This window comes from Microbispora sp. CL1-1 (assembly GCF_012034195.1).
Classification (GTDB): domain Bacteria; phylum Actinomycetota; class Actinomycetes; order Streptosporangiales; family Streptosporangiaceae; genus Microbispora.
Window position 1 is genome coordinate 1 of sequence record NZ_JAATEK010000025.1, and the last position, 109955, is coordinate 109955.

Below are 109955 nucleotides of genomic sequence, written 5' to 3' on the forward strand. Positions count from 1 at the left end.
GGTGGAGGCTCCGGTTTTTCCGCTGCATGGGTTCACCATCTACGACGGCACGGTGAGCGTGGTGGAGAGCCTGAGCGGCGACCTGACACTGACGGAGACGGCCGAGATCGAGACCCATGAGGAGGCGTTTGAGGCGTTCGCGGGCGCGGCCGTGTACGGGGATGAGTTGCGGGCGCTGCTGGGGGAGATCGCGGCGGACTTCCGGGAGCTGGCGAAGCAACACCACGACTGACGCATTTATGCGTCGTATTCCTTGAGATGGTTCTAGCGTTGGTCATACGCTCCTGCTCGTAGGCATATCTAGCCCCCTAGACGACGGAGCGTGTTCCATGCCCCCATGGCGCCTGTCCCGGCACTTCCTCGGCCGTCCCGCCTCGGTCACCGAAGCCCGCCGCTTCATCACCGCGACCCTCGCCGCTTGGCCGGTGGTGGAGTCGGCTGAGCTGATCGTGAGCGAGCTGGCGACCAACGCCGTCCGGCACACCGCCTCGGCCCGGTTCGGTGGCAAGTTCATCGTCAGCATCCAGGCCGAACCCGATCAGGTCTGGCTCGGCGTCACCGACGAGGGCGGCCCCGGCGCCCCCCGGCTCATCCGGCCTGCCGAGGACGAGGGTGGGCGCGGGCTGCTGCTGGTCGCCTCCATGGCCGACAACTGGGGCGTGTACGGCGGCCCGGCCGGTCGTACCGTCTGGGCGCTGCTCAAGGTCGACTCCATCGCCGCCGCCGCGAAGGCGACCTCCCGGTGATGAAGTGCGTGAGCCCGCACGTCCCCGACCGCCGGCAACCCGGCTGCACGAAGCTGCAATGGTTTAAACCGACAGATGGGGCGCGGGTGCGCGTGCTGGCCTGGACTTGTGACTGCCTGGCCATGGTGTATGAGTTGTGCCAGGCGGGCGGACAGGGGTTCATCCGGCGGACCCTGCAGAACGAGGACGCCCCCGAGATCCGCGAGACGCACCACTGGCCCCTCACCCAGGCGCATGAGGTCTGGGCGGACCTGCTGACGGGGAGGGCGCGGTGAGCCCGCGCGGGGTCCCCAACCGGCGCTCGGCGATCCGGGCCGTGGACCCAAAAACCGGCAAACCCGCCAAAACCGTACTGTCAAGGGGGATAGACGGCATTTCGTCTAGGGCTCTAGACTCGGGTGCGCACCATAGAGGAGGAACCGTGTCACCGAGCGACCTGGACAAAATCGCCGCGATCGACGATCCTTACCTGCTGCTCCGGGTTGCCACCGAACGACTCAACGCGGCTCAGCAGGAAGTCACCGAACTGGCCCGGCTGCGCCGCCGTGTCATTCAGGAACTCCACGCCCAGGGCATGTCGTATGCGCAGATCGCCGAGAAGGCCGGCCTGTCCCGCGGGCGTATTCACCAGATCCGTCACACCGGCCCCGCCCCCGAGGGTGCCTTCTTGGGTACGGGCGTGATCACGATAGCCACACCTCTCAAGCAAGAGGCCGACAACGCCCGCCCGGTGGTCGCGATGGAAGACGTCGCCGCCTCCAAGCGCCTGGAAGACCTGGCGCGTGGCTTCGGCCTTACCGTCGAGCTGGAGCACGTCCCCCTCACTGGCGAGATCGAGCTCAACCGGCCGGGGCTGATCGTGATCTGCGGCCCACGCTTGTCCCAAACCATGGGCGCGTTGTATGAGTCCGACCCCGTGTTGGAGTGGGTCAAGGACGGCGCGTGGACACTGCGCGACAGCCGTACGGGCAAGGTCTATCGGTCGGGCTCCGACTCGGTTCCGCCCCGGCCGATCGATTATGCCTACCTTGGTCGCCTCGCGCGGCCGGACGGGCGGGGCAATCTCCTGGTGTTCACGGGCATTCACCCTCAGGGCACTCTCGGCGTGGTTCACCTGATCAGTACCGAGATCAACGCACTGTGGGGGCAGGTGGGCGACAGGCGGTTCTCCTGTGTCGTCGGCGTCGAGTACGACCCTCAGAGCGGGGAACCGGTGAAAGCGGAACTGGCAAGTCCTCTGTACCGGCACGACGAGGATTGAACGACAGGAGACCACACCGTGCGCGTCGCCCTCGCCACCGAAGCCGCCGACCCCGAACGCGTGAATGAGGACTTCGTCGCTGCGACCCCTGACGCGGTGGTCCTCCTCGACGGTTCGGGCACGCCGGTGGGGTCGGAGTCGGGGTGCACCCATGGCGTGGCGTGGTACTCCCGCACGCTCGGCTCAACCCTCCTCACCTCGATGACGCAAAGCACCGGCCCCCTGGCCGAACTCCTCGCCGAGGGCATCAAGGCGACGACATCACTCCACGACTTCACCTGCGACGTCACCCACCCCGGCTCCCCCTCGGCGACCGTGGTCATGCTGCGCCGTATCGGTGACTTCCTGGACTGGCTCGTCCTGGCCGACTCCGTACTCATCCTCGACACAGGCAAGGCTGAGCCGCTGGTGATCTGCGACGACCGGGAAGCCCAGGTCGGCGCCCGCTACCGCAAGCGCATGGACTCCCTCGATTCCAGTACGCCCGAACACGTCGCCGCCCATCGCGAGTACGTCGAGACGTTGCGCAGTCATCGCAACCGCGACGGCGGCTTCTGGGTCGCCTCCGTCGATCCCCTCGCCGCCGAACAAGCCCTCACCGGCAGCATGCCGCATCGTGAGGTCCGAGCGGCGGCGCTCCTGAGCGACGGTGCATCCCGCCTCGTCGACCGGTTCGGCCTCACCACCTGGCGCGGCCTCCTCGACCTCCTCGCCCAGGCCGGACCCGACGAACTGATCCGGCAGGTCCGAGCGGCCGAGCGCTCCGACCCGCACGGGCAACGGTGGCCACGAGGCAAGACCTATGACGACGCCACCGCCTGCTACTGCCGCTTCTGAGCGTTCCGCAGTCACAATCTGATCAGCGGGCTACGCGGCGGCCATCGGTGCGCGACTCTAGGTGCCACCCTGACACTCGTCCACCCCCCTAGACAGTTGCAAGCGAGCTTGCTATCGTCATCCGCATAGCCCCCTAGACAGTTCTCGTCGCGGACCGGCCGCCGCCGTCTAGGGGGATGGACAAAGGAGGTGATGAGCGATGGCGCTGCAAGGACCCATTCCGGTCAGCTTCGAGCTGCTGTTCCCGTACGGCTGCTATGTCGTGGGGGAGGTGACCGCGGCGAGGGACTTCGACGCCAAGCGCGATGTCCAGGCCAAGGACAAGGCGACCGGTCTGCCGATCTGGCAGGTCCCGGTGATGGACGCCGACCCGTCGCTGAAGGCCGCGCAGAAGACAGTGACGGTGAAGATCCTGTCGGAGGTGCAGCCGGTCGTCCCGCCGTCGCTACCGGGTGTGCCGCTGGCTCCGGCCGAGTTCGATGGGCTGGAGATCAAGCCGTACGTGCATCAGGCGACGGGGCGGCTGGCCTACTCGATCTCGGCACGGGTGATGCGGGCTCCCCGCACCGCGGCCGGCAAGACCGCCAACGCTGCGAAGGACGCGGCGTGATGGGGCGGCGGACGGTACGGCCGTCGACGGTGATCAGCGTCAACACCGGGTGCGGGGCCTCGGCCAAGGCCCTGCCGTACCCGGCGCGGACGCCAGTGCTGGCGCTGGACTTCGGTTCGACCTCGGTGCTGGTGACCACCTCCGACAGCGATCGGGTCAGCCGGGCCGATGTCGAGTTCGCCCGCTGCCTGGCGCGTGAGGCGGCCTCGTTCGCCCGGTCGGTGGAGCGGCGGTTTCACGGCCTTCCCAATGGTGAGGGGGTGGCGGCCCGATGAGGCAGAACCCCTACACGCACCTCACCATCGCCATCACCTCCGACGAACGGCCACAGGTGCGCGTCGCGTTCTACACCCCCCCGCCTTCGCGCCGACGTCCGGAAGCTGGACTCGGGGCGGCCGTACCTGGTCCTGGAGACCCGCGAGGCGTACATGTCGATCTCCACGACCGGGGCCGGACCCGCCACCGCCAGCGACGTGGAGACCGCCCGGCGCATTTTCGACGCCGCCGCCCGGTACCTGGCCGACTGCGAGCGCATGCACGCCGAACAGTCGGCCACCTCCGACCAGCTCACTCTTCCCGCCACCGGCGAGACGGCGGCCTGACATGCAGGTGGGGCCGCGGGAAGCGGCAACTTCCGGCGGCCCCTCGGTTCTCTTCCTGACTGCGAATCAAGAGAAGAGGTGTCCAAGCTTATGCTCAAGCGCCTTCCCGGTGGCGAGGTGCGCAACCTCGTGTCCACCACCCCGGACACGGCGGTCGTGTTCAAACCGGCCGTCGTCCAGACTCCGGCGCTCCTCACGATCCTGGTCTTCCTCGGCCGCCTGGTCGCCGGGCTCGTTCGCACCCTCCTTACCCACCCCATTGCGGTCGCGGTGCTCGCGGTGCCTTGGGTGATCTTGGTCCGGTACGGCTGGCTTACGGCGGTTGCCGCCGTTACCATCCCGTGCTCGTTGCTGTTCGGCTGGGCGCTGGCCGGCCGGGCCTCGTTCGCGCGCTGGGTGGGCTGGCGACTGCTGGCCTTCTGGCGCCGAGTCTGGGTCTACCGGCGGCACTGGCAACCCGTGATGATCGTCTCCGGGCTCGGCCGTCACCTCCAGGGCCGCGACTACCTGCCCCGCCTGCTGCGGGTCGAGTGCGACGGCTGGGCCGACCGCGTCACCGTGCGCATGCTGTCCGGGCAGTCCGTCAAGGACTGGGCCGACCACACCGACCACCTCGCCCACGGCTTCGGCGCACCCTCCTGCCGGGTGACCGTCGCCAAGGCCGGGCGGCTCGTGCTCACCTTCCCCCGGCGCGACCCCCTCGCCGAACCCCTGCCCGCCATCCCGGTTCCCGATGAGGTGACGGTGGGGCCGGTGGAGGTCGGCCGGTGCGAGGACGGCACACCGTACCGGCTCAAGGTCCACGGCACACACGTCCTGATCGCCGGGGCGACCGGGGCGGGTAAGGGCTCGTGGCTGTGGTCGACCATCCGCGGCCTCCTCCCCGCCATGCGCGCCGGGCTCGTGCAGGTCTGGGCCCTCGATCCCAAGCGGATGGAACTTTCCTTCGGCCGCGCCCTGTTCGGGTCCCGGTACGCGGCCGATCCGAAGGAGTGCGCCGACCTGCTCGATGAAGCCGTGAGCGTGATGCAGGAGCGGGCCGACCGGTTCGCCGGCCTCCACCGCTCCCACACCCCCACCGTCGATGACCCGTTCGTCCTGGTGCTCGTGGACGAGGTCGCCTTCCTCACCGCCTACCAATCCGACAAGCGCCTTCGCCAGCGCATCACGGCGGCCCTGGCTACGCTCACCACCCAGGGCCGCGCGGTCGGTGTCGGGGTGATGGCCGCGCTTCAGGACCCGCGCAAGGAGGTCATGAATATCCGCAACCTGTTCCCCGACAAGATCGCCCTCCGCCTGGACGAGTCGGAACAGGTGGACATGGTCCTCGGCGACGGCGCACGCGACCGGGGCGCCCTGGCCGACCACATCTCACCCATCCCCGAACTCGGCGCGGGCGTCGGCTACGTCCGCCTCGAAACCAGCCCTGACCCGGTGCGGGTCCGGGCGGCGTACGTCTCCGACGCCGACATCCGGGCGATGGTCGCCGAGTTCGCGGGGGTGGGCCGATGATGCGGCGTCTTGCCGACCTCCTGGACGGCCTGCGCTGCTCGTGCTGCCAGGCGCTCGATGTGCTGTGGCTCGACCCGCGCGGCCTGGTCGAGTGCCACGAGTGCGGCCAGAAAGCCGCCGTCATCGTTGACGGCCTCGGCCCATCCGACCTCCTGGACCCCCTCAACGCGTGGGACGGTGACCGGTGACCAACCCGCACGACCGCTCCACCCCACGCGCCATCCGCATGGCTCAGCCGCTCGCGCGGGACGTGGTCGAGGAGATCGCCAAACAGTACGGCGTGTGCATCCGGCCGGTGCCGATGCGGCGGCAAGACATCCTCACCGGACAGGTCGAGGTCATCGACGTCCCCTGCGGGGCCACGCTGGAGAGCAAGTGCCCGCCGTGTGCGAAGCGCAACCGGCAGCTTCGGCAGGCGCAGTGCCGGGAGGGCTGGCACCTCGACCACGAACCCGTCAACCTCCCCGACACCCCGGATGAGTACCAGCGGCATCTCGTGGAGCTGCGGGCCGACGCTCAGGCGTGGCGGGATGAGGTGGGAAAGGCCGGCGGGGACACCACCAACCTGGACGCCGCGATCGTGGAGCTGGATGAGGAGATCAACGCGGCGGGGATGCGCGGCAACGTCCTCGGTCGCACCTCCGGCAAGCGCACCCGCTCGACCAAGCGGCGGCAGGACGCCCCGAACCTGCCCAAGCGGCGCATGGCCACGACCACGCTCGGGCGGACCTTCACCGGCGCCAACGGCAGAACCTACCGGCCGTCGATGTTCGTCACGCTCACCCTGCCCTCCTACGGGCGGGTGCTGGAGGGTGCACCGCTCGATCCCGACCGGTACGACTACGCGCGGGCGGCCCGGGATGCCCTGCACTTCTCCAAGCTGGTGGACCGGTTTGTGCAGAACCTCCGCCGCGTCGCCGGATACGACGTGCAGTACTTCGCCACCGTCGAACCACAAAAGCGCCTCGCCCCGCACCTGCACATGGCGATCCGCGGCACCCTCCCCAGGGCGGAGCTGCGGCAGATCGTCGCGGCCACCTACCACCAGGTGTGGTGGCCACCCACGGATGTCGTGCGGTTCGAGGGTGAGCACCTGCCGGTGTGGGAGGACGGGACCGGCTACCTCGACCCCGACACCGGGGAAGTCCTGCCCACCTGGGACCAAGCCCTCGACGCCCTTGACGCCGACGAGGACGCCCGGCCCCTGCACGTGCTCCGCTTCGGCGACCAGATGGACATTCAGAGCGTCCTCGCCGGGACCCCGGACGCCGACCAGCTGATCCGGTACCTGTCCAAGTACCTCACCAAGTCCCTCGGTGACGCGCTCGGCACCGACGACCCGCGCCGCAAGGCCCATGCCGAACGGCTGCTCGACGCCCTGCGCTTTGAGCCGTGCTCGCCCACGTGCCCGAACTGGCTGCGCTACGGCATCCAACCCAAGGGCGCCAAACCGGGGATGGCCCCCGGTCGGTGCAGGGGCAAGGCGCACAAGCCGGACCACCTCGGCTACGCCGGCCGCCGCGTCCTGGTCTCCCGCAAGTGGTCCAACAAGACCCTCACCGAGCACAAGCACGACCGACGCACCTGGGTCCTGGAAGCCCTCGGCCTGCCCGACGAACCGGCCGACCCCCACCGCTACATCTGGCGACCCGTCAAACCCGGAGACCCCGACCTGGCCCCGATCGGCGTACGGCTCCTGCGGTCGGTTCACGAACGGCAGCGCTGGCGTAACCACCTGGCCCGGCTCGAAGCCGAGGCAGACGGCAGAGATTTTTCGGCAACTGAAGGGAGGGCTGCATGACGAACGCGCTTTCTCCTAACGCGCTACTCCCCCCCGAGGCCCAAGGTCGGCTTCTCCGTGTCGAAGAGGCGGCCGAACGGCTGAACACCTCGGTTCGCTTTCCTCGTCGGCTGATCGCCGAACGCCGTATCTTCTTCGTCCGCGTCGGCCGGGGCGTTCGCATTCCCGAAGCCGCCCTCGAAGCGTTCATTGCGGCCGGGCTCGTCGAGCCGGTCAAAGCGCCGAAGGGACGGGCGGCCTGATGGCGAACAGAGACGGTCACCGGCGTTTCGGCAATATCCGCAAGCTTCCCTCCGGCCGCTTTCAGATTCGCTATCCCGGCCCCGATGGGCGGATCCACACGGGCTCCACGACCTACGCAACCAAGACGGACGCCGACCGTGCGCTCACGCTGCTCGAAGCGCAGATGATCTCTGGAGAGTGGACGGACCTCGATCGCGGCAAAGTCCTGCTCGGCGACTACGCGCGGACCTGGATCAAAGAACGTCCTGGCCTGCGGCCCAAGACGGTCGAGCTCTACACCTGGCTCCTTGAACGGCACATCGTTCCCGGCCTCGGCGAGGTGCCGGTCGGCAAACTCACGACAGCGCTTGTCCGCTCCTGGCGAGCCGCCCTTATAGACAAAGGCGTCTCGGTGTCCACGGCGGCCAAGGCGTACCGGCTCCTCCGGGCCGTTCTGATGACGGCCGTCGAAGAGGACAAGCTGATCAGCCAGAACCCCTGCCGCATCAAGGGCGCGGACAACGAGCAGACGCCGGAGCGGCCCATTCTCACCGTCGCCCAGGTCTTCGAGCTGGCCGACCGGATGGCGGACCGGCGATTCCGCGCGTTGATCCTGCTGACCACTTTCGCAAGCCTGCGTTGGGGCGAGGTCATCGCGCTGCGGCGCTCGGACATCGACATCGAGGCGCGCACGGTCCGCGTACGCGAACAGCTCATCGAGCTGGACGGGGGAGACATGGTGCTCGCTCCGCCCAAGTCGCGGGCCGGCAAGCGGACGGTCAGCATCCCCTCGGCCATCGTTCCGGCCCTCGTCGACCACCTCGACCAGTTCACCGGCACGGGAGACGACGCGTTCGTCTTTCTCGGCAAGCGCGGTGCGTTCCTCCGCGGTGGCAACTTCCGGCGTGAGGCCAAGTGGGCGGAAGCGCTCAAGGAGATGGGCGTCAAGGGGCTGCACTTCCACGACCTTCGGCACACCGGCAACACACTCGCCGCGCAGTCAGGCGCGAGCCTCGCCGACCTCAAGGCCCGGATGGGTCACGACAGCGACCGAGCCGCGCTGATCTACCAGCACGCCACCCGCGACGCAGACCGGAAGATCGCCGACGCGCTGAGCGCGCGAGTCGAGGCGGAGCGCGATGCCGGCAAGAGCTAATGGCACGTTAATGGCACGAACGCCGCTTCCCATGATCGTGGAAGCGGCGTTTTGGCTGGTGGAGCCTAGGGGATTCGAACCCCTGACTTCCTGCTTGCAAAGCAGGCGCTCTGCCAGCTGAGCTAAGGCCCCGTGACGGGTGCGAACTGCGCAAATGTGCAGATCCACAGGCCGCCGGTGCATACACGGTAGCAACAGCCCGCACTCGAGCGCCACTCGATACCGCCCGTGCCGCCCGCGTGGCCCCCGGCGCCGGGAAAACCTTCGAGGGAGACGGGCGATCAGGAGGTGGCCACGGGCGAGGCGCCGACCTCGTTGGCGAGGACGAGCCCGGGGAAGTCGGCGATGGATTCGATGATGTGGGTGGCGCCGCCGCCGATCAGGCGGTCCTTGCTGTGGACGCCGGTGAGAACGCCGGCGACGATCGAGGCGCCCGCGCGCCGGCCGCACAGCATGTCGCTCTCGGAGTCGCCCACCAGGGCGACCTGCCGTACGTCGTCGATGCCGGAACGCAGGATGGCGGTGAGCACCATGTCGGGGTAGGGACGGCCGCGTCCGGCGTCTTCGGGACACAGCGCGAGATCCAGCATGTCGACCCAGGTGAGGGTGCTCAGCACCCGTCCCAGGGTCGCCCGGCTGAATCCGGTGATCAGGGCGATCTTCAGGCCCGCGTCGCGGAGCTTCGTGATGGCCTCGACGGCCCCCGGAAGCGGCACGAGACCGGCCCGTTCGATGGCTCCCTCGTACGAACGCTCGAAGGTCAGGTTGGCGGCCTGCGCCTGGGCTTCGTTGCCGGGGAAGATGCCCCGGAAGACTTCGATCTTGGGACATCCCCGAGACCTGTGCACATGCACCATGGCACGGGCATAGGCACTGGTCCCGGGGACGATGCCCTGCGTGGCGATCGCCTCGGCGAACGCCCGTTCCACCATGTCGATGTCACCGATCGTGGTGCCGGCCAGGTCAAGACAGGCCAGCTTCACGGGGCTCATTCCCGTACCCTTGCCACGATCAAGCACCATCCCTGGTGGTCAGTTCTCGCTGCCGGTGGCCTCGGTCCACAGGTCGAGCTCGGCACGGTCGGCCTGCACCTTGCGCCAGACCAGAAGCCCGCCGACGGCGACCAGAGCGAGAACAAGCAGCTTCTTCACGGTGTGACCCCACTTCTCGACGGTCTCACCTGCCGGGTGAGACAACGCCCGGTTCTACGGTTCCCTGCAGCCTAGCAAGGCTTCGGCCTCCGGCCCGGATTGCCAGAAATTCCGGTGCACCAAAATCATGATTACGGCCCGCCCTGCATGCCTGCCGTCCGACCCTGGCGGCAGGGCGGCGAGATCAGAAGTGCCCAGCTCACAACGGTGCTAACCCTGCGCGGGGATCATGTTCGGGGAGATGAGGAGGCCCGTTTTCGGTCAGGCGGCCCCCGCTCCGCTCTCAGCGGAAGTCGGATGTCGTTCAGTCGAGCGCCGCGCAGAGGCGGATCGTGGTTCCCTCGGCTCCCGTACGCACGACGAGGTCGGCCAGGCGGTTCATGAGCCACAGTCCGCGTCCCCCGAAGTCGAACCGCGTGACCGTCTGCTCGCGTTCCAGGGCCTCGTCGGGTATGCCGGGGCCCTTGTCGGTGATCTCGGCGACCAGCGTCCCCGCCTCGCGCCACATGGCGATTCCCCGCGGCGGCGAGCCGTACCGTACGGCGTTGGTGACCGCCTCGTGCACCGCGAGCACGAAGTCCTGCAGGGCCACGCCCTCAAGACCGGCCTCCTGCGCCGACACCATGACGAGATGCCGCACCCTGGTGACCGAACTTCGGTCGAACTCCAGGCTGAGCAGGCTGCCCGCCAAGGTTCTCACCGCCCTCCTGCTTGCCCACGGTGGTAGTCACTCCACTTACCTCCCACGGGCGCCTGACACGTATTTCCAGGTGCGGCTTGCGCCATCGTTTCCTGTGGGCGTGCGGCAGCGGGGTCGCGCAGCGACGCTAGCGCATCGTCACAGCTCCGTCAGGAGCTGCTGCAACATCCGCTTGGTGTCCGTCACCGGCCTGGCCTGGATGCACAGCCGTTCCATGACGGCGAGATAGCGGTCGACGTCATCCCGCTTCTCCAGGTAGATGGCGCTGGTGAGCTGTTCGAGATAGACGACGTCGGGCAGGCCGACTCCCGCGAAGCGCAGGATGCTGAACGGCCCGCCGGCGGCGGCATGCCCGCCGGCGCTGAACGGGATGATTTGGAGCGTTACACGAGGAAGGGTGATCATTTCGAGCAGGTGCTCGATCTGGGCCCGCATCCCCCGGGACCCGCCCACCGGACGTCGCAGCACGGCCTCGTCGATCACCGCCCACACGGTGGGCGGGTCCGGCCGGACCAGCACCTCCTGGCGGTCCATCCGCAGCCGGACGCGGCGCTCGACCTCCTCGTCCGACGCGTCGGGGTGGCCGAGTCGCACGACCGCTTCGGCGTACTCGGGGGCCTGCAGCAGCCCGGGCACGAACTGCACCTCGTAGCAGCGGATCGCGCTCGCGGCCTGCTCCAGGCCGACGTACGCCTCGAACCAGGACGGCAGGACGTCGTCGTACTTGTGCCACCAGCCGTGGGCGTTGGCCTGCGCGACGAGGGAGAGCAGCGCCTCGCGCTCGCTCTCCTCGGTGACGCCGTACAGCGTGAGGAGATCGGCGACGTCGCGGCGGCGGAATCCGACCCGCCCGAGCTCCATCCGGCTGATCTTCGAGTGGGAGGCGCGGATGGCCTGGCCGGCCTCCTCCAGGCGGATGTGCCGGCTTTCGCGGAGCCGCCGCAGCTGGGTGCCGAGCAGGATGCGCAGGACAGTGGGGCTACGGCGTGATCGTGCCGCCAGGTCGAGCGGGTGAGGCACACCCTCGGTAGGGGCCGCAGTCATATGGGGTCCTTTGAGGTGCACCGACGTTTACGCCACGTTAACGATACCCGCCGCGCCGGGCCGCGCAAGTGGCGAGATCATTTCTCTGCTTCGTCCAGAAGGTCGTCGAATTCGCCCTCCTTGACGGAGCGGAGGAATGCGGCCATGGCCTGTAGAGACAGGATCAGCGCAGGTCCGCACGTGTGCCGGGAGTTGCGTACGGCCACCCGCCCGTCGGACAGCAGGGCGATCTCGACGCAGTTGCCGCTCGGATTGCTGTGCCGGCTCTTGCGCCAGTCTTGCCGTCCCAGTTGTGAAGAGGGCATTCCGTTGTAGATCATGGACACGGGGCGCCTCGTTTCGGAATCCCAGCCCAAGCAACGACATTCGTGCGTTTGCACGTGCATCTGTACTTGCACAGGAGCATCAATGGGAGCAGTATGACTTACTGAGTCATCCCGCCACATGGTCGACATCAACCTCATAAGGCTCTCAATGACTGGTTATCGGACAGACCGCGCTTCCCTCGCAGAAGCCGATAGCGGTGCCCGGGACCCCTGGCTGGGCACACTTGAGCAGGTCTTTCCGGATGGCAAGCGCTGGCCCTGGACCTGCGGCGAAGAGCCGTGTGGTGTCCCCCAAGTGGCGGTGCACGAGTTCCACCGTGAGAGCCTCGCCGCGCGCACCGCGCGGCGTTTCACCGCCGGGGTGTTGCAGACCTGGTCCATGGATGACGTCGCCGACGACGCCGCGCTCGCGGTCTGCGAACTGGTCACCAACGCGCTGCGCCACGGCCTGCGGCACCAGGCCATCCATCCCCTGCCGGTGCGCCTGTTGATGTTCCGCTCGGCCCGCGCGCTGCTGTGCATGGTCACCGACCCCAGCAACGACGCGCCGGTGCTGCGCGAGCCCGACTACGTCGCGGAGACCGGGCGCGGCCTGCAGGTCGTCGCCGGGGTCAGCCGCATGTGGGGCTGGGCACGGCTGCGTCCCGTGGGCAAGGCCGTGTGGGCCGGCTTCACGGCCGAGGCCGCCGGCTACCGCTGATCCCTCCAGCCGGGAAGCACCCTCCAGCCTGGCAACACCCTCCAGCCGGGAAACACCGCCCGGAAAGCACCTCCGGAGAAGGCCCGCTCGCAGGCGCGTACGGATCCTCATCAAGGCCCGTCTTGCACCGGTAAGATCGGTGATCAGGCCTGAACGGAGGATCATGCCGGGTTTCCCCCCGGTCGAGCCTGTGGGTTTCGACCCGTCCGTCCCGAACGAGGCCCGGGTCTACGACTACTGGCTCGGCGGGAAGGACAACTTCGCCGCGGACCGCGAGGCGGCGGAAGCCGCGCTGCTGATCGCGCCGGAGCTCCCCCTGATGTGCCGCGAGGGGCGGAAGTTCCTGCGCAGGGCCGTACGGTTCCTGGCCGCGGCCGGGATCCGCCAGTTCGTCGACATCGGCTGCGGCCTGCCGACCCAGGGCAACGTGCACGAGATCGCACAGGAGTGCGCTCCCGACGCCCGCGTGGTCTACGTGGACAACGACCCGGTCGTGGTCAGCCACGGCCAGGCGCTGGTGGAGGACGACGAACGCGTCGCGGTGATCCGCGGCGACGTACGCGACCCCGGCTCGATCCTCACCCATCCGCGGCTGCGTGAGCTCGTCGACCTCGGCGAGCCCGTGGGCGTCCTGCTCGTCTCGGTGCTGGCGGCGATCAACGACGACGACCTCACGATGTCCATCACCGCACGGCTGCGCGAGGCGATCGCGCCCGGCAGTTATATGGTCATCAGCCACGCGATCTGTGACCTCCGGCCGGAGGTGACGGACAGGCTCGCCCTGCTGTTCGCCAGCGAATGGGCGGTCAAGGACGACGGCCGCCTGCGGCTGCCCACCCAGGCCGAGATCCTGCCGCTGTTCGGCGACCTGGAAATGGTGGAGCCCGGCCTCGTCCAGGTGCCCGAATGGCGACCGGAGCCCGGCGAGCTGCGACCACCGAAAGACACGGTCTGGTCGGTCGGCGGCGTCGGCCGCAAGCGTTGACCGACCGGCCGCAAGCGGTGACCACTCGCCCGCGACCATCAGCCGGTCGGCCGCGAACGTAGCCACCTGGCCGCAACCACCAGCCCGGTCAGCCGCGAACGTAGCCACCCGACCACGAACCCGGCCACTCGGCCATGACCACAGCGGGTCGGCAGCGGACGCCGGCCGCTCGGCCGCGAGATGCTCGACCGGTGACGGCCGCGCCTGCCGGGCTCAGGCGAGCAGGCCCCGCGCCAGCGCCTCTATCCGGTCCCGCCACGCCCGCAGCGGCCCGTCGGGGTCGGGCAGGCCGGTCTCGGTGACGACCAGCCGGGCGCCGTGCCCGGTGCCCTGCGACAGCTCCCAGCGCACGCGCCTGCCCGGCTCGCCGGACTCCACGTACGCGGGAAGCCCGGCAGCGGGTTCCCGTACGGCGGTGACGATCCCCTCGCCGATGCCGCCGGGCACCGGCGCGCCCGGTGTCGCGGCGGGCGCGCCGGCGGCCGTCCAGACCTCCTCGACCGGCCGGGTGAGCTGGCGCTCGAAGCGCACCCGCCAGCCGCCGCCCGCCTGGTCGCCAAGGCTCTCGTCCAGCCGCTCGGCCGTGCCCTCCGCCAGCCCGAGCGCCTCCACGTACGCCTCATGGAGGTGGGCGAAGTTCCCCGCGGGCCACTGCGCGGGCCGTCCGCCGACGATCGCGTCCATGGCGTCGAGGCAGACCTGCCAGCCGGACGCGTAGCTCGCGGCGGCGGGCCGGTCCTGGAAGACCTGGGTGAACACGAGCAGGCAGCCGCCCTCGTCGGGCAGCAGCTCGAAACGCAGGATGTTGTCGCCCTCGCGCGGCATCTCCCGCGGCGCGTGCTGCAGGAAGGCGAACAGGCGGGGCGGGTCGAGCTCGGTGATCTCGGCGTCCATCGTCATGCCGCCGCCGTCGAAGGCGATCTTCCCGCCGACTCGCAGGTCCATCTCGACGACCTTGAACGGGAACCACTGGCCGAGCCGGTCGGGCTCGGTGAGCGCCCGCCAGACCTTCTCCCGGGGGTGGGCCAGCCTGCGCTCCATGCGCAACGCCGCCTGTCCTTCGTACATGCCGAGTGTCGCGTTCACGGTGTCTCCTCTGACTGATCGGGCATCGCGTCCAGGTGTCGTTCCAGCGCGTCGAAGCTGTCCGACCACAGCCGCCGATAGGGCGCGAGCCAGGCGTCGATCTCGGCGAGCGGCTCGGGACACAGTTCGTACCACCGGCGCTGGGCGTCCCTGCGCACACGGACCAGCCCGGCCTCCCTGAGCACCTTGAGGTGCTTGGAAGTGCCGGGCTGGGTGAGGCCGAGCCGCTCGGTGAGCTCCCCGACCAGGCGAGGACGTTCGAGCAGCAGGTCGAGGATGCGCCGCCTGGCGGGCTCGGCGAGTACGTCGAAGGTCGCTGACATGCCCTAGAACATACCCGCTCAGCTATATAGCCACAACGGCATATTATCAGCTCGCGATCTCGTTGAGCTCCTTCAGCGCCGCGTCGTCCGGCCGCCACGCCGCCGCCGCGACGTTGGCCTTGATCTGCTCGGGCCGGGTCGCCCCCGCGATCACCGAGGAGACGGCCGGCTGCGCGAGCAGGCCGCCGATCGCGACGTCCAGCAGGGTCACGCCCTGCCGCTCGGCGAACTTCTGCAGCCGCTCCACCACCTCGAACCGCGCGTCGGTCAGATACTCCGGCCGGCCCTGGAGGCGGGTGCCCGCCGGGGGCTCCTCCCCGCGCCGGTACTTGCCGGTGAGCAGGCCGTTCGCCAACGGGAAGTACGGCAGCAGGCCGATGCCGTGGTGCAGCAGCGCGGGGACGAGCTCCCGCTCCACTCCGCGGTCGAGCAGGCTGTATTCGTTCTGCGCGCTCACGAAACGCTCGAAGCCGCGGGTGCGGGCGATCCAGTCGGCGTCGGTGACCTGCCAGGACGCGAAGTTGGACGAGCCCACATAGCGGACCTTGCCCTCCCGCACCAGGTCGGTCAACACCGACAGGGTCTCCTCGATCGGCGTGGAACCGTCCGGGAAGTGCAGCTGGTAAAGGTCGATCCAGTCGGTCTTGAGGCGGCGCAGGGACCGCTCGACCGCCAGGCGGACGTAGCGCCGCGAGGCCCGCGCACCCCAGTCGGGCCCGTTGGCGCCGTTCAGGTCGCCGCCGAACTTGGTCGCGATGACGACCTGGTCACGCCGCCCCTTCAGCACCTCACCGAGGTACGCCTCCGACTCGCCGTAGATGTCGGCCGTGTCGATCAGCGTGACGCCGGCGTCGAGCGCCGCGTCGACCACGGCGCGCGTGGCGTCGATGTCGATCCTGCGGCCGAAGTTGTTGGCGCCGAGGCCGAGAGCCGAGACGACGAGTCCCGAGTCCCCCAGCCGCCGGTAGGTCATTTCGGTCATGCCCGTGGATCCCTTCTCATGGAGCATCTCCCTGCGGGAGATCTCTCCTCACCGTATTTCGGTCCCTTCCAGGGGCCGCCACCGGACCATCCGCGAGAAGATGCGGAGCATGACCTCCGTACGGCACAGCGTCCGGGCCATCCTGTTCGACGGCGACGACATCGTCCTGTTCCGGCGTGTGCGGGCGGGGCGGGAGCCGTACTGGATCACGCCGGGCGGCGGGGTGGAGGACACCGACGCCGATCCCGAGGCGGCGCTGCGCCGCGAGCTCGACGAGGAGCTCGGCGCGACGGCGGGGCCGGCGCTGCACGTGTTCACCCTTGTCGAGCCCGGCCGCCTGAGCACGGTCTTCGCCTGCCGGCTGGTGTCGCTCGACCTGTCGCGCCGCAGCGGCCCGGAGTTCCTCGAACCGGACATCGGCCTGCACGAGGTGCGGCGGGTGCGCCCGGAGGAGGCGCGCACGCTGAACATGGTCCCGCCCGAGCTGGGGGAGTACATCTCCGCGAACGCCGCGACCCTGCCCAAGCTGCTCGACGCCGCGACGTACGCCCCGGGCCGCTATCGGCCGGTCGTGGACGTGCACCTGCTGCTCACCGATGGAGAGAAGGTGCTGCTCGGCCGCCGCCAGGGCACCGGCTATGCGGACGGCGAGTGGCAGATCATGCCGTCCGGGCATCTGGAGGAGGGGGAGTCGGTGGTGGACGCCGCCGTCCGCGAGGCCCGCGAGGAGCTCGGCATCGAGGTGGACGGCTGCGAGGTCGTCCACGTCATGCATCACCACAATGCGGGTGGGACGGCACGGATCGGGATGTTCCTCATGCCGCACTCCATCACCGGCACACCGGTCAACGCCGAGCCGCACAAGTGCGCCGAGCTGGCCTGGTTTCCGTTCGACCGGCTGCCCGAGCGGACCGTGCCGTACTCACGGGCGGGCGTCGAGGCCGTGCGGCGGGCACTCGCCGCGCGCCCGCCGGGCCTCCCCACGGCGAACAACGCCGCACACGACGCCACCATCGACGCCGCGCCCCCGCCGGGCCTTCCCGCAGCGAACAACGCGGCACACGACGCGGCCCTCGACGCCACGCGCCCGCCGGGCCTTCCCGTGGCGGACAACACGGCGGACAACACGGCGGACAACACGGCCATCGACGCCGTTGCAGACGCCGCCCCTGTCGTCTCCGGATCGCCGCTCTTCTCCCTGCACGGCTGGGACGTCCCCCGCCCCGCCGATCTGGCGGCCGAGGCCGTACGCGCCGGGTTCGAGGAGATCACGGTGTGCCTGGTCGCCCGGCTCGACGGCGCGGTGCTCGTCCACTCCGACGACGAGACCGACCGCCTGCCCGCCACGGTCGTACGGCCGGGCGAGAGCGTGGAGGCGGCGCTGGCGCGGCTCGCCCCGGTGGGAGAGGTGACGTTCGCAGGATCGGACGACTACGTCTCGCACCAGGGACGCACCGGACGCCGTCTCGCCTTCTCGGCCCTGCTGACCGAGGCGCCGGAGGCGCCCAAGGGGATGGTGCCGGAGACGCCCAAGGGGATGGTGCCGGAGGCGCCCAAGGGGATGGTGCCGGAGGCGCTCAGGGGCATGGTGCCGCTCCCGGCCGGGTCGCTCGGACGCCTGCCGTACGCCGAGGGGGTATTCGTCCGCGCCTCTTCAGGGGTTTTGTACGGCCTGTCCAGTCGATAGCCTGATGCGGGGTGTGCCGGGAAGTCTGGTCGGCGAATGGGTCCCCCCTACCCGGGGACCGTATCGACGACCGGAAGGTGGACATGAGCACAGCCACACGTGGCAGGCAGGTGAGAGCATGCGTGCCCGGGATCTCGTAGTGCAGTTCCCCACCGTGGATCTCGACTCCCCCGTGGCCGACGCCGCCCGCCTCATGGCCGAGCGCGAGCTGCCCGGGCTGATCGTGCTGGACGAGCGCGGCGTGCCGGTGTCGATCCTGCCGGGCACGCAGGTGCTGCGCCTGGCCGTGCCCCGCTATTGCCAGGACGACCCCGCGCTGGCCCGGGTGATCGACGAGGCGCACGCCGACGCGTTCGTCCGCGCGCTGGGCGATCGCACGGTCCGCGAGGCGCTGCCGGAACGGCCGCGCGAGCTTCCGGTGACCGATCCGGACGCCACGCTCCTGGAGATCGGCGCGCTGATGGCGCGCACCCGCAGCCCGCTGGTCGCCGTGCTCGACGGCGACCGCCTGCTGGGCGCGGTCACGCTCTCCGCGCTGCTGAAGCGGCTCACATGACGGTGACCGCATGGCTGGCGGCGATCGTCTTCGTCGCCACGTACGTCCTCATCGCCAGCGAGAAGATCCACCGGGTCAAGGCCGCCCTGGGCGGCGCCGCGATCATGCTGCTGGTCCACGCGACCGCGGCCGACTCCGCGTTCTTCTCGCAGGAGTCCGGCGTGGACTGGAACGTCGTCTTCCTGCTGCTCGGCATGATGATCATCGTCGGGGTGCTGCGGCAGACCGGCGTTTTCGAATATCTCGCCATCTGGGCGGCCAAACGGGCCAGGGGACGGCCGTTCCGGCTCATGGTGCTGCTGTTGGTGATCACGGCCGGGGCGTCGGCGCTGCTGGACAACGTCACGACCGTGCTGCTGATCGCGCCGGTCACGTTCCTCGTCTGCGAACGGCTCGCGCTGCCGGTCGCGCCGTTCCTGATCGCCGAGGCGATGGCGTCCAACATCGGCGGCACCGCGACCCTCGTCGGCGACCCGCCGAACATCATCATCGCCTCGCGCGCCGGGCTGACCTTCAACGACTTCCTCGTCCACCTCACCCCGCTGGTGATCGTGCTGACGGCGGTCTTCATCGGAATGTGCCGGCTGCTGTTCCGCAAGGCGTTCCGGTACGACCCCGAGCGGGCGGCCGAGATCATGCAGCTGGACGAGCGGGCGGCCATCCAGGACAAGGTCATGCTCGTGCAGAGCCTGTCCGTGCTCGGCGTGGTCATCGCGGCGTTCGTGCTGCACCCGGTGTTGCACTACGAGCCGTCGGTCGTGGCGCTGCTCGGGGCGGGGCTGCTCGTGCTGGTCACCAAGATCACCACCGAGGACGCGCTCCGCGAGGTGGAGTGGCCCACGCTGGTGTTCTTCGCCGGGCTGTTCGTGATGGTCGGCGCGCTCGTCGAGACGGGGGTGATCGCCCAGGTGTCGCAGGCGGCGGCGGAGGCGACGGCCGGGCGGCCCGGCGTGACCACCATGGTCCTGCTCTGGGCCTCGGCCGGACTGTCCGCGATCGTGGACAACATCCCGTACGTCGCGACGATGAGCCCGATCGTGGCCGACCTCGCGCAGCAGGTGCCCGGCGACCACAACGTGCTGTGGTGGGCGCTCGCGCTCGGCGCCGACCTCGGCGGCAACGCCACCGCTGTGGGGGCCTCCGCCAACGTCGTCATCCTCGGCATCGCCGAGCGCAACGGCGCGCGGATCAGTTTCTGGCAGTTCACCAAATATGGCCTGGTGGTCACCGTCGTCACGGTGGCCCTCTGCGTGCCGTACCTCTGGCTCCGCTACCTCCTCTAGCCCGCTGGGCCCCTTCTCTCCAGGGGTCCGGCTTGACGCGGAAATACCATAGGGGGGTATGGTGTTCCCGTCGATGCGGAACGAGTTATCAGGAGTGATCGGCATGACCAGCACCTACACCGTCACCGGTATGACCTGCGGCCACTGCGTCAGCTCGGTCAGCGAAGAGGTCGGCGTGGTCCCCGGCGTGACCGGCGTTCAGGTGGACCTGGCCACCGGCCTGCTGACGGTCGAGAGCGACGGCGGCGTGGACGACGCGGCCGTCGTGGCGGCCGTCCGGGAGGCCGGATATGACGTGGCGGGTGTCTCGTGAACACCCCGGCCCGGCTCGGCGCGTACGCCGCGGGCCTCGCCGTGGTCTTCGTGGCGGCGCTGGGCGCGGGGACCGCGCTGGGCTCCGGTGAGCCCCCGCGCGCGACCCCGCGCCCCGCCCACGGCCATACGGATCCCACAGGCCCCGCGGACTCCACAGGCCCCGCGGACCACGCTGGCTCCGCGCCCGGCCACGCTCACGAGCAGACCTCAGAGGTGGCGAGCGCGCCCCCGGGCCTGCAGATCTCCCAGGACGGTTACACGCTGGTCCCCCTGACCACGACGCTCAAGCGGGGGAAGGCCACCGACTTCCGCTTCACCGTCAACGGGCCCGACGGCGCGCCGGTGACCCGCTATCAGGTGAAGCACGAGAAGAAGCTGCACTTCATCGTGGTCTCCAGGGACCTCGGCGACTTCTGGCACCTGCACCCGGAGGAGGCCGGTGACGGGGTCTGGTCGGTGCCGCTGACGCTGCCCGACGCCGGCGCCTATCGGATGTTCGCGGACTTCGCCCCCGAGGGCGGGCCCGACCTGACGCTCGGCGCCGACCTGTTCGTCCCCGGCGACTACCGGCCCCGGCCGCTGCCGCCGGTGGAACGTACGGCCCAGGTGGACGGATACACGGTGACACTGGCCGGCGACCTCACGGCGGGCCAGGTGACTAAGCTCGTGTTCACGGTGAGCAAGGACGGCACGCCGGTCGGCGATCTCGAGCCCTACCTGGGCGCCAAGGGCCACCTCGTCGCGATCCGTGCGGGCGACCTGGCCTACCTGCACGTGCATCCCGAGGAGGACACGACGGCGGCCGGGGTGACCTTCGCCGCGTCGGCACCGAGCGGCGGCGACTACCGCCTGTTCCTCGACTTCAAGCACGGCGGCACCGTGCACACCGCCGCGTTCACCGTACGGTCCACCGGCACGGCGGCGGGGCATGGTCTCGAAGACGCCCATCCCGGCCACTGACAGCGCACAAGACGCGGAAAGGAGGAGCGATGTCCTCCATCACCGGCGACAAGCCGTCTGCCGCGGGCGGCACCGTCGAGCTCTCGATCGGCGGCATGACCTGCGCGTCGTGCGCGAACCGGATCGAGCGCAAGCTCAACAAGCTGGACGGTGTCACCGCCACGGTGAACTACGCCACGGAGAAGGCCAAGGTGACCTTCCCGGCCGATCTGGACCCCCATCTGCTGGTGGCGGAGGTGGAGAAGGCCGGTTACACCGCCGCGCTCCCCGAACCGCCGAAGCCCGAGCAGGCTCCCGAGGAGCCGGGCGACGAGCTGGCTCCGCTGCGGACCCGGCTGCTGGTGTCGGTGGTGCTGGCGGTGCCGGTGATCGCGCTGGCGATGATCCCCGCGCTGCAGTTCACCTACTGGCAGTGGCTGTCGCTCACGCTCGCCGCCCCGGTCGTGGTGTACGGCGGGCTGCCGTTCCACAAGGCGGCCTGGACCAACCTGCGGCACGGCACCGCCACCATGGACACCCTCGTCTCCCTGGGCACGATCGCCGCGCTGGGCTGGTCGCTGTGGGCCCTGTTCTTCGGGGATGCGGGGGTGCCGGGGATGACCCACGGGTTCGACCTGACCATCACCCGCAGCGACGGCGCGGGCAACATCTACCTGGAGGCCGCCGCCGGGGTGACGGCGTTCATCCTCGCCGGGCGCTACTTCGAGGCCCGCTCCAAGCGGCGGGCGGGTGCGGCGTTGCGGGCGCTGCTGGAGCTGGGCGCCAAGGACGTCGCCGTCCTGCGCGAGGGCCGCGAAACACGCATCCCTGTCGGGGAGCTGCGGGTGGGCGACCTGTTCGTGGTCCGTCCCGGGGAGAAGATCGCCACCGACGGTGTGATCGAGGAGGGCACCTCGGCGGTCGACGCCTCGATGCTCACCGGCGAATCCGTCCCGGTCGAGGTGCGGCCCGGCGACCCGGTGACCGGCGCCACGGTCAACGCCGGCGGGCGGCTGGTGGTGCGGGCCACCCGGATCGGCGCCGACACCCAGCTCGCCCAGATGGCCCGCCTGGTGGAAGACGCCCAGACGGGCAAGGCACAGGTGCAGCGCCTGGCCGACCGCATCTCCGGGATCTTCGTCCCCATCGTCATCGCCCTGTCGGTGGCGACCTTGGGATACTGGCTCGGCACCGGCGAAGGAGCAGGCGCGGCGTTCACCGCCGCGGTCGCGGTGCTGATCATCGCCTGCCCGTGCGCGCTGGGGCTGGCCACGCCGACCGCGCTGCTGGTCGGCACCGGCCGCGGCGCCCAGCTCGGCATCCTGATCAAGGGCCCCGAGGTGCTGGAGTCGACCCGGCGGATCGACACGATCGTGCTGGACAAGACCGGCACCGTCACCGAAGGCCGGATGACCCTGGTCGAGGTCCACACCACCGGCGGGGTCACCGAGCGGGAGGTGCTGCGGCTGGCCGGGGCGCTGGAGCACGCCTCCGAGCACCCCATCGCCCAGGCGATCGCCCGGGGCGCCGCCGAACGCGTGGGCGAGCTGCCCACCACCGAGGACTTCGCCAACGTCGAGGGCCTGGGGGTGCAGGGCATCGTGGACGGCCACGCCGTACTCGTGGGACGGCCCCGGCTGCTGGCCGAGTGGTCCCAGCACCTGCCCGCCGACCTCACCGAGGCCCTGGAGCAGGCGCAGGCGGCCGGCCGTACGGCGGTGGCGGTCGGCTGGGACGGCCAGGCCCGCGGGGTGCTGGTGGTGGCCGACGTGGTCAAGCCCACCAGCGCCCAGGCCATCGCCGACCTGCGGGCGCTGGGGCTGACCCCGGTGCTGCTGACCGGCGACAACCAGGCGGTCGCCCGGGCGGTCGCCGCCCAGGTGGGGATCGACGAGGTGATCGCCGAGGTGCTGCCCGCCGGGAAGGTCGACGTGGTCAAGCGACTGCAGGCCGAGGGCAAGACCGTCGCGATGGTCGGAGACGGGGTCAACGACGCCGCCGCGCTGGCCCAGGCCGATCTCGGTCTGGCCATGGGCACCGGCACCGACGTGGCGATCGAGGCGGCCGACCTGACGCTGGTGCGGGGTGACCTGCGGGTGGCGGCCGACGCGATCCGGCTGTCGCGGCGCACGCTGCGCACGATCAAGGGGAACCTGTTCTGGGCGTTCGCCTACAACGTCGCGGCCCTGCCGCTGGCCGCCGCGGGGCTGCTGAACCCGATGATCGCCGGAGCGGCGATGGCCTTCTCCAGTGTCTTCGTCGTCAGCAACAGCCTGAGGCTCCGCCGCTTCCGTTGAGGCCGCTTCCGCTGACGTCGCCTCCGGGCCATTCGAGGCCGGGTTGTCCACAGCCTGTGGACAACCCGGCCTTGGTCATTCCCGGCGCGCCGGGCCGGTGGAGTGCGGGCTATCCATGCGGCGGCCGGTCTCCTCGATCACCTGCCGCAGGACGTCCGCGAGCTCCGGACGCTCCGTCAGGGCGTCCTCGATCCGGGCGCGCCAGGCGCCGACCTCGGCGGACAACGCGTCCCCACCTGCGGCGCGGGTGCCCTGCGCCGGCCCGGCCTCCTCGCGCTGGAGGCGCAGGCGGGTGCGGGCCAGGTCCGATTCGTACCCCTGCCCGAGACGGCGTGCGAGCGTCTCACCGAGCCACCAGTAGGCGTCGGCCGTCGCGGCCGCGACGAACACCCTGGCGCTCTCCCAGGCCACACGTTCCCTGTGGATGACTGCCACGCCCTGACGGTACGTCCGTACTTTCCGGCGGGCAATGGCCCGTTTCGTCACCGGTTCTCGCCGCGCTTTTGGTGCCCCGGCGGGCGTGACCTGAGTTTGTCGCTACCTACACACGGATACGAAGGGTGACGATCAAGCACGATCGGTTACACCTGAGATGAGGAATCTTCATGCACCGCCCTATTCGTCTTATGTCCCTGGCCGCCCTGACCTGTGCGGGCATCCTCGCCGCCGCGCCCGCCTACGCGGGCTGCGGCGGTGACGCGCCGAAGGCCACCACGCCCGCCACCGCCACCGCCGCGGTGGGCCTCGGCGCCAAGGCCGACGCGAACGTCGGCCTGGGACTCGGCCTCAACGTCGCCCTCGACGTGAACGTCGACCTCGGCCTCGGCCTCGGCCTGGACGCGCAGGGCGGCACCCGCTCGGGGACCCTGGCCTGCGGCAAGCCCGCGGTGCTGCGCTACTGCGGCTGACCGGCCGGCGGTGACCCGGCCGGCACCGGGTCACCCTCGACATAAAACCTTGTGCACGATTGGAACGTTCACGTGCCAATGGCGGGCCAGGCTCCTACAGTGGAGAGATGACCAGCACCACAAGCGACGGGCTGCCCCGCGTTCTCGACGACAAGATGTGCTTCGCGCTGTACGCCGCCTCCCGCGCCGTCACCGCCCTCTATCGGCCGATTCTCGATGAGATGGGGCTGACGTACCCGCAGTTCCTGGTCCTGCTGGTGCTGTGGGACGGCCCCGAGGAGGGCGTCGCGGTCAAGGAGCTCGGCGGGGCGTTGCAGCTCGACTACGGCACGATGACGCCCCTGCTCAAGCGCCTGGAGGCGAACGGCCTGCTGCGCCGGGAGCGCCGCGTGGACGACGAGCGCACGGTGCAGATCACGCTGACCGAGAAGGGCGCCGCACTGCGGGAGCGCAGCGACGCGGTCTTCGCCTCCGTCGGCGATGCGATGGCGCTCGAACCCGACGAGTTCGCCCGCACGCTCACCACCCTGCGCCGCCTGACCGCCAACGTCACCGCCCACGCCGACCGGCGAGGCTGAGAGCCGCCCTCACCGCTCGGCCGGCACATCCCGCGATGCCACCCGGCGCCCCAGCGTCCGTTCGAGGGCGATGCGGGTCAGCCAGCCGAGGCCGGCGGTGAACAGTGGCGGCCACACGATCGGGCCGAACGAATAGACGACCAGCACCACGAGCGGGATCCACACGCGGTGGACCGCCTGGTAGAGCACGCCGGGCGGCCGGACCCCGGCGAGCCGCGCGATGTCGATCAACGCGAAGAACGCGAGCGCGGCGAGGGTGGTCGGCAGGCCGTACTTGACGCTCTCGAAGACCGCGAACGCGGCCAGGAAGAGCGCGAACGCTCCCCAACCGATCCTCCGCAAACCGGCCAGCATCCTTCTCCACCCTTCCCCCGGGCCGCGGCGCGACCGGCACACCCGTGATCGTACTCACATCCGGACTCCTCGGACGCGATTACCTTGTGCACAACTTAATCGTGGTCTAGTCTCTAGCGCGTACCAAGATTGCGAACCGCAACGGAGATCAGAAGGAGCGCGTCATGGCGTACATCACTGTCGGCCAGGAGAACAGCACCGACATCAACCTCTACTACGAGGACCACGGCACCGGGCAGCCGATCGTGCTCATCCACGGCTACCCGCTGGACGGCCACTCGTGGGAGAAGCAGATCCCCGCCCTGCTCGACGCCGGCTATCGCGTCATCACCTACGACCGCCGCGGCTTCGGCCAGTCGAGCCAGCCCACCGTCGGCTACGACTACGACACCTTCGCCGCCGACCTGAACACGCTGCTGGAGACCCTCGACCTGCGCGACGTGATCCTCGTCGGCTTCTCCATGGGCACCGGCGAGGTCGGCCGCTACCTCGGCACGTACGGCTCGGCGCGGGTCGCCAAGGCCGCGTTCCTGGCCTCCCTCGAACCGTTCCTGCTCAAGACGGACGACAACCCGGAGGGCGTCGACGGCAGCGTGTTCGAGGGCATCCTCGCGGCCGTGACCAAGGACCGCTACGCCTACTTCACCGAGTTCTACAACGCCTTCTACAACACCGACGAGAACCTCGGCACCCGCCTGAGCGAGGAGGTCGTCCGGGCCAACTGGAACACCGCAGCGGGCGCCTCCTGGTATGCCTCGTCCGCGGTCGTCCCCACCTGGACGACGGACTTCCGGGCCGACATCCCCAAGATCGACGTTCCGGCGCTCATCGTGCACGGCACCGCCGACCGCATCCTGCCCATCGAGTCCACCGGCCGCCCGTTCCACCGGGCGCTCCCCCAGGCGGAGTACGTCGAGATCGAGGGCGCCCCGCACGGTCTGCTGTGGACCCACGCCCAGGAGGTCACCGACGCGCTCCTCGCCTTCCTGGCGAAGTGATCCCCATCGTCGCGATGACCCGGCACCGCTGACGCCGTCGGCCGTCCGAGACGCGCCGCCCCGCTCCTCCACACGCGGGGCGGCCGGGGGCCGTCCCGGGCAAGGAACACGGCCGGGCGGTCCCGGGAAAGCAACGCGGCCGGGCGGTCCCGGGAAAGCAACGCGGCCGGTCTCAGGAAGCAACGCGGCCGGCCAGTCTTAGGGGGAGCGCGGCCGGTCTCAGGGGGAGCAGCACGACCGGGCGGTCTTGGGGAAACAGCGCGGCCGGTCTCAGGGAAGCGCGCGGCCGGGTCGGGTCAGGCGAGGAGGGCGGCCAGCGCGAATCCGGCGGCCGCGGCGAGGACGCCGAAGACCAGGCTGCCGAGCGCGTTGAGCCCGGCCTCCAGCACCGAGCCCTCCTCCAGCAGCCGTACGGTCTCGAAGCCGAACGTGCTGAACGTCGTGAACGCACCGCAGAAGCCGGTGCCGAGCAGGGTGAGCATGGCGGTGGGCAGCCCGAGGTGGTCGTGGGCGCCGAACAGCAGCCCGAGCACGAACGCCCCGGACAGGTTGACCGACAGCGTGCCCCACGGGAACACGCTGTCGTGCAGGCGCTGCACCAGGCGGTCGAGGAGATAACGGGCGGGGGCGCCGACGATGCCGCCGAGGAAGACGAGCAGCAGGGTCACGACTCGGCCCGCCCCGCCTCACGCCCGACGTAGCGGTAGACCTCCACGGGATCGACGACCACCAGGCCCTCGGTCACCAGCTCGTCCAGTTCCGCCAGGAACGCAGTGATCTTCTCCGGGATGTCCACGATGACGACGGCGACGGGCAGGTCCTCGCTGAGCGACAGCAGGCGGCTCGTGTGGATGCGCGAGGACGCGCCGAAGCCCTCGATGCCCCGGAACACGCTCGCCCCCGCCAGGCCCATCGCCCTCGCCCGGTGCACGATCTCGGTGTACAGCGGCCGGTGCCGATACTGGTCGCTCTCGCCGATCAGGATCGTCAGCCGCTGCGCGGGCCCCTGCAGTCTCATTCGCCCTTCCTCCCGCCTCGCCGTACGGGGAGGCCCGCCAGGGTGCGGGCGAGGACGATGCCGCACCAGACCGCGACCAGTCCGGCGACCAGGCTCGCCGCGGCGTACGCACCGGCCACCACCCCCGCGCCGTGCGACACACTGTCGACGATCTCCACGCTGAAGGTGGAGAACGTCGTGAACCCGCCGAGGACGCCGACCCCGAAGAACGGCCGGACGTAGCGGCTCGGCGGCCAGACGTCCAGGACGAAGACCATCAGGAGCCCGAGCGCGAAGCAGCCGGTGACGTTGATGAGGAACGTCCCCCAGGGAAATCCGGTGGGCGGCCCGGGGAAGGCCTGGCCGACCAGATATCTGGCCACGGCGCCGGCTCCGCCGCCGAGGGCGATCACCGCGAGGACATCCCAGGTCCGGCCGCGAGCCGGGGGCGCGGGCGTGCGGAACGGGTCCGGTGCATGCCGGAGGTCCACGTCGGGGTCGACCGGCAGATCCGCCTCTTCCCGATCGCCGCGTACGCGCCGGCTCACACCGTCCTCCTCACCACCCGGCCTGCCACCCGCCCCGCGTTCGTTCTGCGCCCGTTTCGCGGCCCGTTTCGCGGCCCGTTTGCGGCCGGGCCCGCCGCCCGGCCTGATCACGGGTCCGTACGACGGTCGCCAAGGGGAGCGGATTCCGCACGAGTGCGTCCCAGTTTAGGTGGCGGCCTGCACCGCCTTCCGGCCGCGGCGGCGACGACGTCCACGTGCTGCTGCAACGCATCTCCGCCCCGGGTGCCACGCGACGGCGGGGCCGCCGACCCGACCGCCCTGCAGCTCCTCGCCCTGGCCGAGGAGCTGCTGCACCAAACTGCTGTGTCCCCTGGCGTGGCTTGGCCGAGTCTGGGATCTCGGTGGAGATTGCCGACCTGGTCGAAGGCGGTATGAGCCAGGACGAAAGCCACGATCGTCAGAGGGAGCAGCCGCCCATGGAAATGCCCGTAGTCAACCGTTGCCAGGCCACCTCGTGCGCGTACAACCGCGACGGCACCTGCCACGCCACCGCCATCACGGTCGGGGACGTGTCCCACGCGCACTGCGACACGTTCTTCACCGCACCCACACCGGGGGGCGACCAGCAGACCGTGGGCCGGGTGGGCGCCTGCAAGATTTCCGACTGCCAGCACAACGTGTCGCTGGAGTGCCAGGCGCCCGGCATCGACATCGGCTACTCCCTGGACGAGGCCGACTGCCTCACGTACGCGCCCGCGTAACCGCTCCGCCCTCACGACGAACCGGAGCGAATCGGGCGATGGGGTTGACCAGCTCGCCGGCCATCTGCAGTGCCGCCGACGGGTCGGTCAGGTCCACCATCTGCCGGTTGTCGCGCAGTTGCAGGCGGTTGAGGCACGACAGGGCGAACGTCTCCGCGAACAGGTCGTAGCGCCGGAACCGCTCCGCGAGGTGGGGGACCGACCGCTGGTAGGCCGTCGCGCACTCGGCGACGGTCCGCCAGAAGGCGTCCTCGTCGAGCACGCCGTCCGTGGCGAGCACCGCGTTGAGGAACCGCAGGAAGCAGTCGAAGACGTCGGTGAAGATCGACAGCAGCCGGTGCTCCTCGGGCACCTCGGCGCGGATCCGCCGGGCCTCGGGCGGCAGCTCCGCGTGCGGGTCCATCACCACGATCTCCTCGGCGATGTCCTTGAAGATCACCCGTTCCACCGCGCCGCCGTTCAGGACCAGGATGACGTTCTCGCCGTGCGGCATGAACGCCAGGTCGTACGCGTAGAAGGCGTGCAGCAGCGGCACGAGGTAGGCGTCGAGGTAGCGCCGCAGCCACACCTCGGGGGCGAGACCCGACTGCTCGATCAGCGCCGCCGCGAACGACCGGCCGTCCTGGTCCGTGTGGAGCAGGGAGGCCATGGTGGCCAGGCGCCTGCCCGGCTCCAGGCCCGCGACCGGGCTCTCCCGCCACAGCGCCGCCAGCATCTTGCGGTAGGGCGAGTGGCGGTCGGTGGCCGCCTCGAACCGGCGGTTGCGATAGCCGACGGCCGCCCGCTCGCGGATGATCGTCAGGCGGGTCGCGCGGAGGACCTCGTCGTCCGCGATCAGGTCGGCGAGCCAGTCGTTGATCGCCGGGGTGCCCTCCATGTACGCCGCCGACAGGCCGCGCACGAAGCCCATGTTCAGCACCGACAGGGCGGTCTTGACGTAGTGCCGGGACGGCTCGCTCGCGTTGAAGAACGTGCGCACCGACTGCTGCGCGAGGTGCTCGTCGTCGCCGGGGCCCAGGCAGACCAGCCGCCGCTCGGCGACCTCCGCCGCGAACGTCACGGCGATCCGGTTCCACCACTGCCAGGGGTGCACCGGCACGAGCAGATAGTCGGCCATGTCGAGCCCCAGGCCGGCCAGCGTGCCCGCGAAGCGGGCCAGGACCTCCTCGCCCAGCTCGCCCCGCATGAGCCGTTCGTAGTCGATGTCGCGCGAGCAGGTGAACGTGGTGTGGTCGCGGTGGGCGGCCAGCCAGATCAGCCGTACGGGCGCGGCGGCCTCGGGGGCGTAGCGGTGGTGGTCGTCGATGCCATAACCGATCCGGCCGCTGTTGGCCACGAAGCACGGGTGGCCCTCGGTCATGGCGGCCTCGATGTCCTGGAAGCCCGCCTTCGCCAGCTCGGCCGCGCCGACCGGCGGGCGGCTCAGCTTGTACGCGAGGCTCGCCAGCGTGGAGGTGATCTCCTCCAGGTAGACGGGGAGGATCGCGTCGCTCAGCCCGAGCGGGCCGCGCATCTCGGTGACGAACTCCAGCGCGTCGAGCGGCAGTGGCTCGCCATCGGGCCCGTGGCGGGTGACCTCGCCGATGTGCCAGTGGTCGAGGGACAGGACCGCGGCGGTGAACCGATACTCCACCCCGCCCGGCCCGCGCACGGCGTACCGCCCGTCGCCGAGCGGCCGCGGGGTGAGCAGCCGCTCGTGGGCGAACTCGGCGAGCGCCTTGCGCACCAGCCGCCGGTTGGCCTTCTCCCAGGTGGCGGGGGTGAGATGCGCGACCGCGGCCATGGGGTCGTGTGCCGCCACGGGATTCGCCGTCATGGGGGCCGCCGCTGACGAGTTCACGCGTGCACCTCCCGGGCCGCCGCGCGGAACCGTTCCCGGGTGCAGACGCTCAGCAGGGCGTCCTTCTCCGGCTTGGCGATCGTTCCGACGACCTCGAAGCCGACGGCCGCGTTGAGCGCGTGCACCGCCGTGTTGCGTACGTCGGGCTCGACCACCACCCGCCGGGTCGCGGGATCGGCGAACAGCAGCTCCATGACCGTGGTGATCACGGCGAAGGTGAAGCCGTGGATCGGGGTCTCGGCGGGCGCGCACAGGAAGTGCATGCCGACGTCGCCCTCCTCGGCGTCGTAGAGGCCCGCCAGCTCGACCCGGGCGGGGTCGTAGCGCTCGGCCAGGAAGGCCGGGCGGCCGTTCACCAGCCCCAGGTACGCGTCGCGGTGCGGGTGCTCGACGATCTCGCGGTACTCCTTCTCCACGCGGGCGACGTCGGCGTCCTGCATCATCCAGAACACGGCCTTGGGATGGGTGACCCACAGGTGCACGGTCACCGCGTCGGCCTCCGGATCGAGGTGGCGTACGGCGAGCTCGCCGACCCGCCCGTCGGTGCGGCGGAACAGGACGTCACTCATGCGATCACGCCCTCGGGCGCGCCGAAATCCTGGAAGGCGATGGTCTTCTCGATGGGGTAGTGCTCCCGGCCGAGGATCTGGGCGATGATCCACGAGTTGCGGTAGGGGCCCATGCCGAGGTCGGGCGAGGTCACGCTGTGGGCGTGGGTGGCGCCGTTCTGCAGGAAGATCCCCCGGCCGGTGACGTCGATGCTGTAGTTCCTGGCCACATCGAAGCGGCCGTGCCGGTCCCACCGGATCCGGTCGCGTACGGGGTCGAGGAAGGCGGGGGGCTCGTAGCGGTAGCCGGTGGCCAGCACGAGCCCCTGGGTGACGAGCGTGAAGTCGCGCTCCTGCTCCACGTGGCGCAGCCCGAGCGTGTATTCGCCCCGGCCCGCGTCGTACGCCGCCTCGCGCAGCTCGGTGCTGGTCAGCAGCCGGGTGGGGATCGGGCCGCCGGCGGTCTTGGCGTAGAGCAGATCGAAGATCTCGTCGATCAGCGCGGCGTCGATGCCCTTGTAGAGGCCCTTCTGCTCGCTTTCGAGGCGATAGCGGGTGTCCTCGGGCAGCGCGTGGAAGTAGTCCACGTACTCCGGCGAGGTCATCTCCAGGGTCAGCTTGGTGTATTCCAGCGGGAAGAACCGCGGCGACCTGGTCACCCAGGTGAGCCGGTAGCCGCGCGTGTCGACGTCGGCCAGCAGGTCGCGGTAGATCTCCGCGGCGCTCTGCCCGCTGCCGACGATCGCGATGCTCTCCTTCGCCTGTAGCGCGGCCTTGGCGTCGAGGTAGCCGGCGGTGTGGACGAGGTCGCCGCCGAGGCCGCGGCAGGCCTCCGGCACGTACGGCGGGGTGCCGGTGCCGAGCACGAGGTGCGGGGCCCGGTGCTCGGTCTCCCCTCCGTCGTCCGTCACCGAGCGGACGACGTAGTGCCCGTCGGCCTCGTCGTACGTCACCGAGGTCACCCGGTGGCCGAAGCGGACACTGCGCAGCCGTGCGGCGGCCCATCGGCAGTAGGCGTCGTATTCGGCGCGGAGCGCGTAGAAGCTCTCGCGGATATAAAAGGGATAGAGCCTGCCGGTCTCCTTCAGGTAGTTGAGGAAGGAGTAGGGCGAGGTCGGGTCGGCCAGCGTGACGAGGTCGGCCATGAACGGCGTCTGCAGCGTCACGCCGTCGAGCATCATCCCGGGGTGCCAGGCGAAGCCGGGCCGCGCCTCCAGGAACACGCCGTCGAGCTCCGCGATGGGCTCGGCCAGGCAGGCCAGGCCCAGGTTGAACGGCCCCAGCCCGATGGCGACGAAGTCATGAGCAGACATGCGTCACCTCCTCGGTGAGCGGAGCCAGGTCGTCCACGTACCGCTGGGCGTGTCCGGCGAGGAGGTCGAGGACGTGCGCGACGTCGTCCAGCGTGGTCTCCGGGTTGAGCAGGGTGAGCTTCAGGTAGTGGCGGCCGTCGACCGTGGTGCCCGCGACGACGGCCTCGCCGGAGGCGGCCAGCGCCTCCCGGGCGTACAGGTTGGCGTCGTCGGCGAGCTTGCGGCCCAGGCCTCCGTGCCGCGGGCCGTCCGGCGGCAGGTAGCGGAAGACCAGCGTGCTCAGCGGCGACCGCGTGACGATCTCGAAGCGCGGGTCCGCCGCGATCAGGTCGTACGCCTCCGCCGCGCGGTCCACGACCTCGTCGAACAGCTCGCCGACCGCGTCCGGGCCCATGATCCGCAGCGTCAGCCAGAGCTTGAGCGCGTCGAAGCGGCGAGTGGTCTGCAGGCTCTTGTCCACCTGGTTGGGGATGCCGCGCTCGGCCATCCGCCGGGGATTGAGGTAGTCGGCGTGGTGGGCCGCGTGCCGCAGCATCGCGCCGTCGCGCACCAGCACGGCGCTGGAGCTGACCGGCTGGAAGAAGGACTTGTGGAAGTCGACGGTGACCGAGTCGGCCCGCTCGATGCCGTCGAGCAGGTGCCGCCGCCTGCGGGAGACCAGCAGCCCGCAGCCGTAGGCCGCGTCGACGTGCAGCCACACCCCGGCGGCCTCGCACAGCGCGGCGATCTCCGGCAGGGGGTCGATCGAGCCGAAGTCGGTGGTGCCCGCGGTGGCCACCACGGCCATCACCACCTGCCCGGCGCGGTGGCATCGGTCGAGCTCGCGGGCGAGCGCGGCCGGCCGCATCCGCCGTTCGCCGTCGGTCTCCACGGTGACGACGGCGTCGGGCCCGAGCCCGAGCAGGTCGGCCGCCTTGCGCACGCTGAAGTGCCCGGCCTCCGAGGTGATCACGCGCAGCCGCGCCGGTGGGGCCTCCGTACGGGCCTCCTCGCGGGCGAGCAGCAGGGCGTGGAGGTTCGACTGGGTGCCGCCGCTGGTGAAGACGCCGTCGGCGGCGGGACCGAAGCCGATCCGGCCGGCCGTCCACTCGATCAGGCGGCGCTCGATGAGCGTGCCGCCCGCGCTCTGGTCCCAGGTGTCGAGTGAGGAGTTCACCGCGGACAACACGGCCTCTCCCAGCAGCGCGGGGATCACCACCGGGCAGTTGAGGTGGGCCAGATAGCGGGGGTGGTGGAAATAGACGGCGTCGCGCAGGTAGACCCGTTCGAGCTCGTCGAGGGCGGCGGCGTGGTCGTGCAGCGGCCGTTCGAGGTCGATCGCGGCGATCTCCGGCGCGAGCCGTTCCGGGGACACGCCGCTGAACGGCCGGTCGGCGCGCCGGATCCGGTCGGCCACCCGCGCGGTCGCCTCGGTCATCGCCCGCCGGTATCCCTCCACCGTGCGGTCGTTGAAGAGGTACGGCCGCACGGTCCCGGCATGGGGAGAGGTCATTGTCATCCTTACCGTGAAGAAGTTAGGGTAGGCGAACCTAACTTTTGGGAGTCGACACGTGTCCCCGGGTTCCGGAGTGGGGTCAGCCGAGCTTCTCGGCGTTCCTGATCGCCGTCGCCAGGCCCTCCAGGATCGGGGCGGCTCCGGCGTACGAGAAGCGCGGCACGGGATCCCAGCCGATGATCTGGCCTGCCTTGACGGCGGGCAGCTTGGCCCAGGACGGCTTCGACGTCAGGTCCTTGGGCTGCAGCGCGGTGCTGCGGTTGTCGAGCAGGATCAGATCGGCGTCGTACTTGTCGGCGTTCTCCCAGCTCAGGTTCTCGTAGTAGCCGCCGTCACCGGGCTTGTCGGGCTTGACGATCTCGACCCCGAGCTGGGCGAAGTACATGAGGTCGGTGTTGACCTCGGGGTTGGAGACGTACAGCACGTCGGGGCTGCCGGAGGCGGCCAGCACCTTGATGCCGGGGTTGTCGGCGACCGCCTTGCGCACGCTCTCGGCGGCGGCCTCGAACCTGGCCTTGGCCTCGGTGACCTTCGGTGCGCCGAGGTCCGCGCCCAGCGACTCGGCGAGGGCGGCGTACCGCTCGATCGGCTCGGTCATCGGCACCCGGGCCACGCTGACGGCCACGGTCGGGGCCAGCTTGACGATCTTGTCCTTGCTCTCGTCGGGGACATACCACAGGGCACCGGGGTCGTACATGTGCGTGACGAGAAGGTCGGGACGCAGCGCGGCGTACTTCTCGATGTTGAACTCGCCCCAGACGTTGCCGAGGATCGTGACCTTGTTCACGTCGAGGTCGCCGGCCTGCGGCTCGGGCGAGCCGTCGGCGCGCTTGGTCTCGCCGAAGACACCGACGATCTTGTCCTGCAGCCCGTAGTCGACGAGCGCGGCGGCCGTCCCGGTGAACGCCACGATCCGCGACGGGACGGCCGCGGCCGTGACGGTCTCCTTCCTGTCGTCCACGAAAGACCACGATTTCGCGCTCTGACCTGCGGAGGAGGGTGCCGGATCGCTCGACCCGCAGGCGGCGAGCGCCAGGGTGAGTACGGCCGCTCCGCCCGCCGCGAAGAAGCCGCGACGGGGCATGGGGGAGTTCAGGTATCGCACGGTTCGTCTTTCTCTTGCGTTGACCCGGGGGTCTTTGGGGTTGATCGGTAGTTAGGTTACCCTTACCTAAGTTCTTGTCCAGAGGGGTGAGCGAAATCGCCCCCACGCCCCCCACCGGAGCCGGCCGTGGTCGTCATGGAGTCCTCGCAGATCAGCGGGCCTGCGGGGCCGCCGCGAAAACGCGCGGAAAACGGCCGGCGCGCCGCGGCACTGCTGGGCTCGGCGATCGCCCTGGCCGCCGTGCTCGTGCTCAGCCTCGGCCTCGGCGCCCGGCAGCTCTCCCCGGCCGAGGTGTGGCACGGGCTCGTCGACCCCGGCTCGGCCGCCTACACGGTCGTCCACCAGATGCGGCTGCCGCGCACCCTGCTCGGGCTGCTCGCCGGAGTCGCGCTGGGCGTCGCGGGCGGCGTCATGCAGGCGCTGACCCGCAACCCGCTCGCCGACCCCGGCCTGCTGGGGATCAACGCGGGCGCCTCCGCGGCGGTCGCCACGGCCGCCGGGATCTTCGGGGTGGGGACGTTCCAGGGCTACGTCTGGTTCGCGCTGGCCGGCGCGGCGGCCGTGTCCGTGCTGGTCTACGCCGTGGGCGGCGGGCGCGCGGCGACCCCGGCGCGGCTGGCGCTCGCCGGAGCCGCCGTCAACGCCGCGCTCTACTCGTACGTGAACGGGACGATGCTGCTCGACTCGGCCTCGCTGGAGACCATGCGCTTCTGGACGGTCGGCTCGCTGGCGAGCGCACAGGGCGAAACCTCGGCCATGATGGCGCCGTTCGTCGTGGCGGGCCTGCTGCCGGCGCTGGCCCTGGCCAGGCCGCTCAACGCGCTCGCGCTCGGCGACGACTCGGCACGCTCGCTCGGCGCGCACCCCGCACGGGTGCGCGCGGGCGCCATCGTGGCGGTGACGCTGCTGTGCGGGGCGGCGACGGCGGCCTGCGGGCCGATCGTCTTCGTCGGGCTCATGGTGCCGCACCTCGTGCGGGCGCTGACCGGCCCCGACCAGCGCTGGATGCTCCCCTGCTGCGCGCTGCTCGCGCCCGTGCTGCTGCTCGGCGCCGACGTGCTCGGGCGGCTGGTGGCCAGGCCGGGCGAGCTGCAGGCGGGCATCGTCACGGCGGTGCTCGGCGGCCCGCTGTTCCTGTATTTCGTGCGAAGGAAGGTCCGCGCATGACCGCCGTCGGGCCCATGCCCGTCCGCAGGGTAGCCGGCGGCATCCCCCTGCGGCCGAGGGCCGTCGCCGTCGGAGCCGGCTGCCTGCTGCTCGCGCTCGTCTTCGGCGTGCTCGCGGTGGGCGGCGGCGACTATCCGATGAGCCCCTCCGACGTCGTCCGCACCCTCCTCGGCGGCGGCGCACCGGCCGATGAGTTCATCGTGTGGGAGCTCCGGCTGCCCCGCGTGGTCACCGCGCTGCTCGTCGGCGCCGCCCTCGCGCTGGCCGGGGCGGTCTTCCAGTCGCTCGTACGCAACCCGCTGGGCAGCCCCGACCTGCTCGGGTTCACCCAGGGCTCGGCGGCGGGGGCGCTGCTCGTGGTCGTCACGGGCGGGAGCAGCGCGGCGCTCGCGGGCGGCGCGGCGCTCGGCGGCGTCGTCACCGGCGCGGTCATCTACGCGCTGGCCTGGCGCGGCGGACTGCACGGCCACCGCCTCGTGCTGGTGGGCATCGGCGCCACCGCGATCCTCACCGGCGTCAACGGCTATCTGCTGACCCGGGGACGGCTGATGGAGGCGGCGCGGGCCATGTTGTGGCTCACCGGCAGCCTCGACGGGCGCGGCTGGGAGGACGTCCTCCCGCTGCTCGCCGCGATGGCCGTGCTCGCGCCGGTGGTGCTGATCGGCTGCGCCCGCCCGCTGGCCATGACGGAGATGGGCGACGACCTGGCGCGCGGCCTCGGCGTACGCATCCAGGGACTGCGGCTGACCCTGGTGGCGGCGGCCGTGCTGCTCACCTCGCTCGCGGCGGCGGCCGCCGGGCCCGTGTCGTTCGTCGCGCTCACCGCCCCCCACCTGGCGAGGCGGATGACCGGGGCGCCCGGGCCCAACCTGCTCGCCGCGACGTGCACCGGCGCGGCGCTGCTGACCGGCGCCGACCTGGCCGCGCAGCGGCTGTTCGCCGGCCACCAGCTTCCGGTCGGGGTGGTGACGGGGGTGCTCGGCGGCGGCTACCTCGTCTGGCTGCTCGCCGCCCAGCGGAAGGCGGGACGGATATGACCGGCACGATCGTGGACGGAAACGTGATGGCAGGCATGCAGGAGGACGGGCCGCGCCTGCGCGGCAGCGCGCTCACCCTCTCGTACGACAAGAGGGTCGTGGCCGAGGGTCTCGACGTCGTCATCCCCGACCGGTCGTTCACCGTGATCATCGGACCCAACGCCTGTGGCAAGTCCACGCTGCTGCGGGCGCTGGCGCGCACGCTCCGGCCCGCCGCGGGCAGCGTGCTGCTGGACGGGCGGGACATCTCCGCCCTGCCCGCCAGGAAGGTCGCCAGGACCCTCGGCCTGCTGCCCCAGACGTCCGTCGCGCCGGACGGCATCACGGTCGCCGAACTCGTCGGCCGCGGGCGCTATCCCCACCAGCGGCTGCTGCGCCAGTGGTCGTCCGACGACGAGCGGGTGGTGCACGCGTCGATGGAGGCCACCGGGGTCGCCGACCTGGCCGGACGCCTGGTCGACGAACTGTCCGGCGGGCAGCGCCAGCGCGTGTGGATCGCGATGGCGCTGGCACAGGAGACGCCGCTGCTGCTCCTGGACGAGCCGACGACCTATCTGGACATCGCCCACCAGATCGAGGTGCTCGACCTGTGCGCCCGGCTGCACGAGGAGCGCGGACGCACGCTCGTGGCGGTGCTCCACGACCTCAACCACGCCGCCCGCTACGCCACTCATCTGATCGCGATGCGCGACGGCCGGGTCGTGGCCGCCGGGACGCCGGGCGAGGTCATGACGGCCGACCTGGTGGAGGAGGTCTTCCGGCTGCCCTGCCGGGTGATCGACGACCCCGAGACCGGCACACCGCTGGTCGTCCCCGCCGCCCGCCGCCGTACGGCCACGCGATGACCACGCCGAACGGGCTCTATCGGGACGCCTGGGGCATTCCCCACCTGCGCGCGGGCGATCCGTACGAGCTGGCCTTCGCGCAGGGACGTGTCACGGCGATCGACCGGGCCTGGCAGATCGAGGTCGAGCGGCGCCGGGCGACCGGCACGTCGGCGGCGATCCTCGGTCCGGACGCCGTCGCGTGGGACCACTTCGCCCGGCAGGCCCGGCTGGCGGACACCGCCGAGCGCTGCCTGCGCGCCCTGGACGCCCTGGACGACGACACGGCGCGCTGGGTGCGCGCCTACGTGGACGGCGTCAACGCGGGGCTTGCTGCGGGGGTACGCCGGGCTCCCGAGTTCACCGCGTCACGGGAGGGGACGGCCGCGGGAACGCGCCGGAATCCGGAGTCCGCGCGGGAGGAGACGGCCGCGGGAACGCGCCAGGCTCAGGAGTGCGCGCGGGAGGAGATGCCCGCGGGAGCACGCCGGGCTCCGGAGTTCGCGGCGTCGCGGGAGGGGACGGCCGCGGGGCTCACGCCGGGCCGGTGGGAGCCGTGGACGCCGATGGCGATCTGGCTGTCGCACCACATCCTCTTCGCGCATTTTCCGGCCAAGCTGTGGCGCGCGGCGGTGGCCGAGCGGCTGGGTCCCGAGGCGGTCGCGGTGTTCGCGGCCGACGGGCCGGGCAGCGGCGGGAGCAACGGCTGGCTGGTCCCCGCCGATCGCACCACCACCGGCGCGGCTCTGATCGCGGGCGATCCTCATCGCTTCATCGAGGACCCCGGCTTCTATCAGCAGATTCGTCTGGCCTGTCCCGAGTTCGACGTGATCGGGCTGGCCGTGCCAGGCGTTCCGGGCATCGCCCATTTCGGGCACGCCGGCTCGGTCGCCTGGGCGATCACCAACGCCATGGCCGACTACCAGGACCTCTACCGCGAGCGGCTCCGGCGGCGGGACGGCGGCGTCGAGGCGCTGGGACCGGACGGCTGGCGTCCCTGCGCCGCCCACGTCGAGACCATCGAGGTGGCGGGGGAGGCCCCGGTCGAGGTCGAGGTCGTCGAGACCGAGCGCGGCCCGGTCGTCATGCACGCCGGGCCCGGGCCGGAAGTGGGCGAGGGGGGACCGGCGACCGCGGAAGGTCCGGATCACGCGCGTGGCTTTCCGCGTGGCTTTCCGGGCGGTGTGTGGGAGGCGGTGAGCCTGCGCTATCCGCCCCGGGTGCGCCATGACCTGGGGTTCGCGGCGCTGCCGTCGCTGCTGCGGGCGAAGACGGTGGCCGACGTGGACCGGGCGCTCGACCACTGGGCCGAGCCCGTCAACGTCGTGCTCGCCGCCGACACCTCCGGCGGCCTCCTGCACCGCGTCGCCGGGGTGGTGCCCGTCCGTCATCCGGACAACGGGCTGCGGGCCGTGCCCGCCTGGGAGCCCGGCCACGAGTGGAGCGGCGACTACGCGCCGCTGCCCCGCCGCGAGATCTCCGGCATCACCGTCATGGCCAACGAGCGGGGGATCGCCGCGCCGCTCGGCGTCGAGTTCGCACCGCGCCACCGCGCCGACCGGATCCGGCGGCTGCTCGACGGTTCGCCGCGCTGGTCGGCCGCGGACATGGCGTCCGTCCACACCGACACCCTGCTGCCGAGCGCCGGCCCTCTCCTCGACCTGCTGCGCGGGCAGGCCGGGCTGGACGGACTGGCCGGGCTGGACGGCCTGGGCGGGCTCAGTCCCGAGGCCGTACGCCTGCGGGACCGGCTGGCGGCCTGGGACCGGCGCATGGACGTCGCCAGCATCGACGCGGCGGCGTACGCGGAGGTCCGCGCCGAGGTGGTGCGCCGCCTGGCGGCCCACCCCGCCCTGGCATGCCTGGCCGGGGTGGACGCGGAGGCGCCCGAGGTCTTCCGGCCGTGGCTCGCGCTGACCCCCCGTGTCGCGTACGCGCTGGAGAGCCTGCTGACGACCGACGTGCTGCCCGGGCTGGACCGGGCGGCCCTTGCGGAGCTGGCCCGGGCGGCGCTGGAGGAGGTGGCGGCACGCGACGAGCTCGCCGGCGTCCGGTGGGGCGACCTGCACCGCCTCGCCCCCTGGCGCGCCCTGCAGTCTTCTGTGGACAACCCAGGCTCTGTGGACAACGCATGCGCGGGTTCTGTGGAAGGCGCGAGCCCGGTGGACACGGGCCGTGTGGACGACCCGGCTTCTGTGGACGACGCATGCGCGGGTTCTGTGGAAGGCGCGGGCTCTGTGGACACGGGCCGTGTGGAAAGCCAGGGCTCTGTGGACGACGCGGTGCCGGGGGAGGCGGGCGTGCCGGGGGACCACGACTGCGTGCTGTCCACGTCGAGCGTGCCGGGCGTCACCCATCACTTCGCCCGGGGCCCGGCGGCGCGCTACGTGTGGGACCTCGCGCGGCGCGACGGGAGCCTGTGGATCGTGCCGTTCGGCGCGAGCGGCGTGCCCGGCGACCCCCATTGGCGTGACCAGCACCCGCTGTGGCTGCGCGGTGAACTCGCACCGGTGATCACCGACTGGGACCTACTCATCGAGGAGCGGCATGACGACTGAGGCGCACACCACGGCCCCCGCACGGCGTGCGGCCGTGTGGGAACAGACGGTCGAGGGGTTCGGCACCTTCCGCATCGTGCCGGTGGACCCGCCGGCCGACGCCGATCTCATCCACTCCTGGGTCACCGAGGAGCGGGCCCGGTTCTGGGGCATGCTCGACGCGAGCCGCGAGCGGGTGCTGGAGATCTACGACTATCTGGATGGCCTCGCCACCCATCACGCCTATCTCGTGTGCCGCGACGACCGGCCGGTGGCGCTCTTCCAGACATACGAGCCGGAGGCCGACCCGGTCGGGGAGTGCTACGACGTCCAGCCGGGCGACTTCGGCGTCCACCTGCTCGTCGGGCCGGCGACGGGGAAGGGCGAGCGCGGCTTCACCCCCGCCCTGCTGTCCGTGCTCCTGGCGTACGTGTTCGCCGACCCGCGCCACACCCGGATCGTCGCCGAGCCGGACACCCGCAACGACAAGGTGATCGACCGGATGCTGCGGACCGGCTTCACGCTCGGGCCCGAGATCGACCTGCCGGACAAGCGGGCCCGGCTGCTCTTCCTCGCCAGAGACCACCACCGATGACCACCACTGAGACCAAGGAGTGCGGAGTGCTGCTCGACACCCTTTCCAGCCATCTGGAAGGCCTCGCGGCGGAGCGCGGCGGCGTGCTGGGGGTGCTGCCCGGGCTGGTCGCCGACGACTCCCCCGGCTGGACCCCTGCCGCCGCCCTGGTGCGAGAGCCGTACGAGGGACTGCTCGCGCTGGTGGACGAGACGGCCGCACGCTGGAGCGCGCCGCGTCACGTGGCGGCGGCGCTGCTGTGGAAGACCTACGGCTACTGGCACACGATGCCGATGGCCCTGGGCTGGGGTCTCGGCCGCCGGGTGCCGCTGATGCGCCTGGAGGACACGCTGGTCAGGCCGTCCGCCGCGGGGGTGACGGTGGCGGCGTCGCGGGTGACCGTCGCCGTGCTCCCCGGCGACCCGCTGGCCGGAGCCGAGGGCACCGTCGTCGTGCCCGACCTCGCGGCGGCCATCAGGAAGGCGCTCCTGGAGAGCCAGTATCCGTTCGTCAGGGCGCTCGGCACCCTGACCAAGGTGGGCGAGCGCACCCTGTGGGGCTCGACCGCGGAGGCGTTCGCCCACCCGCTGCTCACGATCGGTCCGTACGCCGAGGCGGCCCGCCTGCTGGACGAGATCGGGCCGCCGGTGGCCGGACTGCTAACGCCCGACGGCGACGGATATCGCCGCCGCACGTGCTGCCTGTGGGTCACGCTGCCGGACGCCGAGGTCTGCTCCACCTGCTGCGTGTCCTGAGCGGCCACCCTCACGCGGGGCTCACCGCGTCCCGAGACTGCGGGGAGTGCCATCCGCGACCGCCTGGAGCTTGTCCGGGTTGGCCACGTTGTGGATGGTGGTGATCCGGCCGTCGGTGTCGAAATCGAAGGTGACGGTGGCGATCACGCGACCCGGGGCGCCGAAGACGATGCCGGGACCGCCGTTGATCTCGACGAGCTCGGCGTTCATGTCTGCGGGCTCGACGCCCTGGTAGCTGACCGTGCCGATGGAGGCGAACCAGGCGGCCACCGTCGCCGCGCCGATGACCGGGCGCAGGGCCTGGCGTACCTTGCCGCCGCCGTCCGTCCACAGGGTGACGTCCGGGGACAGCAGCTCCATCAAAGCATTCATGTCACCGCCGGTCGCGGCGGCGAAGAACCGCTCGGTGACCTGACGCTGCCGCGACCGGTCCGCCGCGAAGCGCGGCCGCCGGGCCGCCACGTGCTCGCGGGCGCGGTGCGCGGCCTGCCGTACGGCGGCCTCGGAACGCTCGACCGCCTCCGCGATCTCGGCGTGGCTGAAGTCGAAGACCTCCTTGAGCACGAACACCGCGCGCTCAAGCGGGCTCAGCGTCTCAAGCACCACGAGCATCGCCATCGACACCGAATCGGCGTCGGCGATGGTCTCGGCGGTGTCTGCGCTGGTCAGGATGGGCTCCGGCAGCCACGGCCCCACGTAGGCCTCACGCTTACGCTGCGTGGAGCGCAAGCGCTCCAGCGCCACGTTCGACACGATCCGCGTCAGGTACGCCTTCGGGTCGGCCACCTGCGAACGGTCGGCCGCCGACCAGTTGAGCCAGGCGTCCTGGACCGCGTCCTCGGCGTCGGCCGCGGAGCCGAGGACGCGGTAGGCCACCGAGAACAGCAGGTTGCGATGCTGCACGAACACCTGCTGGTCGAGGTCGCCAGGCTGCGTGATGCCAGGACTCCGGGTCATACCGGGAGGCAGGCCCATGCCGGAGAGCTCGGCCACGCCGGGAGGCCCGGTCATGCCAGGAGTCTCGCTCACGCCGGGAGGCTGGGGCGTGTCGGGAGGCCCGGTCATGCCGGAGGGCTCGGCCACGCCGGGGAGCTCGGTCATCACGCCTCCCGCACGCGGGTGAAGCGGCCACCGCGGGGCCAGAACGCGCCCGAGGCGGGCATCTTCTTCATGCGGCCCCACGTGGGCCATGGTGCTGCGGTCACCGTCTCCTTGTATCGCATGGCGACGCGGCCCGTCAGATACAGCCGCCGGGGGCTGTCGTCGGGGTGGGTGAACTGCACGACCGCGTCGTTCCGGCCCAGGCTGACCGGCGTGTGGTAGTAGCCGAAGCGGAACGGCTTGGGCCGCTTGCCCTTCAGCGTCCGGAGGATCGACAGCGCGGCGTGCACACCGGTCGGCATGCCGCCCTGGCAGGTGCCGTGCATGACGCCGTAGCCCTGACGGATCGCCGCCGCGTCACCCACGGCGTACACCTCGGGGTGGGACACCGACCGCAGTGCGGCGTCGGTGACGACCCGGCCGTGGTCGTCGACGGTCAGCCCGGCGGCGGACGCCAGCGGCGACACCCGCGTGCCGCTCGTCCACAGGACGGCGTCGGCCGGCACGCTCTCCCCGCCGGCCAGCTTGACCGTGCCGGGCAGCACCTTCACCACCTCGACTCCGCTGCGCACCTGCACCTTCAGGCGGTCGAGCGCGGCCCGCACATAAGCCCTGGCCTTCGGGTTCATGGCCGCACCGGGTTCGCCGCGGCCCAGCAGCACGACGCGCAGCTCCGGGTGCCGCTCGGCGATCTCCGCGGCCGACTCGACGCCGGTCAGCCCGCTGCCGACGACCACCACCGTGCCGCTGCCGAGCCCCGACAGCCGGTCGGCCAGCACCTCGGCGTCCTGGGCGGTGTTCAGGGTGTAGGCGTGGTCCTCGACTCCCGGGACCGCCGCCGTGTCGGCCACGCCGCCCAGCGCGTACACGAGCGTGTCGTAGGGCAGGACGCGTTCGTCGTCGATCCGCACGGTCTTCGCGTTCACGTCCACCGCCGTCACCCACCCGCGCTCGAAGTGCGCGGCCGTGCCCTCCAGCAGCTCGGGGATGCTCAGCTCGGCGAGCCGCTGCCCGCTCGCCGTCATGTGCAGCCGCAGCCGCTCGGTGAACCGCTCCTGCGCGTTCACCAGGGTCACCCGCACGTTGCCGCCCGGCTTGACCCTCGTCCCGAGCTGGATCGCCGCGGACAGGCCCGCGTATCCCGCCCCGAGGATCACCACTCGGTGGGTGGTCGCCGCCCCGGCTTCGTGCTGTGCGCTCATCGTTCCGTCTCCTCGTCCGAACCGTTGACGACCAGCAGATGGAAGCGGCCCGCCCATACGTGACACGCACCTGATGTGATCCGCACCACACACCCCCTTGGAGAGCGCAGGCCGGGTCTACTCGGGCTGGAGCATGGCGGACTCCTTCCTGCGTACGGCGGCGGCGCGGGCGGCGAGGAGCACGGACAAGGCCTCGCAGTCGTCGGGGGTGAGCGGCGCGAAGGGCAGCAGGTAGAGCCTGCCTCCCGGGCCGTCGATGAGCTCGATCGGCAGGGCACGTGCCGACGCCTCGGCCGGCGCGGCAACGGGCGGCGCGGCAACGGGCGGCGCGGCGACGGTGGCCGGGACGGGCGGGGGCGGCGCAGTGATGGTCCGCGCGGCGACGGGCGGCGCGGACGTGGGCAGCGCGGTGGTGGTCATGATGAGAGTGATTCTTCCGGACCCGACCGACAGTTCCGCGCCCTCGACCCCGTCCCTGGACGCACTTTCCCAACGCCCGTTTCGAGCCGTCCGCAGGACGCCGTCCCGAGGCGTCCTGCCTCTAAGCGCCGTCCCACGACGCGTGCCGGAGCGTTCGAAGGATGGCAGCGGAAGTGCGGCCGTCAGGAGGTGAAGCGGTAGCCCATGCCGGGCTCGGTGATCAGGTGGACGGGGTGGGCGGGATCCTTCTCCAGCTTGCGCCGGAGCTGAGCCATGTACTGCCGCAGGTAATGCGTCTCCTTGACGTACTGCGTGCCCCACACCTCGCGCAGCAGCTGCCGCTGGCTGATCAGCTTGCCGGGATTGCGCACGAGCAGTTCGAGGATGTGCCATTCGGTCGGAGTCAGCCGTACGTCGCCGGAAACGGTCTTCTCGGCGAGGTCGATCACGTGCTCCCCGATGCTCACGCGGGCGGGCTCGCTCTCCCGGGAGCCGGTGCGCCGGGTCACCGCGCGTACGCGGGCCAGCAGCTCGTCCACCCCGAAGGGCTTGGTGACGTAGTCGTCCGCCCCGGCGTCCAGCGCGTCGATCTTGTCCTGGTTGCCGCTGCGTCCCGACAGCACGATGATCGGCACGCTGCTCCAGCCGCGTACGCCGTGGATGACGTCGACTCCGTCCATGTCGGGCAGCCCGAGGTCCAGCACGATCAGGTCGGGACGCCGGTCCGCGGCCTCGCGCAACGCGGAGCCGCCGTCCGCCGCGACGGCGACCTCATACCCGCGCGCCGCCAGGTTGATCCGCAGCGCGCGGAGGATCTGCGGCTCGTCGTCGACGACGAGGATCCGGCTCATGACGCCGCACCCCCCAGATCCGCGGGGCTCTCCCGCAGGTCGTGGAGGTGTACGGCGACGGGCAGGGTCAGGATCATGGTGAGCCCTCCCCCGGGTGTCTCGTCGGGTGACAACCGGCCTCCCATCGCCTCGGTCAGTCCGCGCGCCAGGGCCAGGCCCAGCCCGACGCCGCTGTGGTTGTCCCGGTCGCCCAGCCGCTGGAAGGGCAGGAAGATCCGGTCGTAGGCGTCGCGCGGCACACCGGGCCCGCGGTCGATTATCCGGATCTCGGCCCGGTCTCCGTATCTGCTGGCGGTGACGAGCACGTTCTCTCCTGCGGGGGTGTAGCGGACGGCGTTGCCGACGAGGTTGGCGAGCACCCGCTCCAGCAGCGCCGGATCGGCGACGACCTCGGGGAGGTCGTGCGGGATGTCGATCTTCACCTCGGCGGCGAGCGGCCCGAGGTCGTCCACCGCCCGGGGCACGACCTCCTCGACGGCGACCGGCTGGGCGGCCACGCCGAGCACCCCGGCCTGCAGGCGGCTCATGTCGAGCAGGTTGGCCACCAGGCGGTCGAGTCTGGCCAGCGACTCGTCCGCGGCCTCCAGCAGCTCGGCGCGGTCCTCCGGGGACCACTCGACGTCGGTGGCGCGCAGACTCTCCACGGATGCCTTCGCCGCGGCCAGCGGGGTGCGCAGGTCGTGGCTGACCGCCGCGAGCAGCGCGGTGCGCATCCGGTCGGCCTCCGCGAGCGGCCTGGCCTGCCCGGCCTCCTCCTCCAGCCGTTCCTGCCGCAGGGCGACGGCCATCTGCGCGGCGAACGCCTCGATGACGCGGCGCTCGGAGGCGTCGAGCAGCCGACCGCGCGCGGCGAGCACGAGGTCGCCGTCGATGTCCACGTCGGTGCCCGCGGCGTCCGGGCAGGTGCACGGCTCTCCCCCCGAGGTGGCGACGATCCGCCACGAGGCGGGGTCGGACCGGTCGTCCGGCCCCTGTCCCGCCTCAGGCCGCCGTTCCAGCAGGGTGACCGAGACCAGGCCGAACGTCTCCCGCGTACGCGCGAGCAGGGACGGCACGGCTCCCTCGCCGCGCAGCACGTGCCCGGCCAGCGCGGACAGGATCTCGGCGTCCGCCCCTGCGCGGGCCGCCTCCCGCGTACGGCGGGCCGCCACGTCCACGATCATGCTGACCGCCGCCGCGACGACGACGAAGACGGCCAGGGCGAAGAGGTTCTCCGGGTCGGCGATCGTGAGCGTGTGCGTCGGCGGGGTGAAGAAGAAGTTGATCAGCAGTGATCCGGCGACCGCCGCCGTGATCGCCGGCCACATGCCGCCGATCAGTGCCACGCCCACGACGGTGGTCAGGAACAGCAGGATGAAGCTCGGCAGCGACAGCGTGTCCCGGAAGGGCAGCAGGACGGCGGTGAGCAGCGGCAGGCCGGTGAGCGCGACGGTCCACCCCGTCAGCCTGCGCCGCCGGGTGAGGGCCGCCCGCGACCGCTGCGGGCCCTCCCGTCCCTTCTTGACCTGCTCGTGCGTGATCATGTGGACGTCGATCGAGCCCGACCTGGCGGTCGTCTCGACGCCCACCCCTCGGCCGAAGATCTGCGCGATCCGGCCGCGCCGGGAGGCGCCGAGCACGAGCTGGGTGGCGTTGACGCCGCGGGCGAAGTCGAGCAGCGCGCGGGGGATGTCGTCGCCGACGACCTGGTGATAGGTGCCGCCCATGCTCTCCACGAGGGCGCGCTGGCGCGCCAGCAGCGCCGGGTCGCCCCCGGAGGCGAGCCCGTCCGCCCGGGTGACGTGGACGGCGAGCAGGTCGGCGCCCTTGGTGCGGGCGGCGATGCGGGCCGCGCGCCGGACGAGGGTGTCGCCCTCCGGTCCCCCGGTCAGCGCGACGACGACCCGCTCGCGCGCCTCCCACGTGTCGGCGATGCCGTGCTCGGCCCGGTAGCGGTCGAGCTGCTCGTCCACCTCGTCGGCGAGCCACAGCAGGGCCAGCTCGCGCAGCGCGGTGAGGTTGCCGACGCGGAAATAGTTGGCGAGCGCGGCGTCCACCTTCTCCGGCAGATACACGTTGCCGTGCGCGAGCCGCCGCCGCAGCGCCTCAGGAGCCATGTCGACCAGCTCGACCTGGTCGGCCCGCCGTACGACCTCGTCGGGCACGGTCTCGCGCTGCGGGATGCCGGTGATGTGCTGGACGACGTCGTTGACCGACTCCAGGTGCTGGATGTTGACCGTGGAGATCACGTCGATCCCGGCGTCGAGCAGGTCGTCGATGTCCTGCCAGCGCTTGGCGTTGCGCGAGCCCGGCGCGTTGGTGTGCGCCAGCTCGTCGACCAGGGCGACGCTCGGGCGCCGGGCGATCACCGCGTCGGCGTCCAGCTCGGTGAAGGCCGCACCCCGGTACGTCACGGTCCTGCGGGGGACGATCTCCAGCCCCTCCAGCAGCTCCGCGGTGCGAGCGCGGCCGTGGGTCTCCACCAGGCCGACCACGACGTCCGTGCCGCGTTCGCCGCGGCGGTGGCCCTCGCACAGCATGGCGTACGTCTTCCCGACCCCGGGTGCCGCGCCGAGGTAGATCCGCAGCCGCCCGCGTGGCATGGCCGATCACCTCTCCCTGTCGAGGGCCGGATTGAGTTCGAGCACGGTCACGCCGGGCTCCCCAGGAAGCCCGGCGCGCGGCCGGTCGTGTGCGCGGCCGCGATCAGCGCCCGCACCCCGCGTACGTCCCGCCCCCGTTCCCTGGTCACTCTAGGAGCCTGCAGCTCGGCGTACGGGACCGGTGGACCGTTGACGGTCTCAGCACAAGCAAAGTCCCGAATCGGTGGCAGTTGGACGCTCTTGACGGCTTTCATACGGGTTCGCACCGAGTATTGACGCGCTCTGTACGCGGTCCACGCCGGGGGTTTCGGGCACACTCGCGCCGGAAATCAACGCGGTTCAACCGGCGAGCGGCGCCCCCCCGATCCATCTGTGTCGGCTCCGGGGGAGGGGGCGCGGGGTGAGCGAGATGACCGGCCAGATCGTGGAGGTCGTCGTGAAGGCGCTGGCCGGGGGCGTCTTCGTGCTGGCCTTCGCGGCGCTGGCCGAGATGCTGACGCCGAAACGGCTCGCCGGGGTGTTCTGCGCCGCCCCTTCGGTGGCCCTGGCCAGCCTCATCGTCACCGCCGCCATCACCGGTGTGCCCGACGTCCTCGCCTCGGCTCAGGGCATGCAGATCGGCGCGGTCGGGTTCACCCTCTATTGCCTGATCGCCGCTCCTCTGCTGCGCAGGTGGGGCGCCTGGCGGGGGGCGCTGGCCGCGCTCGCCGTCTGGGGCGTCGTCGTGGCCGCCGGGTACGCCCTGGCGCCGCAGGGCCTGCTCGGCGTCCGGACGACGGCGGTCCCCGGTCCACGCCCCCAACCGGCGGCCCTGGACCTCGCCCCCCAACCGGCGGCCCTGGACCTCGCCCCGCCACCGGCGGCCCTGGACCTCGCCCCGCCATCGGCGCACCCGTCATGAGCGCCCGCCGAGACGACGGCCCGGCACCCGGCGACCGGCGGTCTTCGGATGACGAGCGGCCCTCCGATGACGGCGCGGACGGCCGGATGGCCGATGACGGCCCGGTTGCCGGCGACGGGCGACCTTACGAAGGCCGGCGACCTGCTGAAGACGAGCGACCTTGTGAAGACGAGCGACCTGCTGAAGACGAGCGGCCTCCTGAGAACGAGCAAGAGGTGCGGCTGCGGCTCAGCGAGCTGCGGCGGCCGCCCAAGCGGGACTGGGCGGTCCGGTTCGCGTTCGGCGTGGGAGTGTCGGCGCTCGCCGGGGTGGTGTCCGTGCTGGCCGGCCCGCGCGCGGGCGGGCTCTTCCTCGCGTTCCCGGCGATCCTGCTGGCGAGCGTCACCCTCGTCGCCAAGGAGGAGGGCGTGCGCCAGGCCGTACAGGACGTGGGGGGTGCGACCTTCGGCGCCATCGGCCTGATCGGCTTCGCCGTCGTCGTCGCGCTCACCGTGACCGCCTGGCCGCTGTGGCTGTCCCTCACGACCGCCACCCTGAGCTGGGCGGCCCTCTCCCTGGCCCTGTACGCCACCGTGACCCGGCTCCGCCGCTGAGCCCGAACGACGCGGGCATGAGCCGAATGTGCGAAAAAACGGTGCGCGACCCCGAGGCGCGCACCTCATCGGGGTCACGTTCAGCCGGTATGTCCTGGCCGGCGGCCCCATCGCGGCCATGTCGGCCGACGAGCCGACCCGCTGCCTCACGATGACGCTCGACGGCACCCTGTTCCGCTCCGCGGGGACGGCACCCGCGTCGTCCTGATGCGGCCCGCTGCCCCCAGCACCTGCCACGAGAAGGATATGATCCGTCCACTCTTGCGGACTTTGCGAGAAAAGGGCTGATTTGTCGCACCCCCCATGCCCCGGTCCTCTCGCCGCCGGTGACGGGCGAACGTCGACGACGGGCGGACACCGGTGACGGACGAGACGCTGGCACGCCTCCAGTTCGCGACGACGGCCGGCTTCCACTGGCTGTTCGTCATGCTCACCCTCGGCCTCGCCCCGTTGATCGCGGTGATGCACACCCGGCACGCCCTCCGGGGCGCACCGCTCCTGGAGCGCATGACCCGGTTCTGGGGACAGATCTACGTCGTGAACTACGCACTGGGCGTCGTCACCGGCCTGGTCATGGAGTTCCAGTTCGGGCTGGCCTGGAGCGGGCTGGCCGAGTACGCCGGCAACGTCTTCGGCGCTCCGCTCGCACTGGAGACGATCGTCGCCTTCTTCGCCGAGTCCACCTTCCTGGGCATGTGGATCTTCGGCTGGGGGAAGCTGCCCAAGGCGGTGCACGTCACGCTGATCTGGCTGGTCACCCTCACCGCGTACGCCTCGGCGTACTGGATCATGGTGGCCAACGGCTTCCTGCAGCACCCGGTGGGGCACGAAGTGCGCGGCGGCGTCGCCTACCTCACCGACTTCGGCGCCCTGCTCACCAACCCCAACGCGATCAACGCGCTGGTGCACGCGGCCACCGCCGCGCTGATGACCGGTGGAGTGTTCGTGGCGGGGGTGAGCTCCTACCACTTCCTCAAGCGCACGGCGGAGCGGGAGTTCTTCCGCGCCTCGCTGCGGCTCGGTCTGTTCGTGGCCACGCCCGCGGCGTTCGTGGCGCTCTACTACGGGTTCGTGCAGATCCCGACGCTCGTGGACACCCAGCCGATGAAGGCGGCGACCCTGCAGGGCCACATCGACGACCTCGGCTCCCTGCGCGTCGAGGACGTGCAGGCGCACCTGGTGCAGCGGTTCGGCGCGGGCGACTACCGGCCGCCCGCCTGGATCGCCACCGCCTTCGACGTCATGCAGGACGTCGGCTATCTGATCTTCCTGCTGATCGTCGTGGCCCTCGTCCTGCTCTACCGGGACTGGTACCTCCGGTTCCGCCCGGCGGCCTACCTGATGCTGGTCGCCGTCCCCCTGCCCTTCGTCGCCGCGCTCGGCGGATGGCTGCTGCGCGAGGTGGGGCGCCAGCCGTGGGCGGTGTACGGCGAGCTCACAACGGCCGCCGCACGGTCGCCCGTCGGCTCGATGACGGCGTCCCTGATCCTGTTCTGCGGGGTGTTCCTCGCGCTTGCGGTCGCCGATGTGGCGCTGATCGTCCGGTACGCCCGCCGCGGCCCGGCAGGCACCGACCTGGGGGGCGCACCCGGCGACGGGCAGCCGGAGCGGCCCGCCTCGTCGCTCGCTTTGTGAAACAGGAGCCCTCGTGACTTTCGGACTCGTGTGGCCGGCCCTGCTCGGGCTGCTGCTCGCCGGTTATTTCGTCCTGGCCGGCTTCGACTACGGCGTGCAGATGCTCGCTCCCCGGCTCGGCCGCGACGACCGCGAGCGGCGCGCGCTGCTCAACGCCTTCGGCCCGTTCTTCCTCGGCAACGAGGTCTGGCTGGTGGCCGCGGCGGGCGTGCTGTTCGGCGCCTTCCCCTTGCTGGAAGGGCGGCTGCTGTCCGGGATGTACTTCCCGTTCGCGGCGATCCTGGTCGGCATCGTCGTCGGCAACACCGCCGTACAGTTGCGCAGCCGCCACCGGAGCGCCACGGCACGCCGGCTCTGGGATGGGTTGATCTTCCTGGGCGGGCTGGTGCCCGCCGTGGGGTGGGGGCTCGTGACCGGCCGCCTCCTCGCCGGGGTGCCGCTGGACGCCCGGAACGTCTTCTCGATCGGACCGGCCGACCTGCTCCACCCCTTCGTGCTGCTGTGCGGCGCCACGACCACGGCGGTGTTCCTCGCGCACGGGGCGGCCTTCCTGGCCTGGCGAACCGGCGGCGCGCCGGGCGCGCGGGCCGCGCGGGCCGGCTGCCGCGCCCTGCTCGTGGCGGCCGTGGCGGCGGCGGCCGTCCTCGTCACCGGCTTCCTCTCCTCGGCGCGGCACGCCCTCGTCAACCCGTGGCCCGCCCTCGCGACGGGCGGGGCCCTTGTGGTCGTGCTCCTCACCGGGGCGGCTCTGCTGCGCGCGGGCCGTACGGGCCGTGCCTTCGCCGCGACCTCGTGTGCGGCCGCCCTGCCCGTCGTGGCACTCGGTGCGGGCCTGCACCCCTTCGCGCTGGTCACCTCCGGCGCCCCCGGCACCTCCGGCACCGGCCTGCGGCTGGCGGAGGCGATGGCGGATGCGGGCACCCTGCGGATTCTGACGGTCTTCGCCGCGGTCATGGTGCCGCTGATGGTGCTTTCCCAGGTCTGGAACTGGTGGTTGTTCCGCGACCGGGCCGGTCGTACGCGGACGTACCTGTAGCTCCTTCGTCCACGAGTTCGCCGAGTGGCTCGACGTGCTCGGCCCGGTTCCGTTCACGACCCGGAAGACGTACGGCGGTCTGTCTGGTTCCGCCCGCCTGGGACGTACGCATGTGCTGAAATATGCCAGTGAATCGGACGAGGCAGGCGATGGGTGAGATCCTCGTCTACCTTTTCGCGGCCTTCCTGATCACCGGTGGCGTGCTGGCGTTCTCCTACGTCCCCAGCGGCGAAATGGTCTCCTACACCGGCGACTACGAGCCGCTGCGCGGGGTGCAGATGAGCGCCGCCTACCACTCGATCCTCGACATCGGCTTCGACGAACGCGGCCTGCTCGCGCGGCAACTGCACCATCGCTGCGCGATCCTGCTCGGCCTGGGGGCCGTCGTCTGGGCCCTGCTCGGCCGGTTCCGGTATGCGCTCCCGGTGCTGGGCCTGGCCGCGGTCGCCGCACTCGGCGGCTACGGGTCCACCGACGACCTGCTCTCCGGCACCTTCCTGGCCAGGGTGCCCATTCCCGTCTGGTACGGCCTGCACCTCGTGGCGGCGCTCGGCGTGGGCGCCCTGCTGGTGGTCTCCTCCCGCCGGGAGGCCGCCCGGCAGCCCAGGACGGGGGGCTTCATAGCGGTGACCCTCGGCCTCACCGCCATGCTGATCTTCCTGGTGTGAACGGCGGAGCCGTCACAGCTCGATGACGACCTTGACGTCCTGCGGCCCGGCGGTGAAGGCGTCGTGGAACGCCTCCAGCGGCACCCTGCGGCTGATCAGCCGGTTCAGCCAGGCGAGGTCGGCCCTGGCCAGGGCGTCGGCCGCGCCGGCATAGTGGCCGAGGTTGGCGTTGACCGAGCCGATGAGCACGTCGTTCTGCAGCACGATGTCGCGGTTGAGGCCGCCCGCGTCGAGCGTGATCCGGCGCCCGGCCGAGGAGACGCCGGTCAGACAGACGATGCCGTACGGCGCGGTGTTGGCGGCCACGGCGAAGATGACCGGTCCTGCGCCGGTCGCCTCGATCACCACGTCGGGGCTCACCTTCGCGGCGACCTCTCCGGCGTCCCCGGCGTGGTAGACCGCGCCGAGGTCCCGTACGAGGGCCGGTTTGGGGCCGTCCGTGACCCGGTCGAGGACGTGCACCTCCAGCCCGCGCTGCACGCCGAGCAGCGCTGCGAGCAGGCCGATCGGCCCCGCGCCGGTGACCAGCGCGGTCTTCGGCGCGAACCAGGCCCGGGCACCGACCTTCTCCACCTCGTCCCACGCCTTGGCGACGACGCTGGTCGGTTCGAGGAGCATTCCGACGTCGGCCAGCCGGGGATCCAGCCGGACGGCGTATCCGGGCTCGACCACCCAGCTCTGGCCGGCATATCCGTCCAGTTCCTTGATGCCGCGCTCGGTGTAACGGCCGTTGCGGCACATGTCGAACTGCCCGTGCGCGCAGGCGCCGCACGGCACCGGGTCGGGCCGCCGGACCACTCCGACCACGAGATCCCCCGGGGCGAAGCCGCTGCCGGACGGCGCCTGCCGCACCCTGCCCAGCGACTCGTGGCCGATGACCAGGCGGTCGCGGCCGGGCGGGGCCCAGCCGTACTCCCCGGCGGCGATCTCCTTGTCCGTGCCGCACACGCCGACGGCGAGACCCTCGACGAGCAGGTCACCCTCGCCCGGCTCCGGCTCGGGGACGTCGGTGACGGCCAGGGAGTCCTTCTGCGACGGGATGACGGTGAGAGCGCGCATCAGCGCTCACCTCCAACGTGTTCGCGGCCGTGCGCGACGTGCCCGGCAGCCGCCTCGGAACCAGCGTAGGTTGATCGACTCATCGCGTCCCATCAGGGCCGCCCTGCGCGGCTCGCCGTGTCCGGCGGCCGTGTGCAGGCCGCCGCACAAGGGCCGCCGTGTCCGGGCCGCCGTGTGGAGGCCGCCGTGTCCGGGTCGCCGCACAAGGGCCGTCGTGTGGAGGCCGCCGTGTGGAAGCCGCCGTGTGGAAGCCGCCGTGTCCGGGTCGCCGTGTCCGGGTCGCCGCGCAAGGGCCGTCGTGTCCGGGCCGCCGTGTGGAGGCCGCCATGCCGGGGCCGCCGTGTGCAGGTCGCCCGCCAAAGGTCGTCGAGCAGGCCGTAGTCCTCGATCCGCTGTGCCACCGATCTTCCCCCTCCGGCGGTCGATCTCGCCGTCGCGGACAAGGGCCGGGCTACCCGGACAACGGAAACGTATGCACTGGACGGAGAACGGCGTCCTGTGCAGGGCTTCGCGGCCTACCCACCTTTTTGTGGGTACTTGTCGGGCCGGGGCGGGCGGCGTGAAGCTTGGTTGCGGGCAGCCGGAAGGCCGCCTGAGTCCAGGCGAGAACGGGGGTGACGGCGATGTCTCAGGAGACCGGGAGAGGCCCTGCCTGCGCCTCCGTCTTTCCAGACGGCCAATCCCCAGACGGCACTTCCCCGGACGGCCCCTCCCCGGACGGCACTTCCCCGGGCGGAATCTCCCCAGCCGACGTCTCCCCGGACGTCGCGTTCCCGGACGGCGTCAGCCCGGACGTCGCCTTCCCGGACGGCGTCAGCCCGGACATCGCCTTCCCGGACGGCGTCAGCCCGGACGTCGCGTTCCCGGACGGCGTCTCCCGGGCCAGCTTCTCCAGGCGGCGATGTCCCCAGTCGGACAGCGGCGCCAGCGCCTCGGAGAGGTCACGACCGAAATCGGTCAGTGAGTACACCGTCTTCAGCGGGCGGCCGTCGTACACCTCACGGTGCACCAGCCCGTCGGATTCCATTTCCCTGAGCGTCTGAGTCAGCACCTTCTCGGTGAGGCCCGGCAGCCGCCGGAGCAGCTCGCCGGGACGACGCGGAGCGGATTCCAGCAGCCAGAGCAGGATCGTCTTCCACTTGCCGTCGATCACCGCGATCGCGGCGGTGACCCCGCAGACGTTCGGGTCTTCGGCGCGGCTACGCGTCATCTTTCCATCCCGTTCAGCGCTATCGCTGTCATGCATGCAGGAGTCGAGACATGAGCCAGCACGTCCACCAGTCTGCCGTCACCGTGCTCGGTCTGGGACCGATGGGCCGCGCCTTGGCCGGGGCCTTCCTGGACGCCGGCATCCGCACCACGGTCTGGAACCGGACGCCGGGCAAAGACCAGCAGTTGACCGAGCGTGGCGCGTACAGCGCCCCCACGCCGGAGTCGGCGGTCGCCGCGAGCGAGGTGACCGTGATCTGCGTGGTGAACTACGACGCCGCGGACGCCGTCGTACGGCGTGACGCTGTCGCCGGCGCGCTCCGGGGACGCACCCTCGTGAACCTGACCGCCGACACGCCAGGCCGCGCCCGGAGCACCGCGGCCTGGGCCACCGAGCACGGCATCGGATATCTCGACGGCGCGATCATGACGCCGACCACGACCATCGGCACCCCGGCCGCGGCGTTCCTGCACAGCGGCCCGGAGGAGCTCTACCGGCGGCACCGGCCGCTCCTGGAGGCCCTCGGCGGCACGCACACCCATCTCGGCGAGGACATCGGCCGGGCGGCGGCCTACGACATCGCGCTGCTCGACGTCTTCTGGACCGCGATGGCGGGCTACGCGCACGCGCTGGCGGTGGCACGGGCCGAAGGGGTCAAAGCGCGGGAGCTGGCGCCGTTCGCCAAGGGCATCGGCGCGATCCTGCCGCCGATCTTCGAGGAGGCGGCGGCGGAAGTGGACAGCGGCGGCTTCTCCGGCGAGGGCAACCCGATCACCTCGGCGGCCTCGTCCATCGCCCACATCATCGAGACCTCCGAGGCCCACGGCATCGACGCGAGCGTGATGCGCGCGGCCCAAGGCTGGGCCCGCCGCGTCATCGCACAGGGCCACGGCGCCGACGGGTTCACCCGGATCACCGAGCTCCTCACTCCCCGCGCCCACACCTGACCCGGCTCCCCGGTGTCCCCGGCCCGGTTTCCGTACGTCGAAGGGGCACCCGGCCGCTCCCAGCTCCCGGTCTCCGAACGGCGAAGAGGCGCCCGGCCGCTCCCGGCCCGGCACGTCCCCACCTGGCTTCCCCGGTGCTTCCGGGGCTCGTCCCCGGCCGGACTGCCAGACGTTCCCGGCCCGGCACGTCCCCACCTGGCTTCCCCGGTGCTTCCGGGGCTCGTCCCCAACCGGACTGCCGGACGTTCCCGATCCGGCTGATCCGGGACCCGGATCCCGCACGCCCCCGGGCCCGGCTGCCGGATGTCTCGCACCCGGTCCCCGTACGGCGAAGGGGCGTCCGGCGGCACCGGGCGCCCCAGTCGTGGTGAGTCCTCGAAGATCCCGAACGCCACGACGTCCTCCTGATGCGGGTGCGGGCTCGGTGTCCCGCATACGCATCGAGGAGGACGTCAAGTCCGGCCGTACCGGCCTGAGCCGTGGTCGGTCGGTCCTGTGATCAGTCAGTGGCGTGATCAGTCGGTGGCGTGGTCAGTCGGTGCCGAGCTCCATGGCGGCCTGGTCGAGGAGCTCCTCCTCGGTGGAGACCTCGCCGCGAGAGGCGATCGCCTCGGCTCCGCCCTCGGGCATCGCGCCGATCAGCCCGGTCGACGCCGCCTGGGCGGCTCCGATCAGCGCCGGCTGCTGGCTGCCGACCATGCCGAGCCTGGCGTACTGCTCCAGTTTGGAGCGGGAGTCGGCGATGTCGAGGTTGCGCATCGTCAGCTGCCCGATGCGGTCCACCGGACCGAAGGCGGAGTCTTCGGTGCGCTCCATGGAGAGCTTGTCCGGGTGGTAGCTGAACGCGGGCCCGGACGTGTCCAGCACGGAGTAGTCCTCACCACGCCGCAGCCGCAGGGTCACCTCGCCGGTGACCGCCATGCCGACCCAGCGCTGCAGCGACTCGCGCAGCATCAGCGCCTGCGGGTCCAGCCAGCGGCCCTCGTAGAGCAGCCGGCCCAGCCGCCGCCCCTCGATGTGGTAGCTGGCGAGGGTGTCCTCGTTGTGGATCGCGTTGACCAGCCGCTCGTAGGCCGCGTGCAGCAGGGCCATGCCCGGCGCCTCGTAGATGCCCCGGCTCTTGGCCTCGATGATCCGGTTCTCGATCTGGTCGGACATGCCCAGGCCGTGACGGCCGCCGATGGCGTTGGCCTCCAGCACCAGATCGACGGCGGAGGGGAACTCCTTGCCGTTGATCGTCACCGGACGTCCCTGCTCGAAGCCGATCGTGACGTCCTCGGTCGCGATCTCGACGGAGGGGTCCCAGAAACGCACACCCATGATGGGCTCGACGATCTCGATGCCCGTGTCGAGGTGCTCAAGAGACTTGGCCTCGTGAGTGGCGCCCCAGATGTTCGCGTCGGTGGAGTAGGCCTTCTCCACACTGTCCCGGTAGGGCAGCCCGTGCGCGAGCAGCCACTCGGACATCTCCTTGCGCCCGCCGAGCTCGTTGACGAAGTCGGCGTCCAGCCACGGCTTGTAGATCCGCAGGGAGGGGTTGGCGAGCAGACCGTAACGGTAGAACCGCTCGATGTCGTTGCCCTTGAAGGTGGAGCCGTCTCCCCAGATCTGCACCCCGTCTTCGAGCATCGCGCGCACCAGCAGGGTGCCGGTGACGGCCCGCCCGAGCGGGGTGGTGTTGAAGTACGTGCGGCCGCCGGACCTGATGTGGAAGGCCCCGCAGGCCAGAGCCGCGAGCCCCTCCTCGACCAGGGCCGCCCGGCAGTCGACCAGCCGGGAGATCTCCGCGCCGTACGCGGTGGCACGCCCCGGCACCGAGGCGATGTCAGGTTCGTCGTACTGGCCGATTTCGGCGGTGTAGGTGCACGGCACTGCACCCTTCTCCCGCATCCACGCGACCGCTACCGAAGTGTCGAGGCCACCGGAGAAGGCGATCCCGACACGCTCGCCGACAGGCAGAGAAGTGAGCACCTTGGACACGAGTAGAATATATACACGGGAATGCATGATCATGCAATCCCGTGCGCAGCGGATCTCGGCGGGAGCGGACCCCCGAGGCCGGCGTCGATCACCGGGAGAAGCCGTAGACCTCCTCACTCACGAGCCTGGCCGCGCCGATGACGCCGGCCTGCGGGCCGAGATCGCTCATCGCGATCGGCAGGTTCCTGGTGGCGAGAGGCAGCGAACGGCGGTAGATCGCGCCGCGGATCTCCGCGAGGAGGATGTGACCCAGTTGCGTGAGGCCACCGCCCAGCACGATGAGGCTCGGGTTGAAGAACGACACCAGGCCCGCCAGCACCTCGCCCACGCGCCGTCCGCCGTCGCGCACCATCTGGACGGACGCCGCGTCACCGGCGGCGACCGCCTCTCCCACCTGCGCGGCGGTCAGCGTGCCGTCGCGTTCGAGGAACTCCTTGAGCAGGGGCGAGCGCCCGGACCTGGCCGCGGCGAGCGCCTGTCGCGCCAGCGCGTCACCGCCGAAGGACGCCTCCAGGCATCCCGTGTTGCCGCACGCGCAGATCTCGTCGGAGCCGGTGACCGGTATGTGCCCGATATCCCCCGCGCACCCGTCCATGCCGCGATAGAGCTCACCCTTGGCCACGATTCCGCAGCCGATGCCCGAGCCGACCTTCACGTACAGGAAGTTCTCGGCGGTGCTCGCCGAGCCGGCGTGTTGTTCGCCCAAGGCCATTACATTGACGTCGTTGTCCAGTAAGACCGGGCAGTCGAACCGCCCGCCGATGACATCGCGGACCGGATAACCGTCCCACCCCGGCATGATCGGTGGCGACACCGGGATACCGCGGGAGAAGTCCACCGGTCCGGGCACACCGACACCGACGCCCATCGGCTTGTCCACGCCCAATTTCTGGAGCAGCGCCCGGCTCTGTTCCATGGCGAGTTCGAGCACGGGCTCGGGGCCCTGACGCACATCGCATTGCGTGCGTTCGAACGCGAGGACGCGCAGCCTGCCGTCGGTGATCGCGGCGGACACCGAGGTCGCGCCGATGACGATGCCGACGAACCGCACCCGGCCGGCCAGATCGATGACGGTCGACCTGCGCCCTCCACGAGACGCGGCCGGTCCGATTTCCTCGACGAGTTTCAGCGCCGTAAGCCGGCCGAGTTCCGCCCCGATCGTCGTACGTGACACTTCGAAGTGTTCCGACAGCTGAATGCGGGATTGCGGGCCCGCGTCACGCAATCGCGTAAGTATTTTGGCCTGGAGCCGCGTTTCGGCTCGCCCTGGCACCGAAGTCTCCACCTGCCAAGTTTCTCATCCGAGGACGCCTCTGACGTCATCCTCTGACGTCATCCGCGCGCAGTCCGGCGTCGGCCGAAATCTCGCCTTGATCACTAGTCGGAGACGCATTTGTGAGGAACTCCCGATCAGACCCGCGGACCCGCTCCGCAATGAAACTTTCATTGCCACCTCGGCGTAACTCCGGCGTTTCGTCAGGCCGCGTTCGGCGACCCGGCCGATGTTTTCCCCGGCCGGACCCGAGAGCCGGGGAACCGCCGCGCGCTCACCCGTCGGCGGACTCGGAGAGGGAGCGCCACTCCCGCCAGGTGTCCAGGCGTTCGGAATAGACCCGCTCGGCGATCGGCAGGCAGTAGCTCCCCAGGAACAGGCGCAGCGGGGGCCGTTCCGCGTCCACGACCGCGAGGACCGCCTCGGCCGTGATCTCGGGGTCGATTGGCGCCCTGCCCGCCGCGGCGGCCCGGCGGGCCTGCCTGACCTGCTCGTACGCGGCGTGCGGCTCGGCGTGGACGGCCGAAGAGCCGCTCCAGTCGGTGCCGTACGGGCCGGGCTCGATGATCGTCACCTTGATCCCATGTGGGGCGACCTCCTGGGCGAGCGACTCGCTGAACGCCTCCAGGCCCCATTTCGACGCGTTGTAGAGCCCGAGCATGGGGAACGCGGCGACGCCGCCGATGCTCGACACCTGCAGGAAGTGGCCCCGCCCACGCTCCCGCATCCCGGGCAGCGCGGCCTGGGTGACCCAGAGCGCGCCGAGCAGGTTCGTCTCCAGCTGGGCCCTCGCCTGGGCCTCGGTGACCTCCTCCACCGCGCCGAAAAGGCCGTATCCGGCGTTGTTGACGACGACGTCGATCCCGCCGAAGCGCTCGGCCCCACGGGCGACCGCGGCGAAGGCGGCGTCCCGGTCGGTGACGTCGAGCGGCAACGGGAGGATCGCGTCGCCGAACTCGTCGGCGAGCGGCTTCAGCGTGGAAACGTCGCGGGCCGTCGCGACGACCCGGTCGCCGCGCCGCAGCGCCGCCCGCGTCCACACGTCGCCGAAGCCGCGGGACGCCCCCGTGATGAACCAGGTGATTGCGTTTTCTGTGCTCATGTCCATCGACTCTGCCCCGCACGGGACGGCACAGCCATCACCCCGGCAGGGTCACCATCACCCGCCGGTGCTGCGTACAGTGGCGGGTGACATGCCCGGCACCAACGCTCTCGGCAGCTTTCTCAAGGCCCGCCGCGCGCTCGTACGCCCGGAGGACGCCGGGCTGCCCGCGATCGGCCGGCGCCGCGTGGCCGGGCTGCGCCGCGACGAGCTGGCCACGCTCGCGGGCGTCAGCCTCGCCTATCTGACCCGGCTTGAGCAGGGCAGGGACCGCAATCCCTCCGAGCAGGTGCTCGACGCGCTCGGCGCCGCCCTGCGCCTCGACGCCGACCTCACGGCCCACCTGCACGCCCTGGCCCGAGACGCGTCGAGACCGAACGGCGGCCCGCCCCGCCGGCCGCGGGAACAGCCTGCCCCCGGAGCCGGGGATCTCCTCGACGCGTGGGCAGGCATACCCGCCTACCTGCGAGGACGGCGGTTCGACGTGCTGGCCGCCAACGCGGCGGCGATCGCTCTCGCGCCCATGTATCGGCCCGGCCGCAACCTCGTGCGAGACGTCTTCCTCGATCCCGGCGCGCGGGCGCTGTTCCCCCGGTGGGACGCGGTCGCGGCCGGCTCGGTCGCCGCGCTCCGGGCCGTGGCCGGCGCCGACCTCGACGACCCGGCCCTGCGCGAGCTGGTCGAGGAGCTGTCGGCGGCCTCCGACGACTTCCGCCGCCTGTGGGAACGCCATGACGTCCGCCCGACGCGGAACGAGACGAAGGAGTTCGCCCATCCCGTCGCCGGCCGGCTCGTGCTGCGGCGGCACAGCCTTGCGGTCGGCGGGACGGACGGCCAGGTCGTGATCGCCTACCAGGCCGATCCGGGAACGCCCTCGGCCGCCGCGCTGGCCGGGCTCACCGCTCCGGATCACGCTGCGGCCATCCACGTGGCAGAGCCCCGGCCGCCCGCGTCACACGGGCCAGCCGCCTCGTTTGCGCGGTGACCTGAGCGGCACGGCGTCCGGCAGCGGGGTGGCCGCGCCGGGCGACAGGGCGTCGAGGACGAGCGCGAGGTAGCGCCGCCAGCCGTCGCTGCCGGGCTCCATCGTCCACAGCACGCCCATCAGCATGACCATGATCCTCGGCAGGTCGTCGGCGACGAGGTCGGCGCGGATGAGACCGGCCTCCTGCCCGCGCCGGGCCAGCAGGGTCAGCGACTCGATGAACGGGCTGCTCGCCTCGGCGGTGACGGCGCCGGAGTTCCGGGCGGCGGCCAGGGTGTTGCGCTCCCGGTCCGCCGAGGACATCGCCGCCTCCAGCACGGTGGCCAGAGCGCGGCGGGGATCGTCGTCGCCGAGCGCCCGTTCGATGGCGGGGGCGATCTCCTCGGCGAAGCTCTGGTCGAGGGCCGCCCTGACCAGGCCCGCCTTGTCGGGAAAATGGCGATAGAGGGTAGCGATGCCGACACCGGCGCGGCGGGCGATATCTTCGAGCAGCGCGTCGGGCCCCTGCTCGGCCCAGACCTCCCGGGCCGCGCGCAGGATCCTCCCCGAGTTGCGTGCGGCGTCGGCGCGCAGCCGTCGCGAGGTCTCGGTGGTCACGCCCACAGGATAGCCAAAAATGATAGGCGACTATCGATAAGCCCCGTCAGGGCCGGTCCCACGTGACAAGCATGTGCTCGGGGCCCCGGGTGGACAACCCCGTCTTCCACACGACGTCGTCCTCGGAGCCGGCGAGGCGGAGCCCGGGCAGCCGGGTGAGCAGCGTACGCAGCGCGACCTGCAGCTCCATCCGGGCGAGCGGGGCGCCGAGGCAGTGGTGCGCCCCGTGCCCGAACCCCACGTGCGAGGCCTGCTGACGGTCGAGTTCGAGGTCGTCGGGGTTCGTGTAGACCGACTCGTCGCGGTTGGCCGATATCAGGCTCACGACCACCGGCTCACCGGCGCGCACCATGACGCCGCCCAGCTCGACGTCCTCCAGTGCGTAGCGCGCGATGGACGCGCCGCCGCCGAGCGGGACGAAGCGCATCAGCTCCTCGACTGCCCTGGGGATCAGGTCGAAGTCGGCGCGCAGCGCCGCGAGCTGCCCGGGATGGGTGAGCAGCACGTAGACGAAGTTGGGGATCTGCGTGGCCGTGGTCTCGTGGCCGGCGACCAGCAGCGCCTCGGCCAGCGACAGCATCTCCTCCTCCGACAGCCGCTCCTCGTCGTCGCGGGCCGCGACGAGCGCGCTGAGCAGGTCGTCCTTCGGAGCCTCGCGGCGCTGGGCGATGAGCCCCGCCATGTAGTCCCGGAGCAGCCCCATGCAGCGCACCACCTCGTCCGGGGTGAACCGCGTCGTGGACAGCAGCGCGTCCGACCAGGTGCGGAAGTCGACCCGGTCTTCGACGGGCACGCCCAGCAACTCGCAGATGACCGTGATCGGCAGCGGCAGCCCGAAGTCCTCGACGAGGTCGGCCGGGGCGCCCTTGCCGAGCATCGCGCCCACGAGACCGTCGGCGATCTCCTGGGTGCGGGGCCGCAGCAGCTCGACCCGCCGTACGGTGAACGCCTTCGACACCAGCCTCCGCAGCCTGCTGTGCTCGGGCGGGTCGAAGCTGAGGATGCTGCCGGGGCGGGACCGGTGGGGCCGCATCCGCGGCTCGTCACGGCCGATCGCCGCGGCCCGGCTGAACCGCGCGTCACCGAGCACGACCTTGACGTCCTCGTAGCGGGTCGCGAGCCACGCGGGCTCCCCGTACGGCAGCCGGACCCGGCACAGCGGTTCCTCCTGCCGCAAGCGGGAGAAGAGGGGATCCACCTCCAGCCGGTCCGTCTGTCCGAAGGGGAAGATCCGGGGTTCGACAGTGGTCATCATGCCTCCCAGAGCGGATCGCCGTTCACCACGATTCGTCGAGTCGCCACTTGATAGTCAACTCTCACATGACTCGTGTAAAGAGATCAACGCAAGCGAGAGCAAAATCTCACTTGAAGGAGGCAGGACGGGTCCTATCGGGCGCCGGAGTCCCCCTCGGCGACGGTGACGAGGTCCGCCAGCCCGGAGATGGTCAGTACGGGGGTCAGCAGGGGGTTGGCGATGAGCGCGATGTGGTCGGCGTGCGCGAACAGCACGCTCAGGCCCGCGCTGTCGAGATATTCGACCGAGGTGAGGTCGATGACGACGGGCCCCGGGGTGCTCTCAAGAGCCGCCGCGAGGGCGTCGGTGTTGCTCATGTCGATCTCGCCGGCCGCGGTCAGGAGAGCGACGCCGTCCGGGCGAACCCCAGGGGTGATGGTCAGGGGTGTGGTCATCAGGCGATCCTCATCTGCATGTCGACGGTGGTCCCGTACGGGCCGGGGGTGATGGTGACCTGCTGCATCATGGCGCGCATGAGCGCGACGCCGCGCCCGCGGTGGGAGTTGGCCTCGGGCTCGGGGGACTTCCAGCGGCCGCTGTCGGCGACGGTGAGGCGCAGGTTGTCGACCGACGCCTCGACCCGCAGGCGGACGATCTCACCGGGGGCGTGCCGGTGGCCGTGCTCGATGGCGTTCGCGCACGCCTCACCCGCCGCGACCAGGACGTTCTGGACGATCTGGGTCGGCAGGTCGCACTGGCCGAGCCAGCTCCGCAGCGCCTTGCGTACCGGCGCGAGCTGGGACGACTCCGCCGGGAAGGTCACCTCCAGCGGGGCCGGGTGCCGATAGAGCAGCAGCGCGACGTCGTCGTCGTAGCCGTCCGCGGGCGCAAGGCGGATCATCACGTGCGTGGCGAGGTCGTCGACGGCGACGTTCCTGCCGTCCTGTACGGCCTGACTGGCCTGGTCGATGCCCGAATAGAGCGGACGGCGGCGGCGCTCGACCAGGCCGTCCGTGTAGAGCATGAGCGTGGCGCGCGCGGGGATGACCGTCTCGCTCTCCGGGCGGGCCGCCCCCGGCCGTACGGCGAGCGGCACCGAACGCCCGCCGTCGAGCAGGCCCGTGCTGCCGTCGGGGTGGGCGAGGATCCCCGGCGGGTGCCCGGCGCTGGAGTAGGACAGGCGCCCGGTCTCCGGATCGAGGACGGCGCAGAAGACGGTGGTGCACCGGGCCCCGGGGACACCGGCGGCGAACTGGTCCAGGGCCATGAGCACGCGGGCCGGGCTGTCGTCCTGCAGCAGCAGCGCGCGGCACGCGCTGCGCAGCTGTCCCATCACGGCGGCGGCCTGCACCCCGCGCCCGACGCAGTCGCCGACGACGATGCCGATGCGCCCGCCGGGCAAGGCGACGGTGTCGTACCAGTCGCCGCCGACCTCCAGGGGCCGGGTGGCGGGCTCGTAGCGTACGGCGAACCCGTCGGGAAGCCGGGCGGGGCCGAGGATGGCGCGCTGCAGCGCGATGGCGGTCTCGCGTTGCTGGTCGATCTGGTGGGCGCGCACAAGGCCCTGGGCCAGACGTCCGGCCAGCAGCGACAGCAGCACCTGGTCCTCACCCGTGAAGGGCCGGTGGCCGCCCAGGTCGATCCACAGGGCGAGCTGTCCCTCGGGGTGCTCCAGCAGGATGCCGGCCCCGTCGCGCTCGGTGACCGGTGTGAGCAGCGGCCGTCGCAGCAGATCGGCGAGCGCCCGGCGGCGTTCGCCCGGCAGCCCGTGCCAGTCCACCGGCTCGCCCTCGACGGTCAGGGACGGCTCCTCGCCCTGGCCGAAGACCGCGGCGACGACCGACGTCGCACGCCACAGGCCGCGCAGCTCCCGCAGGGCGCCGGTCAGCGCGTCGGACAGGCTCCCGGCCTGCGACAGGCCGGTGCTCAGCGAGGCGAGGGCGCTCTCGCGCTGGATGGCGTAGTGCTCGGCGGTGACGTCGCGGAAGGTGCCGACGACGACACGCCGCCCGGTGTCGGGATCCTGCGCCTCGTTGAAGGTCACGCTGATCCACAGCCGGTGCCCGTCGCGGTGGACGACCGGGATGGTGTGGCTGCCCCGGCCCGGGCCGAGCAGGCCGCTGAAGGCGTCGGCGACCTGCTGGTAGGCCTCGGGATCGGCGGCGGCGTCCGGCCACCACGGATGGATCGGCGTGTAGGGCAGGTTCTCCGGGCCGTAGCCGAGGATGTCGGTGAAGGCGCTGTTGATCTCGATGACGGCACCCTGCTCGTCGCAGACGAAGAACGCCTCCTGCAGCGAGTCGACCAGCGCGCTGCGCCAGCGCGCCTGGTGCTGGCGCAGCCGTGCCATGTCCATGTTCGCCCGCACCCGCGCGAGCAGCTCCGCGGCGGCGAAGGGCTTGACCAGGTAGTCGTCGGCCCCGGCCTGCAGGCCCTCGATCGACGCCTCCTGGCCCGCCCGGGCCGACAGCAGCACCACGGGCACGGCGGCGGTGCGCGGATCGGACCGCAGCGCCGCGACCAGGGACAGCCCGTCGAGGCGCGGCATCATCACGTCGCTGATCACGACGTCGGGCGCGTCCGCGCGTACGGCGTCCAGGGCCTCCATGCCGTCGCTCGCGGTGCCGACGAGATATCCGGCGCCCTTGAGGAGTCGGACGAGATAGCCGCGCATGTCGGCGTTGTCGTCGGCGACCAGCACACGCGCCGGGGCGGCCGAGCTCCCCGGCCGGATGGCGGAGCCGTCGTGCGACGGCAGCTCCATGCCGTTCCCGGCGGGCTCGCCGTCCTCGTCCGCGGGCAGCCAGCGCAGCGCCTCTTCGACGTACGGATCCGCGGCGGTGGCGCCCGCCCCGGTGCCGGCCGTGATGATCGACTCGGCGGGCAGGTGCGCGGAGCCGTACGGCAGGCGGATGGTGAAACGGGTGCCCGCACCCTCGGCGCTGTCGGCGCTGATCGTGCCGCCGTGCAGGCCGACCAGCTCCTGCACGAGGGCCAGCCCGATGCCGCTTCCCTCGTTGGAGCGCGAGCGCGCGTTCTCGATGCGGTGGAACCGCTCGAACAGCCGCGGCAGCTCGTCGGCCGGGACGCCGACGCCCGTGTCGGTGACGGTCACCACGGCGTGGTCGTCCTCGCCGCGCACGGTGACGCCGATCGCGCCCTCGAAGGTGAACTTCAACGCGTTGCTGAGCAGGTTGAGCACCACCTTCTCCCACATGCCGAGGTCGATGTAGACCGGCTCGTCCAGGGGAGGGCAGTCGACCCGGAACTCCAGGCCCGCCTTGTCGATCGCGGAGCGGAAGAGGCTGGCCAGCTCGGCCGTGACGGCGGCCAGATCGACCGGCTCATAGCCGGCCTGCATGCGGCCGGCCTCGATGCGGGAGAAGTCCAGCAGGGTGTTGACCAGCTTGCCGAGCCGCAACCCGTTGCGGCGGATGACCTCCAGCTCCTCGCGCACCTGCGGGTCCGCTCCGTGCAGCCGGGCGCGCAGCTCCTCCACCGGCCCCATGATCAGGGTCAGCGGCGTGCGGAACTCGTGGCTGATGTTGGAGAAGAAGACGGTCTTCGCACGGTCGAGCTCGGCCAGCTCCTCCGCCCGCCGCTGCTGGGCCTCGTAGCTGCGGGCGCTCGCGACGCCCGCCGCGACGTGCCCCGCCGCCAGCTCGATGAACCCGCGATACGCCTCGTCCAGCGGCCGATAGCGGTTGAGCGCGGCCACCAGGAACCCGTACGGCGCGCTGCCCTGCTGGAGCAGCGGCACCACCAGCGCCTGCGTGGGCGGCTCCGGCCAGGCTCCGGCCGGAAGACCGGCGAACGGCGCGCCGTCGAGCGGCACGATCACCGGCTCTCCCCGGGCCGGCGCCCCCACGGGCCACACCGTGCCGGGGTCGCCGGCCGCCAGGGTGAGCGGGGCGGCCGGATGCCCGGCGGCGATGCCGGTCACCCCGGCCAGCCGCGCGCCGCCGCCGTCCTGGAACAGATAGGTCAGTGTGAACGGCAGGTCGTAGAGGTTGCGGCCGAGCTGCCGGCAGGCGAACCCGAGCATCTCCTGCTCGGTGCGGACCACGCTGGGGTCGGAGCCGAGATCCCGCAGCGTCGCCATGCGCCGCTCGCCGATGACCCGCTCGGTCTCCTCGCTGACGACGCACAGCATGCCGACCACGGTGCCCGAGTCGTCGCGAAGGGGGCTGTAGGAGAACGTGTGGTAGCTCTCCTCCGGATAGCCGGCCCGCTCCAGGACCAGCAGCAGCGCCTCGTCCCAGGTGGCCTGCCCGGTGGCCAGCACGGTGTCGATCCGCGGGCCGATGTCGTCCCAGATCTCCGCCCAGACCTCGGCGGCGGGCCGGCCGAGCGCCCATGGATATTTCCGGCCCAGCGTGTCGCGCCGGTAGGCGGCGTTGCAGAAGAAGGTCAGCTCCGGCCCCCACGCCATCCACATGGAGAACCGGGACGACAGCAGGATGCTCACCGCCGTCTGCAGGCTCTGCGGCCACTCCTCCGGCGGCCCGAGCGGGGTGGCCCGCCAGTCCACCGACGCCAGATCACGGCCGACCTCGTCCTCGGCGGCGAACACCCCGGCCCCGGCCGCCTCCGGCGGCCCCTGCTCAGCGTCATCACAGCGCGTCACTTGACACCCTCTCGTTCACGCCGAGCCCGGCCCACCCGCGCCGGACCCCGCCATGCCGTTGCCGTGCTACTGCCACGCGGCGGGTCCCGCAAAAGTCGGGTGACACGTTCGGAGCAGGATATCCGGCCCCCCGAACCCGGATGGATCCGTACGGAATGCTCATCGGCGGCCTGACGGCACGACCGAGGTAGGACTTGTGGGGTTCTACGCTGAGCTGGACACGTCCTGGCGGCGTTTCCCCCGCGCCGCCGCGCACACGGCACCGCCGCGACGAGAACCCGGCGCGCGGAGAGCGGAACAGTGAGCGGAACAGTGAAAGGATCCCGAGGGTGACGGCAGGAACCGGTGACATAGAGAAGGCGGCGGCCGTGCTGCGCGCCGGAGGCCTCGTGGCCCTCCCGACCGAGACCGTCTATGGTCTGGGCGCCGACGCCGAGAACCCCGCCGCCGTCGCGCGCGTCTTCCAGGTCAAGGGGCGTCCGCCCACCCACCCGCTGATCGTCCACATCGGCGGCGCGGAGCACCTGGGCGACTGGGTCGAGGACGTGCCCGAGACGGCACGCCTGCTGGCCGAACGCTTCTGGCCGGGGCCGCTCACGCTGGTCCTGCGGCGCGGCCCCCGGGTGCCCCTCGAAACGACGGGCGGCCTGGAGACGGTGGCCATACGCGTGCCCGACCATCCTGTCGCGCTCGCGTTGCTGGAGGCCTTCGGCGGCGGTGTCGCGGCCCCCTCCGCCAACCGCTTCGGCTCGGTCAGCCCCACGACCGCGGACCACGTCCGTACGGAGCTCGGCGACGCCGTCGACTTCGTGCTGGACGGCGGCGCCTGCGGGGTCGGCGTCGAGTCCACCATCGTCGACGCCACGAGCGACGTCCCGACCATCCTGCGGCCCGGCGGGGTGACGCGCGAGGACCTCGAAGCGGCGCTGGGCCGCCCGCTCGCGGTCCCCTCCACGAGCCGCGTACGGGTGCCCGGCCAGCATCCGTCGCACTACGCGCCACGTGCGCGGGTCGTGCTCGTCGAGCCAGAGAAGGTCGTCGCCGAAGCGGAGCTCGCCCAGGAGCTGGGACACCAGGTGGGCGTCTTCCTTCCCCCCGCTTTCGCCGACGCCGAGGTGAAGGCGCACGCCGTGGTGGAGGTCCCCGCCTCGCCGGACGCGTACGCGCGCGAGCTGTACGGCTTCCTCCGCGAGCTCGACCAGCGAGGATGCGACCTGATCATCGCGTCCCTGCCGGTGGAGGAGGGGCTGGGACTCGCGATCGCCAACCGGCTCCGCCGCGCGGCAGGACCCCGGCCCTCCGACTGACCGGCCGATCACGCTGCCCCTCCGTGACCGGTCCATGGACGGGGCAAGACGTGTTGCTGCGACGTTCCTCGGCCGCCGCGGGTGACAGTGGAGCCCGAGCCGGAGGGGGAGCGAAACGATGACGATCGAGCAGACCGTGCCTGACACCAAGCTCGCGACGGAGGCCACCGAGTTCGTCCGTGACGTCACCAGCGACCTGATCTATCACCATTCGCGCCGTGTCTACTTCTTCGGCAGCCTGCTGGGGCGGCGACGGGACCTGAGCTTCGACCCGGAGCTGCTCTACATCGGCGCGATGTTCCACGACCTGGGGCTCAACGAGGAGCATCGCGGCAGCGGGCGGCGCTTCGAGGTGGACAGCGCCGATGCCGCCCGCGGCTTCCTGCGGCGACGCGGGGTGCCGGAGGACAGCATCCGCCGGGTGTGGACCGCGATCGCCCTGCACACCACTCCCGGTATCCCCGAGTTCATGGAGCCGGAGGTGGCGCTGGTCACCGCGGGCGTGGAGTATGACGTGCTCGGCATCGGCTATCACGATCTCGACGACGCCCAGCGGGCCGAGATCACCGCCCTCCACCCGCGCCCGGGGTTCAAGGAGGCGATCCTGCGGGCGTTCACCGAGGGCATCGCACCCAAGCCCGAGACGACGTTCGGCAACGTCAAGGCCGACGTGCTCGAACGCTATGTGCCCGGCTATCGGCGGGGCAACTTCGTCGACACGATCCTCGGCTCCCCCTGGCCGGAGTAGGGCGCGGCCCGCGCCAACGCCCGGGCCGCGGTGGAGCCGCTGAGCGGCACGACGCGGGGGAGCTTGCGCCGCGTGCCCGCCGCGTATCCCCGCTCGTCCCTGATCGTCCGCCGCGTTCGTCCGTGCTCGTCCCCGCTCGCGCGCCGCGTTCGTTCCTGATTGTCCGCCGCGCTCGTCCACGATCGTGCGCCGCGCTCGTCCCCGCTCGTACGCCGCGCTCGTCCCCGCTCGTACGCCGCGCTCGTCCTCGCGTTCGTCCCCCGTGCGAGCTACCGGCGAATGTCCACTGAGCGGTGACGATCTCGGACCACCCGATCCGTAGCGTTACGACGCAGCCACGGCGCCGTGCCCGCTTTCCCGCCGCACCGCCGTGCGCGTCCCCCTGCGTCGAATCCCTCACCGGAGGACCTCATGCTTCCCAGGATCAGGACATCCGTCGTGGCCGCGCTGTGCTGCACCGTGCTCGGCGCGGGAGTCGCGGGCTGCGACGGCGAGTCGCTGGACGACTGGGACCCCCTCGCCCCCGCCACGCGGACGGCCGCCGCCCCGATCTCCGGGACCACGAAGATCGAGGTCGCGGGCCGGTCGGTGAACGTGTCCTGTTCGGGCGACCCGGAGAAGGGCGGGCCCGTCGTCGTCCTGCTGGCCGGGGCGGGTGACGGGCTCGACAAGCTGGCCGCCTTCCAGAAGACGCTGAGCGAGCACAACCGGGTCTGCTCCTACGACCGGCTCGGCGAGGGCGCGAGCGACAAGCCGGACGGCCCGCAGAGCTTCTCCAGCACCGGGAAGATCCTGACCGGGGTGATCGACCGCGTCGCCGGCGACGGCCCGGTCGTCCTGGCAGGCCACTCGCTGGGCGGGCTGATCGCCGCCAGATATGCCCCCGACCACCAGGACAGGGTCAAGGGCCTGGTCCTGATGGACGCCACCCCGTCCACCATGCTGCACGACATCAGCACGGCGATCCCCGAGTCGGCCACCGGCCCGGCGGCCGAGCTGCGCGCGCAGAACCTCGCGGTGTTCAAGGGCGAGAACCCGGAGAAGCTCGTCGTCCCCGACGGCAAGGTCCGTTCCGCCGGGGACATCCCGGTGGAGGTCATCCAGCACGGCACGCCGTACCTCGCGGCCGTCCCCACGTACGGCCCGCGCCTGGAGCGGGCGTGGGCCGCGGGCCAGCGCAGGTGGCTCGCGCTGTCGAGCGACAGCACGCTGAGCACGGCCGCCAAGAGCGGCCACTACATCTACGTCGACCAGCCCGACGTGGCCGTCAAGGCCGTCGAGCGCGTCACCGCCCAGGCCGCACGTCAGGCTGAGGACGAGTAGCCGGGGCCGCGCGATATGACATTTCGCCCTTTCATGGAAGAAAGCGCCGCCGAAAGGCCCGGATATCTTGGCTTTATGCCTTTCCGACATAGAGTCGGGCCATGACTCGACGACGTGTGGTCGTGCTCGGATACCATGCGGCGGAGTTGCTGGACATTTCCTGCGTGACGTCCAGCCTGATAATGGCGAACCTGCACGGCGCCGCGCCGCCTTATGACGTGTGCCTGGCCACCCCGTCGGGCCTGCCCATCACGTGCGCGAGCGGGTTGACGCTGCAGGGGCAGCAGGCCCTTGAGCACATCACCGGACCGCTCGACACGCTCGTGGTGTCGGGAGGAATCGGGCACGAGGACGCCGCCGCCAGCCAGGTGATCGTCGGTCACGTACGCCGTCTGGCCCGGGAGAGCCGCCGCGTCGCCTCGGTGTGCACGGGCGCGGCGGTGCTGGCCGCCGCCGGACTGCTCGACGGACGCCGGGCCACCACGCACTGGAAGTACGGATACGTGCTCGCCACCCGCCACCCGGAGATCACCGTCGACGCCGAGCCGATCTTCATCCGCGACGGCAACGTCGCCACGGCGGCCGGGGTCACGAGCGCCCTCGACCTCACCCTCGCCTTCATCGAAGAGGACAACGGGGCGCCGCTCGCCCGGGAGGTGGCCCGCTATCTGGTGGCCTACCTGCAGCGGCCCGGCAACCAGGCCCAGATGAGCATGTTCACCGAGAGCCCGCCGCCGAGCGACGGCCTGGTCAAGCGCGTCGTCGACCACATCACGAGCCACCTCGACGGCGATCTGACCACGGCCACCCTCGCGGCAGGCGCGGGCGTGAGCGAGCGGCATCTCACCCGCCTGTTCCTCCGGCACCTGGGCCAGACCCCGGGCCGGTTCGTCCGCCGCGCCCGCACCGAGGCCGCCGCCCATCTCCTCGTCTCCACGTCCCTGCCCATGGCCGCCATCGCGGCCCGTTGCGGCTTCGGCACGACGGAGAGCCTCCGGCAGAATTTCCTCGACCGGTACGGCATCCCGCCCTCGCGCTACCGCCTGACCACGGCCATGCGGTGACGGCGGCTATTTCGTGCCGTCCGCGGGCAGGCGCTCCGGCAGGCCGAGCCGCGGGAACCGGTCGGCGTGGAAGACGAAGATCTCCGTGATCACCCCGCCGGTGATGCGCAGGACGTCGATCGTCAGCGGCAGGTAGGCGCCCTCCTGCTCCCGCCAGAGATAGAAGGCCACGGCGGGCTGCCAGTTCACGGAGGCCGGGACGGCGCGCAGGTTCTCCAGGCGCTCGAAGCCGTCCTGGATCCAGTCGTTCACCACCGCCTCACGGCCGACGTACAGGCCGGGGGTGGGCGGCATCGAGCAGCGGACGTCGTCCCGCAACATCGTGGTGATCGTCTTGATGTCCGTGGCCACACTGGCCTCGGTGAAGCGGCGCACCAGCTCGCGCGTCCCGGCGTCCTCCTCGCCGCCGGTCCAGTCCTGCCGCTCGGCGGGCAGGTGCTCCCGCATGCCGGCGCGGGCCCGCTGCAGCGCGCTGTTCACGGAGTTGACGGAGTCTCCGAGGAGCTCCGCGACGTCCTTCGCCGGCCAGCCGAGCACGTCCCGCAGGATCAGCACGGCCCTCGGGCGCGGCGCGAGGTGCTGTACGGCGACCAGGTAGGCCAGCTCGATCGTCTCCCGCGCGACGGCGACGCTCTCCGGCTCGTCCGCGTCGCCCGCGGGCAGCTCGTCCAGCAGCCGGTCCGGGTACGGCTGCAGCCACCGCGCCTCGCCGCCGGTCGCGGGCTCCGGACGGCACTTGGCGAGCAGGTCCAGGCAGGCGTTGGTGGCGATCCGGTAGAGCCAGGCCCGGAACGTCGACCGCCCCTCGAAGGTCTCCCGCCGCCGCCAGGCCCGCAGGAACGTCTCCTGTACGGCGTCTTCGGCGTCCTCGAACGACCCGAGCATCCGGTAGCAGTGCACGTGCAGCTCCCGCCGGTGCCGTCCTGTCAAGGCCGAGAAGCCCGGCTCGTCGAGCTCGCCCAGACCGCTCACGCCCAGCTCCTTCAGCAGCGTGTCCGCACCCATCGCGTCATCCTTCCGCGTCGTCGTGTCCCGTCGTAGGTGTGACGGCCGCGGGCGCGACAACTCATCACCAGGGGTCCGCCGGAGGGGCGGGAGGACACCGGGCGGGCGCGGGCTCCCGGTGTAAAGATCTTGTCCCTGGTGTGGATTTATCTCCTATCGCCCCCTCTACGGCCGCTCGGGGGATAAAACCACACCCCTCGTGGTCCAGTCGTGATCATGATCGGATAGTGTCTGCCCACGTGAACACGCTCCCCATGCCTGGGTCGCATGATGGCTGGCGGATCCTGCGGAGCGATGCCGGGCGGCTGTGGGCGACCCGCGAGCGCCCCTTCGACCGCGCGGCCGAGATGGCAGGCGCCTGCCGCACCGTGGATGCCGACGACCTCGGGCAGCTGAAGGCCGAGATCATGCGGCAGGAACGCATCGCCAGCGCGCTCGTGTCGGGGAGCAATAACGCGGCCGAGGCGTGAGCCGGGGGAGGAAATCCCTACTTTGCGCCGATCTCGCCCCCGTCTACGCGGCCTAGAACGCACGGCCACGGCCCTTCCCGGGAGCGTGAGCGCACGCCGGCCCGCTTCCGGGGCGCCGAGCGCCGTCCGGCGGCGAAACCGACCGGAGTAGCGTGGTGAGCGGCGCCGCGGACACGGCCCGGCCGCATGGTCGTCGCCCGCGAGTCCTACATCGAGCGCAATCGACGCGGTGAGCGAGGCTTCGATGGAACTGCATTGCATCGGCAAAATCGTGCACAGTCTCGGGATTTCGACCATTCGGTATGGTCTTGCGCTCAACCTTCTGGAGATCGGCCGGCTGAAATTCGAGGACTACGAGGTGGACAACATCCGCCCCCTCGTGACCGCAAGCCCCCCGCTCGCATGGCTCGTCGCCAGGCTGGGGGAGAAGAGGCTCGCCGGCCTGCTCGGCGTCGCCGAGATCGCTCTGGGAGCGCTGATCGGAGCGAAGCCGATCGCGCCGAGAGTGTCGGCCCTCGGCAGCCTCGCCGCCGTCGGCATGTTCGCCACCACCCTCAGCTTCCTGGCCACGACGCCCGGGGCGTGGCAGGAGACACACGGCGAACCGAAGCTGTCGCTCACGGGGCAGTTCCTGCTGAAGGACGCCGTGCTCCTCGGAGCCTGCCTGCTCACGGCCGCGGACGCCCTGCGGGCCGCCGAGCGCCGGTAGCCCAGGCCGGGTGTCGCGCCGGGCTAACGGAGCGCTCCGCTGCTTTTGCCGCGATTTGCCCAGCCCGTACGCACGGTCGTGGTCTTCTCCGGGTATCGGGCGTTGATGAGCACCACCCCCATCGCCGACCTCGCGTTGGTGTCCGATCGCCATTCCGCCGGCCTCATCAGCAGGGACGGATCGGCCGAGTGGCTGTGCTTCCCCCGGTTCGACGGGCCGTCCGTCTTCGCCCGCCTGCTGGACGACGAGGCCGGGCACTGGTCGATCCGCCCGGCCATCCCCTTCGAGACGACGCGCCGTTATCTGCCGCGGACGATGGTGCTGGAGACCACGTTCCGCACCGGGAGCGGCACGGCCGTCCTCACCGACGCCCTGCTCACCGGGCCTGACGACGGCGGCCACCGGCTCGGCGTCGGGGTGCCGCACCTGCTCGCCCGACGGGTGTCCGGCCTCGGCGGCGAGGTGCCGATGGAGGTCGATTACCGGCCCAGGCCGGAGTACGGCCTGATCCACCCGATCCTGTCCGTCGCCGACGGCGGCGTCACCGCCCACGGCGGAGCCGAGTCGCTCGTGCTGACCACGCCGGTCCCCCTCCGCATCGAGGACGGCAGCGCGTACGGCGCGTTCACGGTGCACGAGGGCGAGACACTGCACTTCGGGATGCACCGCTCGACGCCGCAGGAGACTCCCGCGCGGGTGTGGGACCAGACGGAGCTGGCGGCCCGGCTGGACGGCACGATCGCCGCCTGGCGGTCGTGGTCCAGCCTCCACCAGGCCTATGACGGCCCATGGTGCGACCTCGTGCACCACAGCGGGCGGGTGCTGCAGGCGCTGTCCTTCCAGCCGAGCGGCGCGATCGTCGCGGCCGCCACGACGTCGCTGCCCGAATGGCCCGGCGGTGCGCGCAACTGGGACTACCGGTTCACGTGGGTCCGGGACGCGTCACTGACCATGAGCGCCCTGTGGGTCGCGGCCTGCCCCGACGAGGCGAGCGACTTCTTCTCCTTCCTCACCACCGCGGCCCCGACTCTGGACGAGGACCGCGCGCTGCAGATCATGTTCGGCGTCCGCGGCGAGCACGACCTGAGCGAGCGCACCCTGCCGCACCTGCGCGGCTGGCGCGACAGCCGGCCCGTACGCGTCGGAAACGGCGCGTGGAACCAGCGGCAGATCGACGTCTATGGCGAGCTGCTCGACGCGGCCGCGCGCCTCGAACGCCAGATCGGCGGCATCGACGACGACGTCAGGCGCTTCCTCGTCGCCTGCGCCGACACCGCGGCCGAGCGCTGGACGGAAAAGGACCAGGGCATCTGGGAGATACGCGGAGAGCCACGCGACTTCCTCTACTCCAAGCTCATGTGCTGGGTGGCGCTGGACCGCGGCATCACCCTCGCCGGCCTGCTCCGGGCGCAGGATCGTACGGAGTCCTGGCGGCTGACCCGCGCCGAGATCCGCGACGCCCTGCTGCGCGAGGGCTGGAACGAGCGGGTGGGGGCGTTCACGCAGTCCTTCGGCTCCGACGAGCTGGACGCCAGTGCCCTCATGGTGCCGATCACCGGCTTCCTGCCGCCCGACGACCCGCGGGTGCTCTCCACGATCGACGCGATCGCGCAGCGGCTCACCGACGACCAGGGCCTGGTCTACCGCTACCGCACCGAGGACGGCGTCGACGGCCTCGCCGGCGAGGAGGGCACGTTCCTGCTGTGCTCGTTCTGGCTGGCGCAGGCGCTCGCCGTGTCCGGGCAGGTCGGCCGGGCCAGGGAGGCATTCGAGCGGGCCGCCGCGTACGCCAACGACGTGGGCCTGCTGTCGGAGGAGGTCGATCCCGGGAGCGGCGCGCTGCTCGGCAACTTCCCGCAGGCGTTCAGCCACATCGGGCTCATCAACGCCGCCTGGGCCATCGACCAGGCCGAACGGACCGCGCGGGCGCACACCTCCTGACTTCGGCGTAGGCGCCCGCGTAGCCGGCGGGCGGCGCCCTCAAGCAGGTGTCCTGCGCTCGTCGCCGGCCGACGGCAAGCGCGTTCAGGGGCTCGTACGCATGCACGGCTCGACCACGGGATCAACGCCCTGGTCACCGGTGGCGTCGACACGCCGCTGCTGCGCGACAACATGGGTCCGTCGCCGGGAGAGTCCCTGCGCGTGGCCGGGGCGATGCACCCGATCGGGCGGATCGGGCAGCCGGAGGAGATCGCCGCGTTCGTGGCGTTCCTGCTGAGCGACGAAGCCCGGTTCATCACCGGTGCCGCGCTCGCCGTCGACGGCGGAATCACCGCCGCCTGAGTGGCAGGGAAGCGGTGTCCGCGAGCACGTCCGGGAAGCCGAACATCGCGACCAGCGCGGGATCATGGAACTTGACCACGCGGGAGACACCCGTGGCGGTCGCGGCCAGCACCACGGCGCCGTCGGCGCGGAGCACGCCGCCGGCGTCCCGGTGATACACGACGGCGGCGGGCCGGCCGTTGGCCGCGGTGGCGATCATCCGCCAGTCGCCCGGAGTGCCCAGCACGTACGTGCCGAGCATGTGGACGCACCTCGCCCGGCCCGACTGCCAGTCGCGGAACGGCGTCGCCTCGAGCGTGGCGTCCGCACGCAGCACCTGTTCAAGCAGGCCGGCGTCGGAGCGCTCGAAGGCCGCGATGTAGCCGTCGAGCAGCGCGCGTGGGGGCCCCGGTCCCGGGGCGGTCACCCCCTCGCCCATCGCGACGACCTCACCGGCGGCCTCGAAACCGGCATCGAAACCGGCATCGAAACCGGCCACGTACGGCGGTCACGGGCCGTCCAGGAACGTGCCGTACAGACCCCGGTCGCCGCGAAAAGGAATCGGCCGCACCCGGACGGAGGGGGGTCACTTCGCCTGGTCGAGGATCACCCTGGCGAGGGCGTCGGCGGCGTCGGGCCGTCCGAGGGCTCTGGCGGCATGGGTCATGCGCACGCGGAGGCCGGGATCGGCGAGCAGCACGTCGAGTTCGGCCAGGAGCTGCTCGGGGGTGGGGCCGGGTTCGAGCAGGGCGCGGGCGGCTCCGGCCTCGACGAGGTAGCGGGCGTTGCCGCGTTGCTCGTCTCCGGCGGCGGGGATCAGCGGGATGAGGACGGACGGCTTCCCGACCGCGACCAGCTCGGCGACGGTTCCCGCGCCGCTGCGGGAGACGACGACGTCCGCGGCGGCGTACACGTCGGGCAGTTCCTCGCCGACGTACGCCGTGGGGTGATAGCGCGCGCCGATCCCGGCGGGCAGGCCGGCGGCGACCTCGGTGAGGTGGCCGATCCAGTCCCGGCCGCACTGGTGGAGCACCTGGGCGCGGGTGAGCAGCGTGGGCAGGATCCGCTCGATCAGGGTGTTGATCTGCCTGCTGCCCTGCGCGCCGCCGGTCACGTAGACGAGCGGCAGGTCCGGGGCGAGGCCATACCGCTGGTGCGCTCGGACAGGGTTTCCGTGCAGGAGCTGGGGACGGATGGGGTTGCCCGTGACCACGGCCCGCGCGCGGGCCCGCGCGGGGAGGTGGTCGATCGAGGTGGGATGGGTGAGCGCGATCGTCGTGGCCACGCGGGCCAGGATGCGGTTGGCCAGGCCGAGCGCGGTGATCTGCTCGTGCATGACCAGCGGACGGCCGAGCAGGCGAGCGGCGAGACCGAGGGGCACGCAGACATACCCTCCCGTCGACAACACCACGTCGGGCCGGTAGCGCGCGGCGATCCCGGCGGCCTGCAGAACCCCGATCGGGATCCGGAAAAGATCGGCCACGTTCCGGCCGAGCTCACGGAGGTTCGGCGATCGCCTGACCTTGCCCGCGCTGATCGCCCTGAACGGGATGTGGTGCTCCATGGCGATCCGCGCTTCCAGCCCGTCGGCCGTGCCCACCCACAGCACGTCCAGGTCGCGGCCCTGCGCCGCGGCATGCCGGCGGACGGCCGAGATGGTCGTGAGCGCGGGATAAGTGTGCCCGCCGGTCCCGCCTCCGGTGACGAGCATCCGGATCTTCCGCGCGGCTGTCATGCGGTGGTCTCTCCTCCATGTGTACGGCATCGGCACTCATGATCGTTTCACGGGTGCGGCCGTGCTCCGGTGCCCGCCTCGGTCCAGGCTCGGACCGGCTCAGGCCTGCTCGGTGCAGGCTCAGGCCGGGCGGTCGGCGGGTCGGAGGCCGTCCATCAGCAGGTCGAGCAGGCGACCGGCCCTGGCGTCCTGCTCTCGCCGGGGTGCCACGGTGAAGATGCCGATGAGGGAGGCGGCGATGTCTTCGGCGCCGACGTCGGAGCGGAGGTCGCCCGCCGTCCGGCCGGCGTCGAGGATCGTGGTGATGGCCGCCAGCAGCTCGTTCCGGGTCTGCGCGTGGGCGATCTCGCCCGACTCGATCATCGCGAGCAGCGTGCCGAGCATGCCGTTCTTGGTCGCGATCCAGTCGCCGAACAGGTCCATCCAGCGCCGCATCGCCGCGGCCGGAGGCATCTCGCCGAGCAGCTCGCGGGCGCCGGTCGTCAGCCGTACGACCTGGTCCCGGTAGACCGCGTCGACCAGCGACTCTCGGGTCGGGAAGTGCCGATAGAGCGTGGCGATGCCGACCCCGGCCTCGCGGGCGATCGCACGCATCGACGGCTCGGCGTCGGCCGACGCGAACACGCGGGTCGCCACCGCGAGCAACTGGTCGCGGTTCCGGGCCGCGTCCGCCCGTGTCGCGCGCATCTCTGCCTCAGTCAAAACGGAACACGCTCCGGTTGTGTTAGGGTCGTCCATCGAAACGGAGCATAGTCCGTTTCGTGTTCCCCCAAGGAGGCAGGCGCACATGCAGCACGATCAACCGCCGACGGGCAGGGGCAGGGCGGTCCGGCTCGACTCGTTCGGCGGCCCCGAGGTTCTGGACGTCCGCGAGGTTCCCGCTCCCCAGGCGGGCCCGGGACAGATCCGCGTACGGGTCACCGCGGCCGGGCTGAACCCGATGGACTGGATCATGACCGCCGACGCGGACACCGCCGCCCGGTTCGGCCTGAGCCTCCCGGCCGGGTTCGGCACCGACTACGCGGGGCTGGTCGACCAGGTCGGTGGCGGGGTGACCGGCTTCGCGCCCGGCGACCGGGTGTTCGGGGGCGCCCTGTCCCGCGCGGTCGCCGACTTCGTGGTGATCGACCCGGCCGGAGGGATCGCGGCGAACGAGGCCCATCACACTCCCGACGGCGTCGACGACCGCACCGCCGCCACCCTCACGATCGCCGGGCGAACGGCGTCCGCCGCCCTCGCCGTGATCGACCCCGGCCCGGACGACACCGTGCTGATCGGCGGCGCGGCGGGCGGGGTCGGCGTGTTCGCCGTCCAGCTCGCCCGGCTCGCGGGAGCGCGCGTGATCGGGACGGGATCGGCGAACTCGGCCGGCTTCCTGCGCGATCTCGGAGCCGAGCCGGTCGTCTACGGCGACGGCCTGGCCGACCGGGTCCGCGACCTCGCCCCCGGCGGTGTCACCGCCGCCATCGACCTGCACGGCACGGAGACGGTGCACGCCGCGAGGAAGCTCGGCGTCCCGGACGGCCGCATCTGCACCATCGCCGCACAGGTCGAGGGCGTGGCGGCGGCCAACGGCGCGAACGCCGCCCCCGGCGCCCTGGAAGAGATCGCCCGCCTGGTCGCGGCGGGGCGGCTCCGGGTGCCCATCGCGGCGAGCTTCCCGATCGAGGAGATCCGCCGCGCGGCCGAGCTCCAGGCCGGCCGGCACGTGCACGGCAAGGTCGTCATCGACCTCTAGCCCGCGACCGCGGCCGGGGGTCTGCGCGCCCAGCCGCTCCGGGCCCGTACGGCACCGGCGGCGCGGCAGGCCAGATAGATGACGAAGGCGATCGTGGTGACATACGGGCTGATCGGGATGCTGCTGCCCAACGCGATGAGGATGCCGCCGACCACGGACGTGACGGCGAACAGGACGCTGAGCAGCGGGATAAGCCGAGGGGAGGCGGTCACCCGGGTGGCGGCGGCCGCTGGGGTGACCACCAGGGCGAGCACCAGCAGAGCGCCGACGATCTGGATGGTCGTGGCCACGGCGAGACCCAGCACCAGGGTGAACACGGGAGACAGGGCCCGGACGGGCACGCCGCGGGCGGCGGCGACCTCGGGATCGAGGCTGGCGAAGGTCAGCGGACGCCACATGACCGCCAAGGCGACCAGGACGACGACCGACACGCCGATGAGCCAAGCGGTCTGCGGCGTGTCCACGGCCACGATCTGACCGGTGAGCAGCCCGAACTTGTTGGCGGCGCGGCCCTTGTACAGCGAAAGGAACAGCACGCCCAAGCCCAGGCCGAACGGCATCAGCACGCCGATGGCGGAGTTGCGGTCGCGGACGCGCACTCCCATGGCGCCGATGACCGCGGCGGCCAGCACCGATCCGGCCAGGGATCCCGCCACCACGTTCACCCCGAGCAGGAGCGCGGCCGCCGCGCCGGCGAAGGACAGCTCGGCGATCCCGTGCACGGCGAAGGCCAGATCCCGCATCATCACGAACGTGCTGATCAGGCCGCCGACCACGCCCAGCACGGCCGCGGCGATGATCGAGTTGGTGACCAGAGCCAGCAGTTGCCCGTAGTCGTCGTAGTTGAAGATCTGGTGCCAGATGCCGGTGCTCATGACGGGACGCCTTCGGTGTGGTCGAGGTGATGCGGGACGGATGCGCCGGCGACCAGGTAGCGGCCGTGGGCCCGGACCACCTCGACCTGGCCGCCGTACAGGTCGGACAACACGGACGACGTCATCACCTCGTCGGGCGTGCCGACGCGGAACCGGCCCCCGGCCAGGTAGAGCACCCGGTCGACCAGCGGCAGCACCGGGTTGAGCTCGTGGGTGACGAAGAGCACCGCGGTGCCGCGGGCGCGCCGCCGCCGGTCGAGCAGGTCGACGATCGCGTGCTGGTGATGCGGGTCCAGCGACAGGAGCGGCTCGTCGCACAGCAGGAGCGCGGGATCGGTGGCCAGGGCCTGCGCGATGCGCACCCGCTGCTGCTCGCCGCCGGACAGCAGGCCGAGCGGCATGTCCGCGTACGTCTGCGCGCCGACCTCGGTCAGCAGTTCGTCGATGCGGCGCCGCAGCCCCCGGCCGCCGAGGGGCAGACCCCAGCGGTGGCCGTCGACGCCGAGCCGTACGAGATCGCGGGCGCGCAGTGGCGTGTGCGGGGCGACGGCACGCTGCTGGGGGATGTAGCCGATCAGATCGCCGCCTCGCCGCGGCGGGCGGCCGCCGATCAGCAGGGTGCCGGCGGAGAGAGGCACCTGGCCCAGGACGGCGTGCAGCAGGCTGGTCTTGCCCGCTCCGTTGGGCCCCAGCACGGCGATGAACTCGCCGCCGTGCAGCTCCAGGTCCAGCCCGGACCACAGCACGCGCTCGCCACGGCGCAGTTCCGCGCCGGTCAGGCTGAGGACGACGGGCGATCCGCCGGTGGGGGCGGCCTGCGGTGCGACGGCGCCCGGTCGCTCGATCATCGGCCCAGTCACCGGCTCGGCCACCGGCTCGGCCACCGGCTCGGTCATCGGCTCAGTCATCGTGCAGGGCCTTGCCGAGCGCGTCGAGGTTGGCGGTCATCCAGCCGATGTAGTCCTCACCGGAGGGCAGGGTCTCGGTGACCGGGACGACGGGGATCCCGCTGCCGTCCGCCGCCTCACGGACCTTCTCGGTCTCCGGGCCGGAGGTCTGGGAGTTGTAGACCAGGGCCCGCACCTTCTTGCCGCTGAACAGGGCGAGGGTGTCCCGCAGGACGCGGGCGGAGACGTCGTTGCCCTCCTCGATGGCCTCGCTGAAGTCCTCGGGGGTGGCGTTGGTCAGGCCGCAGGCCTCGATCATGTACAGCGGGACCGGCTCGGTGATCGCCACGGCGGTGCCCTTCGCGCTCTGCGCGATCGTCGCCTCCTGCTCCTCCAGCGGCGTGAGCTTCTGCTTGAAGGCCTCGGCCCCTGCGGTGAAGGCGGCGGCTCCGGAGGGATCGGCCTTGCCCAGCGCGGCGGCGATCGAGTCGGCCAGCCGCGCGACGGACGGGAAGTCATACCAGACGTGCTCGTTGAGCTCCTCCCCGGCGGCCGCCGTCTTCCCGGAGATCTCGACCGCGTTCAGCACCTGGGCCGTGGTGTTGCCGGCGGCGTCGCGCATCTTGTCCATGAAGTCGTCGTAGCCGCCGCCGTTCTCGATGATCACCTTGGCGTTCGACAGGGCCAGCTGGTTCTGCGTGTTGGCCTCGTAGGAGTGCGGGTCCTGGTCGGGGCTGGCGATGAACGAGGTCACCGCGACCTTGTCGCCGCCGATCTGCCGCACGATGTCGCCGTACACGTTGGTGGAGGTCACCACGGCGACCGCGCCGGTGGACGCGCTCGTGGACGCGCTCGCGGACGGCGCCGCGGACGCCGCGGGAGCAGGCGAGCCGCCGCAGCCGGCCAGCAGCACGGAAGCCACGCCCGCGACGACGAGCACGGCGGGACGACGGAGGGAGGAGGTGTTCATGTCAATCCTTGTGGTTCGAACGGGTCGACGGTCTGCCCGCCGAGGGCCGGGGGCGCCGTGCCGGTCAGGAACGCGGCTGGGATGCGTAGGGGAGCAGCGCCATCTCACGGGCGTTCTTGATGGCGCGGGCGATCTGGCGTTGCTGCTGCACGGTGACGCCGGTGACGCGGCGGCTGCGGATCTTGCCGCGGTCGGAGATGAACTTCCGCAGCAGGTCGGTGTTCTTGTAGTCGACGTAGCTCACGCCCTGCAGCGGGTTGCCCTTCTTCCGGGGCGTACGGCGGGGCTTCATGCGATCTCCTTGAGGTCGAGGATGTGGGCGAAGGGGTCGTCGTAACCGGCCCACACGCCGGAGCCCGCCCGTGCCTCCTCCCCGGTGAGCAGGCAGGAGTCGAGCAGGGCGTGGAGGCGCTCGCGGTCGAGGTCGGGCCCGGTGAACACCAGGTGCTGGACCCGGTCGCCGGTGACGGGGTCCCAGTCGAGGCCGGCGGCCGTACGGCGGGCGGGGGAGACCATGTCCCAGGCGGCCTCCGGCAGCGCGGCCAGCCAGGGCCCGGCGTCCTCGACCGACACGATGCCCGCGACCGCGTCCCAGGCGAGCTGCCGATCGGGCCGGCTGGCCAGCCAGAACCGCCCGCGGGAGCGTACGGACTGGGTGACCAGCTCGTCCACGGCCTCGAACAGGCGGGCGGGGTGCAGCGGGCGCAGCCGGTGCCAGACGACCGTGGTGATCTCGTCGGTCTGGGCGTCGCAGGGCAGCTGGGCGGTGGCGGGGTCGACGCGTTCGGCCAGTTCCCGCGTGCACAACCGGGCGCCGGTCACGTCGGGCAGCGGCGACTCGGCGGAACCCGGGGCGAAAACCGGCGTGCAGGGCGCGAGGTGGGCGAGCACGGCGCGGGAGAGCTCCACATCCTCTTCGTCGCCGCCGTGCACGGACAGGGCGGTCGCGTACTCGATCTGCCGGGCCAGGACCTCGGCGAGAAAGCGCTGGTCGCCGGACGCGGCGATCTGGCCGGTCTCGCGGAGGCGGTCGCCGCGGGTGATGTCGACGGGCATGTGCTCGGCGTGCAGCGCGGTCAGCACGCAGGTCAGCCGCAGGATGTCGTGGGCCTCCTCACAGTCGAGCGCCTCGGCGACCGAGCGCGGCTCGACCGAGTCCCACAGGTCGACCACGAGCAGCGACGCGGTGGCGGCGTGCCGCACCAGCTGAGGGAGCAGGTCCTCGCGGACGGTGCAGGTGACGCAGCCGTGCGCGAGCCGTACGTCGGCCAGGTCGAGCACGGTGGACGCGTCGCGCACCACGCGCTGCACCCGGTCGGCGGTCACCTCCCGCAGGTCGTGGTGGACGGCCACGGAGCCGGGATGGTCGCGCAGGAGGCGATCGACGACGGCCGTGCGAGCAGAGGCGTGCAGGCCCGCGACCAGGACGACGGGGGTGGACATGGGTGCCTCCGGGTTGCCGGAACGAAAACGATTATCGTTATCATTACACATACCGACGGCGAGAGAGGAACGGCCCATGGCCAGAAACGAGCTACGCCCCGTGATCAAGCTGCGATCGAGCGCGGGCACCGGCTACACCTACGTGACCCGCAAGAACCGGCGAAACGACCCCGACCGGCTCACGCTCCGCAAGTACGACCCGATCATCCGCAGGCACGTCGCATTCCGGGAGGAACGATGAAGAAGGGCATCCACCCCGACTACCACCCGGTCGTGTTCCGCGACCCGGGCGCCGGGTTCGCCTTCCTCACCCGCTCGACCATCACCAGCGGCAAGACGATCGAGTGGGAGGACGGAAACACCTATCCCGTGGTGGACGTCGACGTCTCCTCCGCGAGCCACCCCTTCTACACCGGGCGCAGCAGGGTGCTCGACACCGCCGGCCGGGTCGAGCGGTTCAACCAGCGCTACGGGAGGGCCTGATGTCGGCGCACTGCCAGCTCACGGGAGCCGCGCCGGTCTTCGGCAACCGCGTCTCCCACTCCCACCGCCGCACCCGCCGGCGATGGAACCCCAACATCCAGCACCGCCGCTACTGGCTGCCCAGCGAGAACCGCTATGTACGGCTCACGCTCAGCGCCCGGGCGATCAGGACCATCGACAAGATCGGCATCGAGACCGCCGTCGCCCGGATCCGGGCCCGCGGAGAGAAGATCTGATGGCCAAGAAGAGCAAGATCGCGGCCAACGAGAGGCGCAAGGCCGTGGTCGCCCGCTACGCCCGGCGGCGTGCGGAGCTGAAGGAGGTCGTACGCACCGGCACTCCGGAAGAGCGGGCATCGGCCGTACGCGAGCTGGCGCGCCAGCCGCGCGACGCGAGCGCGACCCGCGTGCGCAACCGCGACTCCGTCGACGGCCGCCCGCGGGGATATCTCGGCACATTCGGGCTGTCGCGGATCCGGTTCCGGCAGATGGCCCATCGGGGCGAACTGCCGGGCGTGACGAAGGCGAGCTGGTGATCGTGGCCGTTCCCAAGCGCAGGACCTCGCGCAGCAACACCCGCCACCGTCGCAGCCAGTGGAAGGCGACTCCGCCCGACCTGGTGCCGATCACCGTGAACGGCCGCGAGCTCCTGGTGCCCCGCCGGCTGGTACGCGCCTACCAGCGCGGGCTCATCGTCCCCGGCTGAGCCACCTCGGGGGCGGGGTCACCTCGGGGGCGGGGTCACCTCGGGGGGCGGGGTCACCTCGGGGGCGGGGTCATGGTCCCGCACGGGCCTGGGCCGAAGCGGCGGCGACCTGTGGGCCGCATCGCAGGTCGCCGCCGCCCCTGCCCTGCTGGGCACCCCTTCGCCACCACCCTTGCCCTGCTGGGCACCCCTCGGCGCAACCCTTCGCCGCCCATCTGCCGCGCGCCCGTGATGCGGCCACCCCGAACGGCCGCCGACGGCCACCCCGAAGGGCCACCGCTCTCGCGGGGGTACCGAATCGTGGTCTTGGCCTACCGGGACACACCACGCAGGTACTCGTCGAGACGGCCACGGACGTGGTTCCGGGCGCGGGCCAAGGAAGCCGTCGCCGATGGCTCATCGAGCCCGAGTGCCCGCGCCGCGCCGGTCAGCGGGTAGCCCTGTATGTCGACGAGCGCGAGAAGGTCGCCGAGCGGCTCGGGCAGTTCGCCGAGCGCCTTGTCGACCAGGTCGTACACCTCTCCGGTCTCGTCCGCTTCCTCCGGGCCCAGGATCTCCGCGCCGTACCGCCACCGGCTCGGGCTGACGACCCACCCGTCGATCCCGCCCTCACCCGGGTAGAGATCCGGATAGAAGAGCTCGGGCTCATCGGCATCGCTGTTGAGGTCGTCCAGTGAGCCCGCCCGGGCTCGGGCGGCCGCGTCGACGTCGACGGCGGGCGTCGTGCGGCCCTCCAGCCACATCTGCGCGTCACTGAGCGCGTGCATGATCGTGGTCAGCTCGGCGATCCCTCGCGGGCGGGAATCCCTGCGTTGCAGGGCCAGGCCCACCTCCAGCGATCGCTGGGCGAGGTCCTCGGCGTTCGCGGGGTCGAGCAGTTCGGCACGCGCGAGGAGAGCACGTCGCAAGGCCTCGGCGCCCGCCGGGGACCCGTCGTTCCGTACGCCACCGGGACCTGAGCGCCGTCCGAGGACCTCGCGGGTCGTGGCGATCTGTGAGACATACGACGCGCAGTCCGGGCAGTCGGCCAGATGAGCGGTCAGCGAACCCCGGAGGTGTTCCGGTGCCAGCCCGAGATCGCCGCCGAATCGCACCATGTCGGAGCATCTGCCATCAGTCACGGAGTCACCTTCTCGGTTCGCCAGGCCGCGCCACGACATCACCGGCCGGAGGCGTTGATCGACAGCCTGCCTCCCTGGCCATCTCGTCGGAGTTTGGTCTATATAGTCCAATTTCTGCAACCTATCTCATGGTCACATGCGGCATATAGCGGGCCAGGTACGCTTTGACACCGGTCGCAGCCGGACCCTAGTTTGGACCAAAGAGTCCATCAACTCGTCCGTGAGGCGCCCACCACTAGAGACCGTTGGGTCTGGAAGAGAGCACAGGGTGACAATCTCGCGTGGCTTCTTCGGCCATCACGACCCGCGTGCCGCCGATCTGCCGCCCGGCCAGCATCTGACCCACGGATTCCCCGTGCTGACGGCCGGTCCGACGCAGCTGATCCCGACGGAGAGGTGGAGCTTCACCATCACACCGGAGATCGGCGAGCCGAAGCGGTGGAGCTGGGACGAGATGACGGCCCTGCCCTCCGAGGAGATCAACGTCGATATCCACTGCGTGACCCGGTGGACGAAACTCGGGACCCGGTGGCGGGGCGTCGCGCTCGACACCTTCTTCGAGGACGTCGAGACCGACGACGACTATGCGATGGTCCACTCGTACGGCGGCTACACCACGAACCTCCCTCTGGAAGACCTGCTCGGCGGCAGGGCCTGGATCGCGTACGAGTTCGAGGGAGAGCCGCTTCACGCCGAGCACGGCGGTCCGGCCAGGCTCCTGGTGCCGCATCTCTACTTCTGGAAGTCCGCGAAGTGGGTGAAGGGCATCACCATGCAGCGCTCCGACGAGCCGGGCTTCTGGGAGAGCTTCGGCTATCACACGTACGGCGACCCATGGCGCGAGCAGCGGTACGCCGATGACTGACACGAACACGGCCTTGGGCTCCGTGGCTCTGGCAGGGAATCGCTGGCGCAAGGCAACGCTCGTCGGTGTGCACTCGCAGTCGTGGCATTCCCGGACACTCGATCTCCACGTGCCCGGCTGGACCGGACATCTGCCCGGCCAGCACGTGGATATCCGTCTCACAGCGGCGGACGGCTACTCGGCCCAGCGGAGCTACTCGCTGGCCGAGCCCGCCACACCCGACCGCGTCGCGATCACCGTCGACCTCCTGCCCCATGGCGAGGTCTCGCCCTACCTGGTGGAGACCATGGAGATCGGCGACGAGCTCGACGTACGCGGGCCCATCGGCGGATGGTTCGTCTGGGAGCCGGGCGACCCGTCCATCGGGGACGGCCCGGTGCTCCTGATCGCCGGTGGATCAGGAGTGGTGCCGCTGGTCACCATGGTGCGAGCCCGGAAGCGAGCGGGGGACCCGACGCGGACCATGCTCGTGTATTCGCTTCGCGGCCCGCGCGACCTCATGTACGGGCCCGAGCTGGAAGAGATGTCGGCCGATCCGTCCGCGCCGGGGTTCGCGGACGTGCGCCTCGTCTACACGCGCAGGGTCCCCGACGGGCACCTCCGTGCCGCCGGACACCTCACGGTCGAGGACATCCGGCCTCCGTCCGCGTGGCCGGAGCCTCTGGCGGCCCGGGTCTACGTGTGCGGCCCCTCCGGCTTCGTCGACCACGCCACACGGCTGCTCCGCACGACGGGATACCCCGAAGATCGCATACGTACGGAACGATTCGGAGCAACGGGAGCTACTCGATGACCTCGGACTTCTCGACCCCGGCCGCACCCGGCGGCGGCACCGGCCCGGTCCTGGACGGCAACGCCGCCGCCGGCGAGTTCGCCGGGATCATCGCGGGCGACCCGACCATCGCCACCGTCCGTTGCGCCGGCTGCGGCGCCGCGCAGGCGTTCGGGCAGTTGCATGCCTACATGGGCGGGCCTGGAACCGTGCTGCGCTGCCGCGAGTGCGAGGCGATGGTCGCCCGGGTGGCCCGGACACCTCGGGGCACGTGGCTCGACCTCTCGGGCTCCAGCTCGTGGTCGTTCTCGCCCGCCCCTGGCCTCGCCTGACCGCGACCATCGGCCGGCCAAAGGATCGATGAAGGGAAACGGACATGCGGGCAGTGGTGGGGGAGACCGTGGTGGCCGAGGCCGCGGACGACGCGGTGGTCAGGATAGAGGGGAACGTCTACTTCCCGCCGGACTCGGTCGTGGCCGGCACGCTCCGCGACAGCCCGACGCCCTACACCTGTCCCTGGAAGGGGAAGGCGCAGTATCACGACGTCCTGGCCGGAGAGACGGTGCTCAGCGACGGCGCGTGGTCCTACCCCGGCATCAAGGAGTCGGCGGCGGCCCGCGTCGGCCGCGACTTCAGCGGCTATGTCGCCTTCGACAGGCGGCAGGTTCGGATCGAGAGCTGACAACCGCCCACAGGCACCGACTGGAGACGAACGAGGCGAGAGGACGGCATGAATCGATCACCGGCCGCCGTTGAGGTGCGCAAGGACGAGACCACCCGCCTGTACGAGGCACTGATCGACGGGCAGGTCGTCGGCAGTCTCGCGTACGAGACGACCGGTGGGCGGATCTCGCTCACGCACTCCTACGTGGACCCGGACCAACGGCATCGAGGCGTCGCCTCGGCCCTGGCGCGCTACGCGCTCGAAGATCTGAGCCGGAGTCGGTCCAGGGCCGGCGTCTACTGCGGGTTCGTCGCCGACTACGTCGAAGACCATCCCGAATGGAAGGACGCCGTCGACATCAACCGTTCGGCCTTCATCGCCACTCGCACCGCGCGGGACTCGAACCGCGACCGGTGAGCGATGGACTCGTCAGATCCGCGGGGCCGATCTGTGCGGAAGACAACAAGGCAGGTGGACGTGGACCCGCAGGTCACCGCCGAGCCCGCACGCCTCGCCATATGACCCGGCCCTGCCTGCGTCGTCGTACGACCACGGGGAAGCGAGGGCGCGTGTGACGGGGTGGCTCGCTCGGCTGCCGGCTTACGCGGGTTCCGGGCAGGGCGTGCTCCCGGCCTGCGACTTCGGCTCGCGGCCGGGACCGTACGGCGACGAGCTCAGTCTTTCGACAGGCTCTCGATGTGCGCGAGTGCCATGTCGAGTGCCGTCGCCATCGGGGTGACATCGCGCGCGGTCTGGGCCAGCATGTACCCGCCCTGGAGGGCGGCCATGAGCCCGGTCGCGAGCTGGTCCGCCGACGCCTCGGGCGCGAGTCCACCACCGTCTTGAAGTCGTCGCAACACGCCGGCCAGCAGTCCCTGCCATTCGTTGAACAGCCGAGACAGGGCTTCGCGTGCGACCGCGTCGTGATCGGAGACCTCGGAGGCCAGCGAGCCGAGCGCACAGCCGTAGGCGCCATGCCGAAGGGCGTTGTTCTGGACCAACGCGTCCCGCCAGCGTCGCAGGCCCCGGATCGTCGAGACATGGCCGAGTGCCTCGCGCTCGCGCTCGATGACGCGTTCTCCCACGTGGTCGATGACGGCCCGCACGAGCGCGTCCTTGCCGTCGAAGTGGTGATACAACTGCGACTTGCTGACTCCGCTCGCCGCCAGCACGTCATCAAGCGTGGTAGCCCTGACTCCCTTTACGTACATCAGGTCGCTCGCGGCGGTGACGATCCTTGTCCGCGTCTTTGCACCGCGCGCCGTCAGGCGTCTGCCATTGTGCGAGTCAGCGGTCGTCATCACGGGCTCATGGTACCGATCGGACTACTCATTACCGTCCTTGCTGGGCCGTTGTCCTCGGTTGCCACAAAAGGTGCGAGCGCGAGGTCGAGCGCGGCGTTGAGCGGCCAAGGGTCTTTCGCGATCTGGCTCAGCGTGCTGCCCCCATGCAGCGCCGCGAGAATGAGCACCGCGGTTTTCCGGGGATCGGCATCGGCCTTTCGCGTCTGGCCCGAGGAGCAGTGTGTGTCGCCCGTCGAGCCGGACCGCCGCAATCGGTCCAGCGTCTCGGTGATGAGTTCGCGCCACCGATCGAGGAAGTCGGCTCGCTCAGCGCCGTCACCTGCTTGTCTCAGCGCGAGCGCGTACGGCGACCTGGGCGTCATGAGCTCCTCGACGACCCGGCGGCGCCAACCGGCCAGCTTCGCCCCGTTTGTGACTGCGGCCAGACACACGCTCTCGCTGGCCAGGACCTCCGCGAAGTGGGTCCTCATCAATCCCTCCCGGCTCACACGCTCCGCCCTTTACGGGACTATCCAGTCCATTTTCTCATGGTGGACAAATGGAAATGGGTCGCAACCCACACAATAAGTGAACTGCTCAGTCCAATATCGGATGGGCCACCCCGAGATCGGCGCAACCACGGCGCGCCGATGATCGAACCGGTGGCAGTGACCTCGTACGCCAACGCTGCTCCTCCACGCGGGGACGGGCACGCCCGGCGGCGCGCACAGTGGTCGACAACGCCACGCCGCACTGGACTGAATAGTCCATTCGCGGCACCGCGAGCGGACGTAGGAGATGCGGACGTAAGAGACGCGGACTCCCCGGCACTAACCAGGAGAGAGCCAGGAGCCATGACCTGGCCGGCCGAGGCCCCGCCGCCGACGCCGATCGCCGATCGTCACCACCAGGGAGTCACAGATGGACCCGACCCGGGCACTCGAGTTGATCGAGCGTGAACGTGCACGCGTCAAGGAACTGCTCACATACTCGGCCGCGGTGCGGGCGGCCGACCTGGAGGCGGCCGCCGACGCGAGGATCTCGGTCTTCGACTCGGCGAGCCCGCTCGCTCAAGAGCTGCTTGACGATGCCGTGGCCGAGCAGCTCAGCGCACGGTTGGCCGCGCTCGACCGGGCCCGCGAGCGCCTGCGGGCCGGCACGTACGGAGTCTCGTTGCGCAGCGGCCGGCCCATTCCGGACGAGCGGCTCGAAGCCGACCCCGCGGCGGAGCTTCTCGTCGACGAGGCCGAGTAGGACCCGGCACCGCGTACATTGCACAGAAGCGACAACTCGCCCTCGCCGCCACCGTGTTCACCGTCATCGCCGCACGCGACCCGCATCCCGACATGAGCGGGAACGGCCGGCGTGGGAGTAATCATGACGAACCCCACCGTCACCCAGACCTCACTCGCCCCTGAGCGGGGTGCCACCGGCGCTCGCCGGCGCCCGTCGATCGCCGCGCGGATCGGCGCGATGGGCCAGAACCGGATCGGCGCCCTGATCCTCCTCGTCGCGACGCTCGCGGCGATCGTCTGGGCCAACGTGTCCCTGCCGTCGTACGAGACGTTCTGGGCGACCGATCTGATGGTCGGCGTCGGTGACCGGCATCTGGACTTCACGCTTCACGCGCTGGTGAACGACGCGCTGATGGCGATCTTCTTCTTCACCGTCGGGCTCGAAGTGCGCCGGGAGTTCGCGATCGGCGAGCTGACGAGCTGGTCCCGTGCCCTCGTGCCCGTCGCCGCCTCCGTCGCGGGCCTGGTGGTGCCCGCGCTCCTTTTCGTCCTCATCGCGCAGGGCTCCGGAAACGAGCACGCGTGGGGAGTCGTGATCTCGACCGACACGGCCTTCCTCGTAGGCGCCCTGGCCCTGGTCGGCCCTCGCGTCCCCGGACGCCTGCGTGTCTTCCTCCTGGCGCTCGCGGTCGTCGACGACATCGGGGCGCTCAGCATCATCGCGCTGGTCTACACCGAGAGGTTCACCCCGCTGCCGCTCCTCGTCGCCGCCGCCGGGCTCGCCGGGGTGTACGTCACGCGCTATCTCCCCAGCGGCCGCGGGCCGGTGTACGTATCCCTCGCGATCGTGGTGTGGCTGGCCTTCCTCGCCTCGGGTGTGCACCCGACCCTCGCGGGCGTCGCGATCGCGCTGCTGGTGCCCGTGTATCGCCCCAACCGCACCGACGTCGAACACGCACTGGAGCTCGCGCGCACCTTCCGCCAGTCGCCCAGCACCGAGTATGCCCGCGCCGCCGCGAACAGCCTCCGCGAATCCATCTCGATCAACGAGCGGCTCCAGGCGGCCTACGCCCCGTACGTCGCGTACGTCATCCTTCCGCTGTTCGCCCTCGCCAACGCGGGCGTCGTACTGAGCTCCGAGCTCCTGGCCGGCGCCGCCCGCTCCGCCCTGACGTGGGGCATCGTCGTGGGTCTCGTCGCCGGCAAGCTTTTCGGTGTCTTCGGATCGAGCGCGCTCCTGCGGCGCCTGAAGCTCGGCGAGCTCGGGGCGGGGCTCACCCTGGATCGCGTCCTCGGCGGCGCCGTCCTGTGCGGGATCGGGTTCACCATCTCGCTGTTCATCGTGGACCTCGCGATCGACGACGAGCTCGCGCGCAACGAGGCACGGGTGGGCGTGCTCGCGGCATCCGTCATCGCCTTCGTGCTCGCGACGATCACTTTCCGGATCTCGGATGCCGCGCGCCCCGACGACGACTCGGGTCAGACGCTCGCGCGCCCGGTCGACCCGGAGCGCGACCACGTGCTCGGCGACCCGCACGCTCCCTTCACGATCGTCGAGTACGGCGACTTCCAGTGCGGCTTCTGCCTCAAGGCGACCGGCTCGATCCTGGAGGTGCGCGACGTGCTCGGAGACCGGCTCCGCTATGTGTGGCGGCACGCCCCGCTCGTGCAGATCCACCCGAACGCCCTCGCGGCGGCGGAGGCGGCCGAGGCCGCGGCGGCGCAGGGCAGATTCTTCGACTTCGCGCGCACGATCCTGGACGACCAGGACAACCAGCGGCCGTCCGACATCATCCGGATCGCCCGCGACCTGGGCCTGGACCTGGAGCGGTTCGAGAAGGACCTCATCTCGGCCGAGGTCACCGGCCGGGTGCGCGACGACATGCTCGACGCCGAGGCCATGAACATCACCGCCGTCCCCACGCTCTTCATCAACGGCCGCCGGCACGTCGGCCCGTACGACGCCCGATCGCTGCTTCGAGCGCTGACGACCACGACCGACGCCCCGGTCGCCGAGTGACGGATGCCGTAGTCGCCCGACGATCAACGGCGCCTCCGCCGGCGACGACACGAGGGCCCGATCGCGCTGCCGCCGAGTCGGCACACGCGAGTTCTGGTGGCGCAGACCACCAGGCCGCGGGCCTCGCGACGTGGTCGGGTGCCGGCCTCGTTGTTCCGCGGGCCTCAGGACCTCGCGACCTCAGGACCCCAGGACCCCAGGACCTCGCGACCTCAGAACCTCAGGACCCCAGGGCCTCAGGGCCTCAGGGCCTCAGGCGCCTCGGGCAAGGTAGCCGCCCGCCACCAGCGCCGCGCGGAGCTTCTTCCGGGCGTCGAAGAGCACCTTGTAGAGCGCGTTGTGGGTCGAGCCCAGCTCGTCGGCCAGGACATCCATCGGCATGCCGTTGAGGACCGTCGAGAGGAACACGATGCGCTGACGCTCCGACAGATGCTCTTCGACCGCGGTCGAGACCGCCGCCGCGAACTCCCGGACCTGCGCCTCGTCGTCGGGGCCCACGTCGGCCCTCGATTCGATCCTGGACCAGTCCTCCTGATCGTAGGAGACCTCGTGGCGACGCCAGAAGTGCCGGTTCATCTTGGCGGCGACGTTGAAGAGCACGAACTTGCCCGCCCACGTGGTGAACCGCGCCTCACCTCGGAACGTGTCCAGCCGCTCGGTGACCGCCATCAACGCGTCAGCGGCGGCCTGGCGAGCGATGTCCTCAAGCTCCGGGCCGTACAGCCCCAGGCTCGGCGCACGGCGACGGGCCTCGGAACGCGCGATGCGAAGCAGCAAGGGATACAGCTCCCTGCATGCCGCCTCCCTGGCGGGACCGGCCGTGGCGAGATCACGCACCCATCGGCGGTTGTCGCGATCGGTCTCCGGGTCGCTCACTGCCTCCTCTTTCGAGCATCACGACTTTCGAGCATGGCAACGCCACGCACGCGGCGGCCGGGTCACTGCCCGACTGTTTTGTCCATATGCCAGAGCCGGCCGCGATCACGCGGCGTGCACGCCGGATGGCAGGCCGGCCCGGCCACCACTCCCGTACGAGTCGGGAAATGTCGCTGTCGTCAAGAACTCACGGACGTACGCGGATGATCGTCTTCCCCTTGAGCCGCTCGGTCGGATTGAGAGCGGCGACGGCGTCGTCGAGGGGGGCGATGGTGCCGATGTTGGTCCGCAGCCGTCCATCCCGCACCCGCTGGACGATCGCATCCAGCTGGGCGCGATCGGCCTCGACCACGAAGTCGATCGCCAGACCGTCTGCGGGCCGCGCCTCGACCGGGCCGACGACGGACACCAGCGTTCCCCCGGGCCTGATCAGGGCGGCGGACTGCCGTTGCACGTCCCCGCCGATGACGTCGAAGACCAGATCGACGCCACCGACGTCGCTCAGCGCATCGTTCTGCAGGTCGAGGAACTCATGCGCGCCGAAGTCGAGCGCCTTCTGGCGGTCGGCGGCGCGCCCGGTGCCGATGACGTACGCCCCGGCCTCCCGCGCGAGCTGGGTCACCATCGTCCCGACCGCCCCGGCCGCACCATGGGCCAGGACGGTCTGCCCGGCCTGAAGACGGCCGTGCTGGAACAGCCCCTGCCACGCGGTCAGCCCGGAGATCGGCAGGGACGCGCCCGCGGTGAAGTCGACATCGCCGGGCAGCGGCGCGAGATTGCGCGCCTCGATCGCCACGTACTCGGCGAGGGTGCCGTCGCGGTGCCAGTCGGCCAGGCCGAACACCCGCTGCCCGACCGACAGCCCGGTCGTGCCGTAGCCGAGGGCGCTGACCACTCCGGCCAGCTCGTGGCCGGGGATCGACGGCGTCCGGTCCCGTCCGGTGCGGTCGGTCCAGGTCGACGGCCATTCCATCTCGGTCGGGACGAAGCCGGAGGCGTGAATCCGGACGACGACGTCGTTGATCGCCGCGGACGGCTCAGGCCGCTCCGCGAGCGTCATCCCGGCCGTTCCAGCGGCCTGGTCGGTCACCACGATGGCTTTCATCGGGACTGTCCCCTTCTGTGTTGTGAGTGTCGGCGGTTCAGACGAAGGTGAACAGCCGGTCGGCGTCGAACCGCGAGATCGGGTTGCTGTACACCTTGCGCGGGTCGGGGTAGCCGAGCGCCAGCAGCACCGTCGTGCTGTGCCCGGTCTCGCGGACCTTGAACGCCTTGTCGACGCTGGCCGGGTCGAACCCTTCCAGCGGTGTGGCCTCGACGCCCAGCTCGGCGGCCGCCATCATGGTCAGGCCCACCGCCATGTAGGTCTGCTTCTCCATCCAGTGGTTCAGGTCCTTGTAGCCGTAGCTGCGCAGGTTGAGGAAGTCACGGGTCATCGATTCCCACAGCTCCTGCTTGGCGGGGTCGGGAAAGCGGCCGTCGGCCCGCTCCTTGGCGAACACCGCCTCAAGGTGGCTGTCAGACACATCCGCCCTGGTGGTGAGGATGATCGTGTGCGACGCGTTCAGGATCTTCTCGCTGTTGTCCATGAACCGTTCGCCCAGGTTGCTCGCGAGCCGCTGTTTCCCTTCCGGCGTGGCGACGACGTAGAAGTGGTTGGGCTGCACGTTCACCGACGAGGGCGTGGAGCGCAGGAACCGCAGCAACCGCTGAAGGGTCTCCTCCGGAATGGTCCTGCCGGGGTCGAAATACCTGGTCAGGTGCTTGCCCATGAGCCTGTCGAGATCCATGTCGATCTGCCTTCTTCCTACGCGGAGTGAGTGAAGAGCGGCGGACCGGCCGGCCGCGCGCATCGATGGGCGCGTCGCTCACGGACGAGCGCCACTGATCGTCTTCGGCGAGAGTTACAGATAGCTGTCGAGAATCAGCCGGACACCAGCATAGTGGACCCAATAGTCCAAGTTATCCGATGCCACGACCGCCTTGAAGGCATGATGCCAGCGTGGTTCACCAGCAAGAGGCCACAGTACATGGACTATATAGTCCACTTTGCCGAGATGCGACCCGCCGTCGCCAACCTCGCTCCGGGCGGATGCGGCAAGGCTTCCGGCCCGGGACGTCGGCGATCCAGGGCGGAGACGTTCGTCGGACATCTGCCGCGCCTGGCGTGGTCGCCGCCCGTACCGCTGGAAGCCGTCGGCGTCACCGGACGTGGGGGCTCACTGCGCCCTGGCCGCCTCCAGGACGGGTACGGACGCGGCCCGGCGCGCGGGCAGCGTCGAGGTCGCCAGCGTCGCCACGGCCGCACCCGCCGCGACCAGCGGGAACAGCCACCACTGCGGGGCCGGGCGCAGGTACGAGCTGCCGCTCGTCAGATGCAGCAGCTCCAGCGTGCCCATCGCGATCACCAAACCGAGGATCGTGCCGAGGGCGACCACGGCCGCCGCCTCCCAGCGGACGATCGAGCGGATCTGCCGCATGGTCGCGCCCACGGCCCCCAGCAACCCGAACTCCCGCCTGCGTTCGGCGACGCTCATCGACACCGTGGTCGCCATCCCGAACAGCGCCAGCAACAGCGCCATGCCGACGAAACTGTGCGTCGCGCGCAACGCCCGGGTGAGCGACTGCGACGCCGCCTCCACGTACGCGTCGCGGCCGAGAACGCGTACGCCCGGCACCCCGGCCACGGCGCGCGCCAGGGTCTCCGCCGAGCCGCCACGCACGAGCACCGCCACGGTGGCGGCGTTGGCGTCGAGCAGGTCCATCGTCGCCGGGGCCACCAGCGCCTGGTCGGCGAACAGGTGGGACGGATCGTGGTACGCGCCCGCCACCGTAAGCGTGACGCGGCCCCGCGCGCCACGCACGACGAGGTCCTGGCCGCGGCGGAGTCCCCGTTCCTTCATGACGGCCGACGACAGCGCGATCTGCCCTGTACGCAGTGCGGGCGGCCGGCCGCCCAGCCTCAGGACGTCCCGCAGCCCGGCCGGCTCGACACCACTGACCAGGAATCGGAACGGCTCAGCCGCCTCCTCCGATCCGGCGATGCCCGGCTCTTCCAGGCCGGCCGCGTCCGGCTCCGGCGACACCAGCGTGACCTCGGTCCGGGTCAGGACGACCGCCCGGGACACCCCATGTGCGCCCGTGACCTTCGCCGCGACATCCCTGGCCAGCGGAGCGGGCGCACCCTCGGCGGTCCTCGCGGTGGAGGCGATCGCGTGCTCGGCCGCCATCACCTGCCGTCCCGCCTCACGGAACCGGTCCTGCACCGACATCGTGACCAGCACCACGGAGGCGAGCAGTGCGACGCCGAGCATCAGCGAGGAGGCGGCCGAGGAGACCCGGCGCGGGCTGCGGGTGATGGTGGCGCGCGCCAGCCGTCCGGTCTCCCCGCTGACCAGCGTCCCGACGCGGCCCACCAGCCCGCCCAGCGGCCCGACGAAGAACGGCGTGAGCACGGCCAGCCCTGTCACGGTCAGCAGCGTCCCGAAAAGGTTCATGAGGGCGACGGAGAACGTGCGGTCCGGCCCGGGCGGCTCGTCTGCGCGGACCACGACCGCCACCATGTACCAGAAGCAGGCGCCCGCGAAGATCACGGACGCGGACAGCAGGCGCGGCCGGCGGCGCTCCCGGGGCTCCGCCACGCTGCTGCGCAGCGCCTGGACGGGCGAGACGTCCGCGGCACGGTGCGCCGCCCGCCACGCGGCGGCCTGAGTCACCACGATCCCGGCAGCGGCAGGGAGGGCCAGCGCGACCCAGCCGTACTGGGCGTCGGAGGCGGAGACGTCGAAGCCGTCTCGTGCGAACAACCGGATGATCAGCTCGGACACCGGGAAGCCCGCGGCCACGCCGCCTGCGGAGGCGATCCCGCCCAGCAACAGTGCCTCCAGCCGGATGAGCCTGCCGACCTGCCGCGGCGTGGCGCCGATCGCGCCGAGCAGCGCGAGTCGCCGGGTGCGCTGCCGTACGAGGGTGCCGAAGGTGTTGGCCACCACGAACAGGCCGACGAAGATCGCAACGGAGGCGAGCATGCCGACGACGCCGGCGACGGAGGCGCCCTCACCGGCAGCGGCGGCGGCCTGCGCCTGGCGTACGGATGCGGCGGTGCGCACCGCGGCCGTGCCGCCCAGATCACGGGCCATGTCACGGGCCAGGTCGCGGGCCAGGGCGTCGCGAAGCCGATCGGCGGACACGCCCGGTGCGGCCTTCAGCCAGACGCTCTGCCACCTGCCCTCGGGCAGCATGGCGGCGCGCCGGACGGTCTCGGGCGGGGCCAGCACCAGGTCGCCGGCGGCCACCGCGCCGCGGCCATGGACGCTGACGATCCCGGTGATCCGCACCTGGCGCGTCTGGTGGGGCAGCGTCAGCGTCATGGTGTCGCCGACGCGCAGCTCCCCGGCGCGCGACACATGCCGGACGACGGCCACCTCGTCGTCGGCGGCGGGTGCGCGTCCCGCCTCCAGCAGGTAGGGGTTCAGCCGCGGGTCGGGCACCCAGGGGCGCAGCAGGGTGCGGCCCTCGGCGGCGGCCGTGATCGCCTGCCCGTCGGGACGCATGGCCGTCACCGTCACCGTGGCGTCGCCGACGGCCGCTGCCACGTCCGGTCTTGAGGTGAGGCGATCGAGCCGCACCCACCCGTCGGGTGGCGCGTACGGGTCGTCCGGATCCACCGTTCCGCCCTGCACCAGCACGTCCGCGCGCACGTACTCGCTGGCGTCGCTGCCCGCCACCGCCTCCTGCGCGCGCAACGCGAACTGCAGCGAGCCCGCGATGAGCGCGACCGATCCCAGTGCCGCCAGCAGTGTGGCGGTCAGCCGCAGCCAGCCCTCGGCGAAGGTCCGGCGCGCGATGAGCCACAGAGGGTTTCCCATGGCCTCAGTCCTCGATCTTGCGCATGCGGGCGTGTACGGCGTCGATGGTGGGCGCGGCCAGCTCGTCCACGATCGTCCCGTCGCTCAGGAACAGCACCCGGTCCGCGTACGCGGCGGCCACCGGGTCGTGCGTCACCATGACCACGGTCTGCCGGTAGTCGTCGACGGCCGCGCGCAGGAAGCCCAGCACCTCCGCGCCGGAGCGGGAGTCCAGGTTTCCTGTCGGCTCGTCCGCGAACAGCACCTCCGGCCTGCTCAGCATCGCCCGCGCCACGGCCACCCGTTGCTGCTGACCACCCGACATCTCCGCGGGCCGGTGCGCCAGCCGTGGGCGCAACCCCAGCGCGTCCACCAGCGTGTCGAACCATTCCTGCTCCGCGTGACGGCCTGCCAGCCCCACGGTTAGCCGGATGTTCTCCTCGGCGGTCAACATCGGCAGGAGATTGAACGACTGGAAGACGAAGCCCATGCGCTCGCGGCGGACCTCGGTGAGCCGCGTGCGTGACAGGGTGGTGAGGTCGACCTCGTCGACGAGGACGGTGCCGGAGGTCACGGTGTCGAGACCGGCCAGGCAGTGCAGGAACGTCGACTTCCCCGACCCCGACGGACCCATGATCGCCGTGAACTCGCCCCGGGCGAACGCGGCGGAAACCCCGCGTAACGCCCTGACCGCGCCATCGCCGGCGCCATACGTCTTGACCACATTCGTCGCGATCATCACGTGGTCGGTCGCCCGCCCGCCGGTCGGTGCCCCGATCATCGGCGCCCTCCCGCACGACAGCGGCTCTGCGCGTGCCCGACGGTCTGCTCAGGCATGTACGTCTCCCCGTCTAGCGAATCTCACATAAGATAATCTCATATGAGACTACCTCGGGTAACACTAGAATGAGCGCATGCGCCCCGACCTGCTCGAACGGCTCCTGTCCGGCGATGGCGGCGCGGCCGCCGATCATGTAGGACTCGGCATGCTGCTGGCCGAGGCCCACAACCGGAGCCGTGAGCGGCTCAACGAGGCGCTGCGCCCGGTGGGCATCAACGTCCGCGGATTCACCGTGCTGCTCGCGCTGCCGATGTACGGCCCGGTCAGCCAGCGGGATCTGATCGATCACATGGGCATCGACAAGTCCACGATGGTCCGGCTCATCGACGAGCTGGAAGACGGCGGGCTGGTCTCGCGTGAACGGGCGCCGCAGGACCGGCGCGCGTACTCCATCGTGCTCACGCGCCGTGGCGAGGAGACCCTGACGCAGGCGCGGCGGATCACCGAACAGGTGGGCGAGCACATCTTCGGGTGGCTCTCCGAGTCCGAACGCGGCCAGCTCGTCGATCTGTTGCGCGGCCTCGCCGAGCATGCCGCCGCACCCCCGCCGCCTGACGCCCCCGCCCCGCGATGACCGTCCCAGGCGAGCGGGCCGTGCAACGCCCGGCGGCCCGCTCGTCTCAAAGGTCGGTTCGCGCGTTTATGTCCCTTTTGTTGACGGGGTTGGATGAGGCGGGCTGGTCTTCAGCTCGGCCTGGCTGTTCTCCGCCAGTCTCAGCCGAGGCACGATCCTGAAGCGGACGCTCTTCCCGCTCGACCAGTACGCCCTGGATCGGCGGCGTGGGAGGCCGACCGGGTGGCGATGCTGCCCCTGCCGCCGGTCGCGCCGACCGAGTGATCGTGCAGCCTGCGACGGACGACGCGGTTGAGGTCTACTTCACACCGGTCAATCTTGTGCTGCTCAAGTCCTACGGGGCATCGAGCCGTTCAATCGCGCTTTGGAGATTGCTCAGCAGCGGGCCGAGACCTATCCGCACGATCTTGCCCCGCCGTACATCCTGCACGGGCCGTACCGGCTCGTCGCACCATACGTCACCGCGCGCGGACGCGAACTGGCGACCGGTCGGTCGGCCGGCAACCGAGCCGCCCGTGATGACGGGTAGCGGCCCGCACCAGCCAATCGCTCAGCTGCCCGGTGAAGTCGGCGGGGCCGGCAAACGACCGGCCGGGCAGGAAGGAGGTCTCCAAATAGCCGTTGGCGCGTTCGACCAGGCCCTTGGCCTCCGGATCGGCCGGAGGGCGCCCGGCGCGGTCGCCGCAGACAAAGCCTACTCATCCCGCGGCAACCGCGCCTACCTACGCGGACGTCGTATCAAGGCAGTCACCCCAGAAAAGAGGGACCAGGCCGCCAAGCGGAAGAACAAGGGCAGCGAGGGCGGCCGGGCCCGTCAGTCACGACACCGGCCTGTACAAGGAACGGAATACCGTAGAACGCCTGATCAACAAGCTGAAGGCCTGGCGAGGCATCGCCACCCGCTACGACAAAACCCCTGCGAGCTACCTCGCCGGCCTCCACCTCCGTGCCGCGATGATCTGGATCAAAGACCTCACCCGGACCAGCCCTTGATCACAACTCGATACGCGCCCTGAGAGAGAGGGGGGGCGACGACGCACACCTCTACGCGGTGGTGCCGGCGATCGACTCCGTACCGCTGCCGAGGATCACGGCCGCCGCGGCCAGGACATGGCGTCGAGCGGCGAGATCAGCCAGGTCCGCGTCGCGCGCCTCGATGGCATCGACGATCGCTTTGATCTCGGCCTCACTCTGGGCGGGGCGCCCTACGGACGCCAGGGTCCGAGCCCGCAGTTGGGTCACACGCCGATGCAGGCTCTGCACAAGTTGCTGCAGCACCTCGTTCCTCGACCCCTCGAAGAGCACGTCGTAGAACCTGTTCTTCACGGCCATGATCGCGGCGGGCTCGTCCTCGCGACTGACCGACTCGGACAACGCCGCCATGACGGTGCGTAGAGCTTCGCGCTGTTCGTCCGACGCGTACTGGGTGAAGAGGCGTGCCGCCAGACCCTCCAGGTTGGCCCGCACCTCGTACACCTGGCGTGCCTGGCCGGGGGTGACCACGCTGACGATGGTTCCCCGGCCGTTCACGGACTCGACCAGACCCTCGGCCTGCAATTGCCGGAGCGCCTCGCGCACCGACGGACGGCTCGCCGAGGTCAGCTCGCAGAGTTCCCGTTCGATGAGCAGCTGGCCAGGCTTGAGTCGCATGTCGACAATGGCCTGCCGGAGAATAGCCGCAACCTGCTCACGGATGGGGGCATGGCGTTGGACCTGCATCTCCCACATGACCCGAATGTATCCGAAACTTTGCGCGTGGTTGGTTATAAGACGGCAGCTTCGCTCGGGCGAGCGGAATCGCTCTGGGCACCGGCGCGCGGGCGGCCCGACATCGCACGCTCTCGGGATGGCCGCTCAGAATGAGGTCGGGTCACCGCGCGCGGTGGCCCGACCTCATTCTGAGTGAGGATCCTGACCGGCTGCTACACGGCAGCGCCGACGACGAGATCGGCCAGCCGCTGGAAGCGATCGATGTTGGCTGCCTGTCCCAGCAGCCCCGTCGTCAGCGCGACGAAGGTCAGGTCGAGGTCCGGATCGACCCAGTAGATACTGCTGCCGAAGCCGAAGTTCCCGAACGTCTCGGGTGAGGTCATCGTGCCGAAGATGTGGCGCACCACCCCGTGGCCGCGCACCGTGAACCCAAGGCCCAGGTTGGCCGGCGGCGGGGTGTAACCGTGCCGCAGGGCAACCGCTCGGTAGATCTCGTTGGGCAGCTCGCCGGTCCAGTTCTGGCGCGCCATCTGGATCATGCGCGGGGACAGGATACGCGCCCCGTCAAGGCTGCCACCATTCCTCAGCATCTCCGCCAGCCGCATGAGATCACGGGTCGTTGACGCCGCCCCGACCCAGGTCGCCTCGTTGGACTCGGAGGCGAAGAGCCCCTGGTCCCCCGGCGTCGTGGAGGACGTGTGCCGGACCGCCAGGTTGCCGCGCAGGTCGGGGAAGGCATGCCGCTCTCGCATGTGCGGCTTGATGCCGAGGGCCGTATCAGACATTGCGAGGGGCTGGAACAGGTCCTCGTCGAGGATCTCGTTGATGGTCCGCTTCTTCGGATCGGTCCGGCGCAGGACCTCACCGAGGAGCGCGTGGTTTGCCATGGGCGAGTAGTCGCACCTGGACCCCGGCTCGACCACCCCGTGCAGGTTCTCGCAGACCGCGGCGACGATGTCGCCGAGGCGGTCCATCGGCATCCCGGTCCTGACCTCCCATACCCCCGGTAGCCCGGCCGTGTGCGTGAGGAAGTGGAAGATCGTGGCACGCTCCCGTGGAGCGCCGGAGAACTCCGGAATGATCTCCACCATCGGGGTCGTCAGGGCGAACTGCCCCAGCTCGACGGCACGCAGGGCGAGGATGTTGATGAACGTCTTCGTCACCGAGAAGATCGTGAAGACGGTGTCGCTCTCGAGCCGTCGCGTCTTGCCCTCGTCAGCGTGGCCTGCCACCAGGTCCAAGGCCAGTTCTCCATGCCGGGCGACCTGGATTGAGGCACCGTGGTAGAGCCCGGAATCGAGGTCGGCCTGCACCACCTCCTCAAGACGGGCCAGTCGCTCCTCTGACATCCCGGCGGCAGCCGCGCCCTTGGTGATCGCCATAATGTTCACTCCTTCTTGCAGTGTGCGTTGATCCGTACGACCAGTTCAGCGGACTCGCGGTCCCGCCCGGCCGGGATCAGGAGGCGAGGATGCCGCCGTCCACCGCGAGGAGGTGGCCGGTGACGTAGGAGGCGTCCTCGGACGCCAGCCAGGCGATGCCGGCGGCGATCTCCTCGGGGGAGCCAAGTCGCGCCAGCGGTGTCATCTGGCGACGGAGGTCGTAGCCGGCCTCGTCGACGATCTGCCGTGCCCCTTCCGTCGGGATGGCTCCGGGGATGACCGCGTTCACGCGGATACCGAGCGGTCCGAGCTCGCGTGAGGCTTGCCGGGTGAGGCTGGTGACGGCACCCTTCACCGCCGAGTAGACGGCCGTGCCCGGCATTCCCCGCCACGCCGCCGGCGACGACACGTTGACGATGACGCCGCCGCCCTGCTCGGACATGGCGGCGATGGCCGCCTGCATGGTCCAGAACACGGCCTTGAGACCGACGGCCAGCATGCCGTCGATGTCATCCTCGGTGAAATCCAGGAAGGGCTTGTACCGGATCCACATAGCGTTGTTCACGACGACGGCAAGTCGCCCGTGGCGCGTCATGACGTCCTCGACGGCTCCGCGGACGGCGTCGCGATCGGTCACGTCGAGGCAGAGCGCCTCGGCACATCCGCCTCCAGATGTGATGCCCTCACTGACCCGAGCGGCCGACTCCTCATCCCGGTCGGCCACGACCACCCGCAGACCGTCGCGGGCGAGACGCTCGGCGGTCGCCCTGCCGATCCCGCGGCCCGCACCAGTGACAAGCGCGACCCCGGCACTGGACGCGGGACTCACCGCTCCTCCGCGCCGGCTCGTCGCGGGAGCGTCGGAAACCGCCTCGGCTTCGGCGTGGGGATGACCATCGTTACCTCTTTCTCTCTACGCGATTCCGATTGCTCCGTGCGCGCTGCCCGGAATGTGCTCCAGGGGTGGGCGTGCACGGGGTGGACGTGAGGCGGGCGCAGCGATCGCCACTCCTCTAGGTCGTGTCTAGGGCCTGGGGGTGGGTGGGGAGTCAAGCGCGGTGGACGATGACTCCAGGACGCCGAGCACGACCGCGGCGGCAGCCTGGACGTGCCGGACGGCGGCGGCATCGGCGGCCTCGCCGTCCCGGCGCTCGATCGCGTCGACGATCTCCTGAAGCTCCCGTGCGCTCTGAGCCGGACGACCGGGCTGAGCGAGTGTAAGCCTTCGCAACTGCGTCACCCGGTGATGCAGGATCCGCACCAGCTGGTGCAGAACCTCGTTCCCGGCGCCCTCGAAGAGGATGTCGTAGAGCAGGTTCTTGGCGGCCATCAGGCTCGTAGAGGAGGCGCCGCTGTGGATGCTCTCCGTCAGGTGTGCCATCGCGGCGCGCAGGTCGTGGCGCAGGGCGCTCCCGGCCTGTTCGGCGAAGAGGCGAGCGGCGAGCCCCTCGAGGTTGGCGCGAACGACGTAGACCTGTCGCGCTTCCTCCCGGGTGATCGCCCGCACGATCGTGCCCCGGCCGTTGACCGACTCGACGAGCCCCTCCGCCTCGAGCTGCCGGAGGGCCTCGCGAACCGATGGGCGGCTGGCGGATGTCATCTCGCACAGCTCACGTTCGATCAACACCTGGCCCGGTTCAAGACGCAGGTCGACGATCGCCTGGCGGAGGATCGCGGCAACCTGTTCCCGGATCGGCGCGTGTCGCCGGACCTGCATCGCCGGGATCGGCGGCACGTCCGCGCCGGCCGCAGCTGGTCCAGCGGAGTCCCCGTCATCGAACAGGGGCATGGCTCTCTCCCAGTCCTGACCGTGAGCGGCTGCGGTCGATGCGGTCGAGCAGCGGATCCGCCAGGACCACTTCCGAGCCGGCCAGACCCGTCGAGCGGCAGAGGGTCACCTCATCATCCCCGGTGCGCGCGACGTGCCGGCCCGCGACCACGGCGCCGAGCGCATCCGGCACCAGAGCGGGGAACCATGGACGGTTCCCCGCTACCGCCTGCTCCGGGGAGTCGCTCACAACCTTGTCGGCCCGTTCGACCGACGCCGGGTCCGAATCACTGGCACCCCGCCAGTTCGGTGCAGTGGAGCCGACCGACGACGGGACGTCTACCCCGGCGCGGACGCCGGCGTCGGTGAGCAGCCGAAGAGCGCCGGTCACCCGACTCGCCTTCCACCATCGACGTAGACGGTGCTGCCGGTGGTGAACGCCGATTCGTCGCTGGCGAGGAACACCGCCGCCCGGGCCAGATCGTCAACGGTTCCGATGCGCCGGAGCGGCACGACCGCCAGCAGACCGGCCCGATAGTCGGGGTCCTGGTAGCGGGGAGCGGATAGTGGGGTATCGGTCGGCCCGGGGCAGAGCGCGTTCACGCGGATACCCGCCGGGCCGAGTTCGGCGGCCGCGTACTCGGTGAAGGTGCGGACCGCGGACTTGCTCGCCGCGTAAGCCGTGCTGGGCAGCCAGACCCGCTCCGCGACGACGGAGGTCACGTTGATGATGGAACCCGGCCGCCCCTGGGCCACAAGACGCGCGGCCGTGCGCTGGGTCATGAAGAACGTGCCCCGGGCGTTGATGGAGTGCGTCTGGTCCCAGAGCTCGGGCGTCACGTCGAGGAAGTCGGCGTGCACGCCGACACCGGCGTTGTTCACGACCACGTCCGGGATGCCCAGTGCCACCTCCACCTCGTCGAGCGCCGCGTCGATTCGCTCGATCTGGGAGATGTCCAGCGTCACGGCGCAGCTCACGGCTCCGGAGCGGGCCAGTTGGTCGGAGGTCCGTGCCGCGGCCTTGCCGTCCCGGTCGACCACCGCGACAGCCGCGCCCGCGGCGGCGAAGTGAGCGCAGATGGCTTGACCGATGCCGCTTCCCCCGCCGGTGACCAGCGCCGTCCGGCCGCGCAGCGGTGTGGCGCGGGACGACGGGGCGCTCACGAGGCAGCTCCGAAGTAGGCCTGGGCAACGGCCGGCGACGCCTCGAGTTCGGCGCGGGTTCCGGCCATGACGACGCTGCCGCGCTCGATCACGCAGCCACGGGTGAGCAGGGGGATCGCCTCCAATGCGTTCTGTTCGACCAGGACGATCGTGAGATCGCCGTCCGCCTGGTGAAGAGTGGTGAGCAGTTCGAACACCCGCGCGACCACGACGGGCGCCAGCCCGAGAGAGGGCTCGTCGAGCAGCAACAGCCGCGGCTCCGCCATCAGCGCGCGTCCGATGGCCACCATCTGCTGCTGGCCTCCCGACAGGCTGCCCGCCTGCTGGTCGCGACGGTCGGCCAGTTCCGGGAAGGTCTCCAGGACGCGGTCGAGGTTGCGGCTCTGCCACGCCTTGCCCCGTCGGTAGGCCCCCATGAGCAGGTTCTCTTCGACCGTGAGCGACGAGAACATGCGCCGCCCCTCCGGGACGTGGGCCACTCCCAGCGCCGGCCTGCGGTGCGCGGGTTCGGCGGCCAGATCGATGTCGTTCCACCGCACGTGGCCGGTGGCGTCTGGTGGGGTCAGCCCCGCCAGGGCTCGGAGGATGGTGGTCTTGCCCGCTCCGTTCGGCCCCAGGATCCCGAAGAAGTCGCCATCGGCGACGGCGAAGGAGACGTCATCGAGCACGTGGCTGTCGCCGTATCGAGCCGACAGATTCCGGACCTCGAGCATCAGCGCGCTCCTTCCTCGTGGGCTCGTCCGAGCCATGCCTCGATGACCTCGTCCCGCGCGAGCACGTCGCCGGGGTCGCCCGTCGCGATCAGCTTGCCGTGGTGCAGCACGGCCAGCCGATCGCACAGGCTGCGTACGACGTGCAGCACGTGTTCGACGAGCATCACGGTGATCCCCGCCGCCGGAAGCTCCGCGACCGCGGCCACGAGAGCGTCGGTCTCCTGGCGCGTGAGCCCGTTGAGCATCTCGTCCAGCAGCAGCAGCCGGGGGCGGGCGGCGACCGCACGAGCGATCTCGACGCGCTTGCGGTCCGCCAGGGCCAGAGCCGTGGCGGGAGTCGCCGGATCCAGGGTGAAGCCGGCCATGTCGAGCGCGGCGGCGACCGCCTCGTGGGCCTCGCGAGCATTCCGGTGGTGCGCGCGTGCCGCGACCAGCACGTTCTCCTCGGCCGTCATGGTGGGGAACAACCTGACCTTCTGGAAGGTCCGGGCGACGCCCCAGGACGACATGCGCTGAGCTCCGTGCCCGGTGACGTCGCGCCCAGCGAACTCGATGGACCCACCACTGAGCCGGACCGCTCCGGCGATCGCGCCGAACAGAGTGCTCTTGCCGGCTCCGTTCGGACCGACGAGGCCGACGATCTCGCCGCTGCCGACCTCCAGCGAGACGTCGTCCACCGCTCGCAGTCCCCCGAACGTCACGCAGGCACCGGTGATCCGCAGCAGACCCGGCTCCCCGTCGGGACCAGTCCGGACGTTCTCACGGCTGGCGCTCACGATCCACTCCTCGGCTGTTCGGGGATTTCCTGTGCGGGCACGGTGGCCGCTTGCGCGGCTTCGCCACCGCTGGCCGGACTCCCGCCGAGTCGGTGCGGCCGGCGCGCCCGGACGGCGGCGGTGACCGCTCGCGCCAGTCGAGCGATGAGGAAGACGAGACCTCGCCGTTCGACGAGCATCACAGCGGCCACGACGACCGCGTAGGCCATGCCCGACAGCCCCGGGGGAGCCGAGGACAACTGCGCGGACAGGATCTGCTGCACGGGGATGAGGACGGCGGCGCCGACGATCGGACCGACCACGGTTCCCCGCCCACCGGTGAGGGCCACCAGGGCGATGACGAACGCCGTGTTGGCGCCGAATCCCGTCACGGGGTCGATGGCCCGCAGGGACTGCAGCATGACGCCACCGCCCACCCCGGTGACCGCCGCGCTCAGCGACAGCCCGACGAGGCGGACACGGGTCACGTCCACGCCTGCCGCCCGCGCCGCATCGGGATCGTCCCGGCTGGCACGCAGGAACAGACCGAGCCTGCTCGCGGCGAGCAGACCGACGATCAGCGTCACCACCGCGAGGATGGCGACCACCACGTAGTACAGGGTGAGTGCCGAGTCGAACTGGAACATCTCGGGGGCGTCGCGCAGGAAGGGGATGCTCAGGCCGACATCGCCGCCGGTGAAGTCCCGGAAGTGTGTGGCGAAATCGGCGAAGAGCAGAGTGAGGACGAACGTTGCGAGGGTGAAGTAGGTGCCCTTGAGGCGGAGGGCCGGGAACGTCGTGATCGCCCCGGCGAGCGCCGCGGCGAGCGCTCCAACCAGCATGCCCACCCAGGGGGTGAGGCCGAAGTGGATGGTGAGCAATGCCGTCGTGTAGGCGCCGATCCCGAAGTAGACCGAGTGCCCGAAGGAGAGCAGGCCGCCGTAGCCGCCGGCGATGTTCCATCCTTGCGCGGCGATGGCCCACACGACCGCGGAGATCGCCACCACGAGGATGAACTGCGTCTGGATGAGCCAGAACGGCAGTGACCAGCCCACGAGCAGCACCGCCAGCGCGATCAAGGCCGGTCGGCCGGGTGCTGACCGCACCAGGTTCACGTCATCACCCGCTTTCCGAAGAGCCCCAGAGGTCGCACCAGCAGGACGACCAGGAAGCCGATCCACACCGCCTGGTTCTGCAGGTCGAGCGCCACGTAGGTGGCCGTCGCCTGCTGGACGACGCCGATGACCATGCCGGCGATGAAGGCACCCCGGATGCTGCCGAGGCCGCCGAGGACGACCGTCACGAAGGCAAGCGCGAGATAGCCGAACCCGGTCGTCGGGTTGACGGTCTGATAGGTGGCAAGCAGGCCACCCGCCAGGCCGGCCAAGCTGACGCCGATCCCGATGCTGATCGAGAAGACCCGCCGACGGTTCACCCCGACCATCGCCGCGGCGTCGGCATCGTCCACGACCGCTCGCAATCCTCGCCCGAACTCCGTCCGGTTCACGACCAGATCGAGAACGGCGAAGGCCACAGCGGCGATCACGAAGGCGACCACCTGCGCCTTGGACAGTGACAGCCCTCCCGCCCGCCACGCGCCGTCCAGGACGGTGTTGACGCTGCGGTCGGTGGAGGTGAACACGGCGAGCAACAGCGACTGGATGAAGATGCCGAGAGCCGCCGTGATCACGATCTGGGGCAGGTGCGCTTCGTCCTCGGTCGTCGCGCCGACCGCGGTCCGACGCAGCAGCAGCAGGTAGACCAGCACGCCCAGCAGACCAATGGCGAGACCGAACACCGGGGTGAGGAACAGCCCGAACGATCCGAGCGCGCTGACCGCGACCACGCTGAGATACATCCCGATCGTCACGAAGTCCGCGTGGGCGAAGTTCACGATCCGGGTGATTCCGAAACTCAGCGACAGCCCGCTGCTGATCACCCCGTAGAGACCGCCCACCAAGACACCGGAGACGAGGACCTGCAGGAGGGTGCTCATCGACGCACCTCCCCGCGGGTCCGACACGTTGCCTCGGTCATCGCGCGCCCAGGGTCAGTTGCACCGTCGCGTACTTCTGCGGCCACACCGTCTTCGGCACCCCGTCCGTCCACTGCGTGAGCACCGGGACGGCGTGCGGGTTGGTGCCGTCCTGATCGAACGACACCTCACCGCCGGGCATCGCGGCCGCCGGGCCGGACGTGACGTGCATCGAATGGAGC

121 protein-coding genes, 1 tRNA gene and 2 pseudogenes (1 of these 124 running past the window's edge) are annotated in these 109955 nt (G+C 71.1%); 61 read left to right on the top strand and 63 right to left on the bottom strand.

Annotated features, from left to right (window positions below; translation table 11 throughout):
- The 13 genes and pseudogenes from HCK04_RS25680 to HCK04_RS25740 all read left to right on the top strand — a co-directional run.
- A pseudogene (locus HCK04_RS25680) lies at positions 1-232 on the top strand (XRE family transcriptional regulator); the annotation flags it as partial.
- Between the two features lie 97 nt (positions 233-329).
- Complete coding sequence (locus HCK04_RS25685; RefSeq protein ID WP_142649968.1) at positions 330-746, top strand: ATP-binding protein; 417 nt, start codon at positions 330-332, stop codon at positions 744-746.
- A gap of 122 nt (positions 747-868) precedes the next feature.
- Complete coding sequence (locus HCK04_RS25690) at positions 869-1021, top strand: hypothetical protein (RefSeq protein ID WP_168066255.1); 153 nt, start codon at positions 869-871, stop codon at positions 1019-1021.
- A gap of 146 nt (positions 1022-1167) precedes the next feature.
- On the top strand, positions 1168-2007 hold the full coding sequence (locus tag HCK04_RS25695; RefSeq protein WP_260617402.1) for a sigma factor-like helix-turn-helix DNA-binding protein: 840 nt from the start codon (positions 1168-1170) through the stop codon (positions 2005-2007).
- Positions 2008-2025: 18 nt separating this feature from the next.
- Complete coding sequence (locus HCK04_RS25700) at positions 2026-2844, top strand: protein phosphatase 2C domain-containing protein (protein WP_142649969.1); 819 nt, start codon at positions 2026-2028, stop codon at positions 2842-2844.
- 199 nt (positions 2845-3043) lie between these two features.
- Positions 3044-3454, top strand: coding sequence for a plasmid replication, integration and excision activator (locus HCK04_RS25705; protein WP_142649970.1), 411 nt, complete (start codon positions 3044-3046; stop codon positions 3452-3454).
- On the top strand, positions 3454-3729 hold the full coding sequence (locus HCK04_RS25710; RefSeq protein WP_142649971.1) for a hypothetical protein: 276 nt from the start codon (positions 3454-3456) through the stop codon (positions 3727-3729). The genes HCK04_RS25705 and HCK04_RS25710 overlap by 1 nt, the downstream gene beginning before the upstream one ends.
- Positions 3730-3882: 153 nt before the next feature.
- The gene (locus tag HCK04_RS25715) at positions 3883-4056 is read left to right on the top strand and encodes a hypothetical protein (protein WP_168066257.1); all 174 of its coding nucleotides are present in this window, start codon (positions 3883-3885) and stop codon (positions 4054-4056) included.
- 78 nt (positions 4057-4134) lie between these two features.
- Positions 4135-5568 carry an FtsK/SpoIIIE domain-containing protein gene (locus HCK04_RS25720; protein ID WP_312845770.1) on the top strand — a complete coding sequence of 478 codons (1434 nt, stop codon included), beginning with the start codon at positions 4135-4137 and terminating at the stop codon, positions 5566-5568.
- Entirely contained in the window at positions 5565-5756 is a 192-nt protein-coding gene (locus HCK04_RS25725) for a hypothetical protein (protein ID WP_142649973.1), read from the top strand. Before HCK04_RS25720 ends, HCK04_RS25725 begins: the two co-directional genes overlap by 4 nt.
- Positions 5757-5794: 38 nt before the next feature.
- The gene (locus tag HCK04_RS25730; RefSeq protein ID WP_205830719.1) at positions 5795-7369 is read left to right on the top strand and encodes a replication initiator; all 1575 of its coding nucleotides are present in this window, start codon (positions 5795-5797) and stop codon (positions 7367-7369) included.
- Complete coding sequence (locus HCK04_RS25735; RefSeq protein WP_142649975.1) at positions 7366-7611, top strand: helix-turn-helix domain-containing protein; 246 nt, start codon at positions 7366-7368, stop codon at positions 7609-7611. The genes HCK04_RS25730 and HCK04_RS25735 overlap by 4 nt, the downstream gene beginning before the upstream one ends.
- Positions 7611-8747 carry a site-specific integrase gene (locus HCK04_RS25740; RefSeq protein WP_142649976.1) on the top strand — a complete coding sequence of 379 codons (1137 nt, stop codon included), beginning with the start codon at positions 7611-7613 and terminating at the stop codon, positions 8745-8747. Before HCK04_RS25735 ends, HCK04_RS25740 begins: the two co-directional genes overlap by 1 nt.
- Positions 8748-8803: 56 nt before the next feature.
- On the opposite strand, the gene HCK04_RS25745 is transcribed toward HCK04_RS25740, so the two are convergent.
- From HCK04_RS25745 to HCK04_RS25770, 6 genes are all read right to left on the bottom strand, one after another.
- Positions 8804-8879 (bottom strand) — tRNA-Ala (locus HCK04_RS25745).
- Positions 8880-9028: 149 nt separating this feature from the next.
- Positions 9029-9739, bottom strand: a complete 711-nt coding sequence (locus HCK04_RS25750; protein WP_142649977.1) for an HAD-IA family hydrolase — start codon at positions 9737-9739, stop codon at positions 9029-9031.
- A gap of 39 nt (positions 9740-9778) precedes the next feature.
- Positions 9779-9898, bottom strand: coding sequence for a DLW-39 family protein (locus tag HCK04_RS25755; protein ID WP_208802288.1), 120 nt, complete (start codon positions 9896-9898; stop codon positions 9779-9781).
- Between the two features lie 304 nt (positions 9899-10202).
- Positions 10203-10598 (bottom strand): ATP-binding protein, encoded by a 396-nt coding sequence (locus tag HCK04_RS25760; protein ID WP_142649978.1) that lies wholly within the window; start codon positions 10596-10598, stop codon positions 10203-10205.
- Positions 10599-10736: 138 nt separating this feature from the next.
- The gene (locus HCK04_RS25765) at positions 10737-11642 is read right to left on the bottom strand and encodes a helix-turn-helix transcriptional regulator (RefSeq protein WP_142649979.1); all 906 of its coding nucleotides are present in this window, start codon (positions 11640-11642) and stop codon (positions 10737-10739) included.
- 77 nt (positions 11643-11719) lie between these two features.
- Positions 11720-11962: a DUF397 domain-containing protein gene (locus HCK04_RS25770; RefSeq protein ID WP_185949036.1), complete on the bottom strand. Its 243-nt coding sequence runs from the start codon at positions 11960-11962 to the stop codon at positions 11720-11722.
- 301 nt (positions 11963-12263) lie between these two features.
- Here HCK04_RS25770 and HCK04_RS43765 point away from each other — a divergent pair, with 301 nt between their 5' ends.
- The gene (locus HCK04_RS43765; protein WP_185949035.1) at positions 12264-12668 is read left to right on the top strand and encodes an ATP-binding protein; all 405 of its coding nucleotides are present in this window, start codon (positions 12264-12266) and stop codon (positions 12666-12668) included.
- Positions 12669-12831: 163 nt separating this feature from the next.
- The gene (locus HCK04_RS25780; RefSeq protein ID WP_142649982.1) at positions 12832-13653 is read left to right on the top strand and encodes an SAM-dependent methyltransferase; all 822 of its coding nucleotides are present in this window, start codon (positions 12832-12834) and stop codon (positions 13651-13653) included.
- Between the two features lie 213 nt (positions 13654-13866).
- Here the strand turns inward: HCK04_RS25780 and HCK04_RS25785 are convergent, their stop codons facing one another.
- Genes HCK04_RS25785 through HCK04_RS25795 form a run of 3 tightly spaced genes read right to left on the bottom strand, consistent with a single transcriptional unit; the run spans position 13867 to position 16044 of the window.
- Complete coding sequence (locus HCK04_RS25785) at positions 13867-14739, bottom strand: SRPBCC family protein (RefSeq protein WP_205830711.1); 873 nt, start codon at positions 14737-14739, stop codon at positions 13867-13869.
- A complete protein-coding gene (locus HCK04_RS25790) occupies positions 14736-15062 on the bottom strand; it encodes a metalloregulator ArsR/SmtB family transcription factor (protein WP_142649983.1) in 327 nt (108 codons plus the stop codon). Before HCK04_RS25790 ends, HCK04_RS25785 begins: the two co-directional genes overlap by 4 nt.
- Before the next feature lie 46 nt (positions 15063-15108).
- Entirely contained in the window at positions 15109-16044 is a 936-nt protein-coding gene (locus HCK04_RS25795) for an aldo/keto reductase (RefSeq protein ID WP_205830712.1), read from the bottom strand.
- A gap of 109 nt (positions 16045-16153) precedes the next feature.
- On the opposite strand from HCK04_RS25795, the gene HCK04_RS41400 reads away from it, so the two are divergent.
- The 6 genes from HCK04_RS41400 to HCK04_RS25825 all read left to right on the top strand — a co-directional run bounded on the left by HCK04_RS41400 (position 16154) and on the right by HCK04_RS25825 (position 23121).
- Positions 16154-17731, top strand: a complete 1578-nt coding sequence (locus HCK04_RS41400; protein WP_205830713.1) for an NUDIX domain-containing protein — start codon at positions 16154-16156, stop codon at positions 17729-17731.
- A 118-nt stretch (positions 17732-17849) separates the two neighbouring features.
- Positions 17850-18287 (top strand): CBS domain-containing protein, encoded by a 438-nt coding sequence (locus HCK04_RS25805; protein WP_142649984.1) that lies wholly within the window; start codon positions 17850-17852, stop codon positions 18285-18287.
- Complete coding sequence (locus tag HCK04_RS25810; RefSeq protein WP_142649985.1) at positions 18284-19570, top strand: ArsB/NhaD family transporter; 1287 nt, start codon at positions 18284-18286, stop codon at positions 19568-19570. Before HCK04_RS25805 ends, HCK04_RS25810 begins: the two co-directional genes overlap by 4 nt.
- 103 nt (positions 19571-19673) lie before the next feature.
- Complete coding sequence (locus HCK04_RS25815) at positions 19674-19883, top strand: cation transporter (RefSeq protein WP_142649986.1); 210 nt, start codon at positions 19674-19676, stop codon at positions 19881-19883.
- Positions 19880-20845 carry a hypothetical protein gene (locus HCK04_RS25820; RefSeq protein ID WP_142649987.1) on the top strand — a complete coding sequence of 322 codons (966 nt, stop codon included), beginning with the start codon at positions 19880-19882 and terminating at the stop codon, positions 20843-20845. Before HCK04_RS25815 ends, HCK04_RS25820 begins: the two co-directional genes overlap by 4 nt.
- Positions 20846-20874: 29 nt before the next feature.
- On the top strand, positions 20875-23121 hold the full coding sequence (locus tag HCK04_RS25825) for a heavy metal translocating P-type ATPase (RefSeq protein ID WP_142649988.1): 2247 nt from the start codon (positions 20875-20877) through the stop codon (positions 23119-23121).
- 75 nt (positions 23122-23196) lie between these two features.
- Here HCK04_RS25825 and HCK04_RS25830 read toward each other — a convergent pair whose 3' ends face one another.
- Positions 23197-23556: a hypothetical protein gene (locus HCK04_RS25830; protein WP_142649989.1), complete on the bottom strand. Its 360-nt coding sequence runs from the start codon at positions 23554-23556 to the stop codon at positions 23197-23199.
- Between the two features lie 170 nt (positions 23557-23726).
- Between HCK04_RS25830 and HCK04_RS25835 the strand changes: the two genes are divergently transcribed.
- Positions 23727-24029 (top strand): hypothetical protein, encoded by a 303-nt coding sequence (locus HCK04_RS25835; RefSeq protein ID WP_142649990.1) that lies wholly within the window; start codon positions 23727-23729, stop codon positions 24027-24029.
- A gap of 107 nt (positions 24030-24136) precedes the next feature.
- On the top strand, positions 24137-24607 hold the full coding sequence (locus HCK04_RS25840) for a MarR family transcriptional regulator (protein WP_142649991.1): 471 nt from the start codon (positions 24137-24139) through the stop codon (positions 24605-24607).
- A gap of 9 nt (positions 24608-24616) precedes the next feature.
- On the opposite strand, the gene HCK04_RS25845 is transcribed toward HCK04_RS25840, so the two are convergent.
- Positions 24617-24949 (bottom strand): DUF4260 domain-containing protein, encoded by a 333-nt coding sequence (locus tag HCK04_RS25845; protein WP_142649992.1) that lies wholly within the window; start codon positions 24947-24949, stop codon positions 24617-24619.
- Between the two features lie 176 nt (positions 24950-25125).
- On the opposite strand from HCK04_RS25845, the gene HCK04_RS25850 reads away from it, so the two are divergent.
- Complete coding sequence (locus HCK04_RS25850) at positions 25126-25959, top strand: alpha/beta hydrolase (protein WP_142649993.1); 834 nt, start codon at positions 25126-25128, stop codon at positions 25957-25959.
- Positions 25960-26255: 296 nt separating this feature from the next.
- Here the strand turns inward: HCK04_RS25850 and crcB (HCK04_RS25855) are convergent, their stop codons facing one another.
- Genes crcB (HCK04_RS25855) through crcB (HCK04_RS25865) form a run of 3 tightly spaced genes read right to left on the bottom strand, consistent with a single transcriptional unit; the run spans position 26256 to position 27504 of the window.
- The gene (gene crcB / locus HCK04_RS25855; RefSeq protein WP_142649994.1) at positions 26256-26627 is read right to left on the bottom strand and encodes a fluoride efflux transporter CrcB; all 372 of its coding nucleotides are present in this window, start codon (positions 26625-26627) and stop codon (positions 26256-26258) included.
- Entirely contained in the window at positions 26624-26977 is a 354-nt protein-coding gene (locus HCK04_RS25860) for a DUF190 domain-containing protein (RefSeq protein ID WP_142649995.1), read from the bottom strand. Before HCK04_RS25860 ends, crcB (HCK04_RS25855) begins: the two co-directional genes overlap by 4 nt.
- A complete protein-coding gene (gene crcB, locus HCK04_RS25865) occupies positions 26974-27504 on the bottom strand; it encodes a fluoride efflux transporter CrcB (RefSeq protein ID WP_205830714.1) in 531 nt (176 codons plus the stop codon). The genes HCK04_RS25860 and crcB (HCK04_RS25865) overlap by 4 nt, the downstream gene beginning before the upstream one ends.
- A 437-nt stretch (positions 27505-27941) precedes the next feature.
- On the opposite strand from crcB (HCK04_RS25865), the gene HCK04_RS25870 reads away from it, so the two are divergent.
- On the top strand, positions 27942-28226 hold the full coding sequence (locus HCK04_RS25870) for a DUF1540 domain-containing protein (protein ID WP_142649996.1): 285 nt from the start codon (positions 27942-27944) through the stop codon (positions 28224-28226).
- Here the strand turns inward: HCK04_RS25870 and HCK04_RS25875 are convergent.
- The 5 genes from HCK04_RS25875 to HCK04_RS25895 form a co-directional block, all read right to left on the bottom strand.
- Entirely contained in the window at positions 28207-30042 is a 1836-nt protein-coding gene (locus HCK04_RS25875) for an IucA/IucC family siderophore biosynthesis protein (protein WP_277351538.1), read from the bottom strand. The genes HCK04_RS25870 and HCK04_RS25875 overlap by 20 nt on opposite strands.
- 20 nt (positions 30043-30062) lie before the next feature.
- Positions 30063-30635 carry a GNAT family N-acetyltransferase gene (locus tag HCK04_RS25880; protein WP_142649997.1) on the bottom strand — a complete coding sequence of 191 codons (573 nt, stop codon included), beginning with the start codon at positions 30633-30635 and terminating at the stop codon, positions 30063-30065.
- Positions 30632-31927, bottom strand: coding sequence for a SidA/IucD/PvdA family monooxygenase (locus tag HCK04_RS25885; RefSeq protein ID WP_142649998.1), 1296 nt, complete (start codon positions 31925-31927; stop codon positions 30632-30634). Before HCK04_RS25885 ends, HCK04_RS25880 begins: the two co-directional genes overlap by 4 nt.
- Entirely contained in the window at positions 31914-33419 is a 1506-nt protein-coding gene (locus tag HCK04_RS25890) for an aspartate aminotransferase family protein (RefSeq protein ID WP_205830715.1), read from the bottom strand. The genes HCK04_RS25885 and HCK04_RS25890 overlap by 14 nt, the downstream gene beginning before the upstream one ends.
- A gap of 82 nt (positions 33420-33501) precedes the next feature.
- Positions 33502-34527 (bottom strand): ABC transporter substrate-binding protein, encoded by a 1026-nt coding sequence (locus tag HCK04_RS25895; protein ID WP_221889972.1) that lies wholly within the window; start codon positions 34525-34527, stop codon positions 33502-33504.
- A 135-nt stretch (positions 34528-34662) separates the two neighbouring features.
- Here HCK04_RS25895 and HCK04_RS25900 point away from each other — a divergent pair, with 135 nt between their 5' ends.
- Genes HCK04_RS25900 through HCK04_RS25925 form a run of 6 tightly spaced genes read left to right on the top strand, consistent with a single transcriptional unit; the run spans position 34663 to position 41421 of the window.
- The gene (locus tag HCK04_RS25900; protein ID WP_142650076.1) at positions 34663-35694 is read left to right on the top strand and encodes an iron chelate uptake ABC transporter family permease subunit; all 1032 of its coding nucleotides are present in this window, start codon (positions 34663-34665) and stop codon (positions 35692-35694) included.
- Positions 35691-36731 carry an iron chelate uptake ABC transporter family permease subunit gene (locus HCK04_RS25905; protein WP_240971816.1) on the top strand — a complete coding sequence of 347 codons (1041 nt, stop codon included), beginning with the start codon at positions 35691-35693 and terminating at the stop codon, positions 36729-36731. The genes HCK04_RS25900 and HCK04_RS25905 overlap by 4 nt, the downstream gene beginning before the upstream one ends.
- A gap of 35 nt (positions 36732-36766) precedes the next feature.
- Positions 36767-37576 (top strand): ABC transporter ATP-binding protein, encoded by an 810-nt coding sequence (locus HCK04_RS25910; protein WP_142650078.1) that lies wholly within the window; start codon positions 36767-36769, stop codon positions 37574-37576.
- Positions 37573-40113: a penicillin acylase family protein gene (locus HCK04_RS25915; RefSeq protein WP_142650000.1), complete on the top strand. Its 2541-nt coding sequence runs from the start codon at positions 37573-37575 to the stop codon at positions 40111-40113. The genes HCK04_RS25910 and HCK04_RS25915 overlap by 4 nt, the downstream gene beginning before the upstream one ends.
- On the top strand, positions 40103-40687 hold the full coding sequence (locus tag HCK04_RS25920) for a GNAT family N-acetyltransferase (RefSeq protein WP_142650001.1): 585 nt from the start codon (positions 40103-40105) through the stop codon (positions 40685-40687). Before HCK04_RS25915 ends, HCK04_RS25920 begins: the two co-directional genes overlap by 11 nt.
- The gene (locus tag HCK04_RS25925) at positions 40684-41421 is read left to right on the top strand and encodes a (2Fe-2S)-binding protein (RefSeq protein WP_142650002.1); all 738 of its coding nucleotides are present in this window, start codon (positions 40684-40686) and stop codon (positions 41419-41421) included. The genes HCK04_RS25920 and HCK04_RS25925 overlap by 4 nt, the downstream gene beginning before the upstream one ends.
- Positions 41422-41442: 21 nt before the next feature.
- On the opposite strand, the gene HCK04_RS25930 is transcribed toward HCK04_RS25925, so the two are convergent.
- The 6 genes from HCK04_RS25930 to HCK04_RS43770 all read right to left on the bottom strand — a co-directional run bounded on the left by HCK04_RS25930 (position 41443) and on the right by HCK04_RS43770 (position 47726).
- Positions 41443-42522 (bottom strand): RNA polymerase sigma-70 factor, encoded by a 1080-nt coding sequence (locus HCK04_RS25930; RefSeq protein WP_312845771.1) that lies wholly within the window; start codon positions 42520-42522, stop codon positions 41443-41445.
- Positions 42522-43724 (bottom strand): FAD-dependent oxidoreductase, encoded by a 1203-nt coding sequence (locus tag HCK04_RS25935; RefSeq protein WP_142650003.1) that lies wholly within the window; start codon positions 43722-43724, stop codon positions 42522-42524. Before HCK04_RS25935 ends, HCK04_RS25930 begins: the two co-directional genes overlap by 1 nt.
- Positions 43725-43841: 117 nt before the next feature.
- Positions 43842-44144: a hypothetical protein gene (locus HCK04_RS25940; RefSeq protein WP_142650004.1), complete on the bottom strand. Its 303-nt coding sequence runs from the start codon at positions 44142-44144 to the stop codon at positions 43842-43844.
- Between the two features lie 182 nt (positions 44145-44326).
- Positions 44327-44995 carry a response regulator gene (locus tag HCK04_RS25945; protein WP_142650005.1) on the bottom strand — a complete coding sequence of 223 codons (669 nt, stop codon included), beginning with the start codon at positions 44993-44995 and terminating at the stop codon, positions 44327-44329.
- Entirely contained in the window at positions 44992-47577 is a 2586-nt protein-coding gene (locus HCK04_RS25950) for a sensor histidine kinase KdpD (protein WP_142650006.1), read from the bottom strand. The genes HCK04_RS25945 and HCK04_RS25950 overlap by 4 nt, the downstream gene beginning before the upstream one ends.
- 47 nt (positions 47578-47624) lie before the next feature.
- Positions 47625-47726 carry a potassium-transporting ATPase subunit C gene (locus HCK04_RS43770; protein WP_142650007.1) on the bottom strand — a complete coding sequence of 34 codons (102 nt, stop codon included), beginning with the start codon at positions 47724-47726 and terminating at the stop codon, positions 47625-47627.
- A gap of 251 nt (positions 47727-47977) precedes the next feature.
- Here HCK04_RS43770 and HCK04_RS25960 point away from each other — a divergent pair, with 251 nt between their 5' ends.
- The 6 genes from HCK04_RS25960 to HCK04_RS25985 all read left to right on the top strand — a co-directional run bounded on the left by HCK04_RS25960 (position 47978) and on the right by HCK04_RS25985 (position 52410).
- Positions 47978-48478 carry a DUF3147 family protein gene (locus tag HCK04_RS25960; protein ID WP_142650008.1) on the top strand — a complete coding sequence of 167 codons (501 nt, stop codon included), beginning with the start codon at positions 47978-47980 and terminating at the stop codon, positions 48476-48478.
- 215 nt (positions 48479-48693) lie between these two features.
- The gene (locus HCK04_RS25965) at positions 48694-49071 is read left to right on the top strand and encodes a DUF3147 family protein (RefSeq protein ID WP_168066259.1); all 378 of its coding nucleotides are present in this window, start codon (positions 48694-48696) and stop codon (positions 49069-49071) included.
- Positions 49072-49099: 28 nt separating this feature from the next.
- Positions 49100-49279 carry a hypothetical protein gene (locus HCK04_RS25970; protein WP_142650010.1) on the top strand — a complete coding sequence of 60 codons (180 nt, stop codon included), beginning with the start codon at positions 49100-49102 and terminating at the stop codon, positions 49277-49279.
- Positions 49280-49431: 152 nt separating this feature from the next.
- Positions 49432-50706, top strand: a complete 1275-nt coding sequence (locus tag HCK04_RS25975; RefSeq protein WP_142650011.1) for a cytochrome ubiquinol oxidase subunit I — start codon at positions 49432-49434, stop codon at positions 50704-50706.
- A 13-nt stretch (positions 50707-50719) separates the two neighbouring features.
- Entirely contained in the window at positions 50720-51742 is a 1023-nt protein-coding gene (gene cydB / locus HCK04_RS25980; RefSeq protein ID WP_142650012.1) for a cytochrome d ubiquinol oxidase subunit II, read from the top strand.
- 149 nt (positions 51743-51891) lie between these two features.
- Positions 51892-52410, top strand: coding sequence for a hypothetical protein (locus HCK04_RS25985; RefSeq protein WP_142650013.1), 519 nt, complete (start codon positions 51892-51894; stop codon positions 52408-52410).
- Positions 52411-52422: 12 nt separating this feature from the next.
- Here the strand turns inward: HCK04_RS25985 and HCK04_RS25990 are convergent, their stop codons facing one another.
- Positions 52423-53469, bottom strand: a complete 1047-nt coding sequence (locus tag HCK04_RS25990) for a glucose 1-dehydrogenase (RefSeq protein WP_142650014.1) — start codon at positions 53467-53469, stop codon at positions 52423-52425.
- A 628-nt stretch (positions 53470-54097) separates the two neighbouring features.
- A complete protein-coding gene (locus tag HCK04_RS44330; RefSeq protein WP_312845772.1) occupies positions 54098-54679 on the bottom strand; it encodes a helix-turn-helix domain-containing protein in 582 nt (193 codons plus the stop codon).
- Between the two features lie 50 nt (positions 54680-54729).
- On the opposite strand from HCK04_RS44330, the gene HCK04_RS26000 reads away from it, so the two are divergent.
- Entirely contained in the window at positions 54730-55626 is an 897-nt protein-coding gene (locus HCK04_RS26000) for an NAD(P)-binding domain-containing protein (protein ID WP_142650015.1), read from the top strand.
- A gap of 531 nt (positions 55627-56157) precedes the next feature.
- Here the strand turns inward: HCK04_RS26000 and argG are convergent.
- The 3 genes from argG to HCK04_RS26015 form a co-directional block, all read right to left on the bottom strand.
- Complete coding sequence (gene argG / locus HCK04_RS26005) at positions 56158-57606, bottom strand: argininosuccinate synthase (protein WP_142650016.1); 1449 nt, start codon at positions 57604-57606, stop codon at positions 56158-56160.
- A gap of 88 nt (positions 57607-57694) precedes the next feature.
- Complete coding sequence (locus tag HCK04_RS26010) at positions 57695-58891, bottom strand: ROK family transcriptional regulator (protein WP_142650017.1); 1197 nt, start codon at positions 58889-58891, stop codon at positions 57695-57697.
- Positions 58892-59153: 262 nt separating this feature from the next.
- Positions 59154-59981: an SDR family NAD(P)-dependent oxidoreductase gene (locus tag HCK04_RS26015; RefSeq protein WP_142650018.1), complete on the bottom strand. Its 828-nt coding sequence runs from the start codon at positions 59979-59981 to the stop codon at positions 59154-59156.
- 91 nt (positions 59982-60072) lie between these two features.
- Here HCK04_RS26015 and HCK04_RS26020 point away from each other — a divergent pair, with 91 nt between their 5' ends.
- The gene (locus HCK04_RS26020) at positions 60073-60966 is read left to right on the top strand and encodes a helix-turn-helix transcriptional regulator (protein WP_142650019.1); all 894 of its coding nucleotides are present in this window, start codon (positions 60073-60075) and stop codon (positions 60964-60966) included.
- Here HCK04_RS26020 and HCK04_RS26025 read toward each other — a convergent pair.
- The 4 genes from HCK04_RS26025 to HCK04_RS26040 form a co-directional block, all read right to left on the bottom strand.
- On the bottom strand, positions 60934-61563 hold the full coding sequence (locus HCK04_RS26025; RefSeq protein ID WP_260617403.1) for a TetR/AcrR family transcriptional regulator: 630 nt from the start codon (positions 61561-61563) through the stop codon (positions 60934-60936). The two genes, HCK04_RS26020 and HCK04_RS26025, sit on opposite strands and share 33 nt — an antisense overlap.
- A 46-nt stretch (positions 61564-61609) precedes the next feature.
- Positions 61610-62815, bottom strand: coding sequence for a cytochrome P450 (locus HCK04_RS26030; RefSeq protein ID WP_142650021.1), 1206 nt, complete (start codon positions 62813-62815; stop codon positions 61610-61612).
- Positions 62816-62949: 134 nt separating this feature from the next.
- On the bottom strand, positions 62950-63252 hold the full coding sequence (locus HCK04_RS26035) for an STAS domain-containing protein (protein WP_142650022.1): 303 nt from the start codon (positions 63250-63252) through the stop codon (positions 62950-62952).
- A complete protein-coding gene (locus tag HCK04_RS26040) occupies positions 63252-67424 on the bottom strand; it encodes a SpoIIE family protein phosphatase (protein WP_142650023.1) in 4173 nt (1390 codons plus the stop codon). The genes HCK04_RS26035 and HCK04_RS26040 overlap by 1 nt, the downstream gene beginning before the upstream one ends.
- 329 nt (positions 67425-67753) lie before the next feature.
- Between HCK04_RS26040 and HCK04_RS26045 the strand changes: the two genes are divergently transcribed.
- From HCK04_RS26045 to HCK04_RS26060, 4 genes are all read left to right on the top strand, one after another.
- Positions 67754-68731, top strand: coding sequence for an L-threonylcarbamoyladenylate synthase (locus tag HCK04_RS26045; protein WP_142650024.1), 978 nt, complete (start codon positions 67754-67756; stop codon positions 68729-68731).
- 118 nt (positions 68732-68849) lie between these two features.
- On the top strand, positions 68850-69479 hold the full coding sequence (locus tag HCK04_RS26050; RefSeq protein WP_142650025.1) for an HD domain-containing protein: 630 nt from the start codon (positions 68850-68852) through the stop codon (positions 69477-69479).
- Between the two features lie 411 nt (positions 69480-69890).
- Complete coding sequence (locus HCK04_RS26055; protein WP_142650026.1) at positions 69891-70802, top strand: alpha/beta hydrolase; 912 nt, start codon at positions 69891-69893, stop codon at positions 70800-70802.
- Between the two features lie 101 nt (positions 70803-70903).
- Positions 70904-71866 (top strand): DJ-1/PfpI family protein, encoded by a 963-nt coding sequence (locus HCK04_RS26060; protein ID WP_142650027.1) that lies wholly within the window; start codon positions 70904-70906, stop codon positions 71864-71866.
- Between the two features lie 6 nt (positions 71867-71872).
- Here the strand turns inward: HCK04_RS26060 and HCK04_RS26065 are convergent, their stop codons facing one another.
- Positions 71873-72871 carry an RNA polymerase subunit sigma-70 gene (locus HCK04_RS26065; protein WP_142650028.1) on the bottom strand — a complete coding sequence of 333 codons (999 nt, stop codon included), beginning with the start codon at positions 72869-72871 and terminating at the stop codon, positions 71873-71875.
- Between the two features lie 239 nt (positions 72872-73110).
- Between HCK04_RS26065 and HCK04_RS26070 the strand changes: the two genes are divergently transcribed.
- The 4 genes from HCK04_RS26070 to HCK04_RS26085 all read left to right on the top strand — a co-directional run bounded on the left by HCK04_RS26070 (position 73111) and on the right by HCK04_RS26085 (position 76333).
- Entirely contained in the window at positions 73111-73341 is a 231-nt protein-coding gene (locus tag HCK04_RS26070) for a hypothetical protein (protein WP_205830729.1), read from the top strand.
- A gap of 244 nt (positions 73342-73585) precedes the next feature.
- A complete protein-coding gene (locus HCK04_RS26075) occupies positions 73586-74050 on the top strand; it encodes a DUF417 family protein (protein WP_168066261.1) in 465 nt (154 codons plus the stop codon).
- Between the two features lie 105 nt (positions 74051-74155).
- Entirely contained in the window at positions 74156-75991 is a 1836-nt protein-coding gene (locus HCK04_RS26080; RefSeq protein WP_142650030.1) for a glycoside hydrolase family 15 protein, read from the top strand.
- 129 nt (positions 75992-76120) lie between these two features.
- Positions 76121-76333, top strand: a complete 213-nt coding sequence (locus HCK04_RS26085; protein WP_240971827.1) for an SDR family oxidoreductase — start codon at positions 76121-76123, stop codon at positions 76331-76333.
- Here the strand turns inward: HCK04_RS26085 and HCK04_RS26090 are convergent.
- The 3 genes from HCK04_RS26090 to HCK04_RS26100 all read right to left on the bottom strand — a co-directional run bounded on the left by HCK04_RS26090 (position 76320) and on the right by HCK04_RS26100 (position 78734).
- Positions 76320-76811, bottom strand: a complete 492-nt coding sequence (locus HCK04_RS26090) for a hypothetical protein (protein ID WP_205830716.1) — start codon at positions 76809-76811, stop codon at positions 76320-76322. The two genes, HCK04_RS26085 and HCK04_RS26090, sit on opposite strands and share 14 nt — an antisense overlap.
- An 87-nt stretch (positions 76812-76898) precedes the next feature.
- Positions 76899-78047, bottom strand: a complete 1149-nt coding sequence (locus HCK04_RS26095) for a UDP-N-acetylglucosamine--N-acetylmuramyl-(pentapeptide) pyrophosphoryl-undecaprenol N-acetylglucosamine transferase (protein ID WP_142650032.1) — start codon at positions 78045-78047, stop codon at positions 76899-76901.
- A gap of 120 nt (positions 78048-78167) precedes the next feature.
- On the bottom strand, positions 78168-78734 hold the full coding sequence (locus HCK04_RS26100; protein ID WP_142650033.1) for a TetR/AcrR family transcriptional regulator: 567 nt from the start codon (positions 78732-78734) through the stop codon (positions 78168-78170).
- A gap of 100 nt (positions 78735-78834) precedes the next feature.
- Between HCK04_RS26100 and HCK04_RS26105 the strand changes: the two genes are divergently transcribed.
- Positions 78835-79785, top strand: coding sequence for an NADP-dependent oxidoreductase (locus HCK04_RS26105; RefSeq protein WP_142650034.1), 951 nt, complete (start codon positions 78835-78837; stop codon positions 79783-79785).
- On the opposite strand, the gene HCK04_RS26110 is transcribed toward HCK04_RS26105, so the two are convergent.
- The 5 genes from HCK04_RS26110 to HCK04_RS26130 all read right to left on the bottom strand — a co-directional run bounded on the left by HCK04_RS26110 (position 79782) and on the right by HCK04_RS26130 (position 83960).
- Positions 79782-80660, bottom strand: a complete 879-nt coding sequence (locus HCK04_RS26110; RefSeq protein WP_142650035.1) for a metal ABC transporter permease — start codon at positions 80658-80660, stop codon at positions 79782-79784. The two genes, HCK04_RS26105 and HCK04_RS26110, sit on opposite strands and share 4 nt — an antisense overlap.
- Positions 80657-81568, bottom strand: coding sequence for an ATP-binding cassette domain-containing protein (locus HCK04_RS26115; protein WP_240971817.1), 912 nt, complete (start codon positions 81566-81568; stop codon positions 80657-80659). Before HCK04_RS26115 ends, HCK04_RS26110 begins: the two co-directional genes overlap by 4 nt.
- Positions 81561-82517, bottom strand: a complete 957-nt coding sequence (locus HCK04_RS26120; RefSeq protein ID WP_142650036.1) for a zinc ABC transporter substrate-binding protein — start codon at positions 82515-82517, stop codon at positions 81561-81563. The genes HCK04_RS26115 and HCK04_RS26120 overlap by 8 nt, the downstream gene beginning before the upstream one ends.
- A gap of 64 nt (positions 82518-82581) precedes the next feature.
- Positions 82582-82809, bottom strand: coding sequence for a 30S ribosomal protein S18 (rpsR, locus tag HCK04_RS26125; protein WP_142650037.1), 228 nt, complete (start codon positions 82807-82809; stop codon positions 82582-82584).
- Entirely contained in the window at positions 82806-83960 is a 1155-nt protein-coding gene (locus tag HCK04_RS26130; RefSeq protein WP_142650038.1) for a GTP-binding protein, read from the bottom strand. Before HCK04_RS26130 ends, rpsR begins: the two co-directional genes overlap by 4 nt.
- Positions 83961-84036: 76 nt before the next feature.
- On the opposite strand from HCK04_RS26130, the gene rpmG reads away from it, so the two are divergent.
- Genes rpmG through rpmF form a run of 5 tightly spaced genes read left to right on the top strand, consistent with a single transcriptional unit; the run spans position 84037 to position 85148 of the window.
- Entirely contained in the window at positions 84037-84201 is a 165-nt protein-coding gene (gene rpmG / locus HCK04_RS26135; RefSeq protein WP_142650039.1) for a 50S ribosomal protein L33, read from the top strand.
- Positions 84198-84443, top strand: a complete 246-nt coding sequence (locus tag HCK04_RS26140) for a type B 50S ribosomal protein L31 (RefSeq protein ID WP_142650040.1) — start codon at positions 84198-84200, stop codon at positions 84441-84443. The genes rpmG and HCK04_RS26140 overlap by 4 nt, the downstream gene beginning before the upstream one ends.
- Positions 84443-84679, top strand: a complete 237-nt coding sequence (gene rpmB / locus HCK04_RS26145; RefSeq protein ID WP_142650041.1) for a 50S ribosomal protein L28 — start codon at positions 84443-84445, stop codon at positions 84677-84679. The genes HCK04_RS26140 and rpmB overlap by 1 nt, the downstream gene beginning before the upstream one ends.
- Complete coding sequence (gene rpsN, locus HCK04_RS26150) at positions 84679-84978, top strand: 30S ribosomal protein S14 (RefSeq protein WP_142650042.1); 300 nt, start codon at positions 84679-84681, stop codon at positions 84976-84978. Before rpmB ends, rpsN begins: the two co-directional genes overlap by 1 nt.
- A gap of 2 nt (positions 84979-84980) precedes the next feature.
- Complete coding sequence (gene rpmF, locus HCK04_RS26155; RefSeq protein WP_076443167.1) at positions 84981-85148, top strand: 50S ribosomal protein L32; 168 nt, start codon at positions 84981-84983, stop codon at positions 85146-85148.
- Between the two features lie 311 nt (positions 85149-85459).
- On the opposite strand, the gene HCK04_RS26160 is transcribed toward rpmF, so the two are convergent.
- Complete coding sequence (locus HCK04_RS26160) at positions 85460-86269, bottom strand: hypothetical protein (protein ID WP_142650043.1); 810 nt, start codon at positions 86267-86269, stop codon at positions 85460-85462.
- A gap of 268 nt (positions 86270-86537) precedes the next feature.
- On the opposite strand from HCK04_RS26160, the gene HCK04_RS26165 reads away from it, so the two are divergent.
- From HCK04_RS26165 to HCK04_RS26185, 5 genes are read left to right on the top strand one after another with little or no spacing between them, the layout of a single operon-like run.
- The gene (locus tag HCK04_RS26165) at positions 86538-87134 is read left to right on the top strand and encodes a sulfite oxidase-like oxidoreductase (RefSeq protein ID WP_260617404.1); all 597 of its coding nucleotides are present in this window, start codon (positions 86538-86540) and stop codon (positions 87132-87134) included.
- Positions 87127-87927 (top strand): FAD-binding oxidoreductase, encoded by an 801-nt coding sequence (locus HCK04_RS26170; protein WP_142650045.1) that lies wholly within the window; start codon positions 87127-87129, stop codon positions 87925-87927. Before HCK04_RS26165 ends, HCK04_RS26170 begins: the two co-directional genes overlap by 8 nt.
- On the top strand, positions 87924-88238 hold the full coding sequence (locus HCK04_RS26175) for a DUF6510 family protein (RefSeq protein WP_142650046.1): 315 nt from the start codon (positions 87924-87926) through the stop codon (positions 88236-88238). Before HCK04_RS26170 ends, HCK04_RS26175 begins: the two co-directional genes overlap by 4 nt.
- Positions 88239-88282: 44 nt before the next feature.
- Entirely contained in the window at positions 88283-88588 is a 306-nt protein-coding gene (locus HCK04_RS26180; RefSeq protein WP_142650047.1) for a DUF427 domain-containing protein, read from the top strand.
- Between the two features lie 48 nt (positions 88589-88636).
- On the top strand, positions 88637-88987 hold the full coding sequence (locus tag HCK04_RS26185; protein WP_142650048.1) for a GNAT family N-acetyltransferase: 351 nt from the start codon (positions 88637-88639) through the stop codon (positions 88985-88987).
- Between the two features lie 257 nt (positions 88988-89244).
- Here HCK04_RS26185 and HCK04_RS26190 read toward each other — a convergent pair whose 3' ends face one another.
- Complete coding sequence (locus HCK04_RS26190; RefSeq protein WP_142650082.1) at positions 89245-89871, bottom strand: TetR/AcrR family transcriptional regulator; 627 nt, start codon at positions 89869-89871, stop codon at positions 89245-89247.
- Positions 89871-90344 carry a hypothetical protein gene (locus tag HCK04_RS26195; RefSeq protein WP_142650049.1) on the bottom strand — a complete coding sequence of 158 codons (474 nt, stop codon included), beginning with the start codon at positions 90342-90344 and terminating at the stop codon, positions 89871-89873. The genes HCK04_RS26190 and HCK04_RS26195 overlap by 1 nt, the downstream gene beginning before the upstream one ends.
- A gap of 430 nt (positions 90345-90774) precedes the next feature.
- Here HCK04_RS26195 and HCK04_RS26200 point away from each other — a divergent pair, with 430 nt between their 5' ends.
- Both HCK04_RS26200 and nhaA read left to right on the top strand, forming a co-directional pair.
- Positions 90775-91107 (top strand): TraR/DksA family transcriptional regulator, encoded by a 333-nt coding sequence (locus HCK04_RS26200; protein ID WP_142650050.1) that lies wholly within the window; start codon positions 90775-90777, stop codon positions 91105-91107.
- A gap of 123 nt (positions 91108-91230) precedes the next feature.
- Positions 91231-93108 (top strand): Na+/H+ antiporter NhaA, encoded by a 1878-nt coding sequence (gene nhaA, locus HCK04_RS26205; RefSeq protein WP_142650051.1) that lies wholly within the window; start codon positions 91231-91233, stop codon positions 93106-93108.
- Positions 93109-93360: 252 nt separating this feature from the next.
- Here the strand turns inward: nhaA and HCK04_RS26210 are convergent, their stop codons facing one another.
- From HCK04_RS26210 to HCK04_RS26230, 5 genes are all read right to left on the bottom strand, one after another.
- A complete protein-coding gene (locus HCK04_RS26210) occupies positions 93361-93984 on the bottom strand; it encodes a sigma-70 family RNA polymerase sigma factor (RefSeq protein WP_142650052.1) in 624 nt (207 codons plus the stop codon).
- A 187-nt stretch (positions 93985-94171) separates the two neighbouring features.
- Positions 94172-95089: an NADP-dependent oxidoreductase gene (locus HCK04_RS26215; RefSeq protein ID WP_142650053.1), complete on the bottom strand. Its 918-nt coding sequence runs from the start codon at positions 95087-95089 to the stop codon at positions 94172-94174.
- A gap of 37 nt (positions 95090-95126) precedes the next feature.
- Positions 95127-95774 carry a nitroreductase family protein gene (locus HCK04_RS26220; RefSeq protein WP_142650054.1) on the bottom strand — a complete coding sequence of 216 codons (648 nt, stop codon included), beginning with the start codon at positions 95772-95774 and terminating at the stop codon, positions 95127-95129.
- 429 nt (positions 95775-96203) lie between these two features.
- On the bottom strand, positions 96204-98852 hold the full coding sequence (locus HCK04_RS26225) for an ABC transporter permease (protein WP_142650055.1): 2649 nt from the start codon (positions 98850-98852) through the stop codon (positions 96204-96206).
- A gap of 4 nt (positions 98853-98856) precedes the next feature.
- Positions 98857-99612: an ABC transporter ATP-binding protein gene (locus HCK04_RS26230; RefSeq protein WP_205830718.1), complete on the bottom strand. Its 756-nt coding sequence runs from the start codon at positions 99610-99612 to the stop codon at positions 98857-98859.
- A 133-nt stretch (positions 99613-99745) separates the two neighbouring features.
- Here HCK04_RS26230 and HCK04_RS26235 point away from each other — a divergent pair, with 133 nt between their 5' ends.
- Positions 99746-100246, top strand: a complete 501-nt coding sequence (locus HCK04_RS26235; RefSeq protein ID WP_142650056.1) for a MarR family transcriptional regulator — start codon at positions 99746-99748, stop codon at positions 100244-100246.
- 527 nt (positions 100247-100773) lie between these two features.
- On the opposite strand, the pseudogene HCK04_RS26240 reads toward HCK04_RS26235, so the two are convergent.
- The 12 genes and pseudogenes from HCK04_RS26240 to HCK04_RS26300 form a co-directional block, all read right to left on the bottom strand.
- Positions 100774-100908 (bottom strand): annotated as a pseudogene (locus tag HCK04_RS26240) (IS21 family transposase); the annotation flags it as partial.
- A 382-nt stretch (positions 100909-101290) separates the two neighbouring features.
- On the bottom strand, positions 101291-101974 hold the full coding sequence (locus HCK04_RS26250; protein ID WP_142650058.1) for a GntR family transcriptional regulator: 684 nt from the start codon (positions 101972-101974) through the stop codon (positions 101291-101293).
- A gap of 194 nt (positions 101975-102168) precedes the next feature.
- Entirely contained in the window at positions 102169-103338 is a 1170-nt protein-coding gene (locus HCK04_RS26255) for a serine hydrolase domain-containing protein (protein WP_142650059.1), read from the bottom strand.
- 76 nt (positions 103339-103414) lie between these two features.
- Positions 103415-104167, bottom strand: a complete 753-nt coding sequence (locus HCK04_RS26260; protein WP_142650060.1) for an SDR family NAD(P)-dependent oxidoreductase — start codon at positions 104165-104167, stop codon at positions 103415-103417.
- A 195-nt stretch (positions 104168-104362) separates the two neighbouring features.
- A complete protein-coding gene (locus HCK04_RS26265) occupies positions 104363-105127 on the bottom strand; it encodes a GntR family transcriptional regulator (RefSeq protein ID WP_142650061.1) in 765 nt (254 codons plus the stop codon).
- Positions 105111-105497: a hypothetical protein gene (locus HCK04_RS26270; protein ID WP_142650062.1), complete on the bottom strand. Its 387-nt coding sequence runs from the start codon at positions 105495-105497 to the stop codon at positions 105111-105113. The genes HCK04_RS26265 and HCK04_RS26270 overlap by 17 nt, the downstream gene beginning before the upstream one ends.
- Positions 105494-106270 carry an SDR family oxidoreductase gene (locus HCK04_RS26275; protein ID WP_168066267.1) on the bottom strand — a complete coding sequence of 259 codons (777 nt, stop codon included), beginning with the start codon at positions 106268-106270 and terminating at the stop codon, positions 105494-105496. Before HCK04_RS26275 ends, HCK04_RS26270 begins: the two co-directional genes overlap by 4 nt.
- A complete protein-coding gene (locus tag HCK04_RS26280) occupies positions 106267-106983 on the bottom strand; it encodes an ABC transporter ATP-binding protein (protein ID WP_142650063.1) in 717 nt (238 codons plus the stop codon). Before HCK04_RS26280 ends, HCK04_RS26275 begins: the two co-directional genes overlap by 4 nt.
- Positions 106983-107759: an ATP-binding cassette domain-containing protein gene (locus HCK04_RS26285; protein WP_168066269.1), complete on the bottom strand. Its 777-nt coding sequence runs from the start codon at positions 107757-107759 to the stop codon at positions 106983-106985. Before HCK04_RS26285 ends, HCK04_RS26280 begins: the two co-directional genes overlap by 1 nt.
- Entirely contained in the window at positions 107756-108853 is a 1098-nt protein-coding gene (locus tag HCK04_RS26290) for a branched-chain amino acid ABC transporter permease (RefSeq protein ID WP_168066271.1), read from the bottom strand. Before HCK04_RS26290 ends, HCK04_RS26285 begins: the two co-directional genes overlap by 4 nt.
- Positions 108850-109734: a branched-chain amino acid ABC transporter permease gene (locus tag HCK04_RS26295; RefSeq protein ID WP_142650065.1), complete on the bottom strand. Its 885-nt coding sequence runs from the start codon at positions 109732-109734 to the stop codon at positions 108850-108852. The genes HCK04_RS26290 and HCK04_RS26295 overlap by 4 nt, the downstream gene beginning before the upstream one ends.
- A 37-nt stretch (positions 109735-109771) precedes the next feature.
- Positions 109772-109955, bottom strand: the 3' end of a protein-coding gene (locus tag HCK04_RS26300) for an ABC transporter substrate-binding protein (protein ID WP_168066273.1). The gene runs 941 nt beyond the window's last position; 184 of the gene's 1125 nt are visible here — the last part of the coding sequence; the start codon falls outside the window, past its right edge; its stop codon occupies positions 109772-109774.

Excerpts from the sequence above, each read along its gene's own strand:
- HCK04_RS25685 (WP_142649968.1), top strand. The coding sequence starts at position 330 with ATGCCCCCATGGCGCCTGTCCCGGCACTTCCTCGGCCGTCCCGCCTCG.
- HCK04_RS25690 (WP_168066255.1), top strand. The coding sequence starts at position 869 with ATGGTGTATGAGTTGTGCCAGGCGGGCGGACAGGGGTTCATCCGGCGG.
- HCK04_RS25705 (WP_142649970.1), top strand. The coding sequence starts at position 3,044 with ATGGCGCTGCAAGGACCCATTCCGGTCAGCTTCGAGCTGCTGTTCCCG.
- HCK04_RS25710 (WP_142649971.1), top strand. The coding sequence starts at position 3,454 with ATGGGGCGGCGGACGGTACGGCCGTCGACGGTGATCAGCGTCAACACC.
- HCK04_RS25715 (WP_168066257.1), top strand. The coding sequence starts at position 3,883 with ATGTCGATCTCCACGACCGGGGCCGGACCCGCCACCGCCAGCGACGTG.
- HCK04_RS25725 (WP_142649973.1), top strand. The coding sequence starts at position 5,565 with ATGATGCGGCGTCTTGCCGACCTCCTGGACGGCCTGCGCTGCTCGTGC.
- HCK04_RS25730 (WP_205830719.1), top strand. The coding sequence starts at position 5,795 with ATGGCTCAGCCGCTCGCGCGGGACGTGGTCGAGGAGATCGCCAAACAG.
- HCK04_RS25735 (WP_142649975.1), top strand. The coding sequence starts at position 7,366 with ATGACGAACGCGCTTTCTCCTAACGCGCTACTCCCCCCCGAGGCCCAA.
- HCK04_RS25740 (WP_142649976.1), top strand. The coding sequence starts at position 7,611 with ATGGCGAACAGAGACGGTCACCGGCGTTTCGGCAATATCCGCAAGCTT.
- HCK04_RS25750 (WP_142649977.1), bottom strand. The coding sequence starts at position 9,739 with ATGAGCCCCGTGAAGCTGGCCTGTCTTGACCTGGCCGGCACCACGATC.
- HCK04_RS25765 (WP_142649979.1), bottom strand. The coding sequence starts at position 11,642 with ATGACTGCGGCCCCTACCGAGGGTGTGCCTCACCCGCTCGACCTGGCG.
- HCK04_RS25770 (WP_185949036.1), bottom strand. The coding sequence starts at position 11,962 with ATGATCTACAACGGAATGCCCTCTTCACAACTGGGACGGCAAGACTGG.
- HCK04_RS25780 (WP_142649982.1), top strand. The coding sequence starts at position 12,832 with ATGCCGGGTTTCCCCCCGGTCGAGCCTGTGGGTTTCGACCCGTCCGTC.
- HCK04_RS25790 (WP_142649983.1), bottom strand. The coding sequence starts at position 15,062 with ATGTCAGCGACCTTCGACGTACTCGCCGAGCCCGCCAGGCGGCGCATC.
- HCK04_RS25795 (WP_205830712.1), bottom strand. The coding sequence starts at position 16,044 with ATGACCGAAATGACCTACCGGCGGCTGGGGGACTCGGGACTCGTCGTC.
- HCK04_RS41400 (WP_205830713.1), top strand. The coding sequence starts at position 16,154 with ATGACCTCCGTACGGCACAGCGTCCGGGCCATCCTGTTCGACGGCGAC.
- HCK04_RS25805 (WP_142649984.1), top strand. The coding sequence starts at position 17,850 with ATGCGTGCCCGGGATCTCGTAGTGCAGTTCCCCACCGTGGATCTCGAC.
- HCK04_RS25810 (WP_142649985.1), top strand. The coding sequence starts at position 18,284 with ATGACGGTGACCGCATGGCTGGCGGCGATCGTCTTCGTCGCCACGTAC.
- HCK04_RS25815 (WP_142649986.1), top strand. The coding sequence starts at position 19,674 with ATGACCAGCACCTACACCGTCACCGGTATGACCTGCGGCCACTGCGTC.
- HCK04_RS25825 (WP_142649988.1), top strand. The coding sequence starts at position 20,875 with ATGTCCTCCATCACCGGCGACAAGCCGTCTGCCGCGGGCGGCACCGTC.
- HCK04_RS25835 (WP_142649990.1), top strand. The coding sequence starts at position 23,727 with ATGCACCGCCCTATTCGTCTTATGTCCCTGGCCGCCCTGACCTGTGCG.
- HCK04_RS25840 (WP_142649991.1), top strand. The coding sequence starts at position 24,137 with ATGACCAGCACCACAAGCGACGGGCTGCCCCGCGTTCTCGACGACAAG.
- HCK04_RS25850 (WP_142649993.1), top strand. The coding sequence starts at position 25,126 with ATGGCGTACATCACTGTCGGCCAGGAGAACAGCACCGACATCAACCTC.
- HCK04_RS25860 (WP_142649995.1), bottom strand. The coding sequence starts at position 26,977 with ATGAGACTGCAGGGGCCCGCGCAGCGGCTGACGATCCTGATCGGCGAG.
- HCK04_RS25870 (WP_142649996.1), top strand. The coding sequence starts at position 27,942 with ATGGAAATGCCCGTAGTCAACCGTTGCCAGGCCACCTCGTGCGCGTAC.
- HCK04_RS25875 (WP_277351538.1), bottom strand. The coding sequence starts at position 30,042 with ATGACGGCGAATCCCGTGGCGGCACACGACCCCATGGCCGCGGTCGCG.
- HCK04_RS25880 (WP_142649997.1), bottom strand. The coding sequence starts at position 30,635 with ATGAGTGACGTCCTGTTCCGCCGCACCGACGGGCGGGTCGGCGAGCTC.
- HCK04_RS25885 (WP_142649998.1), bottom strand. The coding sequence starts at position 31,927 with ATGTCTGCTCATGACTTCGTCGCCATCGGGCTGGGGCCGTTCAACCTG.
- HCK04_RS25890 (WP_205830715.1), bottom strand. The coding sequence starts at position 33,419 with ATGACCTCTCCCCATGCCGGGACCGTGCGGCCGTACCTCTTCAACGAC.
- HCK04_RS25900 (WP_142650076.1), top strand. The coding sequence starts at position 34,663 with ATGGAGTCCTCGCAGATCAGCGGGCCTGCGGGGCCGCCGCGAAAACGC.
- HCK04_RS25905 (WP_240971816.1), top strand. The coding sequence starts at position 35,691 with ATGACCGCCGTCGGGCCCATGCCCGTCCGCAGGGTAGCCGGCGGCATC.
- HCK04_RS25910 (WP_142650078.1), top strand. The coding sequence starts at position 36,767 with ATGCAGGAGGACGGGCCGCGCCTGCGCGGCAGCGCGCTCACCCTCTCG.
- HCK04_RS25915 (WP_142650000.1), top strand. The coding sequence starts at position 37,573 with ATGACCACGCCGAACGGGCTCTATCGGGACGCCTGGGGCATTCCCCAC.
- HCK04_RS25920 (WP_142650001.1), top strand. The coding sequence starts at position 40,103 with ATGACGACTGAGGCGCACACCACGGCCCCCGCACGGCGTGCGGCCGTG.
- HCK04_RS25925 (WP_142650002.1), top strand. The coding sequence starts at position 40,684 with ATGACCACCACTGAGACCAAGGAGTGCGGAGTGCTGCTCGACACCCTT.
- HCK04_RS25930 (WP_312845771.1), bottom strand. The coding sequence starts at position 42,522 with ATGACCGAGCTCCCCGGCGTGGCCGAGCCCTCCGGCATGACCGGGCCT.
- HCK04_RS25935 (WP_142650003.1), bottom strand. The coding sequence starts at position 43,724 with ATGAGCGCACAGCACGAAGCCGGGGCGGCGACCACCCACCGAGTGGTG.
- HCK04_RS25940 (WP_142650004.1), bottom strand. The coding sequence starts at position 44,144 with ATGACCACCACCGCGCTGCCCACGTCCGCGCCGCCCGTCGCCGCGCGG.
- HCK04_RS25945 (WP_142650005.1), bottom strand. The coding sequence starts at position 44,995 with ATGAGCCGGATCCTCGTCGTCGACGACGAGCCGCAGATCCTCCGCGCG.
- HCK04_RS25950 (WP_142650006.1), bottom strand. The coding sequence starts at position 47,577 with ATGCCACGCGGGCGGCTGCGGATCTACCTCGGCGCGGCACCCGGGGTC.
- HCK04_RS25985 (WP_142650013.1), top strand. The coding sequence starts at position 51,892 with ATGGGTGAGATCCTCGTCTACCTTTTCGCGGCCTTCCTGATCACCGGT.
- HCK04_RS25990 (WP_142650014.1), bottom strand. The coding sequence starts at position 53,469 with ATGCGCGCTCTCACCGTCATCCCGTCGCAGAAGGACTCCCTGGCCGTC.
- HCK04_RS44330 (WP_312845772.1), bottom strand. The coding sequence starts at position 54,679 with ATGACGCGTAGCCGCGCCGAAGACCCGAACGTCTGCGGGGTCACCGCC.
- HCK04_RS26000 (WP_142650015.1), top strand. The coding sequence starts at position 54,730 with ATGAGCCAGCACGTCCACCAGTCTGCCGTCACCGTGCTCGGTCTGGGA.
- HCK04_RS26015 (WP_142650018.1), bottom strand. The coding sequence starts at position 59,981 with ATGAGCACAGAAAACGCAATCACCTGGTTCATCACGGGGGCGTCCCGC.
- HCK04_RS26020 (WP_142650019.1), top strand. The coding sequence starts at position 60,073 with ATGCCCGGCACCAACGCTCTCGGCAGCTTTCTCAAGGCCCGCCGCGCG.
- HCK04_RS26030 (WP_142650021.1), bottom strand. The coding sequence starts at position 62,815 with ATGACCACTGTCGAACCCCGGATCTTCCCCTTCGGACAGACGGACCGG.
- HCK04_RS26035 (WP_142650022.1), bottom strand. The coding sequence starts at position 63,252 with ATGACCACACCCCTGACCATCACCCCTGGGGTTCGCCCGGACGGCGTC.
- HCK04_RS26050 (WP_142650025.1), top strand. The coding sequence starts at position 68,850 with ATGACGATCGAGCAGACCGTGCCTGACACCAAGCTCGCGACGGAGGCC.
- HCK04_RS26055 (WP_142650026.1), top strand. The coding sequence starts at position 69,891 with ATGCTTCCCAGGATCAGGACATCCGTCGTGGCCGCGCTGTGCTGCACC.
- HCK04_RS26060 (WP_142650027.1), top strand. The coding sequence starts at position 70,904 with ATGACTCGACGACGTGTGGTCGTGCTCGGATACCATGCGGCGGAGTTG.
- HCK04_RS26065 (WP_142650028.1), bottom strand. The coding sequence starts at position 72,871 with ATGGGTGCGGACACGCTGCTGAAGGAGCTGGGCGTGAGCGGTCTGGGC.
- HCK04_RS26075 (WP_168066261.1), top strand. The coding sequence starts at position 73,586 with ATGGAACTGCATTGCATCGGCAAAATCGTGCACAGTCTCGGGATTTCG.
- HCK04_RS26080 (WP_142650030.1), top strand. The coding sequence starts at position 74,156 with ATGAGCACCACCCCCATCGCCGACCTCGCGTTGGTGTCCGATCGCCAT.
- HCK04_RS26095 (WP_142650032.1), bottom strand. The coding sequence starts at position 78,047 with ATGACAGCCGCGCGGAAGATCCGGATGCTCGTCACCGGAGGCGGGACC.
- HCK04_RS26100 (WP_142650033.1), bottom strand. The coding sequence starts at position 78,734 with ATGCGCGCGACACGGGCGGACGCGGCCCGGAACCGCGACCAGTTGCTC.
- HCK04_RS26105 (WP_142650034.1), top strand. The coding sequence starts at position 78,835 with ATGCAGCACGATCAACCGCCGACGGGCAGGGGCAGGGCGGTCCGGCTC.
- HCK04_RS26110 (WP_142650035.1), bottom strand. The coding sequence starts at position 80,660 with ATGAGCACCGGCATCTGGCACCAGATCTTCAACTACGACGACTACGGG.
- HCK04_RS26115 (WP_240971817.1), bottom strand. The coding sequence starts at position 81,568 with ATGACTGAGCCGATGACCGAGCCGGTGGCCGAGCCGGTGGCCGAGCCG.
- HCK04_RS26120 (WP_142650036.1), bottom strand. The coding sequence starts at position 82,517 with ATGAACACCTCCTCCCTCCGTCGTCCCGCCGTGCTCGTCGTCGCGGGC.
- rpsR (WP_142650037.1), bottom strand. The coding sequence starts at position 82,809 with ATGAAGCCCCGCCGTACGCCCCGGAAGAAGGGCAACCCGCTGCAGGGC.
- HCK04_RS26130 (WP_142650038.1), bottom strand. The coding sequence starts at position 83,960 with ATGTCCACCCCCGTCGTCCTGGTCGCGGGCCTGCACGCCTCTGCTCGC.
- rpmG (WP_142650039.1), top strand. The coding sequence starts at position 84,037 with ATGGCCAGAAACGAGCTACGCCCCGTGATCAAGCTGCGATCGAGCGCG.
- HCK04_RS26140 (WP_142650040.1), top strand. The coding sequence starts at position 84,198 with ATGAAGAAGGGCATCCACCCCGACTACCACCCGGTCGTGTTCCGCGAC.
- rpmB (WP_142650041.1), top strand. The coding sequence starts at position 84,443 with ATGTCGGCGCACTGCCAGCTCACGGGAGCCGCGCCGGTCTTCGGCAAC.
- rpsN (WP_142650042.1), top strand. The coding sequence starts at position 84,679 with ATGGCCAAGAAGAGCAAGATCGCGGCCAACGAGAGGCGCAAGGCCGTG.
- HCK04_RS26170 (WP_142650045.1), top strand. The coding sequence starts at position 87,127 with ATGACTGACACGAACACGGCCTTGGGCTCCGTGGCTCTGGCAGGGAAT.
- HCK04_RS26175 (WP_142650046.1), top strand. The coding sequence starts at position 87,924 with ATGACCTCGGACTTCTCGACCCCGGCCGCACCCGGCGGCGGCACCGGC.
- HCK04_RS26180 (WP_142650047.1), top strand. The coding sequence starts at position 88,283 with ATGCGGGCAGTGGTGGGGGAGACCGTGGTGGCCGAGGCCGCGGACGAC.
- HCK04_RS26185 (WP_142650048.1), top strand. The coding sequence starts at position 88,637 with ATGAATCGATCACCGGCCGCCGTTGAGGTGCGCAAGGACGAGACCACC.
- HCK04_RS26190 (WP_142650082.1), bottom strand. The coding sequence starts at position 89,871 with ATGACGACCGCTGACTCGCACAATGGCAGACGCCTGACGGCGCGCGGT.
- HCK04_RS26195 (WP_142650049.1), bottom strand. The coding sequence starts at position 90,344 with ATGAGGACCCACTTCGCGGAGGTCCTGGCCAGCGAGAGCGTGTGTCTG.
- HCK04_RS26200 (WP_142650050.1), top strand. The coding sequence starts at position 90,775 with ATGGACCCGACCCGGGCACTCGAGTTGATCGAGCGTGAACGTGCACGC.
- nhaA (WP_142650051.1), top strand. The coding sequence starts at position 91,231 with ATGACGAACCCCACCGTCACCCAGACCTCACTCGCCCCTGAGCGGGGT.
- HCK04_RS26215 (WP_142650053.1), bottom strand. The coding sequence starts at position 95,089 with ATGAAAGCCATCGTGGTGACCGACCAGGCCGCTGGAACGGCCGGGATG.
- HCK04_RS26220 (WP_142650054.1), bottom strand. The coding sequence starts at position 95,774 with ATGGATCTCGACAGGCTCATGGGCAAGCACCTGACCAGGTATTTCGAC.
- HCK04_RS26225 (WP_142650055.1), bottom strand. The coding sequence starts at position 98,852 with ATGGGAAACCCTCTGTGGCTCATCGCGCGCCGGACCTTCGCCGAGGGC.
- HCK04_RS26230 (WP_205830718.1), bottom strand. The coding sequence starts at position 99,612 with ATGATCGGGGCACCGACCGGCGGGCGGGCGACCGACCACGTGATGATC.
- HCK04_RS26235 (WP_142650056.1), top strand. The coding sequence starts at position 99,746 with ATGCGCCCCGACCTGCTCGAACGGCTCCTGTCCGGCGATGGCGGCGCG.
- HCK04_RS26250 (WP_142650058.1), bottom strand. The coding sequence starts at position 101,974 with ATGTGGGAGATGCAGGTCCAACGCCATGCCCCCATCCGTGAGCAGGTT.
- HCK04_RS26255 (WP_142650059.1), bottom strand. The coding sequence starts at position 103,338 with ATGGCGATCACCAAGGGCGCGGCTGCCGCCGGGATGTCAGAGGAGCGA.
- HCK04_RS26265 (WP_142650061.1), bottom strand. The coding sequence starts at position 105,127 with ATGCCCCTGTTCGATGACGGGGACTCCGCTGGACCAGCTGCGGCCGGC.
- HCK04_RS26280 (WP_142650063.1), bottom strand. The coding sequence starts at position 106,983 with ATGCTCGAGGTCCGGAATCTGTCGGCTCGATACGGCGACAGCCACGTG.
- HCK04_RS26295 (WP_142650065.1), bottom strand. The coding sequence starts at position 109,734 with ATGAGCACCCTCCTGCAGGTCCTCGTCTCCGGTGTCTTGGTGGGCGGT.